Annotated in this window: 113 protein-coding genes, 1 tRNA gene and 1 pseudogene (2 of these 115 cut by a window edge); 62 read left to right on the top strand and 53 right to left on the bottom strand. The window is 65.7% G+C overall.

Going from position 1 to position 109,039, the window contains the following annotated elements:
* Window positions 1-163 carry the start of a helix-turn-helix domain-containing protein gene (locus AC3WOB_RS26675; protein WP_492276688.1) on the bottom strand. The gene continues 794 nt to the left of window position 1, outside the view, so 163 of the gene's 957 nt are visible here — the first part of the coding sequence; the start codon lies at window positions 161-163; the stop codon falls past the left edge of the window.
* 149 nt (window positions 164-312) lie between these two features.
* Between AC3WOB_RS26675 and AC3WOB_RS26670 the strand changes: the two genes are divergently transcribed.
* Window positions 313-1,278 (top strand): Bug family tripartite tricarboxylate transporter substrate binding protein, encoded by a 966-nt coding sequence (locus AC3WOB_RS26670; RefSeq protein WP_013395326.1) that lies wholly within the window; start codon window positions 313-315, stop codon window positions 1,276-1,278.
* A gap of 255 nt (window positions 1,279-1,533) precedes the next feature.
* On the top strand, window positions 1,534-1,923 hold the full coding sequence (locus AC3WOB_RS26665; RefSeq protein WP_492276687.1) for an OsmC family protein: 390 nt from the start codon (window positions 1,534-1,536) through the stop codon (window positions 1,921-1,923).
* 51 nt (window positions 1,924-1,974) lie between these two features.
* Here the strand turns inward: AC3WOB_RS26665 and AC3WOB_RS26660 are convergent, their stop codons facing one another.
* From AC3WOB_RS26660 to AC3WOB_RS26645, 4 genes are all read right to left on the bottom strand, one after another.
* Complete coding sequence (locus AC3WOB_RS26660; protein WP_492276686.1) at window positions 1,975-2,580, bottom strand: hypothetical protein; 606 nt, start codon at window positions 2,578-2,580, stop codon at window positions 1,975-1,977.
* 64 nt (window positions 2,581-2,644) lie between these two features.
* Window positions 2,645-3,763: a glycosyltransferase family 4 protein gene (locus AC3WOB_RS26655; RefSeq protein WP_492276685.1), complete on the bottom strand. Its 1,119-nt coding sequence runs from the start codon at window positions 3,761-3,763 to the stop codon at window positions 2,645-2,647.
* Entirely contained in the window at window positions 3,738-4,694 is a 957-nt protein-coding gene (locus AC3WOB_RS26650) for a glycosyltransferase family 9 protein (RefSeq protein ID WP_013395322.1), read from the bottom strand. The genes AC3WOB_RS26655 and AC3WOB_RS26650 overlap by 26 nt, the downstream gene beginning before the upstream one ends.
* A gap of 181 nt (window positions 4,695-4,875) precedes the next feature.
* Window positions 4,876-5,226: a hypothetical protein gene (locus AC3WOB_RS26645; RefSeq protein WP_013395321.1), complete on the bottom strand. Its 351-nt coding sequence runs from the start codon at window positions 5,224-5,226 to the stop codon at window positions 4,876-4,878.
* A gap of 305 nt (window positions 5,227-5,531) precedes the next feature.
* Here AC3WOB_RS26645 and AC3WOB_RS26640 point away from each other — a divergent pair, with 305 nt between their 5' ends.
* Window positions 5,532-5,930: a PRC-barrel domain-containing protein gene (locus AC3WOB_RS26640; RefSeq protein WP_013395320.1), complete on the top strand. Its 399-nt coding sequence runs from the start codon at window positions 5,532-5,534 to the stop codon at window positions 5,928-5,930.
* Between the two features lie 143 nt (window positions 5,931-6,073).
* The gene (locus tag AC3WOB_RS26635; RefSeq protein ID WP_492276684.1) at window positions 6,074-6,280 is read left to right on the top strand and encodes a hypothetical protein; all 207 of its coding nucleotides are present in this window, start codon (window positions 6,074-6,076) and stop codon (window positions 6,278-6,280) included.
* Between the two features lie 3 nt (window positions 6,281-6,283).
* Here the strand turns inward: AC3WOB_RS26635 and AC3WOB_RS26630 are convergent, their stop codons facing one another.
* From AC3WOB_RS26630 to AC3WOB_RS26605, 6 genes are all read right to left on the bottom strand, one after another.
* A complete protein-coding gene (locus AC3WOB_RS26630; RefSeq protein ID WP_013395318.1) occupies window positions 6,284-6,517 on the bottom strand; it encodes a hypothetical protein in 234 nt (77 codons plus the stop codon).
* A gap of 175 nt (window positions 6,518-6,692) precedes the next feature.
* Window positions 6,693-8,456, bottom strand: a complete 1,764-nt coding sequence (locus AC3WOB_RS26625) for a gamma-glutamyltransferase family protein (protein ID WP_492276683.1) — start codon at window positions 8,454-8,456, stop codon at window positions 6,693-6,695.
* Window positions 8,457-8,507: 51 nt separating this feature from the next.
* Window positions 8,508-9,518, bottom strand: a complete 1,011-nt coding sequence (locus AC3WOB_RS26620; RefSeq protein ID WP_492276682.1) for a Bug family tripartite tricarboxylate transporter substrate binding protein — start codon at window positions 9,516-9,518, stop codon at window positions 8,508-8,510.
* A 120-nt stretch (window positions 9,519-9,638) separates the two neighbouring features.
* On the bottom strand, window positions 9,639-10,634 hold the full coding sequence (locus AC3WOB_RS26615; RefSeq protein WP_492276681.1) for a tripartite tricarboxylate transporter substrate binding protein: 996 nt from the start codon (window positions 10,632-10,634) through the stop codon (window positions 9,639-9,641).
* A gap of 17 nt (window positions 10,635-10,651) precedes the next feature.
* Window positions 10,652-11,674 (bottom strand): dipeptidase, encoded by a 1,023-nt coding sequence (locus AC3WOB_RS26610; RefSeq protein ID WP_492276680.1) that lies wholly within the window; start codon window positions 11,672-11,674, stop codon window positions 10,652-10,654.
* 47 nt (window positions 11,675-11,721) lie between these two features.
* Window positions 11,722-13,065, bottom strand: coding sequence for an NAD(P)/FAD-dependent oxidoreductase (locus tag AC3WOB_RS26605; protein WP_492276679.1), 1,344 nt, complete (start codon window positions 13,063-13,065; stop codon window positions 11,722-11,724).
* Window positions 13,066-13,241: 176 nt separating this feature from the next.
* On the opposite strand from AC3WOB_RS26605, the gene AC3WOB_RS26600 reads away from it, so the two are divergent.
* On the top strand, window positions 13,242-14,003 hold the full coding sequence (locus tag AC3WOB_RS26600; RefSeq protein WP_492276678.1) for an IclR family transcriptional regulator: 762 nt from the start codon (window positions 13,242-13,244) through the stop codon (window positions 14,001-14,003).
* 42 nt (window positions 14,004-14,045) lie between these two features.
* Here AC3WOB_RS26600 and AC3WOB_RS26595 read toward each other — a convergent pair whose 3' ends face one another.
* The 7 genes from AC3WOB_RS26595 to AC3WOB_RS26565 all read right to left on the bottom strand — a co-directional run bounded on the left by AC3WOB_RS26595 (window position 14,046) and on the right by AC3WOB_RS26565 (window position 23,413).
* Entirely contained in the window at window positions 14,046-15,164 is a 1,119-nt protein-coding gene (locus tag AC3WOB_RS26595; RefSeq protein ID WP_492276677.1) for an NAD(P)/FAD-dependent oxidoreductase, read from the bottom strand.
* Window positions 15,161-16,543, bottom strand: a complete 1,383-nt coding sequence (locus AC3WOB_RS26590) for an FAD-dependent oxidoreductase (protein ID WP_492276676.1) — start codon at window positions 16,541-16,543, stop codon at window positions 15,161-15,163. Before AC3WOB_RS26590 ends, AC3WOB_RS26595 begins: the two co-directional genes overlap by 4 nt.
* The gene (locus tag AC3WOB_RS26585) at window positions 16,534-16,836 is read right to left on the bottom strand and encodes a (2Fe-2S)-binding protein (protein WP_492276675.1); all 303 of its coding nucleotides are present in this window, start codon (window positions 16,834-16,836) and stop codon (window positions 16,534-16,536) included. Before AC3WOB_RS26585 ends, AC3WOB_RS26590 begins: the two co-directional genes overlap by 10 nt.
* Window positions 16,833-18,518, bottom strand: coding sequence for a thiamine pyrophosphate-dependent enzyme (locus tag AC3WOB_RS26580; protein WP_492276674.1), 1,686 nt, complete (start codon window positions 18,516-18,518; stop codon window positions 16,833-16,835). The genes AC3WOB_RS26585 and AC3WOB_RS26580 overlap by 4 nt, the downstream gene beginning before the upstream one ends.
* Complete coding sequence (locus tag AC3WOB_RS26575; RefSeq protein ID WP_492276673.1) at window positions 18,515-20,251, bottom strand: hydantoinase B/oxoprolinase family protein; 1,737 nt, start codon at window positions 20,249-20,251, stop codon at window positions 18,515-18,517. Before AC3WOB_RS26575 ends, AC3WOB_RS26580 begins: the two co-directional genes overlap by 4 nt.
* A gap of 9 nt (window positions 20,252-20,260) precedes the next feature.
* Complete coding sequence (locus AC3WOB_RS26570) at window positions 20,261-22,336, bottom strand: hydantoinase/oxoprolinase family protein (protein ID WP_492276672.1); 2,076 nt, start codon at window positions 22,334-22,336, stop codon at window positions 20,261-20,263.
* Between the two features lie 132 nt (window positions 22,337-22,468).
* Window positions 22,469-23,413: a LysR family transcriptional regulator gene (locus AC3WOB_RS26565; protein WP_013395305.1), complete on the bottom strand. Its 945-nt coding sequence runs from the start codon at window positions 23,411-23,413 to the stop codon at window positions 22,469-22,471.
* A gap of 130 nt (window positions 23,414-23,543) precedes the next feature.
* Between AC3WOB_RS26565 and AC3WOB_RS26560 the strand changes: the two genes are divergently transcribed.
* Together AC3WOB_RS26560 and AC3WOB_RS26555 are read left to right on the top strand one after the other, a co-directional pair.
* Window positions 23,544-24,515: a Bug family tripartite tricarboxylate transporter substrate binding protein gene (locus tag AC3WOB_RS26560; protein WP_492276671.1), complete on the top strand. Its 972-nt coding sequence runs from the start codon at window positions 23,544-23,546 to the stop codon at window positions 24,513-24,515.
* A gap of 183 nt (window positions 24,516-24,698) precedes the next feature.
* Window positions 24,699-26,204: a tripartite tricarboxylate transporter permease gene (locus AC3WOB_RS26555; RefSeq protein WP_013395303.1), complete on the top strand. Its 1,506-nt coding sequence runs from the start codon at window positions 24,699-24,701 to the stop codon at window positions 26,202-26,204.
* A 51-nt stretch (window positions 26,205-26,255) separates the two neighbouring features.
* Here AC3WOB_RS26555 and AC3WOB_RS26550 read toward each other — a convergent pair whose 3' ends face one another.
* From AC3WOB_RS26550 to AC3WOB_RS26535, 4 genes are all read right to left on the bottom strand, one after another.
* The gene (locus AC3WOB_RS26550) at window positions 26,256-26,729 is read right to left on the bottom strand and encodes a DUF4148 domain-containing protein (RefSeq protein WP_492276670.1); all 474 of its coding nucleotides are present in this window, start codon (window positions 26,727-26,729) and stop codon (window positions 26,256-26,258) included.
* A 158-nt stretch (window positions 26,730-26,887) separates the two neighbouring features.
* A complete protein-coding gene (locus tag AC3WOB_RS26545; protein ID WP_492276669.1) occupies window positions 26,888-28,237 on the bottom strand; it encodes a heavy metal sensor histidine kinase in 1,350 nt (449 codons plus the stop codon).
* A complete protein-coding gene (locus AC3WOB_RS26540) occupies window positions 28,237-28,926 on the bottom strand; it encodes a heavy metal response regulator transcription factor (RefSeq protein WP_492276668.1) in 690 nt (229 codons plus the stop codon). The genes AC3WOB_RS26545 and AC3WOB_RS26540 overlap by 1 nt, the downstream gene beginning before the upstream one ends.
* Before the next feature lie 154 nt (window positions 28,927-29,080).
* Complete coding sequence (locus tag AC3WOB_RS26535; RefSeq protein WP_013395299.1) at window positions 29,081-29,422, bottom strand: DUF4148 domain-containing protein; 342 nt, start codon at window positions 29,420-29,422, stop codon at window positions 29,081-29,083.
* A 228-nt stretch (window positions 29,423-29,650) separates the two neighbouring features.
* Here AC3WOB_RS26535 and AC3WOB_RS26530 point away from each other — a divergent pair, with 228 nt between their 5' ends.
* Genes AC3WOB_RS26530 through AC3WOB_RS26510 form a run of 5 tightly spaced genes read left to right on the top strand, consistent with a single transcriptional unit; the run spans window position 29,651 to window position 37,779 of the window.
* On the top strand, window positions 29,651-30,913 hold the full coding sequence (locus tag AC3WOB_RS26530) for a TolC family protein (protein ID WP_492276667.1): 1,263 nt from the start codon (window positions 29,651-29,653) through the stop codon (window positions 30,911-30,913).
* 14 nt (window positions 30,914-30,927) lie between these two features.
* Window positions 30,928-32,112: an efflux RND transporter periplasmic adaptor subunit gene (locus AC3WOB_RS26525; protein ID WP_013395297.1), complete on the top strand. Its 1,185-nt coding sequence runs from the start codon at window positions 30,928-30,930 to the stop codon at window positions 32,110-32,112.
* A gap of 13 nt (window positions 32,113-32,125) precedes the next feature.
* Window positions 32,126-35,296, top strand: a complete 3,171-nt coding sequence (locus tag AC3WOB_RS26520) for a CusA/CzcA family heavy metal efflux RND transporter (RefSeq protein ID WP_492276666.1) — start codon at window positions 32,126-32,128, stop codon at window positions 35,294-35,296.
* Between the two features lie 21 nt (window positions 35,297-35,317).
* Window positions 35,318-36,343 carry a glycosyltransferase family 2 protein gene (locus tag AC3WOB_RS26515; protein WP_013395295.1) on the top strand — a complete coding sequence of 342 codons (1,026 nt, stop codon included), beginning with the start codon at window positions 35,318-35,320 and terminating at the stop codon, window positions 36,341-36,343.
* On the top strand, window positions 36,334-37,779 hold the full coding sequence (locus AC3WOB_RS26510) for an ArnT family glycosyltransferase (protein ID WP_492276665.1): 1,446 nt from the start codon (window positions 36,334-36,336) through the stop codon (window positions 37,777-37,779). The genes AC3WOB_RS26515 and AC3WOB_RS26510 overlap by 10 nt, the downstream gene beginning before the upstream one ends.
* Window positions 37,780-37,919: 140 nt before the next feature.
* On the opposite strand, the gene ggt is transcribed toward AC3WOB_RS26510, so the two are convergent.
* Together ggt and AC3WOB_RS26500 are read right to left on the bottom strand one after the other, a co-directional pair.
* Window positions 37,920-39,515: a gamma-glutamyltransferase gene (gene ggt / locus AC3WOB_RS26505; RefSeq protein WP_013395293.1), complete on the bottom strand. Its 1,596-nt coding sequence runs from the start codon at window positions 39,513-39,515 to the stop codon at window positions 37,920-37,922.
* Window positions 39,516-39,539: 24 nt separating this feature from the next.
* Window positions 39,540-40,514 (bottom strand): Bug family tripartite tricarboxylate transporter substrate binding protein, encoded by a 975-nt coding sequence (locus AC3WOB_RS26500; RefSeq protein ID WP_013395292.1) that lies wholly within the window; start codon window positions 40,512-40,514, stop codon window positions 39,540-39,542.
* A gap of 193 nt (window positions 40,515-40,707) precedes the next feature.
* Between AC3WOB_RS26500 and AC3WOB_RS26495 the strand changes: the two genes are divergently transcribed.
* Both AC3WOB_RS26495 and AC3WOB_RS26490 read left to right on the top strand, forming a co-directional pair.
* The gene (locus tag AC3WOB_RS26495) at window positions 40,708-41,364 is read left to right on the top strand and encodes a GntR family transcriptional regulator (protein ID WP_492276664.1); all 657 of its coding nucleotides are present in this window, start codon (window positions 40,708-40,710) and stop codon (window positions 41,362-41,364) included.
* 52 nt (window positions 41,365-41,416) lie between these two features.
* Window positions 41,417-41,917 (top strand): cupin domain-containing protein, encoded by a 501-nt coding sequence (locus AC3WOB_RS26490; RefSeq protein WP_492276663.1) that lies wholly within the window; start codon window positions 41,417-41,419, stop codon window positions 41,915-41,917.
* Here the strand turns inward: AC3WOB_RS26490 and AC3WOB_RS26485 are convergent.
* On the bottom strand, window positions 41,914-42,813 hold the full coding sequence (locus AC3WOB_RS26485) for a DMT family transporter (protein ID WP_013395289.1): 900 nt from the start codon (window positions 42,811-42,813) through the stop codon (window positions 41,914-41,916). The two genes, AC3WOB_RS26490 and AC3WOB_RS26485, sit on opposite strands and share 4 nt — an antisense overlap.
* Before the next feature lie 272 nt (window positions 42,814-43,085).
* Between AC3WOB_RS26485 and AC3WOB_RS26480 the strand changes: the two genes are divergently transcribed.
* The gene (locus tag AC3WOB_RS26480; RefSeq protein WP_492276662.1) at window positions 43,086-44,348 is read left to right on the top strand and encodes an MFS transporter; all 1,263 of its coding nucleotides are present in this window, start codon (window positions 43,086-43,088) and stop codon (window positions 44,346-44,348) included.
* A gap of 82 nt (window positions 44,349-44,430) precedes the next feature.
* Here the strand turns inward: AC3WOB_RS26480 and AC3WOB_RS26475 are convergent, their stop codons facing one another.
* Window positions 44,431-45,303 (bottom strand): NAD(P)-dependent oxidoreductase, encoded by an 873-nt coding sequence (locus tag AC3WOB_RS26475; RefSeq protein ID WP_207472401.1) that lies wholly within the window; start codon window positions 45,301-45,303, stop codon window positions 44,431-44,433.
* Window positions 45,304-45,519: 216 nt separating this feature from the next.
* Between AC3WOB_RS26475 and AC3WOB_RS26470 the strand changes: the two genes are divergently transcribed.
* From AC3WOB_RS26470 to AC3WOB_RS26435, 8 genes and pseudogenes are all read left to right on the top strand, one after another.
* Window positions 45,520-45,909 carry a Zn-ribbon domain-containing OB-fold protein gene (locus AC3WOB_RS26470; RefSeq protein WP_492276661.1) on the top strand — a complete coding sequence of 130 codons (390 nt, stop codon included), beginning with the start codon at window positions 45,520-45,522 and terminating at the stop codon, window positions 45,907-45,909.
* A complete protein-coding gene (locus tag AC3WOB_RS26465; protein ID WP_492276660.1) occupies window positions 45,906-47,066 on the top strand; it encodes a thiolase family protein in 1,161 nt (386 codons plus the stop codon). The genes AC3WOB_RS26470 and AC3WOB_RS26465 overlap by 4 nt, the downstream gene beginning before the upstream one ends.
* A gap of 8 nt (window positions 47,067-47,074) precedes the next feature.
* Window positions 47,075-47,764 (top strand): 3-oxoacid CoA-transferase subunit A, encoded by a 690-nt coding sequence (locus AC3WOB_RS26460; RefSeq protein WP_492276659.1) that lies wholly within the window; start codon window positions 47,075-47,077, stop codon window positions 47,762-47,764.
* On the top strand, window positions 47,761-48,423 hold the full coding sequence (locus AC3WOB_RS26455; protein WP_013395283.1) for a 3-oxoacid CoA-transferase subunit B: 663 nt from the start codon (window positions 47,761-47,763) through the stop codon (window positions 48,421-48,423). The genes AC3WOB_RS26460 and AC3WOB_RS26455 overlap by 4 nt, the downstream gene beginning before the upstream one ends.
* Window positions 48,413-49,600, top strand: a pseudogene (locus AC3WOB_RS26450) (acyl-CoA dehydrogenase family protein); the annotation flags it as partial. The gene AC3WOB_RS26455 and the pseudogene AC3WOB_RS26450, both read left to right, overlap by 11 nt.
* Window positions 49,595-50,710 carry an acyl-CoA dehydrogenase family protein gene (locus AC3WOB_RS26445; RefSeq protein ID WP_237710048.1) on the top strand — a complete coding sequence of 372 codons (1,116 nt, stop codon included), beginning with the start codon at window positions 49,595-49,597 and terminating at the stop codon, window positions 50,708-50,710. The pseudogene AC3WOB_RS26450 and the gene AC3WOB_RS26445, both read left to right, overlap by 6 nt.
* A gap of 25 nt (window positions 50,711-50,735) precedes the next feature.
* On the top strand, window positions 50,736-52,838 hold the full coding sequence (locus AC3WOB_RS26440) for a 3-hydroxyacyl-CoA dehydrogenase NAD-binding domain-containing protein (protein WP_492276658.1): 2,103 nt from the start codon (window positions 50,736-50,738) through the stop codon (window positions 52,836-52,838).
* A 92-nt stretch (window positions 52,839-52,930) separates the two neighbouring features.
* Complete coding sequence (locus tag AC3WOB_RS26435) at window positions 52,931-53,359, top strand: PaaI family thioesterase (RefSeq protein WP_492276657.1); 429 nt, start codon at window positions 52,931-52,933, stop codon at window positions 53,357-53,359.
* A gap of 79 nt (window positions 53,360-53,438) precedes the next feature.
* Here AC3WOB_RS26435 and AC3WOB_RS26430 read toward each other — a convergent pair whose 3' ends face one another.
* Window positions 53,439-54,413, bottom strand: coding sequence for a Bug family tripartite tricarboxylate transporter substrate binding protein (locus AC3WOB_RS26430; protein ID WP_492276656.1), 975 nt, complete (start codon window positions 54,411-54,413; stop codon window positions 53,439-53,441).
* A gap of 257 nt (window positions 54,414-54,670) precedes the next feature.
* On the opposite strand from AC3WOB_RS26430, the gene AC3WOB_RS26425 reads away from it, so the two are divergent.
* The 3 genes from AC3WOB_RS26425 to AC3WOB_RS26415 are packed head-to-tail and all read left to right on the top strand — an operon-like array spanning window position 54,671 to window position 57,647.
* On the top strand, window positions 54,671-55,852 hold the full coding sequence (locus AC3WOB_RS26425; protein WP_492276655.1) for a CaiB/BaiF CoA transferase family protein: 1,182 nt from the start codon (window positions 54,671-54,673) through the stop codon (window positions 55,850-55,852).
* A gap of 22 nt (window positions 55,853-55,874) precedes the next feature.
* The gene (locus AC3WOB_RS26420; protein WP_492276654.1) at window positions 55,875-56,843 is read left to right on the top strand and encodes a Bug family tripartite tricarboxylate transporter substrate binding protein; all 969 of its coding nucleotides are present in this window, start codon (window positions 55,875-55,877) and stop codon (window positions 56,841-56,843) included.
* A 12-nt stretch (window positions 56,844-56,855) separates the two neighbouring features.
* Entirely contained in the window at window positions 56,856-57,647 is a 792-nt protein-coding gene (locus AC3WOB_RS26415) for an enoyl-CoA hydratase (protein ID WP_492276653.1), read from the top strand.
* A 38-nt stretch (window positions 57,648-57,685) separates the two neighbouring features.
* On the opposite strand, the gene AC3WOB_RS26410 is transcribed toward AC3WOB_RS26415, so the two are convergent.
* Window positions 57,686-58,600: a LysR family transcriptional regulator gene (locus tag AC3WOB_RS26410; protein WP_013395275.1), complete on the bottom strand. Its 915-nt coding sequence runs from the start codon at window positions 58,598-58,600 to the stop codon at window positions 57,686-57,688.
* Between the two features lie 32 nt (window positions 58,601-58,632).
* Complete coding sequence (cls, locus tag AC3WOB_RS26405) at window positions 58,633-60,090, bottom strand: cardiolipin synthase (protein WP_492276652.1); 1,458 nt, start codon at window positions 60,088-60,090, stop codon at window positions 58,633-58,635.
* 182 nt (window positions 60,091-60,272) lie between these two features.
* Between cls and AC3WOB_RS26400 the strand changes: the two genes are divergently transcribed.
* Window positions 60,273-60,348: transfer RNA gene (locus AC3WOB_RS26400), tRNA-His, on the top strand.
* Between the two features lie 15 nt (window positions 60,349-60,363).
* On the opposite strand, the gene AC3WOB_RS26395 is transcribed toward AC3WOB_RS26400, so the two are convergent.
* Genes AC3WOB_RS26395 through AC3WOB_RS26385 form a run of 3 tightly spaced genes read right to left on the bottom strand, consistent with a single transcriptional unit; the run spans window position 60,364 to window position 61,895 of the window.
* The gene (locus tag AC3WOB_RS26395; protein ID WP_492276651.1) at window positions 60,364-60,705 is read right to left on the bottom strand and encodes a site-specific integrase; all 342 of its coding nucleotides are present in this window, start codon (window positions 60,703-60,705) and stop codon (window positions 60,364-60,366) included.
* A gap of 57 nt (window positions 60,706-60,762) precedes the next feature.
* A complete protein-coding gene (locus AC3WOB_RS26390; protein ID WP_492276715.1) occupies window positions 60,763-61,614 on the bottom strand; it encodes an IS3 family transposase in 852 nt (283 codons plus the stop codon).
* Window positions 61,572-61,895, bottom strand: coding sequence for a DUF1153 domain-containing protein (locus AC3WOB_RS26385; protein ID WP_492276650.1), 324 nt, complete (start codon window positions 61,893-61,895; stop codon window positions 61,572-61,574). Before AC3WOB_RS26385 ends, AC3WOB_RS26390 begins: the two co-directional genes overlap by 43 nt.
* A 267-nt stretch (window positions 61,896-62,162) precedes the next feature.
* Between AC3WOB_RS26385 and AC3WOB_RS26380 the strand changes: the two genes are divergently transcribed.
* Together AC3WOB_RS26380 and AC3WOB_RS26375 are read left to right on the top strand one after the other, a co-directional pair.
* Window positions 62,163-62,435 carry a DUF6881 domain-containing protein gene (locus AC3WOB_RS26380; protein WP_013395268.1) on the top strand — a complete coding sequence of 91 codons (273 nt, stop codon included), beginning with the start codon at window positions 62,163-62,165 and terminating at the stop codon, window positions 62,433-62,435.
* Between the two features lie 473 nt (window positions 62,436-62,908).
* Window positions 62,909-63,565 carry a DUF7424 family protein gene (locus tag AC3WOB_RS26375; protein ID WP_013395267.1) on the top strand — a complete coding sequence of 219 codons (657 nt, stop codon included), beginning with the start codon at window positions 62,909-62,911 and terminating at the stop codon, window positions 63,563-63,565.
* 595 nt (window positions 63,566-64,160) lie between these two features.
* On the opposite strand, the gene AC3WOB_RS26370 is transcribed toward AC3WOB_RS26375, so the two are convergent.
* Window positions 64,161-65,258: a S24 family peptidase gene (locus AC3WOB_RS26370; RefSeq protein WP_492276649.1), complete on the bottom strand. Its 1,098-nt coding sequence runs from the start codon at window positions 65,256-65,258 to the stop codon at window positions 64,161-64,163.
* A gap of 111 nt (window positions 65,259-65,369) precedes the next feature.
* Between AC3WOB_RS26370 and AC3WOB_RS26365 the strand changes: the two genes are divergently transcribed.
* From AC3WOB_RS26365 to AC3WOB_RS26250, 24 genes are all read left to right on the top strand, one after another.
* Window positions 65,370-66,200, top strand: a complete 831-nt coding sequence (locus AC3WOB_RS26365; RefSeq protein WP_492276648.1) for a YdaU family protein — start codon at window positions 65,370-65,372, stop codon at window positions 66,198-66,200.
* A complete protein-coding gene (locus AC3WOB_RS26360; protein ID WP_492276647.1) occupies window positions 66,187-66,930 on the top strand; it encodes a hypothetical protein in 744 nt (247 codons plus the stop codon). The genes AC3WOB_RS26365 and AC3WOB_RS26360 overlap by 14 nt, the downstream gene beginning before the upstream one ends.
* Window positions 66,923-67,279 (top strand): hypothetical protein, encoded by a 357-nt coding sequence (locus AC3WOB_RS26355; protein ID WP_492276646.1) that lies wholly within the window; start codon window positions 66,923-66,925, stop codon window positions 67,277-67,279. The genes AC3WOB_RS26360 and AC3WOB_RS26355 overlap by 8 nt, the downstream gene beginning before the upstream one ends.
* Window positions 67,276-67,536 (top strand): hypothetical protein, encoded by a 261-nt coding sequence (locus AC3WOB_RS26350; RefSeq protein WP_013395261.1) that lies wholly within the window; start codon window positions 67,276-67,278, stop codon window positions 67,534-67,536. Before AC3WOB_RS26355 ends, AC3WOB_RS26350 begins: the two co-directional genes overlap by 4 nt.
* Before the next feature lie 300 nt (window positions 67,537-67,836).
* Window positions 67,837-68,370 (top strand): phage neck terminator protein, encoded by a 534-nt coding sequence (locus AC3WOB_RS26345; protein ID WP_492276645.1) that lies wholly within the window; start codon window positions 67,837-67,839, stop codon window positions 68,368-68,370.
* A gap of 4 nt (window positions 68,371-68,374) precedes the next feature.
* On the top strand, window positions 68,375-69,853 hold the full coding sequence (locus tag AC3WOB_RS26340; RefSeq protein ID WP_492276644.1) for a DUF3383 domain-containing protein: 1,479 nt from the start codon (window positions 68,375-68,377) through the stop codon (window positions 69,851-69,853).
* A gap of 9 nt (window positions 69,854-69,862) precedes the next feature.
* The gene (locus AC3WOB_RS26335) at window positions 69,863-70,294 is read left to right on the top strand and encodes a phage tail fiber protein (protein WP_013395258.1); all 432 of its coding nucleotides are present in this window, start codon (window positions 69,863-69,865) and stop codon (window positions 70,292-70,294) included.
* A gap of 1 nt (window position 70,295) precedes the next feature.
* Entirely contained in the window at window positions 70,296-70,730 is a 435-nt protein-coding gene (locus AC3WOB_RS26330; protein ID WP_013395257.1) for a hypothetical protein, read from the top strand.
* 168 nt (window positions 70,731-70,898) lie between these two features.
* Window positions 70,899-72,563 (top strand): phage tail tip lysozyme, encoded by a 1,665-nt coding sequence (locus tag AC3WOB_RS26325; RefSeq protein ID WP_492276643.1) that lies wholly within the window; start codon window positions 70,899-70,901, stop codon window positions 72,561-72,563.
* Window positions 72,563-73,207 (top strand): hypothetical protein, encoded by a 645-nt coding sequence (locus AC3WOB_RS26320; RefSeq protein ID WP_492276642.1) that lies wholly within the window; start codon window positions 72,563-72,565, stop codon window positions 73,205-73,207. The genes AC3WOB_RS26325 and AC3WOB_RS26320 overlap by 1 nt, the downstream gene beginning before the upstream one ends.
* Complete coding sequence (locus AC3WOB_RS26315) at window positions 73,204-73,503, top strand: phage baseplate plug family protein (RefSeq protein WP_447059914.1); 300 nt, start codon at window positions 73,204-73,206, stop codon at window positions 73,501-73,503. The genes AC3WOB_RS26320 and AC3WOB_RS26315 overlap by 4 nt, the downstream gene beginning before the upstream one ends.
* Window positions 73,500-74,381, top strand: coding sequence for a baseplate hub protein (locus tag AC3WOB_RS26310; protein ID WP_492276641.1), 882 nt, complete (start codon window positions 73,500-73,502; stop codon window positions 74,379-74,381). Before AC3WOB_RS26315 ends, AC3WOB_RS26310 begins: the two co-directional genes overlap by 4 nt.
* Window positions 74,374-75,105: an oxidoreductase gene (locus AC3WOB_RS26305; protein WP_492276640.1), complete on the top strand. Its 732-nt coding sequence runs from the start codon at window positions 74,374-74,376 to the stop codon at window positions 75,103-75,105. The genes AC3WOB_RS26310 and AC3WOB_RS26305 overlap by 8 nt, the downstream gene beginning before the upstream one ends.
* Window positions 75,106-75,110: 5 nt before the next feature.
* On the top strand, window positions 75,111-75,452 hold the full coding sequence (locus AC3WOB_RS26300) for a contractile injection system sheath initiator (RefSeq protein ID WP_492276714.1): 342 nt from the start codon (window positions 75,111-75,113) through the stop codon (window positions 75,450-75,452).
* Window positions 75,453-75,459: 7 nt separating this feature from the next.
* Entirely contained in the window at window positions 75,460-76,671 is a 1,212-nt protein-coding gene (locus AC3WOB_RS26295) for a baseplate J/gp47 family protein (protein ID WP_492276639.1), read from the top strand.
* Window positions 76,668-77,342, top strand: a complete 675-nt coding sequence (locus AC3WOB_RS26290; RefSeq protein WP_492276638.1) for a DUF2612 domain-containing protein — start codon at window positions 76,668-76,670, stop codon at window positions 77,340-77,342. The genes AC3WOB_RS26295 and AC3WOB_RS26290 overlap by 4 nt, the downstream gene beginning before the upstream one ends.
* Window positions 77,332-78,105 (top strand): gp53-like domain-containing protein, encoded by a 774-nt coding sequence (locus tag AC3WOB_RS26285; protein ID WP_492276637.1) that lies wholly within the window; start codon window positions 77,332-77,334, stop codon window positions 78,103-78,105. The genes AC3WOB_RS26290 and AC3WOB_RS26285 overlap by 11 nt, the downstream gene beginning before the upstream one ends.
* A 2-nt stretch (window positions 78,106-78,107) precedes the next feature.
* Complete coding sequence (locus tag AC3WOB_RS26280; RefSeq protein WP_492276636.1) at window positions 78,108-78,500, top strand: tail fiber assembly protein; 393 nt, start codon at window positions 78,108-78,110, stop codon at window positions 78,498-78,500.
* A gap of 246 nt (window positions 78,501-78,746) precedes the next feature.
* Window positions 78,747-79,055: a hypothetical protein gene (locus tag AC3WOB_RS26275; RefSeq protein ID WP_492276635.1), complete on the top strand. Its 309-nt coding sequence runs from the start codon at window positions 78,747-78,749 to the stop codon at window positions 79,053-79,055.
* Window positions 79,056-79,157: 102 nt separating this feature from the next.
* A complete protein-coding gene (locus AC3WOB_RS26270; RefSeq protein ID WP_492276634.1) occupies window positions 79,158-79,568 on the top strand; it encodes a M15 family metallopeptidase in 411 nt (136 codons plus the stop codon).
* Window positions 79,565-79,966 (top strand): hypothetical protein, encoded by a 402-nt coding sequence (locus tag AC3WOB_RS26265; protein ID WP_492276633.1) that lies wholly within the window; start codon window positions 79,565-79,567, stop codon window positions 79,964-79,966. Before AC3WOB_RS26270 ends, AC3WOB_RS26265 begins: the two co-directional genes overlap by 4 nt.
* A complete protein-coding gene (locus AC3WOB_RS26260; protein ID WP_492276713.1) occupies window positions 79,908-80,066 on the top strand; it encodes a hypothetical protein in 159 nt (52 codons plus the stop codon). The genes AC3WOB_RS26265 and AC3WOB_RS26260 overlap by 59 nt, the downstream gene beginning before the upstream one ends.
* 34 nt (window positions 80,067-80,100) lie before the next feature.
* On the top strand, window positions 80,101-80,331 hold the full coding sequence (locus tag AC3WOB_RS26255) for a VOC family protein (protein ID WP_492276632.1): 231 nt from the start codon (window positions 80,101-80,103) through the stop codon (window positions 80,329-80,331).
* A gap of 242 nt (window positions 80,332-80,573) precedes the next feature.
* Window positions 80,574-82,382: a right-handed parallel beta-helix repeat-containing protein gene (locus AC3WOB_RS26250; protein ID WP_492276631.1), complete on the top strand. Its 1,809-nt coding sequence runs from the start codon at window positions 80,574-80,576 to the stop codon at window positions 82,380-82,382.
* Window positions 82,383-82,491: 109 nt separating this feature from the next.
* Here the strand turns inward: AC3WOB_RS26250 and AC3WOB_RS26245 are convergent, their stop codons facing one another.
* From AC3WOB_RS26245 to AC3WOB_RS26185, 13 genes are all read right to left on the bottom strand, one after another.
* On the bottom strand, window positions 82,492-82,743 hold the full coding sequence (locus tag AC3WOB_RS26245) for a hypothetical protein (protein ID WP_492276630.1): 252 nt from the start codon (window positions 82,741-82,743) through the stop codon (window positions 82,492-82,494).
* Between the two features lie 248 nt (window positions 82,744-82,991).
* Window positions 82,992-83,954, bottom strand: coding sequence for a Bug family tripartite tricarboxylate transporter substrate binding protein (locus AC3WOB_RS26240; RefSeq protein ID WP_492276629.1), 963 nt, complete (start codon window positions 83,952-83,954; stop codon window positions 82,992-82,994).
* A gap of 126 nt (window positions 83,955-84,080) precedes the next feature.
* Complete coding sequence (locus tag AC3WOB_RS26235) at window positions 84,081-85,259, bottom strand: CaiB/BaiF CoA transferase family protein (RefSeq protein ID WP_492276628.1); 1,179 nt, start codon at window positions 85,257-85,259, stop codon at window positions 84,081-84,083.
* A gap of 31 nt (window positions 85,260-85,290) precedes the next feature.
* Window positions 85,291-86,571 (bottom strand): TRAP transporter large permease, encoded by a 1,281-nt coding sequence (locus AC3WOB_RS26230; RefSeq protein WP_492276627.1) that lies wholly within the window; start codon window positions 86,569-86,571, stop codon window positions 85,291-85,293.
* Window positions 86,568-87,152: a TRAP transporter small permease gene (locus tag AC3WOB_RS26225; RefSeq protein ID WP_492276626.1), complete on the bottom strand. Its 585-nt coding sequence runs from the start codon at window positions 87,150-87,152 to the stop codon at window positions 86,568-86,570. The genes AC3WOB_RS26230 and AC3WOB_RS26225 overlap by 4 nt, the downstream gene beginning before the upstream one ends.
* Window positions 87,153-87,155: 3 nt before the next feature.
* The gene (locus tag AC3WOB_RS26220) at window positions 87,156-88,178 is read right to left on the bottom strand and encodes a TRAP transporter substrate-binding protein (RefSeq protein ID WP_492276625.1); all 1,023 of its coding nucleotides are present in this window, start codon (window positions 88,176-88,178) and stop codon (window positions 87,156-87,158) included.
* A gap of 28 nt (window positions 88,179-88,206) precedes the next feature.
* Entirely contained in the window at window positions 88,207-89,175 is a 969-nt protein-coding gene (locus tag AC3WOB_RS26215; protein WP_492276624.1) for an SMP-30/gluconolactonase/LRE family protein, read from the bottom strand.
* A gap of 9 nt (window positions 89,176-89,184) precedes the next feature.
* A complete protein-coding gene (locus AC3WOB_RS26210; RefSeq protein WP_492276623.1) occupies window positions 89,185-90,123 on the bottom strand; it encodes a hydroxymethylglutaryl-CoA lyase in 939 nt (312 codons plus the stop codon).
* Window positions 90,124-90,312: 189 nt separating this feature from the next.
* Window positions 90,313-91,215 (bottom strand): LysR family transcriptional regulator, encoded by a 903-nt coding sequence (locus AC3WOB_RS26205; protein WP_492276622.1) that lies wholly within the window; start codon window positions 91,213-91,215, stop codon window positions 90,313-90,315.
* 69 nt (window positions 91,216-91,284) lie between these two features.
* Complete coding sequence (locus AC3WOB_RS26200) at window positions 91,285-92,934, bottom strand: hypothetical protein (RefSeq protein ID WP_492276621.1); 1,650 nt, start codon at window positions 92,932-92,934, stop codon at window positions 91,285-91,287.
* Between the two features lie 76 nt (window positions 92,935-93,010).
* Entirely contained in the window at window positions 93,011-93,628 is a 618-nt protein-coding gene (locus AC3WOB_RS26195; protein ID WP_492276620.1) for a YiiX family permuted papain-like enzyme, read from the bottom strand.
* Window positions 93,625-93,792, bottom strand: coding sequence for a hypothetical protein (locus AC3WOB_RS26190; RefSeq protein WP_013395230.1), 168 nt, complete (start codon window positions 93,790-93,792; stop codon window positions 93,625-93,627). Before AC3WOB_RS26190 ends, AC3WOB_RS26195 begins: the two co-directional genes overlap by 4 nt.
* Window positions 93,793-93,992: 200 nt before the next feature.
* A complete protein-coding gene (locus AC3WOB_RS26185; RefSeq protein WP_492276619.1) occupies window positions 93,993-94,688 on the bottom strand; it encodes a DUF3313 domain-containing protein in 696 nt (231 codons plus the stop codon).
* Between the two features lie 271 nt (window positions 94,689-94,959).
* Here AC3WOB_RS26185 and AC3WOB_RS26180 point away from each other — a divergent pair, with 271 nt between their 5' ends.
* The 3 genes from AC3WOB_RS26180 to AC3WOB_RS26170 all read left to right on the top strand — a co-directional run bounded on the left by AC3WOB_RS26180 (window position 94,960) and on the right by AC3WOB_RS26170 (window position 96,421).
* The gene (locus tag AC3WOB_RS26180; RefSeq protein ID WP_013395228.1) at window positions 94,960-95,154 is read left to right on the top strand and encodes a hypothetical protein; all 195 of its coding nucleotides are present in this window, start codon (window positions 94,960-94,962) and stop codon (window positions 95,152-95,154) included.
* 50 nt (window positions 95,155-95,204) lie between these two features.
* Complete coding sequence (locus AC3WOB_RS26175) at window positions 95,205-95,693, top strand: GNAT family N-acetyltransferase (protein WP_492276618.1); 489 nt, start codon at window positions 95,205-95,207, stop codon at window positions 95,691-95,693.
* Between the two features lie 95 nt (window positions 95,694-95,788).
* A complete protein-coding gene (locus AC3WOB_RS26170) occupies window positions 95,789-96,421 on the top strand; it encodes an FMN-binding negative transcriptional regulator (RefSeq protein ID WP_492276712.1) in 633 nt (210 codons plus the stop codon).
* On the opposite strand, the gene AC3WOB_RS26165 is transcribed toward AC3WOB_RS26170, so the two are convergent.
* Window positions 96,381-97,649: an MFS transporter gene (locus AC3WOB_RS26165; RefSeq protein ID WP_492276617.1), complete on the bottom strand. Its 1,269-nt coding sequence runs from the start codon at window positions 97,647-97,649 to the stop codon at window positions 96,381-96,383. The genes AC3WOB_RS26170 and AC3WOB_RS26165 overlap by 41 nt on opposite strands.
* An 85-nt stretch (window positions 97,650-97,734) precedes the next feature.
* Between AC3WOB_RS26165 and AC3WOB_RS26160 the strand changes: the two genes are divergently transcribed.
* Window positions 97,735-98,472 carry an ArsR/SmtB family transcription factor gene (locus AC3WOB_RS26160; RefSeq protein WP_492276616.1) on the top strand — a complete coding sequence of 246 codons (738 nt, stop codon included), beginning with the start codon at window positions 97,735-97,737 and terminating at the stop codon, window positions 98,470-98,472.
* Between the two features lie 291 nt (window positions 98,473-98,763).
* Window positions 98,764-99,036 carry a hypothetical protein gene (locus AC3WOB_RS26155; protein WP_041655905.1) on the top strand — a complete coding sequence of 91 codons (273 nt, stop codon included), beginning with the start codon at window positions 98,764-98,766 and terminating at the stop codon, window positions 99,034-99,036.
* 7 nt (window positions 99,037-99,043) lie between these two features.
* On the opposite strand, the gene AC3WOB_RS26150 is transcribed toward AC3WOB_RS26155, so the two are convergent.
* The 3 genes from AC3WOB_RS26150 to ypfJ all read right to left on the bottom strand — a co-directional run bounded on the left by AC3WOB_RS26150 (window position 99,044) and on the right by ypfJ (window position 101,378).
* Complete coding sequence (locus AC3WOB_RS26150) at window positions 99,044-99,808, bottom strand: DUF1828 domain-containing protein (RefSeq protein ID WP_492276615.1); 765 nt, start codon at window positions 99,806-99,808, stop codon at window positions 99,044-99,046.
* On the bottom strand, window positions 99,805-100,341 hold the full coding sequence (locus AC3WOB_RS26145) for a hypothetical protein (protein WP_013395221.1): 537 nt from the start codon (window positions 100,339-100,341) through the stop codon (window positions 99,805-99,807). Before AC3WOB_RS26145 ends, AC3WOB_RS26150 begins: the two co-directional genes overlap by 4 nt.
* Before the next feature lie 182 nt (window positions 100,342-100,523).
* A complete protein-coding gene (gene ypfJ, locus AC3WOB_RS26140) occupies window positions 100,524-101,378 on the bottom strand; it encodes a KPN_02809 family neutral zinc metallopeptidase (protein WP_013395220.1) in 855 nt (284 codons plus the stop codon).
* Window positions 101,379-101,464: 86 nt separating this feature from the next.
* On the opposite strand from ypfJ, the gene AC3WOB_RS26135 reads away from it, so the two are divergent.
* From AC3WOB_RS26135 to bamC, 4 genes are all read left to right on the top strand, one after another.
* Window positions 101,465-102,091 (top strand): L-threonylcarbamoyladenylate synthase, encoded by a 627-nt coding sequence (locus AC3WOB_RS26135; RefSeq protein WP_088141980.1) that lies wholly within the window; start codon window positions 101,465-101,467, stop codon window positions 102,089-102,091.
* A gap of 69 nt (window positions 102,092-102,160) precedes the next feature.
* On the top strand, window positions 102,161-102,808 hold the full coding sequence (locus tag AC3WOB_RS26130) for a site-2 protease family protein (RefSeq protein ID WP_013395218.1): 648 nt from the start codon (window positions 102,161-102,163) through the stop codon (window positions 102,806-102,808).
* 87 nt (window positions 102,809-102,895) lie between these two features.
* The gene (dapA, locus tag AC3WOB_RS26125) at window positions 102,896-103,801 is read left to right on the top strand and encodes a 4-hydroxy-tetrahydrodipicolinate synthase (protein ID WP_013395217.1); all 906 of its coding nucleotides are present in this window, start codon (window positions 102,896-102,898) and stop codon (window positions 103,799-103,801) included.
* Between the two features lie 17 nt (window positions 103,802-103,818).
* The gene (bamC, locus tag AC3WOB_RS26120; protein ID WP_013395216.1) at window positions 103,819-104,943 is read left to right on the top strand and encodes an NlpB/DapX family lipoprotein; all 1,125 of its coding nucleotides are present in this window, start codon (window positions 103,819-103,821) and stop codon (window positions 104,941-104,943) included.
* 246 nt (window positions 104,944-105,189) lie between these two features.
* On the opposite strand, the gene AC3WOB_RS26115 is transcribed toward bamC, so the two are convergent.
* The 3 genes from AC3WOB_RS26115 to mutS all read right to left on the bottom strand — a co-directional run.
* Window positions 105,190-105,417 carry a hypothetical protein gene (locus AC3WOB_RS26115; protein WP_013395215.1) on the bottom strand — a complete coding sequence of 76 codons (228 nt, stop codon included), beginning with the start codon at window positions 105,415-105,417 and terminating at the stop codon, window positions 105,190-105,192.
* 217 nt (window positions 105,418-105,634) lie between these two features.
* Window positions 105,635-106,828, bottom strand: a complete 1,194-nt coding sequence (locus AC3WOB_RS26110) for a ribosomal protein uL16 3-hydroxylase (protein ID WP_492276614.1) — start codon at window positions 106,826-106,828, stop codon at window positions 105,635-105,637.
* Window positions 106,825-109,039, bottom strand: the 3' portion of a protein-coding gene (gene mutS / locus AC3WOB_RS26105; RefSeq protein ID WP_492276613.1) for a DNA mismatch repair protein MutS. It continues 455 nt past the right edge of the window; only the last 2,215 of its 2,670 coding nucleotides appear in the window; the start codon falls outside the window, past its right edge; its stop codon occupies window positions 106,825-106,827. The genes AC3WOB_RS26110 and mutS overlap by 4 nt, the downstream gene beginning before the upstream one ends.

The raw sequence follows: 109,039 nt of genomic DNA, 5'->3' as shown, positions 1-109,039 counted from the left end.
GGACTCCCGCGCGGTTCTGGCTGAACATCGTGCCCGCGAATCCGGCGTCGGGTTCGGCGCGGAATTCAGAATCGAGCACACCGGCGCAGACCGCATCCTGCCAGAACGCCAGGGCGTGCTGGCCGTGATCGTGGGTGCTCCAGTTGTGCCATTCAGGTGCCATCTCGGCTCCGGGGTCCGTTGCGTGCTGTCGCTGCCAGCGGCATCGGCTGGCACCTTGGGTCGTGCCCAATGTAGCGAGGCGGTGGAGAATGGGCCATTCGTGCATTCCCCAGTAACGGCGCACTAGGTTCAACGAATGGAGCGTGTGGCATGAAACGGTTTTTATCTTTGTGGGCAGGTGCTGTGCTCGCAGTGTCGGCCTGTGGCGCCGCGGCGCAAGACTATCCGGCGCGGCCCGTACGCATGATCGTGGGCTTCGCGCCGGGTGGCGGCAACGATATCCTGGCCCGTCTGATGGCGGAGCAGTTGCAACGCCGCCTGGGCCAGCCCTTCATCGTGGAGAACCGGCCGGGCGCCAGCGGCGCTATCGCCATCGGCGCGGTCAAGCGGGCCGAGCCGGACGGCTACACCCTGCTGGTGGGGCCAAGCAGCGGCATGACCGTCAATCCGGCCATCTACAACAACTTGGACTACGACCCCGTCGCCGATTTCGCGCCGATCTCCCTCGTCGGAGACATTCCGATGATCCTGACCGTCAAGGCGGACAGCTCGGCGCGCTCGGTGGCCGATCTGGTTGGTCAGGGAAAAAAGAGCGGCAAGCCTCTGTTCGCAGGTTCGGGCGCCAACTCCTTCCAGCTGGCTACCGGACTTTTCGCCAAGCGCGTCGGCCTGGAAACGGAGGTGGTCAACTACAAAGGGAACTCCGCCGTGGTTGCTGCGTTGCTGGCCAATGAGATCGACTTTGCGCTGATCGACACCGCGGCCGTATTGCCGCAGATCCGCAGCGGCCGACTGAAGGCGCTGGCCGTCACGGGGGCGAAGCGCTTTACCTTGCTGCCCGACGTGCCTACCGTCGCGGAGTCCGGCGCGCCGGGCTTCGCCATGTCATTCTGGTCGTCCCTGTACGCCCCAGCGGGGACGCCGCCAGCCGTCATCGAGAAGCTGCAGACCACCGTATCCCTCGCCGTGCGCGAGCCCGCCGTGGCCAATCGTTTGCTGGAACTGGGCATCGATCCCGTAGGGAGCGCGCCGCAGGTTCTGGCCGACACCATGGCCCGGGAGATTCCGATGTATGCCGCGGCGGCGAAGGCGGCGAACCTGTCGCCTGTGCAGTAGGTGGGTGGTAGGGGGCTGCCGGAGAAAAGCCTTCAGGTTGCCGACTATGTGCCGCAATCGGCGCGCGTGGAGCCCTGGGCGCGGACCGGTCGCATCAGCACAAGCCCCACGCTTTCGCCCGTGCAATGGCTGCGACAGAAGGAGGATGCGACCTCCCACCCTGTCACTGCCGGTACCAGTACCTCCGCAGGCCTTCCTCGACGTCCAATCGGGGCTTAGCCTGTCATGCCTTTCATTCCACAACAGGAGACTGACATGGTGACGGCGAAGCGGCTGGGCGAGCCTTATGGTGTCGAGGTAACGAACGGGCAGAATGTCCTGCTCTCGGACACACGCAAGGGCGACAAAGGAGGAAACACAGGCATGCGGCCGCACGAGTTGCTTGAAAGCGCGCTTGCGGCCTGTGTCTGCATGTCCATCGACATGGCCGCGGAGCGGGCGGGCATCGCCTTGCCCGAGAGTACGGTGGATGTCGTCATCGAACGCCTGGACCACGAAACCGGATTCGAGGTCAGCTTGCGCTTCGCGGCGGCGCTGACGGCGGCGCAGCAGGATCTGGTCCGCGGGGCCGCGCAGGCATCGCCGGTCGCGCGAACGCTGGGCAAGGCGGTGCGGGTACGGCCCGCTGTCATCCTGGATGCCTGACCAGAGGGCACTGACACTTGCGGGCAGATCGCGCTTTTGCCCTCGCCTCGGCTACTGGCTGAACTCAAAGACGTAGCTATTCGCCGACCCCGCCGTGCGGTTGTACAGCGGGCACCAGCCGTTGACCGGCGCGACTTCGCAGTAGCGGTTGCGGCCAAATACCTGGGCGATCTTCCAGCCCTGGGTCTGGTCGGCGCGTTCCAGCAGGTACTGCATGCGCACACCCCGTTCCTTGCGGTCGCGCTCGTCATTGTCGACGGGGAAGCCGGGGGTGGAGGGCGTGGTGTTGCGGATCTGGGCGACGACGAAGGCGCGCGTGTCGGACTGGACGTCGACATTGACGACGCTGCGCTCGTAGGTTTCGAGGCTGCACTTTTCGTCGCCGTTCTGGCGCGCCTGGAGCTGCGCCGTGGACAGGGAGTCTTCGGCCGCGCTGAACGGACGGTACAGCTCGGCCATTTCCTTGCAGGCGGTGGCGGTGTAGCGGTCGTGCGCGTCGCGGACCTGCCACCAGGACTTCACCGCCGCTTCGGGCGTATTGGCGTCCAGCTGCAGTTTCGGCGTGGCGGCTTGCAGCCGTTCCCAGGGTGTTTCTTCCTGCTTGGAGCAACCCGTCAAGGCGATTGCCAGGACGAGCAGTAGGGCGGGCTTGGTCACGGTACTGAATCGGGTAAACAAATCGGGGGCACCATGATAGCGCTTTCGCCGTGACGATCGTCCGTCAGCCGGGGCGCAGCGCGCGCTTGTACGCCTCCAGGGTGCTGAACATCTTGCCCGCCAAGCGGAAGTTCGCATCCGCGTAGGCGCGGGCGTTGCCGACCATGGCCGCAGTCTGCGCGGGGTTGCCGCGGATCTGCATGATGCGGTTTGCGTAAGCGGCGACGTCGCCCGGCGGCGCCAGCCAGCCGGTCTGGCCTGGTGTGACGATTTCCGGCAGCCCGCCGACATCGCTGGCGACCACGGGGCGCCGCGCCGCATAGGACTCGGGCACGACGCGCGACCAGGCCTCGGTGGCCGAAGGCACCAGCACCACGTCGGCGGCGCGGATCATTTCCGCAACATTGTTGCGATGGCCTGCGAACACCACATGCTCGGATATGCCCAGGTCGACAGTCAGTTGATGCAATGCATAGGCATAGGGCTTGGTACTGGCCGTGGGCATGCCGACCACCAGCGCAATGGCGGGCATGCCCTGGGCGCGCAGCCGCTGCACCACGCGCAGCAGGTCGGACTGGCCTTTCTCGGGGCGCAGCATGCCTATGGTGGCGATGACGCAGGCGCTGTCGGGAGCGCGCATGCCCAGAGCTTGCCGGGTGCGCAGGCGCGCCTGCGGCGTGTCGCCGGGCAGGAAGAACTCGTCGGCGGCCCATTCTCCGACCACGCTGACCTGTTCGGGTGCGGCCAGGCGCGCGGCCAGGATTTCCTGTTTGCCCAGCAGGCTGGTCGCGATGACGTGGTCGCACCCGAGTTTCCATTCCAGCCGGCGCCGCGGCGAGGAGCGCATGGGCTTGGCGAAATGGCGCGTCCTGACGACCGCGCACAGGTCGCGGCACAGCGCCGCGGTCTTGCCGTCCGCCCGGCTGTGGCTGTCGATGATGTCGATGCGCAGCGCCTTGACGGCGCGGCGCAGCTTCAGGACGGTGGCGGGCGAGTAGGCGGAGTCGAAGGCAATGTCCACGGCGCGCAGACCGCGCTGCCGCGCTTCGCGCCCGATTTCGCTGTCCGCGGGAGCGGCAATGGCGACTTCGTAGCCGTGGCGTTGCAGCCAAGCCGATTGTTCGAGGACGCGGAATTCCAGCCCGCCCAGGCTGCGTTCAGCCAACGTATGCAGGATGCGCATGATGCTCCAGGACTTTGCGGCAGGCGGCCAGCACGTCGTCGGGCGTGATGGCGTTGATGCCTTCGCGGGGATGGCGGGGAACGACTGCGGCGGAGTAGGGCCGGTCCCAGAACCACTCGGGATTGGACTCGTTGAAAACGCCGACATAGGGCACGCAGGCGCCTTGCGCGATATGCGAGGGGCCGCAATCGTTGGCCACGACCAGGCGCGCGCGCAGCATGATGGCGCTGAGCTCCGGCACGGAGCGGCAATAGGCGATCGAGAACTCCGGGCGCCGCAAGGTTTCGAGTTTGTCGCGTTCGACGGTTTCCTGTTCTCCCAGCACGAACAGGAAGCGGGTGTGCTGACCCAGCAGCAGCTTGAGCCTCTCGGCCAGGCGCAGATAGTTCAGCAGGCTCCAGCGCTTGAACTCGCCTGAACCGCCGCCGGGTATCAGCACCACGTCGGCGCGCGGCGCTTCATCGATATGCGGGCGCGCCAGCGCCTGGAAGCAGCGCCGCGCCGCGAGCTCGGCGTCGAACCCGCGATAGGAGGCCAGCAGGCGCAGATTGGCCAGGCCGATGTATTCGGCAATGTTCTTGCGGTGGCAATGCGTCCAGACCAGATCGCTCACGCGCTCGTTGCGAAAGCCGAAGCGCAAGGCGGGCCGGCGCAGCAGATTGAGCAGGCCAAAGCGCTCGCTGCTGTGATGCAGGCTGACGCAGACCGGGGTGTTCCTCTTTAGCGTGCGCAGATAGTCGCCGAAGGTGGCGGCGCGCACGAACTCGTCGACCCAGGGCACGCCCCGGTAAAAGCCGGCCAGGTCGTCGCGGGCGACCACCCGGATCCGCCTGGACGCCCACCAGGTTTTCAGTTGATAAAGCGCCGGCAGGGCGACGATCTGGTCGCCCAGCCGAGGCTGGCTTCTGACATAGACAACGACTTCCGGCATGGGTGGCCTCGTTTGCGCGGCAGCGATTTTTCGGGGTCCAGGGACCGCTGCCGCGCAATGTATCGATCGAGTCGAACGAATCTTTCCGAGGTCTTTTAAGGAGTGTGAAGAACATGCCGGCGCTACTGCACAAAACTAAACAACCTTTTTGGCGGTTGCCAGTTCTGCCGTAGCGGCGGACTTACTTGGAGCCACCGGTGTTGGGATATCCCGCAGGCGGCGTGGCTCCGCCGCCCTTGGTGCCGGGCACGTTGTCGTTGGCCTCGCGGTGACGGCCCTGCTTGTCGGTCGTGTGCTTGTCGGACTTGGTGTGATCGCCCTTGTTCATATTGGGCGGATTGGTCGGCGTGTTGGGCGTCGCATTCGGCGCGGGCGGTATTTGTCCGGGAGGCACGGGCTGGTTCGGGGGAACGGCAGTGCCGTCGTTGGGGGTGTTGGAGGGCGAGGTGGGCATGGCGGACTGCGCCAGCGCACCGGCCGAAGCCAGTCCGGCGGACAGGGCCAGCGCGTAGGTAAGGGCTCGGATTTTCATGAATACGCTCCTATGTGGGATAGCGGGATGCAACCCGCAAGCGCCGTGCCCATTGCCACTTGCCTGATGGGCAGCTGCGTGCATGGGAAAAATGTACCGACCGCAGTCATCGGTGCGCAGTCCAAGGCAGCAAAATCGGCGCAACCGTAGCGTCGGTGCGCGCGGCAAGGGGCGCCTCGGAGATACGGGCGGGGGCGGCGCCCGATGGGCATGGCGCTTGCTGGAGTACTTGTCCCGGATCGGCGCACAGGGTGTCGCCGCAATCGGATTTCAACGTGGGGATCGGCCCCGCACAGGAGAAACGCATGGAGCATCAAACCAATATTGTTGGCGGGCCCAAGGACTCGGCAACCGGGCCTGGCCCGGAAGTCATGGCTGCGGACACCCTGGAGGGCAACGACGTCGTCAACGCGGCGGGCGAGGGGTTGGGATCCATCAAGGACATCATGATAGATGTGCCACGCGGACGAGTCGCTTATGCGGTGTTGTCGCGGGGCGGCATTTTGGGGATGGGCGACAAGCTTTTTGCCATTCCATGGGCGGCATTGACCCTGGACACGGACCGTAAGTGCTTCATCCTGAACGTGGACAAGGAGGTGTTGAAGAACGCACCGGGTTTCGACAAGGATGATTGGCCCAGGATGGCGGATGAAAGTTGGGCGCTGAGCGTGCACAAGTACTACAACCAGGATCCCTACTGGTAAGTCGGAAGTGATGAAGAGGGCGGCTATCGGCCGCCCTTTTTTTGCGGCAGCCATCGCCTCACGGGGTGAACTGCCCAGGCCGCAGGCACGCCGCTTGCTGATGTAGCGGACTGCTGCATCCCCTTACTTCCAGGAGTAGCGTCATGGACAAGTTCGAACGCGATACGACGGCGCCTTCCATCGAGGTTTTGAGCGAGGGTGAACTCAGGGCGCGGCGCACGCTGGAAGCCGCGCGACGCCTGCTCGACCCTCACGCGGAGCCAGCGGCGGCGACGGTCTCGCCGGTCGAGGCCGAACTCCAGCGCTACGTCAAGGAAGCATATCGCCGGCGCTCATACACGTACGGCTGAGCATTAGGGCTGCTGCTCGTCCCAGACAGACATGTGCCGGTATTGTTCGGCGCGCGCCAGCGTGCGGTAGAAATCCGCGCCGACGCGTACCAGCCTTTCCAGTTCCTCTGGCGGCAGCCTCGGCTGCAGCGCGACCAGGCATTCGGCATAGTTGGCCAATACTTCGGGCCAGTCATTGAAGTCCCGGTCGATCGCTGGCGTGGCGATCATTTGTGCCAATAGTTCCTCGCGATCCATATGCATGTTCCGCAGCAAGCGCACTGGTTGCAGATACGCCTGCAGGTCTGCGCATCTAGTGGGGTATCTGGCGTTCACCAGCAATCGCTGTTCCCGCTCATTGCGCCCAGGCGGCTCGGCAGATGCAGCAGGCGTCATGCCTGGCCCTGTCGTGCGTTCGGGGCGCCGCGCCGACTTACCACCCCGCCGCGTAAGCCGGCCGGCGCGGGTCCGCCCCGCCCCAGCGCACGCCGCTGTCCAGGTCATGCCTGACCATGCAAACGGCGCCGGCCCGCCAGCTGTGGCCTTGCCACCATTTGACGGTATGACCCATTTCGGCAAGTTTTTCGCCCGCGCCGCGCGCGATCATGTCTTCGATCATCAACCGGCCCGGCATGGCGTTGTGCGGTTCGAACGACGAGGGGAAGCTGAAGCTTGCAAAGCGCGGAGCCTCGACCGCCTGTTGCACGTCCATGCCGAACACCTGCATGTTCAGGAAGGTCTGCAGCATGGCCTGGCACTGTACGTCGCCTCCAGGCGTGCCGAAAGGCATGACGTATTGGCCGGGCCGGATGGCCAGCGAGGGGTTGGGCGTGAGCCGCGGTCGGCGGCCCGGCCCGATTGCGCAGGGGTGGCCGGCCTCGGCCCAGGATTGGCTGCCGCGCCCGGAAGCGCAGATGCCGGTTCCCGGGATGACGGGGACGTTGTAGGAACCGTCGCTGGGCGTGGCCGAAAAGGCGTTGCCTTCCCTGTCCACCACCGCCACGTAGGAGGTATCCAGGCGCGGATCCGTGCGCGCCATGTCTTCGGGGCCGGCGGCGCGCAGGTCGATATCGCGCGCCTCGGGCAGCGCGCCCGCCGGCGGCATGTCCGGACCGGCGCGATCCCGGGCGATCATGGCCAGCCGCGCGCGCGCGTATTCCTTGGACAGCAAGGCCGCTTGCGGCACCTGGGCATGGCGCGGATCGGCGTAGTGCACCTCGCGGTCGGCAAAAGCCAGTTTGATGGCTTCGGTCAGCAGGTGCACATAGGGGGCGGAGTTGTGGCCCAGGCCGCGCAAATCGCAAGGCTCAAGAATGTTCAGCATTTGCAGCAGCGAGGGTCCCTGGCACCAGAAGCCGCAGCTGTGCACCTGCGTGCCGTGGAAGTCGGTGGACAGCGCCGGATCGACTTCGACGGAAAAGCCGCGCAGGTCCTCGTGGGTGATCAGCCCGCCTGCTTCCTTGTGATACTTGACGATGGCCGCGGCGATGTCGCCTTCGTAGAACGCGCGGCGGGCGGCGGCCAGGCCGGCCTGCCGGCCGTCGCCGCGATGGGCGCGTTCTTCGTCGGCCATGTACTGGATGCTGCGCGCCAGGTCGGCCTGGCGGAATATCGATCCCGCCGCTGGCGGCTTGCCGCCAGGCAGGTAGATCGCGGCGCTGGAAGCCCAGCGGGCGTAGTTCTTTTCGTTTTCGGCCAGCACCTCGGCCATCAGCGGGTACATGACGAAGCCCTCGCGAGCCAGCCGGATGGCGCCGGCCGCGACCTCGCCGAAGCCCATGGTGCCGAATCGTTCCAGCGCGGTGATCCAGGCGTCGGGCGCGGCCGGAATGACGGTGCGCAGCACGCCCGCCGGGATCGTGCCGGCGTGTTTTTCCAGGAAGGTCTCCAGGCGTGCGGCCTTGGGCCAATAGCCCAACCCGGAAATGCTCCACACCTTGCGGGTCTTGGCCTGGTAGACCAGGATGGGCGCGACGCCGCCGAAGTTGACGATGTCGCTCTGAACCACGCCCAAGGCGATGCCCGCCGCCACGCCGGCGTCGACGGCGTTGCCGCCTGCCTGCAGTACGTCCATGCCGGCCTGCGTGGCCAGGTAGTGGCCGGCCGAGATCATGTGGTTCAGGCCGGCCAGCGCGGGGCGCATGGAAGAGGGGGCGCTGCCGGCGGTCAAGTCGGGGGCGTGGGGGGAATTGGACATCGAAGTCTCCGGTCGGAAGAGGTTCCTGCTTGCCTGCGCGGCTTCAAATGATCATTGCGGCTTGATGCCCAGCTTTTGCGTCACGTCCTGCCAGCGCTTGAACTCGGCTTGTAGGTAGCTGCGGAATTCGTCGGGGGAGCTGCCTTCCACCATCACGTCGCGCGCTTCCATGGCGGCGCGCACGTCGGCGCTGGACAAGGCGGTCTTGGTGGCCTTGTACAGGCCATCGACGATCGCGGGCGGCGTGCCCTTGGGCAATAGCAGGCCGTACCAGGAACCGCCGACCAGGTTCGGATAGCCGCTTTCCTTGGCGGTGGGAATCTCGGGCGCCCGGTCCAGGCGCTGGTCGCTGAAGATGGCCAGCGCCTTCAGCTTGCCGTTACGGATGAAGGGCAGCGTGGTGCCCGGCGTGTCCAGCGTGTACTGCACCTGCCCGGCCATGACGTCGTTGAGCAGCGCCGCGCTGCCCCGGTAGGGCACGTTCGTGGTCTTGATTCCGGCATCCATGTTCAGCTGCTCGGAGAAGAAGAAGTTGGCGGTCATGATGCCTGGCGAGGCATAGTTGACCTCTCCGGGGCGGCTGCGCGCGTACTCCACCAGTTCAGGCAGCGTGTTGGGCGGGAACCCCGGGTTGGCGACCAGGATGAAGGGGCCGCCGCCGATGCGGGTGACCGGGATCAGGTCGTTCATGGGGTCGTAGGGCAGGTCCTTGACCGTGAGCGGCGCTCCGGTCAGCGGCGATGCCGTGGCGAACAGCACGGTGTAGCCGTCGGGCTCGGCCCGCACGACCTGCTGGGTCGCGATGGTGCCGCTGGCGCCGGCGCGGTTCTCGACCACGACGGGCTGCTTGAGTTCCTGGCCCAATTGTTGCGCCAGCATGCGCGCCACCGTGTCCGTGCCGCCGCCGGGTGGGTATCCGACGATCAGGCGTATCGGCTTGGCGGGCCATGCCTCGGCCAGCGCCGCGACCGGGTGTGCGGCGGCCAGCAGGCCGGCCAGGCCGCACAAGGCTGCGAGAGCGCGGTGGCGTGTAAGCAGAATGGCGAGTGCTCGAACAATCATGGATATCTCCTGGACTCTTCTTGCTGGCCGAGGCCCTGGCGGATCCCGGCGGTTGTCGGACCATACGTGGCCCCAAGCCGAATCGGCCCGGCTGCGGCGGCGCAGCCGAGCCGTGGCGCCTTACTTGTTGGCGGCCAGCCCCAGCTTGCGGACGATCTCCGCTTCCAGGGCGTACTGCTGGGCGGCATAGGCGGCATAGTCCTTGCCGTCCATGTAGACCAGCTCCTGCCCGTACTGGGTCAGGATCTGTTTGAAGGCATCGGATTCGGCCACCTGCTTGAAGACGGCATGCAACCTGGAAACGACGGCGGGCGGCATGCCCTGGGGGCCGGCGATGCCGAATGGCGCGTTGGCCGGCGGCGTGCCGTCCACTTCGTGCAGGGTGGGCGTGTCGGGATACTGGGCGCTGCGCTGTTCGCCCCAGGTGACCAGCATGCGCATCTTGCCGGACTGCACCATGGGCTGCACGGTGGTCGAGCCGGCGTACGCCGTGACCTGGCCCCCGATCACCGCGGTCAGCACCTCGGATTCGCCCTTGTAGGGGATATGGCGCCATGTCACGCCGTTGCGGCCGGCAATGTCTTCCATCATCACGTTGGAGGCGCTGCCGACGCTGGCCGTGCCATAGGTGACTTCATTCGGGTGCTGCTTGGCGTAGCTGATGAAGTCGGCCCAGGTCTTGTACGGGGAGGCGGCGGGCACCGCCACGCCCAGCGTGTAGCCGCTGAGCATCATGACGTAGGTGAAGTCGCGCCTGGGGTCGTAGCCCATGTCCTGGATGTGGGGCATGCGATAGACCGGGCTGGGCAGGACGGCCAGCGTGTAGCCATCGGGACGCGCGCTCTTGATGGCGCGCGCGCCCATGGTGGCGCCGGCTCCGCCGCGGTTCTCGATGACGATGGCCTGGCCCAGTTCGGGCGCGGCGAGTTCGGCGAACTTGCGGATCACGATGTCGGTGGAGCCGCCGGCCTGGTAGGGCACGATGACGTGGACAGGCTGGGCGGGATAGGGGGCGGCAGCGGCAGCGGGCGCCGCGATGGCGGCGCCGGCAAGCGGCAAGGCGCGGGCCGCGCAGGCCAGCGCGGCGGTGAAGTAGCGGTGCAGGCGCAGGGGCATGGTGATCTCCATTCGATTCAGTTGGCGGTCCATGCCTGCGCGAGCGCGCGCTGGAAGTTTCCGCCCAGCACGCCCAGGATCTGGCTGTCCGTCAGGCCGGCTTGATGCAGCGCATGGGTAAAGGCGGGGAATTGCGCCGGCGTCGGCGTTTCCACGGGATAGCGCGCTTCCATGACGTCGCCAAAGGCATCGGAGAAGTCGCCGCCCGATTTGGCGTACTTGGTGCGCGACATCACCATCACGTGACGCACGGCCTCGTAGGTGTCGACCGACGGGAAGTCGGTACCGATGCCCACGTGCTCGTAGCCGACCAGTTCGCCGATGTACTTCACGTTGGCGACGAAGTCCGACAGCAAGGGTTGCTGGCGTGGATCCCCGCGCCAGCTCAGGTAGGCGTGGATGCTGCAGCCGACCACGCCGCCGGTCGCGGCGACCGCCTTGATGACCTCATCCGACTTGTTGCGCGGACGCGTGATGACGGCGTTGGCGTTGGCATGGGTCAGCAGCACGGGCTTGCTGCTGTGACGGGCGGCGTCCAGGCAGGTCTGCGGCGCGCAGTGGCTGAGGTCGATGGCGATGCCGATGCGGTTCATCTCTGCGACCATCTTCACGCCCAGGTCGCTGAGGCCGGCGTTGCGCTTTTCCAGGCAGCCGTCGCCCAGCAGATTGGCTTCGTTGTAGGTCAGCTGGATGACGCGCATGCCCAATTCATGGAACAGGGCAACGCGGTCGATCTGGTCGCCCAGCGGCTTGCCGTTCTGCCAGCCCATGATGAGCCCCAGCTTGCCGGCCTGCTTGGCGCGCGCGATGTCATCGGCCTTTTCCACCAATAGCCAGGGCGAGTCCGGCGCGGCGCAGCGCTGGCGCCAGGCCATGCAGTCGCGCAGCGCCTGCTCGAAGTCCGCACCCATCTCGCTGATCGTGACGTTGATGGCGCTGACGCCGCCGGCCAGCATGTCGCGGGTGTTGCCGTCGCTGAAGAAGACCAGGCCGTCGACGACGGTGGCGCGGCGATGCAGGTCGACGCTGTGGCTATCCATGAAAGAATTCCCCTGTGGTTGTACGAGTGTTCGGAGGCTTGCCGCCGTCATGTGCCGTAGCGGCCGTAGCGGAATGGGTGCAGATCGATGGCCGGCGTCTGGCCCTGGATCAGTTGCGCCATGGCTTCGCCAACCGCCGGGCCGATGCCGAAGCCGTGGCCCGAGAAGCCGGAAGCCAGGTAGAGCCCGGGCAGCCCGGGCACCGCGTCCATGACGGGCATGGCGTCCGGCGTGACGTCGATGTAGCCGGCCCAGGACTGCGCGATGCGCGCCGCGCGGAAGGCGGGAAAGGCCTGGACCAGCCTGCGCCACGCCTGCTCGACGCCGCGCCTGGACGGCGACGGATCCAGCACGCGATGCCGTTCGAAGGGCGATACGCGATCAGCCGGGAAATGGCGCGGGATCTTCAGTTCCTCGAAGAAACGCTTGCCGAAGCGCAGCCGCACGAAGCTGCTGTTGGCGCGCCACGCGCTGAAGAAATGAGGCATCAGGCGGAAGGTGTCGGGCACCACGTCCGCCATCGATGCGCCGAACTGCGATACTGAGTATCCGCCGTCGGCACGCTTGCGGCAGGTGAAATCCTTGCCATTGATGGCGGCCAACGGGCCCGTGTCCAGCGGGGTCGTGCGCAGCACGGATCCGCGGACCTTCAATTGCGGGAAGTCGGCGCCCAGGTTGCCGCAGAACAGCCGCGACCAGGCGCCGGCTGCGACCAGTACCGCCTGGGTTGCGACGCGGCCGCGCTCGGTAAGCAAGGCGGATACGCGGCCAGCGCTGCGTTCCACGCCGCGCACGGCGCAGCCTTCCAGGATGTGCGCGCCCGCTGCGCGGGCCAGTGAGGCTATGCCGCGCGTTGCCAACTGCGGTTCGGCGACGCCGTCCGTGGGGCTGTACATGGCGCCCGTCCAGGCGCGTCCGGTCGACGACAGCATTTTCCGCAGCATGCGGTTATCCAGCAGGCGGGCATCCACGCCATGCGCGCGCGCGCCGTCGATCCAGGCCTGGTGGCCCGCCGCGTCCGCGTCGTTTTCCTGCAGGTAGAACATGCCGCTGCGGCGGAAGCCCACGTCCACCGTGGCCTGGATCTCCTGCCACAGCTGGTTCGCGCGCTGGGCCAGGGGCACTTCAGGCAGGTCTCGTCCCAGTGTGCGCACCCAGCCCCAGTTGCGCGACGATTGCTCGCAGGCCAGCGTGCCTTTTTCGAACACGGCGACCCGCAGCCCGGCGCGCGCGAGGGCGTAGGCAGTGCTGATGCCGATGATGCCGCCGCCGACGATGGCGACGTCGACAGCGGCAGGCAGCGCCGTGTCCGAGGCTGCGTCTGAACTGCCGTTCGCGGCCTGTGGCCTGGCGTTGGCCAGCGCCGGGTCATGGGATGGATACGCTTGCATGAAACCCCAATTTGTTTAATTATCGCTATTCGATAACAATATACGTATATCGATAAATCTGGGTGTTCTTATACTGCTCGCGGGGCCAGGCCACAACGTAAGGGTTTCCCTAGGCCAGCTTGCTTTCCCGGTTTTTGCGGACAAAATTCCCTCCCAGCCATACACACGGAACCCGAATGTCTGAACCTTCCGCCTTGATGATCCAGTCGCTGGAAAAAGGGCTGGCCGTGCTGGAGTCCTTCCGCGGCCACGCCTCCTTGAGCTTGCAGGAGATGGCCCGCGAGAACGGCATCACTATCGGCTCGGCGCAGCGCGTGGCCTACACGCTGGAGAAAACCGGCTACCTGGCCAAGGATCCGCGGAGCAAGCGCTACAGCATGACCGTCAAGGCCGTGGGTCTGGGCTACAGCTATCTTTACCGGCAGCCCTTGTTCCAGCATGCGCATGCGGTGCTGCACCAGGTCAACCAGGAGTGCGGAGAGATCGTCAACCTTGCCGTGCCTGATGGCGACAACATGGTGTTCGTGATGCGCGTGGCGCCAGCCAGGCACATTCCCGAGTACCTGCCGGTAGGCACGCAGATACCGTGCGTGGCGACTGCCTCGGGGCGCGCGCTATGGGCCTTGTTGCCGCCGGAAGAACTCGAACTGAAGTTGCGCGGCATCACGTGCGTCAAGCACACGCCGCGCACCACCACCGATATCGGCAAGCTGCGCGCGTTGATCGAAGAGGCCAGGCGCGACCAGTACGCCTATGCCGACGAAGAGTTCTACGCCGGGGACCTGAATGTGGCCGCGGTCATCCATGACGACAAGGGCAATCCCCTGGGGGCGCTCAACATATCCGTGCCCAAGCCGCGCTGGTCGCTGGAGCGCGCGCGCGCGGAGTTGGGGCCATTGGTGATCAGGGCGGCAAGAGCGATCAGCAAACGCAATTGATGCGGACTGGGTGCGCAAGCCGCGGCGTGGCGCCCGCAAGGGTCACGCCTGGGCCGCGCCCCAGCGGCTGGCAGAGAACTTTTCAGCCATCATCAAGCCGCCGCGCTCCGTCGCCATTTCGGCGATGGCCTCGCCCACCGCCGGTGCGATTTGAAAACCTCCACCCGAGAAGCCGAAGGCATGCAGCAGCCGCGGCACCCGGGGGCTGAATCCGATCACCGGGTTCTTGTCGGCGAAGTAGCCTTCGATGCCGGACCAGCAACGGATCACGCTGGCGCAAGCCAGGGCGGGCAGTACGGTCGGTGCGGCGCGTCCAAGTTCGGCGAGCGCGGCGCGGCCAGGCCGGCTGCGGTCTCCTGGCAGCGCGCTGCCGTAACCGCCGCCCATGACGACGTTGCCGCGCGCGACCTGCCGGGCATAGAAGCCGCCGCCTTCCACGCCCAGCGACACGCCGATCTGGGGCGTGAGCGGCTCGGTGACCAGCATGGTCGGATACTTGACCTGCAAGGGCATGTCGTCGTCGAACCACCGGGCCACCGCCGCGCCCCAGGCGCCCGCCGCATTGATGACCGTGGCGGCGCGTATGCGCCGGCCGTCGGCGGCGGTCAGCAGGAAGCCGCTGCCCTGGGTATCCGCATGGGTGATGGCGCAGTGTTCGAGCAGTTGGGCGCCGGCGCGGGCGGCGGCATGGGCGAAGGCGGGCGCCACGAGGCGCGGATTGGCCTGGCCATCTTGCGGGCACAGCGAGCCGCCGGCGAGGTCCGGACTTAGCGCGGGAAAACGGCGGCGCAGCTCGGCGGCCTCGATGATCTCCAGGCCCAGGTCGAAGTCGCTGACCTTGTCGCGGTAGGCGCAAAGCTTTTCCAGGTCGGATTCGGTGCGTGCCAGTTTCAGGTGGCCGCTGCGCACGTATTCCGCGTCGGTGCCGATGAGTTCGGGCAGGCGCGACCAGATGCCGTGCGCGCGTTGCGCCAGATAAAGTTGTTCGATCGAGCGTCCTTGTCGGCGCACGCCGCCGAAGTTGACGCCGCTGGCGCGTGCGCCGCTCGCGCCGCCGTCGATCAGCGTAGTGGCGACGCCCATGCGGCGCAGCGCCAGGGCGGCACTGGCGCCCACCAGGCCCGCGCCGATGATGGCGACTTCCGTATGCAGCGGGTTCATGGTTGCGCCTTGCCGAGCATGGCCAGGTTCAGGGGCTTGACCGGCGCCTGGCCGCGCAGGCGGCCAATGTCCGCCAAGGCCAGTCCGCGGCAGTCGGCCAGCAGTTCGGCCGCGCCCGCCTGGCACATGCGTCCCTGGCACAGGCCCATGCCGATGCGTGTCAGCGCCTTCAGTCGGTTGAGGTCGTCGATGGCGTATTGCCCGGCCGCCGCGCGCAGCGCGCCGGCGCGCACTTCCTCGCAGCGGCAAACCATGACCGAGTCGTCGCAGTTTGCGCCAGGCAAGGGAAAGGCCTGGTCCAGGCCGCGCCGGAACCGCGCCCAGCGAGCTTGGCGGCGGGCCAGCCACTGCATTCTGGCAGCGCTGACGGCGATGCCGCTGTCCGCCAGCATGGCGAGCGCGGCGCGTTCGCCCGCGAGCTCGGCCAGGACGGCGCCGCCTATGCCCGCGCCGTCGCCGGCCAGGTAGACCCCGGTGGTCGAACTGCGGCCATCGGCATCGCGGCGCGGCAGCCAGGCGCGTTGCGACGCGTCGAAGTCGAAGACGCAATCCAGCAGGTCGGCCAGCTGCGTTTCGGCGCGCAGCCCATGGCCGACCGCCAGCGCATCGCAAGCGATGGCTTGCGGCTTGCCGTCCAGGGTCGCGAGCACGCTTTCGATGCGGCCTGCGCCCTGCGCTGCGTCCAGCCGCGCGCCATGGTGCACGGCCACGCCGTGGGCGCGCAGCCATCCCAGGTAGTACAGGCCCTTGGCCAGCATGCCGGGCTGGCTCAGCAGGGCCGGCGTGGCGCGGACCTGGCCGCCCAGCGGCGCGCAGTCCAGCACGGCCTGCACCTGGCCGCCCGCCCGCGCATATTGATAAGCAACCAGATAGAGCAGGGGCCCGGTGCCGGCGAACACGATGCGCGGTCCGAACAGGCAGCCCTGGCTTTTCAGCGCGATCTGCGCGCCGCCCAGCGAGTAGACGCCGGGCAGGGTCCAGCCCGGGAAGGGCAGCACGCGGTCGGTGGCGCCGGTGGCGAGCAGCAGGCGGGTGTAGGCCAGGGTTTCCAGTTCGCCGTCGCGGACCAGGTCCAGGCTGCCCGGCGCGGCGTTCCACACCGCGGTGGCGGCGCGGTAGTCGGCGCGGGCGGCCAGGTCCGCGCCCGCCGCGTGGATGGCTTGCGCGCGTTTCCATTCGAAGCCATAGCGCTGGCGCGCCGTGCCGCGCGGGGCTGCGCCCTGGCGATAGATCTGGCCGCCGGGCAAGGCGGCTTCGTCCACGATCACCGGACGCACGCCGTGGCGCAGCAGCGTCTGCGCGGCGCGCACGCCTGCGGGCCCGGCGCCCACCACCACCATACGCGGCGTGTCATCGGCGCCCGGTGGATTCAGCGGCATGCGAGTTCTCCTGGCTGGGCGCTGACCAGCACCATGCCGTCTTCGGCCAGGGTGGAACAGGCGCGCAAGCGCGCGCCGTCTGCCGTCTGCACCCAGCAATCCTGGCAGGCGCCCATCAGGCAGAAGCCGGCGCGCGGCGCGCCTTCGCCCAGGGTGACGCGCAGTTGCTGCGCGGCCAGCAGCAGCGCCGTCAGCACGGTGTCGCCCTGATGGGCTTGCAAAGGCAGGCCGTTCCAGCTCAGGCGCAGCGGCGCAGAGTCGGGCGCGGACACGCGGTGCAGCAGCGGTTTCATGCAACGGTCTCCGTACGGCGCAACTGCGACAGCGTGCGATCCGGCAGGATGATGTCGGCGTCGTAGCGCAATTCGACGACGGCTGGCATGCGGTGCTCTTGGGCGTATGCCAACGCGGCGTCATAGGCAGGCGCGAAATCCTCCGTGCGCTCGACCGCGGCGCCGTAGCCGCCATAACTCTGCGCCAGCAGCGCAAAATCCGGGTTGACCAGGTCCGTCGCCAGCGCGCGGCCGGGATAGGCGCGTTCCTGATGTAGGCGGATGGTGCCGAACAGGCCATTGTTGAAGACCAGCACCACGATGCCCAGCCGATATTGGACGGCGGTGCCCAGTTCTTGCATCGTCATCTGGAAACAGCCATCCCCGGCAAAGCAGACCACCGCCGCATCGCGGTCGCGCAGCTTGGCCGCAATGGCTGCGGGCAGGCCATAGCCCATGGCGCCGACAGCGGGCGCAAGCTGGCTGCCCGGTCCCTTGAAGGCGATATGCCGGTGCGCGTAGAGCGCATAGTTGCCCGCGCCCACGGTGACGCAGGAGCGCCGGGGCAAGGTGGCGGCGACGTGGCGCGCTGCCGCATTCAGGTCCAGCGGGCCGGGTGTGGGCGCTAGCGCAGGGGCCGGGGCCGCTGCTACAGAGCCGCGGCGGCGCGGCTGCCATCCCGGTGTCGGCGCCAGTCCAGCAGCGGCCTGGGCGAAGCCTTCGACGCTGGCGACCATGCCCAGCGCCGGCGTGCACAGCCGACCGATCTCATTGGCGTCGGGGTGGATGTGCACCAGGGTTTGGCGCGGCGTGGGCGAGGCCAGCCATTCGTAGTTGATGGTGGTCGGCTCGCACAGGCGGGTGCCCAGCGCGATGACCAGGTCGCTGTCCATGACGGCGCGCTTCTGGTGCGCAGGCATGCTGGCGCTGACCTGGCCCACGAAATTGGGATGATCGTTGTCGAACAGTTCCAGGCGGCGCCAGGCGGTGGCCACGGGCAGATCGAAACGCAGCGCGAAGTCGCGCACGGCGGCGCGCGCGGCGGCCGGCCAGCGCGAGCCGCCCAGCAGCAGCAAGGGTCGTTCGGCCGCTTCCAGCAGGTCGCGCAGGCGCAGCATGTCGGCGTCTGCCGGACGGGCACAGGGCGGCTGCGGCGCGGCGGCCAAGGCCACGTCGGCGACGCTGGACAGCATGTCTTCGGGCAGGGAGAGGACCACCGGCCCCGGGCGTCCGCCGGTGGCGATCGCCCAGGCGCGCGCCAGGTACTCGGGGATGCGGTCGGCGCGCTCGATCTGGGCAACCCATTTCGCCAGCGGCGCGTACATGGCGCGGTAGTCCACTTCCTGGAAGCATTGGCGGTCGACGGTATCGCTGCCGACCTGGCCGATGAACAGGATCATGGGCGTGGAGTCTTCCCTTGCCGTGTGCACGCCGATCGCGGCGTTGGTCGCGCCCGGGCCTCGGGAGACGAAGCAGATGCCGGGCTGGCCGGTCAGCTTGCCGTGCGCCTCCGCCATGTAGGCGGCGCCGCCCTCCTGGCGGCAGACCACGGCTTCGATCGTGTCGCGCCTGGCGTAGAGCGCGTCGATGCAGGGCAGGAAGCTCTCGCCCGGCACCATGAAGACGCGCTCGACGCCATAGGCCTGCAACTGCGCGACCAGCAATTCACCGCCGCTGCGCGGCCCGGGGGCGGGCGTGCTCATGCCGCGTCTCCTTGCAGCGCGCGCGCCACGCGCTCCGCGCCGTAGTCGCGCTCGGCCGCGGCCCGGTTGACCTTGCCGCCCAGCACGTCGTTGCGGATGGCGGCGGCGCCGCGTTCGGCGGGCAGGCCGTAGCCGCCGCCTCCGGGCGTCTCCAGGCGCACGGACTGGCCGCTGGCCAAGGGATGGCTGGCGATCTTGTTGGGCAGGCGTTGCTCCTCCGCGCGGCCGGGGTTCTGCACGACGCGGGAAGTTCCGCCGGTCAGTCCGCCGTTCAAGCCGGCGGCGCCGAACAGCGCGGCGTCGCAGCGTATGGTGCAGATCAACTGGTCGTGCAGCGAGCGGATCTGGCGCGCGATGCCCATGCCGCCGCGATGGCGGCCCGCGCCGCCGCTATCGTTGACCAGCGCGTACTCCTCGACCAGCAGCGGATACTCGATCTCCAGCGCTTCGGCAGGCAGGTTGGAGGTATTGGTCACGTGCACCTGGATGCCGTCCATGCCATCGCCCTGCGCCCGTCCGCCCGCGCCGCCGCCTAGCGTCTCCAGGTAGACGAAGGTGCCCTTGCCGTCCTGCATGGGCACGGAGAACAGCATGGAAGGCATGACGTCGTTGCACGAGGCCATGGCGCGGTCGGGCGGCAGCAGCTGGCCCAGCGCGCCGATGACGGTGCCGGCCACGCGTTGCGCGGTCGTGACGCGCGCGCCCACCGCCGCCGGAAAGCGCGGATTGGTGATGGTGCCCTCGGGGGCGGTGATGGTGATGGGCTGGAACAGGCCGTTGTTGGGCATGAGCTCCGGGTCGAGCATGGCCTTCACCGCGAAGTAGACGCTGGCGTTCAAGGCGCTGGCGGGCAGGTTGAAGGCGCCGCGCGCCTGCTTGCTGGTGCCGGTGAAATCCACGTGCAGCTGGCCGTCGCGCGCCTGCACGTTGGCCTGGATGGTGACGGGGTCGCCGCCCATGCCGTCGTCGTCCATGCGCTCGGTGAAGGTATAAGTGCCGGCGGGCAGTTGCGCGATGCGGTTGCGCAGGCGCCGTTCCGTGTACAGCATGATGCTGTCGATGGCGGACAGCACGGTCTGCAGGCCGGACTGCTGCACCAGTTCCAGCATCAGCCTGGCGCCCTTGTCGTTGGTGGCGATCTGGGCCCGGATGTCGTGCATGCGGTTGTCCGGTTCGCGCGTGTTGTGCGCGATCATCTCCAGCAGGTCCATGTCCAACTCGCCCTCGCGCACGATGCGCATGGCGGGCAGGCGGATGCCTTCCTCCCACACCGTCTTCAGATGGTGCGAGGTGGAGCCCGGAACGGCGCCGCCCACGTCGGTATGGTGGCCGATGTTGGCCGCGAAGAAGCGCAGCGCGCCTTCGTGGAAGATGGGCGTGATGACGGTGATGTCGGGCGCATGCGTGCCGCCCGCCAGATAGGCGTCGTTGCACAGGAAGGCGTCGCCCGGCCGCACGCCGGCCGCGCCGTAGCGCCGCAGCACGGCGTCTATGCCGCCGGACAGCGATCCCAGGTGCACCGGCACGTGGGCCGCCTGCGCCACCAGGCGGCCGGCGGCGTCGAACAGCGCCACGGAGCAATCCTTGCGCTCCTTGATGTTGGTGGAAAAGGACGAACGGATCAGCGTGTTGCCCATCTCCTCGGTAATGGACAGCAGGCGGTTGCTGAAGACCTCCATTTCTATGGGATCGAAGGTGTCGGTGCCGGCGGCGGAAGTCGATTGCTTGGTCATGGCAGCGCCTTAGGAATTGAGGTTGACGATGAGGTTGCCGTATTCGTCGGCGCGCGCCTGCTGGCCCGGCAGCACGACGGTGGTCGAGCTCATTTCCTCGATCACGGCCGGTCCGTCCACCGGCACATCCACCGGCAGCAGGGCGCGGCGCAGGATGGGTGTGTCGACCCAGCCCGCTCCCTCGAAATACACGTTGCGGCGCTCCTTGAGGGCGCCGTCCACGGTGGCGCCGCCCGGCACGCGGGCCAGCGGCGCGCGCGGCACCAGGCCGGTGGCGCGCACCCGGCAATTGACGATCTCCACCGGACGGCCGGCGGCGTCATAGCCGTACTCGCGCACGTGCGCCGAGCTGAATGCCGCGACGAACTCGTCCAGCGGCATCAGCTGCATGCCGTCCAGCGGCACGGCGATTTCGAAGTTCTGGCCCTGGTAGCGCGCGTCGATGACGGCGGACAGGCGCTGCTCCGCGTCATTCACGCCTTCGCTCGACAGCCAGGCCCGGGCCTTGCCGGCCAGGGCTGCCAGCGCCTGGCGGACCACCGTCCAGCCGTCGGCGGTGGCGTAGGCCATCAAGGTCTGCACGAAGTCCATGGAAATGTCGGACAGCAGGATGCCGCGTGCGCACATGGTGCCGGGCTCCTGCGGGATCAGCAGGGTGCCGATGCCGCAGTCGCGCGCCAGTTCGGCGGCATGCAGGCCGCCCGCGCCGCCAAACGCGCACAGGGCGAATTTGCGGATGTCATGCCCGCGTTCGGTGGAGACCGCGCGCACCGCGCGCGCCATGTTGGAGTTGGCGATGCGCAGGATGCCGTAAGCGGCTTCTTCGACGCTCAGCCCCAGCGGGCGGGCGATCTGCGCTTCCAGCGCTTCGCGCGCCTGGCGCGCGTGGACGGCCATGCGGCCTTCCAGCAGCGCAACCGGATTCAGGCGGCCCAGCACCACGTGGGCGTCGGTGATGGTCACGACTTCGCCGCCGCGGTTGTAGGCGATGGGGCCTGGCACCGCGCCCGCGCTCTGCGGGCCGACCTTGAGCGCGCCGGCGTCATCGATGCGCGCGATGCTGCCGCCGCCCGCGCCGATGACGTGCACATCCACCATCTGGGTCTTGACCGGATAGTCGGCCACCAGGCGGCTGGAGGTGAACAACGGCCGCAGCTCGGCCACCAGCGACACGTCGGTGCTGGTGCCGCCCACGTCGAAGGTGATCAGATTGGGCAGGCCCGCCACGCGGCCCAGTTCGGTCGCGCCGATCACACCGGCGGCGGGGCCTGACACGCAGGTGCGCACGGGGGCCGTCAACACCGATTCCACCGACATCAGGCCGCCGTTGGAGTGCACCGTGGTCGGCTCGGCCGCCACGCCCATGGCGCGCACGGAGCTCACCAGGTTGCGCATGTAGCCGGCCATGCGCGGGCCGACGTAGGCATTGAGCGCGGTGGTCGACATGCGCTCGTACTCGCGGAATTCCGGCAGGATCTCGCTGGACACGCTCAGGTAGACGCCCGGCAGGTGTTCGGCCAGGATGTCGCGGGTGCGGCGCTCGTGCGCATCATTGCGGTAGCTGTGCATGAAGCAGATGGCGACCGATTCGACGCGGGCCGCGGCCAGTGCGCGCGCCACCGCCACCACCTCGTCCTCATCCAGCGCCTGCAGCACCGAACCGTCGGCGCCGATGCGTTCGGTCACTTCGAACCGCCACTCGCGCGGCGCCAGAGGCTGCGGCTTGGTGACGTTGTAGTCGTACAGGTGAGGACGCGTCTGGCGGCCGATCTCCAGCACGTCGCGAAAGCCGCGCGTGGTGACCAGCGCGCAGCGCGAGCCCCTGCGCTCGATGACCATGTTGGTGGCCACCGTGGTGCCGTGGCCCACGTGCGCCAGTTCGGAACCGGCGATCTCGTGTTCGCGTATCAGGTGGGCCAGGCCGGTCTGGATGGCCTCGGACGGATCATGCGGTGTCGAAGGCACCTTGTAGTAGTGCAGTTCACCGGTGTGCTCGGCAAGCAGGGTGAAATCGGTGAACGTGCCGCCTACGTCGAAGCCGACGCGAAAACGGCGGGCGCCCGGGGCGGATGCGGTCTGGGTCACGCTGGTCTCCAGGATGCTGGCGCGCACGGCGCCGGGAGTGGGATGACCAGAATGCTATTGACGCACCATCATTCGGTCCAATCAAAGATTAGTATCAGTGATTATCACTGTGGTGAATGATTTGTCAGTACGTCAATACGGATGAGACTCAGCCGGCTGCGCCTGATCGAACACCATCCCTTGCGCCTGGCAGACCTTGAGGATCTCTTCGCGCAGCCAGCGATGCGCCGGGATATTGTCCGAACGTTCGTGCCAGATCAGGTTGACGGTGCGCGGGGCGAAGGGGAAGGGCGCCTCCACTGCTTCCAGCAGATGGCTATAGGGACTGTTGCGCACGGTGTTCAGGGGCACCACGCAGATCAGGTCGGTCTCGGCCAGCAGGCGCGGGGCCAGCGCGAACTGGTTGATGGTGAGCACCACGTTGCGCTTGTAGCCGTGGGGCGCGAGTTCATGGTCGATCAGGGTCGGCGTACCCAACAGGCTCACCATCAGGTGGCGCGCGCGCAAGAAGTTGTCCAGCGTGAAGCGCGGCTGCGCCAGCAGCGGGTGGCCCTTGCGCATGGCGCAGACGTAGGTCAGCGTTTCCAGCGGCAGGGTGCGCAGGGACGAGCCGAAGTTCGAATACACGCCCGCCGCCATGTCGACTTCGCCTTTCTCCAGCAGCACGCCGGCGTTGTCCAGCGAATAGGGATGCAGGTGGATGCGGACGTTGGGCGCGACGGTCTGCTGTTCCACGAACAGCGGGCGGATGACCTGGTCCGCCACGTAGTCGGACATGGCCATGCGGAACACGGCCTCGGAGCGCGCCGGATCGAAGTCGTTGCGTTCCAGCGTGTCGGCGATGCGGGCCAGCGCGTCGCGGATCGGCGGCCACAGGAGTTCGGCGCGCTGCGTGGGCAGTACGCCGCCCTGGATCTTCACGAACAGCGGATCCTTCAAGGTCAGCCGCAGCCGGTTGATGGCATTGCTGACCGCGGGCTGCGTCATATGCAGGGCGGAGGCCGCGCGCGTAACGTTGCGTTCGGTCATGACCGCGTCGAAGATGCGCAGCAGGTTCAGGTCCATCGAGGTCAGCATGGCGGTCCCGGGTGATTATCAACGTTGGTGATAGAGATCTATTTTAATTGTTGATTAGCCATATAACACGGGACCGCTTAATCTTCCCCGGGTGCAAGCGCAGTCGTTACACCACGAGGGGAAATCATTGATGGTCAAGCATCTGAAAACTCTGGCCGCTGCCTGTCTGGCGGCCGGGATCGCCGCGCCCGCGATGGCCGCGGACTCCTATCCCAGCAAGCCGATCACGATCGTCCTGCCGTACGCGACCGGCGGGTCGGCCGACATGCTGGCGCGCTTCGCGGCGCAGGCCTTGCAGGCCGAACTGGGCAAGCCGGCCATCGTCGAGGCCAAGCCGGGCGCGGGCGGCGTGCTGGGTACCGAGTTCGTCTCGCGCGCCGAGCCGGACGGCTACACGCTGGCGTTGACCGCCAGCGGCACCATGGCCGTCAATCCTTATGTCTACAAGCTGCGCTACAAGCCGCTGGAAGACTTCAAGCAGATCACGGTGCTGGTCGACCTGCCTTTCGTGGTGGTCACGAACAATGAATTCCCTGCCAAGAACCTGCAGGAATTCATCGACTACGGCCGCAAGAATCCCAACAAGATCACCTTCGGCAACGCTGGCCTGGGCACGCAGCAGCATCTGACCCAGCTCATGTTCGCCCGCGCCGCCGGCATGCAGGTCAACATCGTGCCCTACAAGGGCAGCAGCCCGGCCATGAATGACTTGCTGGGCGGCCACATCGACGCGGTGCTCGACAACACCGGCGTGCAGACGCCCTTCATCAAGGCCGGCAAGGTGCGGCCCTTGTTCGTCACCAACCCGGAACGCGTGGCGGCCCTGCCCGACGTGCCCACCGCGCCCGAAGCTGGCCTGCCGGGGTTCTCCGCGGTCGCCTGGTTCGGCCTGGCCGCGCCCAAGGGCACGCCGGACGAGATCGTCGACAAGATCCAGCAGGCCCTGGCGCGCGAGTTCGCCAAGCCGGAAATGAAGCAGCGCCTGCTGGACCTGGCGATGATTCCGCGCGTATCCACGCCGGCTGAAACCACCGCCCGCGTGAAGAGCGACCTGGAAACCTTTGGCAAGATCGCCAAAGAGGTCGATCTCAAGCCGATGTGAGGCCTTGCCGCGTCAGCGGCATGGCCTCGGCACTGCACCGTAGCGAGCGGGTTGCGCAAATTGGCAGCGCGCCCGCCATTCTTCAACTGCGCTTCCCCAGTCCGTAAAAACCCGGGTTTCTTGGCTTTTTATATCGTACTACGATCTATTTTCGTATCACGATAAAAACACCAAGGAGCGGGGATGGAACTTGTCGATAACCTCATGCTGGGGTTCTCCGTGGCGTTTACGCCGGAAAACCTGCTGTATGCGCTGTTGGGATGTGTATTGGGCACGCTGGTGGGGGTGCTGCCTGGCCTGGGACCCGTGCCCACCATTGCGATGTTGCTGCCGATCACTTATGTGCTGCCGCCCGTCGCGGGGCTGATCATGCTGGCTGGCATCTATTACGGTACGCAGTACGGCGGCTCGACCACCGCCATACTGGTCAACCTGCCAGGCGAGACGTCAGCCGTCGTCACGGTTCTCGACGGCCACCAGATGGCCCGCAACGGTCGCGGCGGCGCCGCGCTGTCGCTCGCCGCCATCGGCTCTTTCTTTGCGGGATCGGTGGCCACCATGCTGATCGCGGCATTCGCGCCGCCGCTGGCCGAGGTCGCGTTCAAGTTCGGGCCGGCCGAGTACTTCTCGCTGATGACGCTGGGCCTGGTGGGGGCGGTGGTGCTGGCCTCCGGTTCGCTGGTCAAGGCGATCTGCATGATCCTGCTGGGCCTGCTGCTCGGCCTGGTCGGCACCGACGTCAATTCCGGCGTGGCCCGGTACGACTTTGGCATTCCTGAACTGCAGGACGGCATCAATTTCGCGATCGTGGCGATGGGCGTGTTCGGCTTTGCCGAGATCATGAACAACCTGGAACTGAAGGACAAGCGGGTCGAGATCACGGACAAGGTGGGCTCGCTGTATCCCAACCGGCAGGAGATCCGCGAGGCGGCGCCTGCGATCGTGCGCGGCACGGCGGTGGGATCGATGTTGGGCATCCTGCCCGGGGGCGGCTCGGTGCTGTCGGCCTTTGCTTCCTACACGCTGGAAAAGAAGCTGTCCAAGGAACCCGGGCGTTTCGGCAAAGGGCACCCGGCCGGACTGGCCGGGCCGGAATCGGCCAATAACGCGGGCGCGCAGGCGTCCTTCATCCCGCTGCTGACGCTGGGCATTCCGGGCAATGCGGTAATGGCGTTGATGGTGGGCGCGATGACCATCCACAACATCCAACCCGGCCCCCAGGTCATGACCAGCCATCCCGAACTGTTCTGGGGCCTGATCGCGTCGATGTGGATCGGCAACCTGATGCTGGTGATACTCAACCTGCCGCTGGTCGGGCTCTGGGTCAAGCTGCTCAAGGTTCCCTACCGCGTGCTGTTCCCCGCGATCCTGGTGTTCTGCACGATCGGGGTCTACTCGCTCAACTACAACACCTTCGATCTGTACATGACGGCCTTCTTCGGCGTCGTCGGCTACATCTGGAGCAAGCTGCGCTGCGAGGGCGCGCCCCTGCTGCTTGGCCTGGTGCTCGGCCCCATGATGGAAGAGAACTTCCGCCGCGCCCTGCTGCTGTCGCGCGGCGATTTCACGACTTTCGTGGAGCGGCCGCTGTCCGCATCCCTGCTGGGCGCGGCGCTAGTGCTGGTGGTGCTGGTTGCCTTGCCGAATATCCGCAAGAAGCGCGAGGAGGCATTTGTCGAAGAGGACTGAGGAGGCGGCCGCTCCTGCTGTAGGTATGCCGAGTCGCGCTTCGGGCGGCGCTTACTGCCTGCCGTTCTCGATCTCCAACTGCTGCCGATACTCCGCGCCCGTACGCATCCTGACATACTCCGCATAGCGCTGGCGGTACTTCAGACTGAACACGTCAGGCCCTTGCGATCCGCGATAGAGGTCCGCCATGCCCGAGCGCTTCCACAGGTTCAGGTCGGCGCGTACTTCCGCACGCGTCTTGGACGAGGTGGCCGGCCGGGACGGCGGGTAGTCCAGCTCGCCGTAGGTGACCAGGCCGGCGGCCTTGGCGCGTTGCAGCTCGTCGGCGACTTGGGCGCTGGTCTTGCCGGTTTGGGCGGGCGCGATGGCGGGCGGATAGTCCAGCTCGCCGTACGTGACCAGCCCGGCGTTCTTCGCCTGCTCGAGCTCGAGCCTGACCTGTTCGCGGGTCTTCGGCTCGGCCTGGACAGCCGGGGCCGCAGCGGCAACGGAAATGGCAAGGATCAACAGGGTCAGACGATTCATAATTTCTCCATGGAACGTGGTCCGGCAATCTCAACAATCCAGGGGAGGCAGATGGCCTCCCTGAGGCCGGCGCCCTTGAAAGCCGCTGTAGCGGCCGGTCTTCAAGCGGCATGGAGAAATTCTAGGGAGCGGGCGCGGACAGAATCCGGACAGGCGGATTAGCTTTCTGTAATGTCCGCCGCCGCGATGCTGAAGCCTATGGTCGTGGTCCGGTTCGCCGATCTGGCGTAGCTGCGGCCGCCGTGCATGCGGGCGATGGCGGCGACGATGGCCAGCCCCAGCCCATGGTGGTTGGCGTCGAACTCGCGCGAGGTGTCGCTGCGGTAGAAGCGGTAGAAAAGCCGCGGCAGATGCTCTTCCGGTATCGGCTCACCCTCGTTGCGCACGGATATCAGGATTTCTTCGGGGGCGCCGCGCGCGATCTCGACTTCGATCACGCTGCCCGGGGCGGCATAGCGCACGGCGTTCGAGACCAGGTTGGACACGGCGCGCTGAAATAGCGTCCGGTCGACCTGGGCCGGCGCATCGCCCACCACGGCGATATCGACTCCGGCGTCCAGGGCTTCGGCCTCGTGATACTGCGTGACCTCCTGGACGATGGCGGACAGGCTGTCCTGCCAGCTGCCTCGGGCCTGCGCGCCGCGGTCGGCTTGCGACAGGAACAGCATGTCGTTGACGATGCTGGAGAGGCGTTGCAGTTCCTCCAGATTGGAGCCCAGCGTTTCCAGCAGCGCTTGCGGCGATGGGCGCGTGCTCAGCGCCAACTCGGTCTCGCCGATCAGGGTCGCCAGCGGCGTGCGCATCTCGTGGGCGACGTCGGCGTTGAATCCTTCCATCTGCACGTAGGCGCGCTCAAGCCGTTGGAGCACGGCGTTGAACTGGCGCACCAGCGGCCGGATCTCGCAGGGCTGGCCGCTTTCGTCGAGCCGTTCGCCGATGCGGTCCGGAGACAGCTGCGCCGCCTGCTTGCCCAGCGCGTCCAGCGGCGCCAGCCCGCGGCGCACCAGCAGCGTGCCCACCGCCGCCACGACGATGGCGCCCGCCAGGGCGCAGGCAAACAGGGTCCAGGCCAGGGCCTTGCGCAGCAGGATGTCGCTGGAAATGTCCAGCACCAGTTCCGCGTTCATGGCATCGCCGGGCGCGCCGGGATAGGGCAGCGTGAAGGCGATGCGCCGCTCATGGTGGAAATCGTTGTCGCCGGCGATGGGGCTGCCGTAATAGACCTTTTCGCCGTCAATTTCCAGCACCAGCGAGAAATCCGGACGGCCATAGAAGAAGTCGCTCAGCTTGTGGCGCAGGCGGGTCGAGTCCTGGCTGGCGGCGTTTTCCTCGACCAGGTGCCGCACGACTTCGACCTTCTGTTGCAGCAGGGCTTCCTGGCGGCTGGCCAGGTTCAGGTTGGTCGCGTAATAGACCGCGACGCAGACCAGGCCAAGTGCGATGAAGGTCTGGATCGCCAGCCAGCGCGACAGCCAGCGATGCAGCGATTTGGGGCGCTGCCCGGACATCAGTCGCTCCGCGGTTCCAGCACGTAGCCCATGCCGCGCACGGTATGCAACAGCTTCTTGTCGAAGGGTTCGTCGACCTTGCCGCGCAGGCGGCGGATCGCGACCTCGACCACGTTGGTGTTGCTGTTGAAGTTGATGTCCCACACCTGTTCGGCCAGCTCCAGCCGCGACAGGACTTCTCCCTGCTTGCGCATCAGCAGCGCCAGCAAGGTGAATTCCTTGGCGGTCAGGTCCAGCCGCACGCCGTCGCGGCTGGCGCGCCGGCGCAGCAGGTCCAGCTCCAGCCCGTCGATGCGCAGCACGTTCTGGCCGATGGTTTCGGTCTGGCCGTGGCCGCTGCGCCGGCCCAGCGCCAGCACGCGGGCCAGCAGCTCCGACAAGGCGAAAGGCTTGGCCAGGTAGTCGTCGGCGCCGTCGCGCAGGCCCTTGACCCGGTCTTCGAGCTTGTCGCGCGCGGTCAGCATCAGGACGGGGACGCGGCTGGTCTTGCGGATCTCGGCCAGCACGGAAAAGCCGTCCATGGCCGGCAGCATCACGTCCAGCAGGACGAGGTCGTATTGGCTTTCACGGACCAGATGAAGGCCGGTGACGCCGTCCAGGGCCACGTCGACGACGTAGTTGTGTTCGGTCAGCGCTCGCCGCAAGTACTCGGCGAGTTTTTTTTCGTCTTCGATTACGAGTACTTTCATATCAGCGGAATAAAAAGAGTGCGCGGAAGTCCTCGGATCCTGCGTCCTATTCTAGGCGGAATCGTGGCGGGGAAAGAAACGCAAACAGGGCGGCCCAGCCGCCCTGCGCAGCGCCGGCAGGCACGCGGGACGCGTCCGCCACGGGGCCGGCGGTTCAGCCCGGGGTGTAGATCGCGTCCAGGCGGGCGCGTTCGGCCGGCGTCATGGCCTCGATTTCCGCCATGGCGTCCGCGCGGGTGCGGGAGGTGCCTTGCCTGACCCAGCCCGGCTTGGCGGCGTTCAGATTGGTCAGGAACCACTGCTTCGGGTCGGACTTGGCCACGGCCAGCTCGGCTTTCACTTCTTCGCGTGTCTTGCCGGCGGTGGCGTGGTCCGGCGCGATGGCGTAGCCGATTTCCGTATTGGTCTGGTGCCAGGTGCTGGAGGCGCTGGCGGCAAAGGGAAGGGCCAACGCGGAACCCAGGGCGAGGGCGGCGGCGACGGTTTTGATCTTCATGGATATCTCCCAGGTTGGGCGTGGCGCCGGTAGCGGTGTTCCGTCAGGCGCATACACGCTGTTTGTGTAGCGACGGTGACACTCTACGGACCGATGTCCGTCAATTCCCGAACTCCCTGATTACGTTTTTGTAAGGCCCGAGAACCTTACGGAAATGTCATTTTTCTGTCGGTCGATTGACGCGCCCGTCTGGATACATTGCCGGCTCGCACCTTCCTTGGTTGAACCATGCATGTATCTGCCTTGCCGCTGACCCTGGCGGCCCTGATGATCGCCGCGTCCGCGTCCGCATCCGCCCAGGACGCAGGCGCGGCCCGCGCTCCCGCACCCATGGCGCAGAGCCAGACAGGCGCCGTGCTGACGCTGGAGCATGCCCTGGCCGCGGCGCTCGAACGCAATCCCGGATTCGCCGCGGCGAAGAACGAGGCCGCGGCGACCGAAGGCCTGCTGACGCAGGCGGGCCTGCTGCCCAACCCTTCCATCGACGTCAGCGTGGACGATACGAAATCGGCCACGCGCACCACCACCACCATGCTGAACGTGCCGCTGGAGACGGGCGGCAAGCGCGCCGCCCGGGTCAAGGCGGCAGGCCTGTCCCGCGACCTGGCGCGCCAGGACGTGGCGGGCACGCGGGCCGGTCTGCGGGCGGCGGTCATTGCGGCTTTCTTCGACGTGGCGGTGGCGCAGGAATCCGTGCGGGTGACGCGCGGCACCGTGGACATCGCCAGTGGCGCCTTGCGGCTGGCCGAGAGGCGCGTGGCCGCGGGCAAGGCGCCACCGCTGGAAGGCAGCAAGGCCCAGGTCGCTCTGGCCAATGCGCGCATCGAGGCGCGCGGCGCCGAGGCGGCATTGCTGGGCGCGCGCCGCAAGCTCGGCCTGCTCTGGGGCGAAGCGGAGCCTGGCTTCGCCAGCGTGGGTGGGGATCTAAAAACGTTGCCGGAGCGGGCGTCCATCGACGAGCTGCGCGCTGGCCTGGCCGCAACGCCCAGGATGCAGGGCGGCAAGCTCGCCGTCGACCTGGGGCAGGCGCAGCTGGAGGTGGAGAAGAGCAAGCGCTATCCGGACATCACCTTGAGCGCGGGCGTGGCCCGCGATAACGAGGCAGGCCGCAACAAGGCCCAGCTTGGCGTTTCCATTCCCTTGCCGATCTTCGACCGCAACCAGGGCAATGTCTACGCCGCCACCATGCAGGCCTACAAGGCGCAGGACCAATTCCGCGAGCTGGAATCCAGCCTGATGGGCGAACTGCTGCAGGCCGTGACCCGTTTCGATCTGGCGGTGGGCTCCGCGCGCGAGTACCGGACCGCGGTGCTGCCGGGCGCCACCCAGGCCTATGACGCCGCGCGCAAGGGCTTCGAAGCAGGGAAGTTCGGCTTCCTGGAAGTGCTGGACGCGCAGCGCACCCTGTCCGACGGAAACATCGCCTACCTGACGGTGCTGGCATCCGTGTACCAGGCTTCCGCGGATATCGACCGCATTCTCGGACGTTGAAACGAGCATAAGAAATGGCAAAACACAAAAACAAGCAACACCCCATGATGTGGACGGCGGCCGGCCTGTGCGTGGCGCTGCTGCTGGCGCCCGCGTACCCGGCGCAGGCCGCGGGCGAAGCGGACCACGGGCATGCCGAGACGGAACAAGGCGCGGAGGCGCCGAAGGAACAGGAAAAAATCGCGCTGACGCCCGAGCAGATCGCGGTGGCCGGCATCAAGTCCGAAGCCGCCGCGCCTGCGGCGCTGGCGACGTCCGTCCAGTTCCCGGGCGAAATCAAATTCAACGCGGACCGCACCGCGCACGTGGTGCCGCGCATGGCCGGCGTGGTGCAAAGCGTGTCGGCGGACCTGGGCCAGCAGGTCAAAAAGGGCGAGCTGCTGGCCACCTTGTCCAGCTCGGCGCTGTCCGAGCTGCGCAGCGAATGGTTGGCCGCGGCCAAGCGGCGCGATCTTGCCGCCCAGACCCACAGGCGCGAACTGCGCCTGTGGCAGGAAAAGGTGTCCGCCGAGCAGGACTACCAGGCGGCGCGCACCGCGCTGCAGGAGGCCGATATCGCCGTGCAGAACGCCGAGCAGAAGCTGCGGACGGTGGGCGCCGAGCCGCGCTCCAAGGACCTGGGCAGCCTGGAGATCCGCGCGCCCTTCGACGGCGTGGTGGTGGAAAAGCACATCGCGCTGGGCGAAGCGCTGCCGGACAACGCCAGCATCTTCACCTTGTCGGACCTGCGCACGGTATGGGCTGAATTCGTGATCGCGCCCAAGGACCTGCAGGACGTGCGCGTGGGCGAAGCGGCCAGCGTGAGCTCTGCGGCGTTTGCCGGCAAGGCGGAAGGCACGGTTTCATATATAGGATCTCTGCTGGGGCAGCAGACGCGTACGGCTACCGCGCGGGTCACGCTGGAGAATCCGGACATGGCCTGGCGTCCCGGGCTGTTTGTCTCGGTCGACGTGGTGACCCGGATGTCCGACGCCGCGGTAACGGTGGCGGCCGACGCGGTCCAGACCGTCGACAACGAGCCCACCGTGTTCGTGGAGGTGCCGGGCGGCTTTCTGGTGCAGCCGGTGAAACTGGGCAAGGCTTCGGACGACCGGGTCGAGGTGCTGTCGGGACTTGCGCCCGGCACGCGCTATGCGGTCGAAAACACTTTTGTCCTCAAGTCGGAGCTGGGCAAGGCCGGCGCCGAGCACGCGCACTGAGACGAGGCGGAACATGTTTGAACGCTTGATCCGTTTCGCCATCGAACAACGCTGGCTGGTGCTGTTCGTCACCCTGGGCATGGCCGCCATCGGCGTCTACAACTATTCCCGGCTCGCCATCGACGCGGTGCCGGACATCACCAACGTGCAGGTCCAGATCAATGCCGGTGCGCCAGGCTATTCGCCGCTCGAGACCGAGCAGCGTGTCACCTATCCGATCGAGACGGTGATGGCCGGCCTGCCGGGGCTGCAGCAGACGCGTTCGCTGTCGCGCTATGGCCTGTCGCAGGTGACCGTCATCTTCAAGGACGGCACTGACATCTACTTCGCCCGCCAGCTGGTGAACCAGCGCCTGCAGGAAGCGAAGGAGAACCTGCCCGAAGGCGTGACGCCCATGATGGGGCCGATCTCCTCGGGCCTGGGCGAGATCTATCTATGGACGGTGGAGGCTCGGGACGACGCCCGCAAGCCGGACGGCACGCCCTACACCCCCATGGACTTGCGCGAGATCCAGGACTGGATCATCAAGCCGCAGCTGCGCAACATCCCTGGCGTGACCGAGATCAACGCCATTGGCGGCTACGCCAAGGAATACCAGGTGGCCCCCAGCACCGAGAAGCTGGCCTCCTACGGGCTGGCGCTGACCGACATCATGACCGCGCTGGAACGGAACAACGCCAATATCGGCGCAGGCTACATCGAGCGCAAGGGCGAGCAGTACCTGATCCGGGCGCCCGGGCAGGTCAAGTCCATGGACGACATCCGCGACGTGGTATTGGCGACAGTAGAAGGCCAGGCGATCCGCATACGTGACGTGGCCGAGGTGTCCATCGGGCGCGAGCTGCGCACGGGCGCGGCGACCAGCAACGGCGAGGAAGTGGTGCTGGGCACGGTGTTCATGCTGATAGGGGAGAACAGCCGCGCGGTGTCGCAGGCCGTTTCCGTCAAACTGGAAGCCATCAACAAATCGCTGCCGGCCGGCGTACAGGCCGTGACGGTCTACGACCGCACCAACCTGATCGACAAGGCCATCGCTACGGTCAAGAAGAACTTGCTGGAAGGCGCGGCGCTGGTCATCGTCATCCTGTTCGTGTTCCTGGGGAACATCCGCGCGGCGCTGATCACCGCCATGATCATCCCGCTGTCCATGCTGTTCACCTTCACCGGCATGGTGACCTACAAGGTCAGCGCCAACCTGATGAGCCTGGGCGCGCTGGACTTCGGCATCATCGTCGACGGCGCGGTGGTCATCGTGGAGAACTGCGTGCGGCGCCTGAGCCATGCGCGGGCGCACCATGGCAGGCCGCTGACGCGCAGCGAACGCTTCCACGAGGTCTTCGCGGCAGCGCGAGAGGCGCGGCGGCCGCTGCTGTTCGGCCAGTTGATCATCATGGTGGTGTACCTGCCCATCTTCGCGCTTAGCGGGGTGGAAGGGCGCATGTTCCATCCCATGGCCCTGACCGTGGTGCTGGCGTTGCTGGGGGCGATGATCCTGTCCGTGACCTTCGTGCCCGCGGCGGTGGCGCTGTTCATGGGCAACAACGTCTCTGAAAAAGAGAATCGCCTGATGGCCTGGGCCAAGCGCCGCTACGAGCCCTTGCTTGAAATCGCGCTGCGCCGCACGCCGCTGATCCTGGCCGGCGCGACCGTCTTCGTGGTGTTGAGCGGGGTGCTGGCGGCGCGCATGGGCAGCGAGTTCATTCCCAACCTGAACGAAGGCGACATGGCGATCCAGGCGCTGCGGATCCCGGGCACCAGCCTGACGCAGTCGGTCGAGATGCAGAAGCAGCTGGAGACCCGGCTGAAGCAGAAGTTCCCGGAGATCGAGCGCGTATTCGCCCGTACCGGCACGGCAGAGATCGCGTCCGATGCCATGCCGCCCAGCATTTCCGACGGCTACATCATGCTCAAGCCTATCGACCAGTGGCCCAGCCCCAGGAAGACCCGCGCCGAATTGCTGGCGGCGATCCAGGAGGAAGCCAACAAAGTCCCCGGCAACAACTATGAGTTCTCCCAGCCCATCCAGCTGCGCTTCAACGAGCTGATCTCGGGCGTGCGCAGCGATGTGGCGGTGAAAGTGTTCGGCGACGACAACGACGTGCTGAACCGCACGGCGGCCGAGATCGCCGAGGTCCTGCAGACCATACCGGGCGCCTCGGAAGTGAAGGTGGAGCAGACTACCGGCCTGCCCATGCTCACAGTCAACATCGACCGCGCCCGCGCCGCGCGCTATGGATTGAGCATGGCGGACGTGCAGGACACCCTGGCCATTGCGGTGGGCGGCCGCGAGGCAGGGACCTTCTTCCAGGGCGACCGGCGCTTTGACATCGTGGTGCGCCTGCCCGAAGCCGTGCGCGAGAACCTGGCGGCGCTGAAGAAGCTGCCTGTCGCCCTGCCCAGGCAGGAAGGCCAGGCGCAGGCGGCCTACATCCCGCTGAGCGAGGTCGCCACCTTCGACTTGGCGCCGGGCCCCAACCAGATTTCGCGCGAGGACGGCAAGCGCCGCATCGTGGTCAGCGCCAACGTGCGGGGCCGTGACCTGGGCTCGTTCGTGTCTGAGGCCACCGCGGCTATCGGCGAGAAAGTGCAGGTGCCTGCGGGTTACTGGACGTCCTGGGGCGGCACGTTCGAGCAGCTGCAATCCGCGGCCAAGCGCCTGCAGATCGTGGTGCCGGCGGCGCTGCTGCTGGTATTCGCCCTGCTGTTCGCCATGTTCGGCAACGTCAAGGACGGGCTGCTGGTGTTCACCGGCATTCCCTTTGCGCTGACCGGCGGCGTGATCTCCTTGTGGCTGCGCGGCATTCCGCTTTCCATCACCGCGGCGGTGGGCTTCATCGCGCTGTGCGGAGTGGCGGTGCTGAACGGCCTGGTCATGCTGTCGTTCATCAGCAGCCTGCGCGAAGAGGGCAAGTCGGTGGCCGAGGCCGTGCGCATCGGCGCGCTGACGCGCCTGCGCCCGGTGTTGATGACGGCGCTGGTGGCCTCGCTGGGCTTCGTGCCGATGGCGATCGCCACCGGCACGGGCGCCGAAGTGCAGCGCCCGCTGGCCACGGTGGTGATCGGCGGCATCATTTCTTCCACCATTCTCACGCTGCTGGTGCTGCCGGCCCTGTACCGCCTGGCGCACAGGAATGACGACGCCGACGAACTTGAACTGTCGAAACCGGCGCTTGCCCGGGACTAGGCCCGACAGAGAGGCGATCCGATGAATGCCAGACCCGATATCGATATCGCTGTGCTGGGCGCAATCAGCCCGATACAGCTGTCCGTCATCATTCCCTTCCTCAACGAGAGGGAGGTGCTGCCGGCCTGCCACGAGCGCCTGCGGCGGGTGTTGAAGGCGCTGGGGCTGCCGTACGAAATCGTATTCGTGGACGACGGCAGCAGCGACGGCAGCGCCGAATACCTGCAGGCCTTGCTGCGCGAGGAGCGCGGCATCAAGCTGGTCCGGCTGAGCCGGAACTTCGGCAAGGAGGCCGCGATGACGGCGGGGATAGAGCATGCGGCCGGCGCCGCGGTCATCGTGCTGGACGCCGATCTGCAAGATCCGCCCGAGGTCATCCCCGAGATGGTCCGCGCCTGGCAGGAGGGCGCGGACGTCGTCAGCATGCGGCGGCGCAGCCGCGCGGGCGAGAGCGCCTTCAAGCGGTTCTCCGCCTACGCCTACTACCGCCTGCTGAGCCGCCTGAGCAAGGCTGCGATCCCGCCCGATACCGGCGATTTCCGGCTGATGAGCCGGCGCGCCGTGACGGCGCTGATGCAGCTGCCCGAACGCTGCCGCTACATGAAGGGGCTGTATGCCTGGGTGGGCATGCCGACCCGGATCATCGACTACGACCGCGAGCCGCGCGCCGCCGGCACCACCAAATGGAGCTACCTGGCGCTGTTCCGCCTGGCGATGGAAGGCATCACTTCGTTTTCCACCGCGCCCTTGCGCTGGGCGACGGGATTGGGCGCGGTCGCGGCCCTGGGTGGCGCCGTATTCGGCGCCGGCATCATCTTCAAGACCTTGATATTCGGCGATGACGTTGCGGGCTATCCCTCGCTGATGGCGATGATGACCTTCATGGGCGGCGTGCAGCTCATCACCATCGGCCTGCTGGGCGAGTATGTGGGCAAGACCTACCTGGAAAGCAAGCAGCGGCCGGTCTATCTGGTGCGCGACGTCCAGCACAGCGGTTCCGCGGGCGTGACGGCGTCGGGCTATGGGAGGGATGCAGCTTGCAGCTGAGCGCCCGGGCGGTGGCCGCCGGCCTGGCGGCGATATTGGGCGTGCGCCTGCTGGCGATGGTCCTGGTGCCATTCGCCGACACGTCCGAGCCGCGCTACGCGGAGATCGCCAGGCTGATGGCGGAAAGCGGCGACTGGATCACGCCCTGGTTCGCGCCGGGCGTGCCGTTCTGGGGCAAGCCCCCGCTGGGATTCTGGGCCGAGGCGCTGTCGATCCGGCTGCTGGGCCTGAGCGAATTCAGCATCCGGTTCCCGTCACTGCTGGCCACGGCGGCGACGCTCGCCATTCTTTATGCGCTGGGCCGCCGCCTGTACACGGCGCAGGCCGCCAGATGGGCCGTGCTGGTGTACGCCTCCATGTTCCTGCCCCTGGTCGCGGCCGGGGCGGTGTTGACCGATCCGTTCCTGGCCTTGGGCGTCACGCTCAGCATGGCGTCATTCATCCTGTCGCGCGGGCCCGCGGCGGGGTTATGGCGCTACGGTTTCTTCCTGGGGCTGACCATCGGCCTCTTGTCCAAGGGCCCGCTGGCCGCAGTGCTGGTGGCGGGCGCCATCGTGCCGTGGATGCTGTGGCAGGGGACCGCCAGGGCCGACCTGCGGCGCCTGCCGTGGGTGGCGGGCGCCATCATGCTGGCTGTCCTGGTCCTGCCCTGGTACGTGGCGGCGGAAATCAAGACGCCGGGCTTCCTCCAGTACTTCATCGTCGGCGAACACTTCCTGCGCTTCGTCGATGCGGGCTGGAGCGGGGACCTCTACGGTTCAGCGCACCGCCGGCCCTATGGCGCCATCTGGCTGGACGGCGTCGTGGCATCGCTGCCTTGGGGGCTGTTCGGCGTCTGGCTGCTTGCGCGCCGCTGGCGGGGCTGCGGGACCGCGGCGCAGGCCAGGAGATGGCTGCGCCGTCCGCGCTGGACCTATCTGCTGGCCTGGGGCGCAGCCACGCCGGTCTTCTTCACCTTGTCGGGCAACATCCTGTGGACCTACGTGATGCCGGCCTTGCCGCCGCTGGCCCTGGCGATAGGCGTATGCCTGAGCCGCGCCCGCGCTTCTGCGCCGGGCCGTGCCGCGCTGGCCTGCATGGCGCTGGCCCCGGTTGCGGTGATCGTCTTCTGCGCCATGCTGCAGGCCAACCCGGAACGGCTCAAAACGGAAAAGCAGTTGGTCGCCAGGGCGGATGCGTTGATGGCGTCCAAGGAAAAGTTCTACTTCGTCGACAGCCTGCCGTTTTCGGCGCGCTACTACTCGCGCGGGCAGGCCGGATTGGTGCCGGTGGACGGCGTGGCGACTGTGTTGCCCCGGGAGAGCGGCAGGGTCTTTCTGGCGGTGGAAAAAGCGGACTTGCCGCGAGTGCGCGAGCAACTGGGCACGGTGCTGGCGCCCGTCTACTCGAGCCGGCGCTATGTCTTGCTGATCGCGGGGCCGCAAGCGTCGCCCTAGGGCGTGCAGGCCTGGACGATCACGCTGGCGACTGTCTGTGCCGCGTGATCCGATAGCCTGAAATGCGCATCGCCGCCGGCAGCGGCGGCGATGCTCGGCGCGTCGAGCCCGGCCAGGCCGGGCGCCTGGCCGACGTGGGCTCAGAAGCCGACGGCCTGGCCGTCGCGGCGCGAGTCCGAAGCGGCCACGTAGCCGCCTTGCGGCAGGCGGCAGATCAGCTGCGCCGAGCCGAACTCCAGACTGTCCGCAGGAGCCACCGCGACGTTGTGGCCGCGCGCGCGCAACGCGTCGACCACGTCCGCGGGCAAGTGCGATTCCACGTTGACCACCGGGCCTTTTTCCACGCGGAAGCGCGGCGCGTCGCTCATGGCCTGCGGATTCTGGCCGAACGCCGCCAGGCGCGTAACCATCTGCAGATGGCCTTGGGCCTGCATCGACCCGCCCATCACGCCGAACGACATCAGCGGCTGGCCGCCGCGCGTGACGAACGCGGGGATGATGGTGTGCATCGGCTTCTTGCGCGGCGCGACCTGGTTGGCATGGCCCGGCGTGAGCACGAAGTTCAGGCCGCGGTTATGCAGGCTGATGCCCGTATCCGGCACCACCACGCCGGAACCGAAGCCGTGGTAGTTGGACTGGATGAAGGACACCATGGTGCCGCTGGCGTCGGCCGCAGTCAGGTACACGGTGCCGCCGGTGGCGGGCGTGCCTGCGACCGGCATGCTGGCCCGATCCATGGAGATCTGGCGTGCGCGTTCGGCCAGGTAGGAGCGGTCCAGCAGGGCGGCAGCGCTGGTGCGCATATGACGCGGATCGGCGACGTGGTGGTGCAGGTCGGCGAAAGCCAGCTTCATCGCTTCGATGCTGACGTGGTAGTAGTCCGCGCTGTCGCGGCCCATGCTTTCCAGGTCGAACTGCTCCAACATGCCCAGCGCCATCAGCGCCGAGATGCCCTGGCCGCTGGGCGGAATCTCATGCAGCTCGTAGCCGCGGAACGATTGCGAGATTGGCGCGACCCATTCGGGGCGGTGTTCGGCCAGGTCCTGGGCGCCGAGCGCGCCGCCGGTCTGGCTGGCGAAATCGGCAATCTTCTGGGCGAGTTCACCGCGGTAGAAGCTCTCGCCGCCGCTTTCGGCGATGGCGCGCAGCGTCTTGCCTTGCGCGGGAAAGCGCCACCATTCGCCGGCCTGCGGCGTGCGTCCCTCGGGCAGGAAGGCGGCGGCGAAGCCCGGCTCCTGCGCCAGCTTGGGCGCCTGCGTGGCCCATTGGCGGGCGATGGTGGGCGATACCGCGAACCCTTCCTCGGCATAGGCGATGGCGGGTTCGAACAGCTGCGCGAAAGGCAGCTTGCCGAAGCGTTCCGACAAGGCCTTCCAGCCCGCAACCTGGCCCGGCACGGTCACCGTGCCCCAGCCGGTGCCGGGCATGGCGTCGCGACCGGCGAAGTAGTCCGGCGTCCACGCGGCGGGCGCGCAGCCGCTGGAGTTCAGGCCGTGCAATTGGCCGTCATGCCAGACCAGCGCGAACATGTCGCCGCCGATGCCGTTCATGACGGGTTCGACCACCGTCAGCGCGATGGCGGTGGCGATGGCGCTGTCCACGGCATTGCCGCCGGCCAGCAGCATGCGCAGCCCGGCTTGCGCCGCCAGCGGCTGGCTGGTCGCGACCGCGTTGGCGGCCAGGACCGGCATTTTGCGGGAGGCATAGGGGAAAGACCAATCGAAGGGTAAAGACATGGATGCGGGAACTCGTGATGAAGATTACTGGGGCGTGATGCCGGCCTGATCGATCAGCTGCTTGGTGCGCGGGATTTCGGCCTTGATGAAAGCCGCGAATTCCTCGCGGCTGCCGCCACGGGGCTCCGCGCCGGCTTCCGCGAGCTTACTGCGCAGCGCCGGATCGGCAAGCACTTTGTTGACGGCGCGGTTGAGCTTGTCGAGCACCGGGGCGGGCGTGCCTTCGGGGGCGACCAGACCATACCAAGGCGCGATGTCGTAGCCCGCGTAGCCTTGCTCCGCGATGGTGGGGATCTCCGGCGCCAGCGCCGAGCGCTTGGCGTTGGACATGCCCAGCGCCAGCAGCGCGCCGCTCTTGGCCTGGGGCAGGCCGGTCATGATGGTGTCGAAATACATCGACACCTGGCCGCTGAGCAGCGCCGGGATGGCTTCGCCCGCGCCCTTGTACGGCACGTGCAGGATGTCGATGCCGGCCACGGACTTGAGCATTTCGCCCGCCATGTGAGACGTGGTGCCGGTGCCGAACGAGGCATAGGTCAGCTTGCCCGGGTTGGCGCGCGCGTAGGCCACCATTTCCGGCAGGGTCTTGAACGGCTGCGACGGGTTGGCCAAGAGGATGTTGGGCGTGTAGGCCACCATCGACACCAGCGCAAAGGCGTCGGGGTCGTAGGACAGGCGCTTCTGCAGGAAGCGGTTGGTGACGATGGCGGCGGGGCCGCCCATCAGCAGCGTGTAGCCGTCGGGCGTGGCGCGCGCGACGGAGGCGCTGCCGATGGCGGCCGCGGCACCCGGACGAGCCTCGACGACGAAGGGTTGGCCCAGTTCCGTCGACAGCGCGGCGCCCAGCTGGCGTGAAATCAGGTCGGTGGCGGAACCGGCCTGGAAGGGCACGACGATGCGCACCGGATGCTGCGGCCAGTCGATCGCCTGGGCGCCGGCCTGGCTTGCGAAGGCGACGGCGGCGGCGCCTGCCAGCGCCCGGATGAGACGAAACTTCATGAATTCCCCTTGATCGCGTTATGGAGTGCGTGCAGGGATTAGACGCAAGCAGGCGGTCCAGGACTATTAGGATTTGCATCCATGGATCACTGGATCCAATTTGTGTTATTTTTGCGGTTATCTATCATGGCGGCTTCGTGGGGCCTGTGCGAGGCTCCTTTTAGTGTTGACTGGCCCTAACCCTGGATCCCCAATGCTGCAATTCCAGAAGACAGCGATCAGCGCCGAAGACGAGGCGTACCTGCACCTGCAGCGCGAAATCCGCCTGGGCCGCTACGCGCCCGGCCAGCGCCTGGTACCCGAGGTGGTCGCGGCCGAGATCGGCACCAGCCGCATGCCGGTGCGCGGCGCCTTGCGCCGTCTGGCTTCCGAAGGACTGGTCGAGATCCGCGCCAACCGCGGCGCGGTGGTGCGTGGCCTGAATCAGCAGGAAATGCTGGAAGTGTTCGAAATGCGCTCCGTGCTGGAAGGCCTGGCCATGCGCAACGCGGTGCTGCACATGGGCGCCGAGCACATCCGCCGCTTGTCCCTGCTGCTGGAGCAGCTGGAGCAGGGGCCGGGCGAACACCTGGACTGGATCACCGCGCACCGCGAATTCCACGAATACCTGTGCAGCTTCTGCCAGCAGCCGCGCCTGCTGCGCCAGATATCCGAACTGCATTCCGTCGTCGAACCCTATATGCGCCTGTGGGTGGCGCAGCCTGGCCGCGTCCTGCGGGTGCGCGAATCGCACCAGGAACTGATCGCCACGCTGCAGACCCGCGACCCGGCGCGCTGCGAAGCGGCGATGCGCCAGCATGTGCTGAATACGGTGCCTGCCTTGCAGGCGTTCCTGGAGCAGGCCGCCTAGGACTTGCGGCTTTGCTCTAGACTGGCGCCATTCCTCACGCGCCCGTCCCGCCATGACCGCATCCGCCGCCGATCTGATTCACCGCCTGGACCTGTTGCCGCATCCGGAAGGCGGCTACTACCGCGAGACCTATCGCGCCGCTGACTCCGTGACGCGCGGCGACGGCGCGCTCCGCTCGGCCAGCACCGCCATTTACTACTTGTTGTGCGACGGCGCCTGGTCCACCTGGCACCGCATCCGGTCCGACGAGCTCTGGCATTTCCATGCGGGCAATGCGTTGCATGTCCATGTGCTGGCGCCGGATGGCGGCTACCGCTGCCTGCGCTTGGGCGATGCGCTGGCGGACCCCGATGCCGTGTTCCAGGCGCTTGTGCCGGCCGGCAGCTGGTTCGCGGCGGAACTGGCCAATCCGGCCGACCTGGCCGGTTACGCCTTGGCCGGTTGCACGGTGGCGCCGGGCTTCGAGTTCAGCGAGTTCGAGTTGGCCGACGCTGCCGAACTGCAACGGCTATACCCCGCTCAGGCCGGCCTGATCGCGCGCCTGGCGCGCTAGTCGGCGCCTTCCGCGCCCCGGGTCGCGGCTTGCGGCTTCTTCTTGCGCCCAATCTTGGCTTCGCTCGCCAGCACGCCGGCCACGATCAGCCCCGCGCCCACCAGCGCCAGCGCCGGCAGCCGGTCACCGGCCAGGCGTCCCACGATGCCGCCCCACACGGGCTCGCCCGCATAGATGACGGTGGCGCGGGTGGGAGACACCGACTTCTGCGCCCAGTTCATGGTGAGCTGGATGATGGCGCTGGCCAGCCCCAGGCCGATCGCGGCGCCCGCCCACAGCCAGGAGAATTCGGGCACGGCTTCGCCCATGACGGGCATCAGCGCGAACGACACCAGGCCGGCGGTCAGCAACTGCACGAAGGTGACGCGGCGGCTGTCGACCTTCTTGGCAAAGTGGCCGATCAGGATGATCTCGGCGGCAATCGCCGCAGCCCCGGCCAGCGTCGCGGCTTCGCCCGCGCTGAAGTTCAGGGCGCCTGCTTGCGGACCCGCCAGCAGGATCAGCCCGGCGAAGGCCAGCGCCACGCCCACCCAGCTCATCAGGCCGGGCGGCTTCTTCAGCACGGCCCATTGCAGCAGCGGCACGATAGGCACGTACATCGCCGTGATGAAGGCGGACTGGCTGCTGGTGATGGTCTGCAAGCCGTAGGTCTGCAGGAAGTAGCCCAGGAACAGGGCGCAGCCGATGGCGATGCCGGCGCCGACCTCCTGGCGGGTGATCGCCGCCATGTGCTTGCGGAACATCAGCAGCGCCATCAGTCCGGCGATGGTAAAGCGCACGCCCACGAAGAACAGCGGCCCGCTGTGCTGCATGGCGATGTGGATGATGAGGAAGGTGCTTCCCCACAGCATGGTGACCAGCACCAGGGCGATTTCCTGGCGGGACAGGGCGAACATCGAGGTCTTGGACTTCACGGTCTGCTTCGGGCGCTACGAAATGGCGAGCAATATACAGCGCTTCGGTGACCGCTCACCGAACAGATTCCCGGATTTCGACCGGAGCAGGCATATAGCCGGGAGTAATATGACACGTCCGGCGGCTTTAGCCCGCCGACGACGACAAGCCGGTGCACGCCTCTTTTTTCTTGCCCCCGCCGCGCCTTTTTTGGCGGCGTCGGTGAATCTGGGCGCGCAAAGCGGCCACAAGAAGATATCGAGGAGAAGCACAAGTGGAGAAGCAAGAGTCGGGCGGCTGGTATTTCGGCTGGAATATCGTAGGAGCTGCGACGGTACTCACCCTGTTGACCGTCGGTCTGCGCATGGGGGTTGGGCCGTTCTTCCTGCCCATCGCGGAATCCCTGGGCTTTACGCGCAGCACGCTGTCCAGCATCGTCGCGCTCGGTATGCTCTGTTATGGGCTGGCCATGCCGCTGGCGGGTTATCTGGTCGGCACGCGCGGCACCCGCTTCGTGCTGCTGACCGGTACCGCCATCGTTGTGTTGTCGATCATCTGGACGGTCTTCGCGCGCGGACCCATCGAATTTCTGCTGTCCTTCGGGGTGGCGCTGTCCATCGGCCTGGGCTTCACCAGCCCGGTGGCGCTGACGCCCGTGATCAGCCGCTGGTTCACGCGCCAGCGCGGCATGGCGCTGTTCTTCCTTTCCACGGGCTCCATGGCCGGCATTGCGCTGATGACGCCGACCCTGACCTTCGCGATCTCGGCCGTGGGCTGGCGGGAGACCTTGTTGGCCTTTGCCGTGCTGTTCGCGCTGCTGACGGTGCCGGCGGCGCTCTTCGTCATGCGAGATGAGGCGCCCGAGCACACCGACCTGCTGCCGCACCAGATCATCGATAAGGCGGGACCGGCCAAAGCCGCCTCCAAGCGGCCTGCGCCCAATGTGCGCGCGGCGCTGAACTCGCTGCCTTTCTGGCAGGTGGCGCTGGGCCTGTTTGCCTGTGGCTTCAGCATGAACCTGCTGGGCACGCACGGCGTGCCCATGCTGATGGACCATGGCTTTGACGCCACCACCAGTTCGCTGGGCATAGGACTGATCGGCCTGGTCGCTATCTTCAGCACCCTGGTCCTGGGGCGCATGTCCGACCAGGTCGAACGGCGCGCCATCCTGGCTGCGATTTACCTCGTGCGCGGGCTGGGCTTCTTCGCGCTGGTCACGGTGGGCGCGCATTGGGAGCTGTACGCCGCCGCCACCCTGGGCGGTATCGCGTGGGCCGGCAGCATCGCCTTGTCGTCGGCCATTCTTGCGGACGTCTACGGCGTGCGGCTGGTGGGCGTGCTTTACGGACTGGTCTACCTGGGCCACCAGGTCGGCGGCATGATCAGCTCATGGCTGGGCGGCTGGGCCTACGAGACCTTCGGCACGCATTGGGTAGCCTTCGGGGCGGCGGGCGCGCTGCTGTTGGCAGCCGCCCTGATTTCCCTGCGCCTGCCGGCGCGGGGCCTGCCGCGCGCGGTGGCGGTGGCGGGAAGCTGAGCCCGGCCGACTGCGGGCCGATGCCGCCCGCAGTGCCGCCATCGCGTCCGCGGCAACGGAGGCGATGGCAGGGTAGAACTTCCTAGCGGTCCTTCAGCAGCGACACCAGTTCCGGCACGTAGCGGTCGCCGCCGCCTTGCGTGACGGCCTGGTCGAAGGTGTGCTGCACGGCCGCGCCGATTTCGCGCACCGCGCCCGTTTCCGCAGCCATGGTGTTGTAGTAGGACAGGTCCTTCTGCGCGTTCGACATGAAGAACCGCAGCGAGGACGGATCCTGTTCCAGCAGGTACGGCTTGATGCGCTCCAGCGCCACGCCGCCGCCGCCGCCCTTGGCCAGCACGTCGGCGAACACCGCCGGGTCGATGTCCGCGCGCAGGGCGCAAGCCGCCGCTTCCGACAGCAGGGCGACCACGCCCAGCGACACGTAGTTGTGCAGCAGCTTCATGCGGTGCCCGGCGCCGATGGGGCCGGCATGCGTGATGTTCTCGGCGAAGCAGGCCAGCAGCGGCTTGCATTCCTCGAACAGCGCGGCATCGCCGCCCACCAGCAGGTTGAGCCGGCCTTCGGCGGCTTCCTTGGGGGTGCGCGTCATCGGCGCGTCCAGGAAGCGGCCGCCGCATTCCGTCACGGCCTGCGCGACTTTCACGGTGGACGAGGGAATCGCCGTCGAGCAATCGATGATGACCGTGCCCGGCCGCAGGCCCGCCAGCACGCCGCCTTCGGATAGCAGCACCGCCTCGACCTGCGGGCTGCCGGTGACGCAGAGGATGATCACGTCAGACTGGGCCGCCAGCGTGGCGCCATCGGCCACGCTGGCCGCGCCCGCGGCCTTCAGCGCGTCCAGCGGCTGGTTGCCCGGATGCTCCAGCACCGTCAGCGCATGTCCGTGCTTGACCAGATTGCTTGCGATGCCATGGCCCATGAGGCCGATACCAACCATGCCGACTTTTGCCATCTTCCACTGCTCCTGCCATGTAGGGGTTTGTTATGGCGTAAATCTTACTCTGACTTGCGGGCGGCGCCGGCGCGCTTCGAATATGCCGAAAGTAGCCTTCGAATCTTTCGGATGGTAAGGGGCGGGAGCCATTCCTAAAATCGATCCACTTCTGCCGGCCATGCCTGGCGCGGATCGAACTACAACGGAGACAACCGCCCGCAGGCGGATACATCAATGCCGCAAATCGCAAACGAGCCGGCGCCCAGCGCCGAGCGCCATTACTTCGAGCAGCTCGCGCAGGGCCGCTTCGTCATTCCCCTATGCCAGGCCTGCGCCAGGCATCATTTCTATCCCAGGGTAGTCTGCCCGCATTGCGGTTCCGACGCCCTGCGTTGGGTGGAACCCAGCGGCGACGGCGTGGTGTATTCCACCACCGTGGTTCGCAACAAGGGCGGCGACTACACCGTGTGCCTGGTGGATCTGGACGAAGGTCCGCGCCTGATGAGCCGCGTGGTCGACATGCCGGTGGAAGCGGTGGCTATCGGCCTGCGGGTCCGCGCCAGGGTCGATGCCGTGGAGGGCGCGCCGCTGCTGGTGTTCGTGGGACAGGAGGAGCGGCCATGACTAGAAGCTATCGCGGCGCGATCGCCGTCCTGGGCACCGGCATGGCCGGCCTGGGCGACTGCCAAGGCCGTTCCGAACAGGAAATCATCGCCCAGGCCTCCCACCGCGCGGTGGCTGCCAGCGGCCTGAAGATGCAGGACATCGATGGCATCATCACCTCGAGCCTGACCTCGCCCTGGTGGGTGATGCGGATGGCGGAGTACCTGGGCATCCGGCCCCGCTTTTCAGACAGCACCATGTTTGGGGGATCGTCGTTCATCGCCGACCTGAAGGTCGCGGCCATGGCGATCGAGGCCGGCCACTGCGAGCATGTGCTGATCTGCTACGGCGCCAACCCGCGCAGCGCGCCCAGCAGCACGCAGATCAATCAGATGCGGGCGGCGCTGGACCCGCAGCCCTACGAGCATCCCTACAAGCCGTTCAATCCGGTATCCAGCTACGCGCTGGCCGCCGCGCGCCACATGCACCAATATGGCACCACGCGGCGCCAGTTGGCCGAGGTTGCGGTGGCGGCGCGCAAATGGGCGCAACTGAATCCGGACGCCTTTCTGCGCACGCCGCTGACGATCGAAGAGGTGCTGGGCGCCAAGATGATCTCGGACCCCCTGACCGTGCGCGACTGTTGCCTGGTGACCGACGGCGCCGGCGCCTTCGTGGTCACGCGCGCCGAACGGGCCCGCGACCTTCATCCGCGCCCGATCTATGTGCTGGGCGCCGGGCACGCCCACTGGCACCGGCAGATATCGTGCATGCCGGACGTGACCGTCACGCCCGCGGTGGACTCCGGCCGGGCCGCGTTCGCGGAAGCCGGATTGACTCCCGCCGACATCGACCTGGTCGAACTCTACGACGCCTTCACCATCAATCCCATCCTTTTTCTGGAAGACCTGGGATTCTGCGCCAAGGGGGAGGGCGGCGCGTTCATCGGCGGCGGGCGCATCGAGCCGGGCGGCGACCTGCCGATGAACACCAACGGTGGCGGCCTGTCGTTCACGCATCCGGGCATGTACAGCATCTTCCTCGTCATCGAGGCCGTGGCGCAACTGCGCCGCGAGGCAGGGGAACGCCAGGTGCCCAAGGCCGACGTCGCGCTGGTGCACGGCAATGGCGGGGTGCTGTCCAGCCAGGCCACCGCCATTCTTTCCCACTCCCTTTGATGGCCGCCATGATGAACAAGACAGTAGATTGCGCCGCGCAAGCGGTGGGGGATGTCCCGGACGGCGCCACCGTCCTGGTCAGCGGTTTCGGCCTGTCCGGCCAACCCGTCGAATTGCTCGATGCGCTGGTGGAGCAGGGCGCGCGTGAGCTGACCGTGGTGTGCAACAACAGCGGCGCCCGCGATAGCGGATTGGCGCGGCTGATCCGGTTGGGCCGCGTGCGCAAGCTGATCGCCTCGTATCCGCGCGGCGCGGAGTCCCAGGCGTTCGAATCGGCCTATGCCGACAGCTTGATCGACTACGAATGCGTGCCGCAAGGCACGCTGGCCGAGCGCCTGCGGGCGGCAGGCTCGGGCCTGGGCGGATTCTTCACGCCCACCGGCTACGGCACGCTGCTGGCCGAAGGCAAGGAGACACGGATGATCAAAGGCGTGGGGTACGTGTTCGAGGAGCCCCTGCACGCCGACTACGCGCTGGTGAAGGCGTATTGCGCGGATCCCCTGGGCAACCTGATCTACCGCAAGGCGGGACGCAATTTCGGTCCGCTGATGTGCATGGCCGCGGCCACCGCCGTCGTGCAGGTTCATACGCTGGCGCAGGTGGGCAGACTGGATCCGGAGCACGTCGTCACGCCCGGCATTTTCGTACAGCGCGTGCTGCGCATTCCCGACGCGCAGTTGACTGGAGCCTTGCAATGATCGAACGATACTCCCGCGAGGACATCGCGCGCCGCGCGGCGGCGGACATCCCTCCCGGCTCCTACGTCAATCTGGGCATCGGCTTGCCCGTCATGGCGCTCGACTACTGGAGGCCGGAGCATGGCGTCATCGTCCATAGCGAGAACGGCATACTCGGCATGCGCGCACGCTCGGAGGCCGATCCGGTCGATCCCGACCTGACCAACGCGGCCAAGCAGAGCATCGCCATGGCCGCGGGCGGCAGCTTCTTCAATCATGCGGATTCCTTCGCCATGATGCGCGGGGGACATCTGGACTACTGCATCCTCGGGGCCTACCAGGTGTCGGAAACCGGCGACCTGGCCAATTGGTCGCTGGGCCAGCCCGGCGTGGCTGCGGCGGTGGGCGGCGCCATGGACCTGGCCGTGGGCGCCAAACGGGTCCACGTGCTGATGGAACACCTTACCCGCGACGGCCGCTCGCGGCTGCGCCGGCTATGCGACCTGCCGTTGACGGGCGCGGCATGCGTGGACCGGGTCTATACCGACCTCGCCACGCTCGACGTCACGCCCGAGGGATTTCTGGTGCGCGACATGGCGCCGGGCCTCACCCGCGTAACCCTGCAGGCGGCGACCGACGCGCCGCTGCGCTTCGCGGAGGATCTGCCCGATGCCGCTTGATTGCTCCCTCGAGGACTTTCGCCGCGAAGTCCGCGCATTCCTGCAAGAACGCCTGCCCGCCGACCTCAGGCGCAAGGTGATGGATCATCAGCGGCTGGACAAGCAGGATTTCCTGCGCTGGCACCGGATCTTGAACGAGCGCGGCTGGGTCGCGCCGAACTGGCCCGCCGAGCATGGCGGGGCCGGCTGGAGCATCGAGCAGCGCAACCTGTTCGACGAGGAGTGCGCCTTGGCGGGCGCGCCCGAAACCGTGCCGTTCGGGCTGCGCATGGTGGCGCCCGTCATCATGGCCTATGGCTCCGCATGGCAGAAAAGCTACTTCCTGCCGCGCATCCTCAGCGGGCAGGACTGGTGGTGCCAGGGCTATTCCGAACCGGGTGCGGGTTCCGACCTTGCTGCGCTGAGTACCCGCGCTCGCCGCGAGGGCGATGTCTTCGTGGTGAACGGGCAGAAAACCTGGACCACCTACGCCCAGTACGCCGACATGATGTTCTGCCTGGCGCGTACCAACCCCGAGGCCAAGGCGCAAGAGGGCATTTCCTTCCTGCTCATCGACATGCGCAGTCCCGGGGTGTCGCTACGGCCGATCCGCACGCTGGACGGCGGAGTAGAGATCAACGAGGTTTTCCTCGATGAGGTCGTGGTGCCTGCCTCGCATCTGGTCGGTGAAATGGACCATGGCTGGACATACGCAAAGTACCTGTTGTCGCACGAGCGTTTCGGCGCCGCCCGCGTGGGCCGCGCCAAGCGCGAACTGGGCCATCTGCAGCGGCTGGCGGCGCAACGCCAGGCGGACGGCCGTCCTTTGGTCGAAGATCCTGTTTTCGCGCAGCGGCTGGCGCAGCTGGAGATCGATACGCTGGCCCTGGAGCAGACCAATCTGCGGCTGATTGCGCGCGACCAGCGCGGCGCAGGGCACGGCGCGGAAGCTTCGATATTGAAGTACCTGGGGTCCACGCTGGCGCAGCGCATCAGCGTAGCGCTGGTCGACACGGCCGGTACGCATGCGCTCGCCTATGACTCAGGTGCGCTGGAGCGTGACTATGCGCGGGGCGCTCCGACAACGGCAGAGGAACTGGAAGCCATGCCCGGCTTCTATCTCAACCTGCGCAAGATTTCGATCTACGGCGGAACGGACGAGGTCCAGAAGAACATCATCGCCAAGCTGGCGTTGGGCGAGGCCGACGACCTGAGCGTAGACCAGCGCACGCTCGATGACGCCGTCGGACGGTACCTTCAGGGGGAGTATCCGTCTCCCGCCGCCCGGCCCGCGTTGCCCGGCGATGCGGACCCCGAAGCTTCGCCGCACTGGCGCGCCTTTGCCGACATGGGGCTGCTGGGCCTGGGGTTGCCGGCATCGGCAGGCGGGATGGATGGCGGGCTCGCGGACTTGTGCGTGGTCATGCAGCGCTTCGGACGTCATCTGGTGGTCGAACCCTACGACGCCAGCGCGCTGCTTTGCGGCCAACTGCTGGCGCGCCTGCCGCAAGGTGAGCGGGTGAGCGCGCTGTTGGCCGAGATCGCGCAAGGCGCCGCGCCGTTGTTGGCTCATGCTGAACCAGATGCGGATTGGCCGATTGACGATCTGAACGTGACCGCTGTGCGCGGAGGCGGCGGCTGGTTACTGAACGGCGTGAAGCGGCGCATACCCTATGGCGCGGGCGCCCGGCAACTGTTGGTCACGGCACGTGACGAATCGGGAACGGCGGTATTTCTGGTCAAAGCCGATGCGCCCGGCCTGGAGCGCCAAGGCGCGCCCGGCCTGGACGGCCGTCCCTACGCGGACATCAGGCTGAAGAACTGCCGCGTCGACAGCGCCGCGCGGCTGGGTCCGGCAGCCGATGCCCTGGCGTTCGCGGCAGACGCCACGCGCGTGGCGCTGTGCGCGGAAGCGCTGGGGGCCATGCAAGCACTGCTGAACGCCACCCGCGACCACGTCGCGGAACGCCGCCAATTCGGCCAATCCATAGGCCGCTTCCAGGCGGTACAGCACAGGTTGGTGGACATGCTGCTGGCGCTGGAGCAGGCGCGTTCGCTGACCTGGCTGGCGGCAGGCGCGGCGCAATCGGACGCGCGCCCATGGGCGCAGCTGGTGTCCGCCGCCAAGGCCAGTTGCGGCGCGGCCGCGCGCTATATCAGCCACCAAAGCATCCAGCTGCATGGGGGCATGGGCATGACCGACGAACTCCCGGTGGGCCACTACGTCAAGCGGCTGCTGGCTATCGAATACACGCTGGGCGACACCCGGCACCATCTCAACCGCTATCAACGGTTGGCGACGGCCTGAGCCGCGCCGCTGAACGAGGTACACCATGAACTTGCCCGCCGCATCGCCGTCCCGCGACCTATCCCCAACCACCCGCTACCTCCTGCAGGAGCGAGTGGCCGTGATCTTTCTTGATAACCCGCCCGTCAACGGCCTGGGCGATACCGTGCGCAGCGGCATCCATGCAGGGTTGGCCCTGGCGCTGGCCGATGAAGGCGTGGACTCCATCGTCATCGCCGGCGCCGGCAAGGCGTTCTGCGGCGGCGCCGATATCCGCCAGTTCAATACGCCGGCCGCCACCGCCAAGCCCATGCTGCGCGACGTCATTGCCGCGATCGAGGCATCCGCCAAGCCGGTGGTGGCCGCGATCCATGGCTTCGCCTTGGGCGGCGGGCTGGAACTGGCTCTGGGATGCCACTACCGCGTCGCGCAGGCGGACTCCAAAATGGGGCTGCCTGAAGTGAACCTCGGCCTGGTGCCAGGCGGCGGCGGTACCCAGCGCCTGCCGCGATTGATAGGCGTGTCGCGCGCGCTCGACATGATTCAGTCCGGCAAGCCCATGGATGCCACGGCGGCCATGGCGGTCGGGTTGGTCGATGCGGTCGCCGAAGGCGATCTGCTGGATTTCGCGCTGTCTTACGCGCGTGAACGTGCCGCACAGGACTCGCATCCGCTTGCTGCGCGCCGCGCCTTGGACGCGGGCGGCGTGGATTTCGCTGCGGCGCGGGCTGGCGTCAATCCCAAGGCGCGCAACGCAATTGCGCAGCGCGCAGTCATCGATTGCCTGGAGGCCGCTACGCGCCAGCCTATCGAGCCGGGGCTGGATGAAGAGCGCCGCCTGTTCGACGCGCTGGTCGAGGGCGATGCCTCCAAAGCGCTGCGCCACCTGTTCTTCGCCGAGAGGGAAGCGCCGCGCGTCACCGGTGGCGGTAGCGCAGGCCGGATCGGCCGCGTCGGCATTCTGGGGGCCGGCACCATGGGCGGCGGCATCGCCATGGCATATGCCAATGCCGGCTACGACGTGACGCTGTACGAGCGCGACCAGGCGGCACTGGACCGCGGCATGTCCCTGATCCGCAAGAACTACGAAATCACCGCCGCCAAGGGCAAGCTCGATGCCGCTGGCGTCGAAGCCCGGATGGCGCGCATTGCTCCCAGCCTGGACATGCAGGAACTGGCGCAGGCGGATCTAGTGATCGAAGCCGTGTTCGAAGACATGGCGGTCAAACAGGCCGTCTTCCGGCAACTGGATGCGGTGTGCAAGCCCGGTGCGATCCTGGCCACCAATACCTCGCGCCTGAACATCGACGAGATAGCGGCCTGCACGGCGCGCCCCGAGGCGGTGATAGGCCTGCATTTCTTCAGTCCGGCCAACGTCATGAAGCTGCTTGAAGTTGTGCGCGGCGCGCGCACCGGCGCCGACGTCATTGCGACCTGCATGGCGGTTGCGCAGCAAATCGGCAAGATTCCGGTGCTGGTCGGGGTGTGCGAAGGCTTCGTCGGCAATCGCATGCTGACGGGATACTGGCGCGAGGCGGGCTTCCTGCTGGAAGAAGGGGCCAGCCCGCAGCAGATCGATGGCGCGCTTACGCGCTTCGGCATGGCCATGGGCCCATTGGCCATGGCCGACCTGGCGGGCATGGACATCAACTGGGCCACGCGCAAGCGGCTGGCGCCCACCCGTCCCGCGCATCTGCGCTATTCCAAGGTTGCGGACCGCATCTGCGAGCTGGGCCGCTTTGGCCAGAAGACCCAGGCAGGGTATTACCGCTACGAGCCGGGCAGCCGCCAGCCGCTGCCGGATCCCGTGGTGGACGGCATCATCGAGACATGCGCGCGCGAGGCCGGCATCGCGCGGCGGCCGGTCAGCGATGAGGAAATCGTCGAGCGCTGCATGCTGGCGCTGGCCAACGAAGGGGCCCGCATCATCGAGGAAGGCATCGCGCAGCGCGCCTCGGACGTGGATGTTGTCTATGTCCACGGCTATGGCTTTCCGGGCGCGCGTGGCGGCCCCATGTTCTATGCCCAGACCCTGGGGCTGGCCGAGACGCTGGAGAAAATCCGGGAATTGCAGCGCGCCCATGGCGAGCATTGGACGCCCGCGCCGCTGCTCGAGCGGCTGGTGAAAGAGGGCAGGACCGCATTCTGACGCGTCCGCGCCATGGCCACGGCCGCGCCCGGCGTCATGCCGGCCGCGGCCTTCTTTGCGATACTGTATTCCCCCAGACATAGATCCCAGCCATGACAGACTCCATACCTTCCGGTTTTGCGCCCTGGCGCCCGAGCAGTCCCTTCATGGCGCATCTTGCCGAACTTGGCGCGCTGTACAAGCGCGACAGCGATAATGTGCTCGCGTTGCGCCTGGACCTGGCCCACACCAATATGCATGCCATTGCCCACGGCGGATTGCTGGCCACCCTGGCCGACAGCGCGCTGGGGCATACCATCGCCACTCAGGCGCAGGTGTCGGTTGTCACCGTGCAGATGTCGGTGGAGTACATGAACCCCGTCAAGCCCGGCGACTGGCTCGAGGCACACGTCCAGATCGACAAGCATGGCAAGCGCCTGATCTACGCCACTTGCCTGTTGCAGGTGGAAGGCCGTGTCATGCTCAAGGCCAACGCGGTGTTTGCCGTGCGCGCGGCGTCGGCGCCGGCGTCGGACGGCTAGCGTCCCGTCCCGCAGGTACCGGACAAGACCCTAGCGCCCGCGCCGGCCGCAAGGGCGGCCAGCGTCGCCTCTGCTGTGTCTACTCCACCTTGACGCCAGTGGTCTGAACCACGTTGCGCCATTTGGCGGTTTCGTCCGCGACAAAGCCGCTTACCTGTTTCGGCGTCATCGGGCCCAGCGGCTCGCTGTTCTGTCCGGCCAGGCGCTGAACCATTTCGGGCGAGTTCATGATCTGGTTGGTGGCTTCGTTCAGCTTGGCCACGATGGCCGGATCCGTGCCTGCAGGCGCGTAGAAGCCCAGCCAGGTGTAGACGTCCAGGCCGGGCGCGCCGGATTCCGCGAAGGTGGGAAGATCCGGGAACAGCTTGCTGCGTTCGGCGCTGGCGACGCCGATGGGACGCAGCTGTCCGGACTTGATGAAGGGCGCCACGCTCATCGCGTCCTGCACCGCGACCTTGAGTTCGCCCGAAACGACCGCGTTGGTGGCCGGCGACGCGCCCTTGTAGGGCACGTGTTCCATCGGCACCCCGGTAATCTTCTTCAACCATTCGCCGCCCAGATGGGTGGATCCGCCGAATCCCGCCGAACCATAGGGCACGCCAGGCTGCGACTTGCCCCAGCTGAGGAACTCGGGGATGGTCTTGACCGGCAGGCCCGCGTTGACCACCACCAGATTCGGCGCGCGGGCGAGAATCGAGATGGGTTCGAAGTCCTTGATCGGGTCATAGCGGACCTTGTCGTTGACCGCCGGGCCGATCACATGCCCGGTGGCGCTGACCAGCAGGGTGTAGCCGTCGTTCTTCTGGCGCGCGACCAATTCCGTACCTATCTGTCCGGCAGCGCCCGGCTTGTTCTCGACCACGAAGGTCTGGTTGAAGCGTTTGCCCAGTTCCGCCGACAGCAGGCGGGCGACGATGTCGGTCATGCCGCCGGGGGCGAAGGCCACCACGACGGTGACGGGATGGTCGGGGTACGCGGCGTGGGCGGCGCCCGCCGCCAGGCTGCTCGCGAGCAGCGCGCCGAGCGCGCCGCGTCGCAGGATATTGCGGATCATGGTTGTCTCCTGGAGTCTTGTCGTCAAGGCGGCGCGACTGCCGCCACGCCTCCGTGCGGCCAGTATGGAGGCGGCCTGCGCATTACTCCATCCGAAATATTCGAACCCAACTTTCGCGGTTTTCTAAAGGACTGTGCCGCTCCGCAGGGCGCGCCGGCGGCTTGAATGCCGACGAACACAGCGTTCGAAACATTCGACTCCTCACCGCGCAAGGTGGCCTGCATACTTTTCCGGATCGCCTGAATCACGGAGAAACTATGCTTCACAATGCCTTGCGCGGCGTCAAAGTCGTGGACCTGTCGCGCATCCTCGCGGGCCCATGGTGCACGCAGAACCTGTCGGACCTCGGTGCGCAAGTCGTCAAGGTGGAGCATCCCGACCGCGGCGACGATACGCGCGGCTGGGGGCCGCCAGACCTGCGGTCCACGGACGGTGGAGCCTCCATGTCGGCCTATTTCATGGCCTGCAACCGCGGCAAGCAATCCGTCGCCATCGACTTCGCCACCGAGGCTGGGGCCGCCCGCGTGCGCGAACTGGTCGCCGACGCCGACATCCTGGTCGAGAACTACAAGGCCGGCGGCCTGCGCAAGTACGGGCTCGACTATGCCTCGCTGGCTAGCGTCAACCCACGGCTCATCTACCTGTCCATCACCGGCTATGGCCAGTCCGGTCCCCTGGCGGGCAAGCCGGGATACGACTACGTATTCCAGGGCATGGGAGGACTGATGAGCTACACGGGGCAGACCGATGGCACGCCCGGCGCGGGGCCGCTGCGCACCGGCGTCGCGGTGGTGGACCTGATGACGGGCATGTACGCCACCTCCGCGGTGCTTGCCGCCTTGCGCCAGCGCGACCAGACCGGACAAGGCATGCCGCTGGATATATGCCTGCTTGACGTCGCGGTGGCGCTCAATGCCAACCAGGGCGCCAATTACCTGGTCTCGGGCGAGGCGCCCAAGCGCAGCGGCAACGCGCATCCGAATTGCGCGCCCTACGAGGTCTTCGCCTGCGCCGACGGCCACCTGATCCTGGCGATAGGCAACGACGGCCAGTTCGCGCGCTTCAGCGGCGTGGCCGGCCATCCCGAATGGGCGGCCGATGCGCGCTACGCGACCAACAGCGCGCGCCTGTCCCACATGGACAGCCTGCGGCCCCTGATCGCCGAAACCTTGGCGGCTGCGGCGCGCAAGCGCTGGACGGACGCCTTCGACGCGGCGGGCGTGCCCTGGGGGCCGATACACACCTTGGACGAGGTCTTCGCGCATCCGCAGGTGTTGCATCGCGGATTGCTGCAGACCGCCAATCATCCTGCCCTGGGAGAGGTGCGCCTGGTGCGCAATCCCATGCTGGCCGGCACCCCCGCCGAAGCGTTGGGGGCGGCGCCGCCGCTGTTGGGCGAACACACGGCAGCGGTGCTGCCGGATACCGCATTGCAGTAATACCCCACGAGGAGACAAAACAATGAAACTTTCCCGATTCCGCCTGGCGGCATGCGTCTGCCTGGTCTTGCCGGCCATGGCGGCCGCCGAATATCCCGACCGGCCCATCCGGTTGGTCGTCCCTTATGCCGTGGGAGGCACCACGGACATCATCGCCCGCGTGGTCGGCGGCAAGCTGGGCGAGCAGCTCGGCCAATCCGTGGTGATCGAGAACCGGCCGGGCGCCGGCGGCAGCATCGGTTCGGCCTACGCCGCCAAGCAGCCCGCCGACGGCTACACCCTGGTGATGGCCGTCGAAAGCTCGCATGCGGTCAATCCGAACGTCTACGCCAGGAGCGCCTACGATCCGGTCAAGGATTTTGCGCCCATCAGCAACCTGGCCGACGTGCCCAATGTGCTGGTGGTGAATCCGTCGCTGCCTGCGCAGGACCTGGCGGCGTTTCAACAGTTGCTGAAGGCATCGCCCGACAAATACGCCTTCGGCTCGTCCGGCAACGGCGGCCTGAGCCACATGAACGGAGAACTGTTCCTGAAGACCACCGGGACCCGCATGCTGCACGTTCCCTACAAGGGGCTCGGACCGGCGCTGAATGATCTGGTGGCAGGGCAGGTGCAGGTCGTATTCGACAACATCCCGTCTTCCTATCCGCTGATCCAGGCCCAGCGCATCCGCCCGCTGGCCGTGGCGGCCAAGCGCAGGCTCAAGGTATTGCCGGACGTGCCGACCTACGCCGAGGCCGGCTTGCCGGCCATGAACAACCCCTCATGGTTCGGCTTGGCCGCACCCGCGGGCACGCCGCCAGCGGTGCTGGACAGGCTGAACGCGGCCGTGCGGCAGGCCCTGGCCGATCCGGCGACGGCGGACGCCATCGAGAAGCAGGGCGCCGTGCCCAGCCCGATGTCGCGGGACGAGTTCGGCGCGCTGATCGCGCAATCCTACGGCCACTGGAAAACGGTGGTCGAGGACATCAAGTTCGAGAAGATGCAATAACAAGGAGGTTTCATGAGCACCAGATCCCACGTCATTCCCCATGCCCGAGCCGAGATCGAGGAGTCCGGCATAGCCACCTTGACCATGCTGGACGCCGGCGCACTGAACATCCTGAGCACGCCTGTGATAGACGGCCTGCGGGACGCGCTGGCATGGCTGCGCGCGGATGAGTCGGTCCGCGTGCTGGTGCTGCGCGGCGCCAGCGACCGCGCCTTCGTCGCGGGCGCCGATATCGCGGAAATGGCCGCGCTCGACGAGCCGACGGCGCAGCGCTTCATTTCGAACCTGCGAGACCTTTGCAATGACGTCCGCCATTTCCCGGCGCCCGTCATCGCGCGCATTCCTGGCTGGTGCCTGGGGGGCGGCTTGGAATTCGCCCTGGCTTGCGACCTGCGCATCTGCGCCGATCACGCACAGTTCGGCATGCCCGAGGTGAAGGTGGGCATACCCTCGGTGATCCATGCGGCGCTCATGCCGCGCTTGATCGGCGCCGCCAACAGCGCCTGGATGCTGTTGACGGGCGATCTGATCGATGCGCGGCGCGCGCAGGACTGGGGCCTGGTGAACGCCGCCGTGCCTCAGGCCGAGTTGGACAGCGCCGTCCGCAAGCTGGCGGAAGGATTCGCCGCGCTGGGGCCGGCCGTGTTGCGTCAGCAAAAGAAGCTGTTGCGCCGGTGGGAGACCATGCCGGTGGATGAGGCGATCGAGGACAGCGTTGGTGAATTCGCCGTGGCGTTTAACACCGGTGAACCGCAGAAGTTCATGAACGAATTCCTGGAAAACAAGCGCCGCGCCAAAGCCTGATGCGGTCCACGCCGGGACGCCTGGCTCCTGACGAAGTATCAGTCCTGCTCGCGCGTGGCCGCCACGATGGGATCGTCGAGCAGGTACTCGGCGACCTGCTCGACGAAGGGCGAGGGCGGCACCCCCGCCTGAGTGACCAGCGTCAGTTCGCGCAGGGCCCAGGGTTCGCTCAGGGCTACGGCCGCAATCCGCTTTTCGCGCAATGCGTTGGCGGCCACGCTGCGCGGCACCAGCGACACGCCCACGCCCGCTTCCACCATGGACAGCACCGCGTCGAAAGTATGCACGTGGATGCGTACCTTGGGCGTCTTGCCGGCCAGCTTGGCCATGTCGCACAGGAACACATAGTTGCTGCTGTTGCGGCTCATGCAGACGAAATCCAGGTCCAGCACCGCAGGGAAGCGTACGGGCGAGCTTTCCACCACCGGGTGGTTCAAGGGGGCGGCAATGATCAGTTCGTCGACCGCATAGCGCATGGCGTTGACGCCGGCGGACTTGGCGCGGCCTGCGAAGATGCCGATGTCGGCTTCCTGGCCGGCGATGGCCGCCTCGATCGTATTGCTGGAACGCTCTTCAAGCAGGATGTTGACGTTGGGGTTGGCCGACAGGAAACGGCTCAGGCTAGGCACGATGAAGCCGTTGAGAGAGCTGCTGTTGGCGAACAGCTTGACGCTGCCCTTCAGGCCGCTGGCGAAGCCGCTGACCTCTCCGTGCATGCGCTCGACCCCGGCCAGCAGCGAGCGCACATGCTTGAGCACGAAGGTCCCTTCCACCGTCAGTTCCATGCCGCGGGCTTCGCGCTTGAACAGCGGCACGCCCATCGCGAACTCCAGGTTCTTCAGCCGGTAGCTGGCCGAGGACGCCGTCAAGTGCACGGCGTTGGCCCCGCCAGACAGGCTTTTTGCCTCGGCGATCGCGAGGAACAGGCGGAGATCGGTAAGTTCGTAGCGCATCGCGCAAGATTACCGTAGTTGCGGCGGCATCGTCACAAATAGGGCGTGGCCAGCCAGATCACCTTGTTGCGCAGGCGCTTGGCGAACGGCGCCCGCAGCAGGTTTTCCAGCGTTTCGCGCCGGCCTTGCGCGATCAACCCGTCGACCCGCGCGCCGATCCAGCGCGCCACGCCCGGATCGTAGATTTCGGTGTCCAGCTCGAAATTCAGCCGCAGGCTGCGCGGGTCCAGATTGGACGAGCCCACATAGGCCCAGGCATCGTCCACCGTCATCAGCTTGGAATGGTCGAACGCGCCATGCGAGCGCCAGACCCGGCAGCCCGTGCGCACCACCTGGTCCAGCTGCGCCGTCATGGCATAGTCGACCAGCCGCAGATTGTTCTTGCCGGGAATCACGATATCCACCACCACTCCGCGCCGCGCGGCCGTGGCCAGGGCTCCGATCAGCGTCTGGTCGGGCAGGAAGTAGGGCGACTGGATACGTACATGGCGCTGCGCCACCGCCAGCGCGCCCAGCAGCATATTGTGCGTGCTGCCCAGGGCGCGGTCGGGGCCTGACGGCACGCAGCGCATCGGCACGTCGCCCGTGGGCGGCAGGGCCTCGGGATCGAACCAGGGCTTGGCAGGCAGCGATTCGTGGGCCGTGAAGTTCCAGTCGTGCGCAAACACCGACATCAACTGCGTCACGATCGGCCCTTCCACCCGGAAGTGGGTATCGCGGTTAGTGCCGTCGCCCGCCAGCGCGCTGACAAAGGCCGCGCGCACGTTCATGCCGCCGGTAAAGCCCACGCGTCCATCGACCACCAGCACCTTGCGGTGGCTGCGCAGATTGGCATAGGGCATGCGCAGCACGCCCAGCGGATTGGTCATGAAACGAGCCACCGGCACCCCGCCGCGCGACAGCATGCGCACGATGGGCGGGCGCGAATACTTGGAGCCGATGGCGTCGATCAGCACCCGCACCTCGACCCCGCGTTCGCGCGCCTCGATCAGCGCCTGCGCCATCTCGCGGCCTATGGCGTCGTTGTCGAAGATGTAGCTCTGCATCGCCACCGCGTGGCGCGCTTCGCGGATCGCCTGCAGCATCGCCGGATAGGCCTCGTCGCCGCCGGCCAGCGGCCGCACCGCGTTGCCGCCCAGCAGGCGGAAGCGGCTGACACGGTCGCCCAACACCTTCAGCGACGAGAACTGCTGGCCCGAGATCGGCGCCACGTCCACGGGCGCGGTCTCGACCTGCTCCGCATCCACCACCATCGCCTCGTCGCGCTGCTGCGACAGCCGCGTCTTGCGGATCCGGTTGATGCCTGCCACGAAATAGAACAGCGCGCCGAACAGCGGCGAAAACAGCGCCACCCCCACCCAGCCGATGGCCGCCCGCACGTCCTGCTTGGTCATCGCGGCATGCACCGCCGCGCCCGTCCCGGCTACGATGCTGATGGCAAAAACCAGATGGGGCCAATAATCGATCAAGATTGCGTGTATGCGGTCCATGGCGATGGCGTAAGCGCGGCCTCCGTAGATGATCAATGGCGAAGGATAGCAAGGCGGCTGGCCCTGGCAAGTGGGGAAGTGGCGGCTGTTTTCACATCTTCAAAAAAACGTGCTAGAATTCGGCCTCTTCGTTGTTGAGCAGCTTTCAAAGCGGCGCGGCAAGGAAGAAAGCAGTACCAGAGGTGGCTGTAGCTCAGTTGGTAGAGTCCTGGATTGTGATTCCAGTTGTCGTGGGTTCGAGCCCCATCAGCCACCCCAAGAATTCCCCTTACATTACAGACGCTTAGGCGTCTGTTTTGCTTTCTCGGGGAGATTCTGGGGAGAAATCGCCGTTTCTAGCCGGCTCATCTCCAAGTCGTTCTGATCTCCATCCAGCCATTTGGAATAGGTTTTCAGGAACATCTCCACGCTGTGGCCCAATTGCTTCGCGCAGAAGGCCGGCGTCATCCCAGCCATCAGCATGACCGTCGCATACGTGTGGCGCATGTTGTACGGCCGTCTGTAGCGAATTCCAAGAAGTTTCAGCGTCGCCGTCCAGAAGCTGCGCCGGAATGCGCGCTCGTCCTCCCACTGTGCCGAATAGCGCGGGTCGCTGAATACCGCAGCGCCTGCCACCTGAGTGTGCTGGCGCTGGGCCTGGATTGTGTATTGACCCAGCAGAACCTGCTCAGGTTAAGCGGCTAATGCAAATGCCTCAGCCGGGGTCTTCATGTCGAGCGCCTGGTGCGGGCGCCGGTGGTTGTAAAAGCGTATCCAATCACCTATCACGCGGCTGGCGTGCTGGATGGTCTCGAAGCGATGCCGATGCGCGCACTGTTCTTTGAGTGTGCGTATCACCCGTTCGACCATGCCGTTCTGTTGAGGGCAATGCGGCGTGATGAACTCCTGGTGTAACCCGTAACCTCGCACCAGTGCGGTATAGCTGCGGGAGGTGAAGACCAGACCGTTATCGGATCGCAGCAGGAACGGAGCGGGAACCCGGCCAAGCGTGCCGAAGCGGGCGATCAGGGCGTGTTCCAGCGCGCTGCCCGCAGTGCAGGCTTTACCACTACGCGACAGATGCCAGCCGAGGAGTTCGCGCGTGTGGCAGTCGATCACCAACGCCAACGTTGCCCAGCTGTCACGTCCTGCCCAGACGCGGCACAGATCCGTGGACCAGCGCTCATTGGGCATCGTCGCCACCGACGGTAGCGCCTGGATGCGAGGTCTGAAGCCAATCGGCCGTTTGCGGACTTGCCAGCCCATCAGTTGGAACACGCGTTGCACGGTGTTCTTGTTGAACCCCAACAAGTGAGCAACCGTTCGGTACCCAAATGACGGCGATTCTTCAATCATCGCCTTGATTGGCGCAGCGAACTTGGGGTTGACCTTCGACGCCGACTTCACCGCCTTGTAGTACACCGTGCGGCGCGGCACTCCGAACCATCGGCACAGCTTGGCGATCGAGACGGTTATACCGTCGGCTTGCAGTCCCTGATGGATCATCTCGATCGCTTCTCGTCCTCGCCCAACAGGGACTGCAATTTTTTTCTGGCACGCAACTCCAGCATCGCTTCGCCGTACGCCTCTTGCAGATCTTTGAGCTGGCGCTCGTACTGCTCCCGAACATCTTGCGGATTCGCCCTGAGCGCGTTCTCCATGCCCCGCTTGCCATCATCGACCCACTGCTCCACTTCCGAGGGCGACAGGTCGTACTGGCGGCTGGCCTCGGCCACTGTGGTCTTGCCTTGAATAATGTCCAGCACCAGCGCGCTCTTGCGCTTCGCGGTCCAGCGTTTGATGTCGTCTTCCATCTTCGTGCTCATCGTCTATTTCCTTGATTATGACGTGGGCAGGTTTTCACTGGGTCAATACACGGCTGCAATATCGGGGCAGCGTAGGAGAGCGTTGGCGTCGAAAGTGCCCTCCCCATGCTTCGCGTGATATTGCTTTGTGAGCACGAAGGGCACCACCCCGCACGCGGGGCATGAGCCGGGGCTATCAGCGGACCTTGAGGCAGGAGAGCATCCGGAACCGGCGTAGTGGCTAGCCCGCCAGCGAGGTGACGAAATATGAACTCAGAGGAGCATTGGATGGAGTACATCAGTGTGGTTTGGTCATCCGGATCTAAGGAGGATCCAATTCGGATGGTTTCGGAGCTAGACGCGGACCGCTTCGAGCGTCGGAAGCTGGAATTTTTTGAGGACGGAAGCGTTGATGCTGCTTCCGATTTTCAGGAGACGCCGAGGACAGCGCTTGGGACGATGGCTGTGCCGACGGTCGAAGAGATCAATATCGATCGGCAGTTCACAGCTCAATTGATTACAGCTGCCGATTTCGAGGCCCTTTGGGACGCATGCAGATAGTCGGCCGCCAGCTTCGGTAAGCGCTGACTCGCAGCGCTGGCCGAAACCGCCTGGTCGAGTACCAGGCGTTTCTCTACCGTCTATCCGGCCTGTCTCCACTTTCAGTGCTTCGCTTGCGTTGGTCTTCCGCGGCGGTGGCACCCGGTTGCTGTTTCGCACCACCTACGTGGAACTGGGCGCGCCCGCGCGCGGCCCCGATGTGGGGCATTGGCTATGTTCGTTCTCCTTGTTAATCAGTATGCGAATCCTGAAAGAAACGGGCCAGACTCGACACTGGCTGTTTGCGCTAATGTCTACCGCCGAGGTGTCCCAGGGGCGACTGCGTGTGACCGGTTACCGGCGCAAAAAAGCCGCTCAAGGCGGGCAACCAATCTGCAGTGATTTGGATACAAATCGTCGGGAATTGTTAAAGTGAGAAGGCTTGCCCCCAATTGCACGCACAAGTGGGCGTCGACATCGCATATGGAGAAAAAATGTCGAGAGTAAAAAAAGCCGCCTTGTTAGCCTTTGCCACGGCCTTGATCGCTGGCTGCAAGACAACGGTCGAGACTGAGGTCAGCCTATCCGACCTGCTTACCTCGCCGACCAAGCAACTCGCAGGCAATCTACTGGTGGAGGTTCCAGCCTGCGAAAGTCTTGAGGATTCGCGCCAGCCCTCGGAGGTCTTGCTGGACGTGCAGCAAGCCGTTCCAGGCATTTTTTCCGATGCTAAGTACGCAGAGTGTTATCGAAAGGGGTTCAATTCATTCGCACGATTCTCATTGCCGATTTTTCTCGACAAAGACAGGGACGGAAAGCTCGCGTCGGATTCGCACATCAACTTGGGATCCAATGAGGAGGGGCTACTGTCGGTCGGCGTTCCTCAGAAAATCAAGGCCAAGATTGTTGCCGCTCAAAAAAATTCTCCGATCGGCGCCACGGACTTGAAGTTCACCATCAAGGTAAGGAATGACACGGGTAAAGACTTCACGTTTTCCGCCCTTGCGGTCTTCATTGATCAAGCGCCGCATGTGTTCAGCACGTTGACCTCCAAGGCGGGAGGGGCGTTCGTCGTAACTCTATCGGACGTTTCTGCGAAAGCCGCCGTTGACAATGGGGGCGCATTGGTTTTGCTGCACAAGTCGGAATAGTGCTCCTCTCTGTTTTTGCGCAAGCGGTGTTTCTAGGCAGGAGCGCTGGAGGCGGGCTTTTGGGGAAGGGCGGCTTGGTAGGCTGGCTCCAGAGGGCCAGTACCGGCACTACCGCCTTCTTTGCTCGCGAATTCAAGTGACCTTTGTCTTGGTGGCGCATCAGCAACAGAAGGCCTATTCCGTTAGCCACATCTACCGGATGTTCGGCATCAGCCGCTCTGGCTACTACGTCCGTGCGCTGCGGCGGTGAGAGATGCCAGCGGTGGAATGCTGACCTTGGAGTCGACCGCATTCCGATAAGTGGAGTGGCCCCAGGCAAGGAAATTCAAGCCCTAACGGCGCCTACAGCCTGGCTTTTGCGATTTCGACGGCCAAGCCAGACTCGCTTCGGTAAGATCGCTCGCTGCCTGGTAGACAGAGTATCCTGCCCCGCTCGGGGCATCCCAGGGTCTTTGAGCTGCTTGGGTTCGTTGGGCGGCGGCTATTGCCAGTTGCGGGTCGCCAGGAGTTTCCGGCTAGTTGTCGGGGGCCATTCCTCCCGGCGGAATCCGCCAGGCGGTAAGTCGGTCAGGGCCGAGAGTGTCCGAGACTCCCATCACTCAGCCCGCCACCGCCCCGCCTCATCATCCCGCAACCGTGCACCCGCCCACACAACCCGCCCCAGCACCCGCACCGATGCCCCGTTCTCCAGCGGGATGTCATCGTGCAAGGAATTGAACGATCGCGCCACCCATTGCCCGGTTAGCCGTTCCCTGGCCACCGTCTTCACGATCATCTTGCCGTCGTAGTTGATGGCATAGACGCCGCCGGCGGCGATGTCCTGCAGCGTCAGGCTTTCGTTGGGGACCACCAGCAAGGCAGCGCCGTCACGGATGACGGGTTCCATGCTGTCGCCTTTCGCGTACACGACGCGCCCCTTGCCGTTGTCCGCGCCTACCGACCGCAGGAATGACTTGCGGAACTGGATCATGCCGGTTTGCTCTTCGGCGTGGTTTTCGATCGGGTCGCCCGCCGCCAGGCGCACATCGGCCAGCTCGGGAACCTTCTCGAATCTGTCGTTGGCCGCGGGCGGCTCACCCACTCCCACATTCGCCACCACGCCAGTCTGCGTGCTGATCCGGACGCGGCCTTCGCGCTCGGTCTGGTGCGTGGTCTTGCCGCCCTCCCACGGCGCCGCGGGCAGGCCATCGATGCGCAGGGGGAATTCGTCGCGCGACAGATAGCTGTCTATCAGCGAGTCGCTGCGCAGGACCGTCGGCATCGGCGGCGCGGCAGGGGTAGGCGAGACATCGATCCCCAACTTCAGTTGAGCGATCGCCAATGCAAGCGCGCCCTGCAGCTTGTTCAGCTGGTCCGGGGGCAAGGCGCGCACTTGTTCTTCCGGGATGCCAGGGAAGGGCCAGGGCGCAGGGGGAATTGCCAGCGCAGCGGCTGCAAGGGAGCCATCGCGTGCAGGCAGTTTCGGCGGGCTGCCGTCATACAGCCATTGCGCGTTCACGCGCAGCAGCGGGGCAACCTTGATGCAGGTTGCCATGTCCATGCCGTTGGAGCCATTGAACCAATGCGTTGCCGCGCCGGAAGAGGCGCCTGCTGCCTTCCATAGGTCTGTCTTGGTCAGGCGTGGTTCGGCCGCGTCCGCCCGGCGGGTCGCTTCCTCGTTGAACGCCTGTGTGATTCGCTTCTGAAAGGTCATCTTAGGATGCTAAACAAAAACAATCTTAGTTGGCTTGCATTTAGAATCTTAGCATTCTAAGATTTAAAAATGATAGTCGGGTAAGAACGGGCGGAGGATGCAGGAGCACGCATGAACTACTACAGCCACAACATAGGCGACTACGCCCAGGCCACGGCGCACCTCAGCCTGGTTGAGGATGCCATTTATAGCCGTCTGCTGCGCCGGTACTACGCGGAAGAGCAGCCCATCGTGGACCACCTGCAGCAGGTATTCCGGTGGGTGGGGGCGCGGACCGAGGAAGAAAGGGAAGCCGCCACGCAGGTCCTGTCCGAGTTCTTCGTCTTGCGGGACGGCCATTGGCACAACAAGCGCGCGGACGTGGAGATTGCCGCTTATCACCTCAAGGCCGAGACCGCCAAAGCCAACGGCAGGCGGGGAGGCCGGCCGAGGCAGGGCGACCGCAGTCCGGAACAACCCAGCGGGTTTCCCATGGGTTCCGACGAGGAACCCGGCCATGGCCGGGAAAAAAACCGATCCGAAGCTAACCAAGAACCAGGAACCAAGAACCAGGAACCAGAAGATCACCCCTCCACCCCTCGCAAGCGAGGCAGCGCATTCGACGCCTCCGTGATCGATCTCCCGGATTGGCTCGACCGCGAGGACTGGGTCAGCTGGATTGCCGATCGCAAGGCACGCAAAAAGCCGGTGACCGAGCAGGGCGCCAGACGTCAGTTGCAGCAGCTTGCTGGCTATCTCGCCGAAGGGCACCAGCCGGGCGCCGTGATCGCAAACAGCATCGCGGGCGGGTATCAGGGCCTCTTTCCTCCGCGTACCCGGAACAACCCCACGACAGGCAGGGCGCAACGCCTGGCCGACTGGACCGATGAACTGCGCGAGGTCCTGGCCGACAAAGGCCGCTCGCGCGAACGATACATGGGGACGATCGATGCCAGCCGCTGACGTCCAGCCCGCCACCCTGGGGGCGCTGGTGGTGAATGAAATGCTGCTGATGTACGGCGCCAAGTTCGCGCAGCAATGGCAGGGCCTGACGGCGCGGGAGCTGAAAGATTCATGGAATCAGAAACTGGCGGGCCTGGATGAAGTCCAGGTACGCCGTGGCCTGGTCGCTTGCCTCACCCAGGAATGGCCGCCGACGCTGCCGCAGTTCATCAAATCATGCTGCCCATGGATGGTCCCGGAAGTGGCCTATCACGAGGCGGTGCGCGGCATGTCCGCCCGCAGGCGGGGCGAACTGGGCGCCTGGTCGCATCCGGCGGTGTACTGGGCCGCGGTAGGCGTCAGCACGGTGGATCTGCTGGGCTGCACCTATGGGGCGATCAAGGCGCGGTGGGAGAAGACCTTGAACGAGGAACTGGCGAAGGGCGCATGGGCGGACATCCCGTTGCCGCGCCCAGCGCTACCGGCGCCCGGACAGACCATGGCGACGCGCGCCGAGGCCGAGGCAGCGCTCAAGAAAATGGGCGCGCAGAAGGTATTGAGGGACCGTGGGCGCCCGCATCGGAGCTGGATCGAAAAGTGGGAAGCGCGCATCGCGCGCGGCGATTACCCGAGCAAGGGCATTGCCGACATGATCCAGCGCGCCAAGGGCGAAAGCCAGGAAACAGCGGACCGTCTGAAGAACGGTCCCAACGGCAAGACAGGTAAACAATGCGAGGTGGCTGATGAGTAAATTGACGGGCGACGATTTGATATGGAACTGGGTACGGTGGACCTGGTCCGGCGCTACCGTGGGGAACATGGAGGTGTACGTGTCCGAAGAGGAGGACTACCGGCCCATCAACCATCACCACGCCATGGAGGTCGAGGCGATGCATGCCGCGCTGCCCTGGCACGAGCGGATGATCATTATCGCCGAGTACCCACAGAAAAACGTGATGTTCGGCCAGCTGGAGGGCAGGGCGCGCATCGCGAAAGCGCTGGACTGGATCGCCGATACGACAGGCGTAGCCCTGACCGAAACCGAATACAAACTGTACCTGGGCCTGTTTCGCAGCCTGGTCGAAAGGAGACTGGCGTGAAGTACGCGCACGAGGTGATGGATTTGATGGCCTGCTATCCCGGGCGCTCATTCCGCTTGATGGAGCTGGTGCGGCACGTGTCGCATGGCCGCTCTTTGTCCCTTCCGGAAAAGACGCGCATGCAAAGAGGGATTCAGCGGGCCATGGATGCGCTGCAAGATACCGGCAGCGTGCTGATTCAAGAGCCTGTAGCGGGCGGCCACGGGCGGACCTACGCATGGCGTGTGACGGTTCCGTCACAAGCCCCCGCCCCTTAGGTCACGCAATCGGTCACAATGGGTCCGGGGCATTGCGTCCCCAGGAAATGAAGCCTCGGCCACGCGCCGGGGCTTTTTGCTTTTGGGCATGTTGCCTTGGCCTCTTCGGCAGGGCGCCGACTCGATTCTGCATGGCGTGTGACGGTTCCGTCACAAGACCCCGTTTCTCAGGTCACGCAATCGGTCACAATGGGCCCGGGGCATTGCGCCCCTAGCAAATGCAGCCCCGGCCAAGTGCCGGGGCTTTTGCATTTTGGCGCTTCGTTTCGATGCGTACTTCTTTGGCAGGACTCCTACTCCATGAGCGTTCAGATCTGCATCACAGAAGACCAGCTGGTAGCGGACCTCGTCGCCTTCTTCAAGACCTTGGTCGACTGCGAAGTTGTCCGCGGCCTGCCCAATTGGGTTCCCACTCCGCCGCGCGAGTGCATCGTCATCACGCCGCTGGCGGCGCTTGGACTTTCTGTTCCGGTCATGGCCTACGCCGATCCGTCGCCCGCGGCGGGAACGCGCAGCATGACCCAGGCCACGCAATGGTCTGCCCGGGTGGATGGCTACGGGGCGCGGGCCCAGGATCTGGCGCTCGCGCTATCGATCGCCTGGCGCAGCCAGTACGGATGCGAGTTCCTGGGGAGCCTAGGTAGAGCCCAGCCGCTATATGCGGGCGAGCTCAGGCAATTGCCTTTTGATAGCGGAGCAAGTCCGACTTTCGAGCGGTGGTCATTCGACGCCGTCCTGCAGTTCAACCCATCCATCACAGTGCCGCAGCAGTTCGCGGACCAACTTCACGTGGGCCTCATCGAGGCCGACACCACCTACCCTACGGGAGCTTAACGCTATGTCCATTCCCGCCAGTGAAATCGTCCAGGTAGTCCCTGGCGTGATCGCAGCCGGCGGATCGGCGCTCGACTTGAACGGCCTGATCCTGACCAACGATACCGCCGTCCCCATCGGCTCCGTCCAGAGTTTCGCGACCGCGCGCGACGTACAGCGCTTCTTCGGTCCGACCTCGACCGAGGCCGCCCTGGCCGACGTCTACTTCAACGGGTTCGACAACTCGACCCGCAAGCCGGGCAATCTGCTGTTCGCTCAATATCCGACGGCAGCGGCTTCGGCCTATCTGCGTGGCGGTTCCATGGCCACGGTGACGCTGGCCCAGCTGCAGGCGCTGTCCGGCATCCTGACGGTGACCGTTGATGGCGTGGCCAAGACCTCCGCCAGCATCGACCTGTCGACGGCGACGAGTTTCTCGAATGCCGCTGCAACCATCGAGGCGGCGTTCACCACGCTGGGCGCAAGTTGCACCTATGACGCGCAGCGTGCCGCCTTTATCATCACCTCGGCTACCGACGGCGTCGCCAGCACGGTGTCCTATGGCAGCGGCACCATCGCGTCGGGCTTGAAGCTGACGCAGGGCACAGCCGCGGTTCTGTCGCAGGGCGCGGCGGTTGGCGTTCCGGCAGTGGACATGGGCCGGATCACCGACCTGACCCAGAACTGGGCGGCGTTCATGACGACGTTCGAACCCGATACGGCCGGCAAGGTGGCGTTTTCGGCCTGGACCAATGCCCAGGGCGATCGCTACGCCTACGTTGGCTGGGACACCGACGTCACCGCCGCGCAGCAGGGCAATACGTCCAACTGGGCCGCTATCGTCAGCGCCAACGAGTACTCGGGCTCCGTGCCGGTCTACAAGGACGTTCAGCACGCGGCCTTTGTGCTGGGCATGGTGGCGTCGCTCGACTTCGAACGTACCAACGGCCGCGCCACCCTGGCGTTCAAGGGCCAGTCGGGCCTCGCGTTTTCTGTCACCGACGCCACCACCGCGCAGACCCTGATCGACAACGGCTACAACTTCTATGGCGACTACGCGACCAGCAACGATCGCTTCCGTTTCCTCTACCCTGGCCAGGTCAGCGGCAACTGGAAGTGGGTCGACACCTACGTCAACCAGATCTGGCTGAACGCGGCGTTCCAACAGGCGCTGATGACGTTGCTGACCCAGGTGAACTCCATCCCCTACAACATCGACGGCTACACGCTGATCGACGCTGCCTGCCTGGACCCGATCAACGCCGCGGTCAACTTCGGCGCCATCCGCGCCGGCGTGACGCTGTCGAGCCAGCAGAAGGCGCAGATCAACAGCCAGGCCGGCGTGGATATCTCCGACACGCTCCAGACCCGCGGCTGGTATCTGCAGATCAAGGACGCGACGCCGCAGGTGCGGGAGGCCCGCGGCACCCCGCCCATGACGTTCTGGTACCTGGACGGCGGTTCCGTCCAGCAGATCACCCTGGCCTCGCTGGCCATTCTTTAAGGATTCAACATGGCGACTTTGACCAGTGCCAACTCGGTTCTGATGCTTGCGGTGGGCGGCGTGTTTCCGGTGCCGCAGAAGATCGAGGGCTATGCCTCCGAAAGTGCCTTCACCTTCGAGGCTGCCACGCCCGCGCAGGTAACCATGGGCGTGGACGGCCGCATGTCGGCCAGCTACGTGCCGGTTCCCCGCGTGCAGATCATCACGATCCAGCCCGACTCCCCGTCCATGCGCGTCTTCGAGATCTGGATGGCGGCCAGCGAAACGGCCCGGGAAGTGTTCTATGCAAACGGCACCCTCAACATCCCGTCGATCGATCGCAAGTACACGCTGACCCGCGGTGTGCTGACGCAGATTCCGCCGGCGCCGGACGCCAAGGCGATGCTCCAACCCATGGCGTTCCAGATCACCTGGCAAAACGTCTCGCCGGCGTTGGTGTGACATGGCTAGAAAGCAGACAACCCTGACCATCGGCGCCGAAGGGCGCGACAAGGGCAAGGTGTTCATCCTGACGGAGCTTTCTGCCTACGAGGCCGAGGAATGGGCCGGCCGGGCACTGTTTTCGTTGATGAACGCCGGGGTGGAAATCCCGGACAACATCGCCGAGGCAGGGCTGGCCGGCGTGGCCGCCATGGGCATGAAGGCCATCGCCAAGCTGCCTTTCGACAGCGCCAAGCCGCTGCTGGACAAGATGATGGATTGCGTGCAGATCCAGCCCAGCCCGAATGTGACGCGTGAGCTCATGTCCGGCGATGTCGAGGAGGTGGCGACCCTGTTCACGCTGCGCAAGAAAGTCCTGGGCTTGCACTTGGATTTTTTTACGGCCGCCGCCCCATCGACTTCGGGCTCCAAGTCCACAACGGCGGCACGCGCCTGATCCGCTACGCCAATATTCCCCGGATTATTGGCGCGGTGATTTCCCGGCACCCGGGCCTGCTGCACGATCTGCAGACGGTCTATGGTGCCGAGGACCTGTACAACTTGCTTGAGGTGATTGCGGTGGACGCACACAACAGGCGCGTCCTAGCTGAACCGAGGTAATTGCATGGCCACCATCATCGATGCCTTGCTCGTCACTGCGGGGTTCGATCCGAAGCGTTTTGCGGCGGACAGCTACTCCGCTGCGGTCAGCCTGGCCCCAATGGCCCAGAATCTGGATATGAGCACCGAGCGGCTGTCCGCGTGGCAGAAGGCGGCCGAGCGGGCGGGCGGAACTGCTGAAGCCATTTCCGCCCAGTTGAGGGAATCCTCGGTCGAGGTAGCCAGATTCAACCGTGGATCCGCCGCGGACTCGCTACCTGGGTTCTTTCGCAACGGCGGCAATGTCGGCGACCTCAAGGATGGGAACACCTACCTGCTGGCCAGGTCGAGGATCATTGCCGATCTTTACCAGAAGGACAGGGCCCAGGCCGCGCTGGCCGCCCAGGACATGGGCATCAGCGAGGGCCTGTTCAATCTGTTCAAGCGCGGGCCGGACGAGCTCGAACGGCTGCTTCAGGTCCAGGAGAAACGCGCTGCCATCTCCGGCAACGATGCGGAAGCTGCCTTGCAGCTGCGCGACCGGTACCTGGACCTGCGCGACACGTTTGAATCGGTGAGCGTCAAGGTGCTGCTGGCGCTCATGCCGGCGTTTGAGCGGCTTATCTCGCTCGCACAGGGCTGGGGCGATTATCTGCTTGAGAACCGAGACGAAATCGTCGAGTGGGTCGACGGCGCGGCGCAGGCCATCGTGAAGTTCATTGATGCAGTCGATTCGGCGGCGCAGGCGGTGGGAGGATGGCAAAACGTCCTGCTCGTGCTGGGGACGCTCAAGATTCTGTCCTGGGCGAATTCGCTGCTGAGCCTGGCATCTGCCTTGGGAGCCGTGGCTACGGCCCTCGGAACCCTCGGGGGCGCTGGCGCGGCGACAGGCCTGGGTGTGTTGAAACGCTTGGGACCTGTGGCGCTGAGAGCGGCGGGACCTGTCGCGGCAGTCGTCGCATCGTTGTTCGGCAGCAAGGACTTGAACTCAGGCGAGGATGAAACCTTGGCGGCGATGAGAAATCCCGCGCTGAAGAGCAAGGAGGTCGTCGATGCGGTCAGGTACTTCGAGTCCAAGGGCTATGCCCGGGAGGCGGCCGTGGGGCTGGTGGCCAACCTGCAGGCCCAAAGCAATTTGGACCCCAGGGCCGTGGGCGCTGATGGCGTTTCCGCCGGCATCGGACTATGGAATCCGCGACGCCAGGCCGACTTCAAGCGCGTATATGGCATGGACATGCGCGAGTCCACGGTTGAACAGCAGCTGGATTTCGTCGCCAGCGAGTTGGAGAGCACCAGGCGTAGGGCTGGAGTACATCTGGCAGCCGCGACCACCCCGGCCCAGGCCAGCGTGGCCGTGTACCGCCACTTTGGGTTGAGCAAGTCCGAGGGGGCCAGCTCAAGCGAAGAGCGCAAGCTCGCCGCCGCTGCCGGAGCGATCCATGGGACGCTTTCCCTTGAAGATCAGGAACGAGGCGCCGCGGCTGCGGCTACTACAGCTACGGCAGCGCAAGCCAGCGCTGCCGGCATTCCGAGCAGCACGGCTACCACCAACAATTCGTCTGAAACCCATATCCACGGCCCCATCACGATTGTGACGCAGGCGACGGATGGTGCGGGAATCGCTCGTGATTTGGGACGAGTGGGGGGCTCCCAGAATCTCGTCCAACAAGGCAATACGGGGATGTTCTGATGCCACTTATTCCTTTTCCCGATGTCCCGAGCAGTCCTGGCGTACCGGCGGTCTTCCGCGAAGTGACCATTCCTTCCATCTCCGAGCTGGCACGCTTCGGATCGGAGGCGCTGACCGATCTGATCTTCGGTCCTCCTCGCTGGGGCTTGTACGGCGCCGATGGGCAACAGATGCTGGTCTTCGAGACGTTTCTCAGCATCGCCTTCAATCAGGGCGGCCAGATATCCAGCTATCCCTCGGAGCAGGGCGGATTCTCAGCCTTCAACAAGGTCGATGCGCCATTCGAGGCGACCATCAAGCTGGCGCATGGCGGCGACCCGGCATCGCGCAACGTCATGTTGTCCGTGCTGGAGCGCATCGTCGGCAGCACGGAACTGTACACAGTGGTGACGCCCGAGATCGTCTATCCGTCGGCCAACTTGGTGAAGTACTCGTACACCCGCGCCGACAAGAACGGCTCCAGCCTCCTGGTTGTCGATCTGACCCTGCTCGAAGTCCGGCAGACGGCCGTCCCGCTATCGCCGGCCACGCAGGACCCCAGCGGCGCGAATGAAGAGAGCAATGGCCAGGTACAGGCGTTCGAGATTGACGCCTATCCCCGGCGCGACCAGAACAAGGTGGCGGATCTGGAGCCCATCCAATGAAGAGAATTCCCTTGAGACCCGTGCCGGCGCAAACGCTCAGCGTCGTGTTGTCCGGGCAGAACTGCCAGATCGCCGTCCATCAGAAGTCGACCGGACTCTATCTGGATCTTGAACTCGACAATGCGCCTATCGTGACGACGGTGCTTTGCCATGACCGGGTACGGCTTGTGCGGTCTGCCTACCTGGGCTTCGTTGGGGATCTGGCCTTTGTGGACACTCAGGGCCACGCCGACCCGCAGTATCAGGATCTCGGCTCGCGCTTCGTCCTGGCTTACCTGGAGCCGCTGGAACTATGAGCTTCATCAAGCGCCGGCTGGACGTGACCATCAGCCTGGGTAAAGGAAAGTTTGGCGACGAGCAGGGGCCTGAGGTAACGCTCAGCGGCTACCGGACGACGGTGGATATTCCCGCCTACACCGCCTTCGAAAACAGTCCGCTGACCCTGCTGATCCACGGGCTGAATCAAGACCTGATGAACAAGCTGACGACGATAGGACCCGTCATGAAGGAACGCCGGGGAAAGAACCTTGTCCGGATCGACGCCGGGGACGATTCCGGTGTTCCCTGCGTGGTCTACGAGGGAGACATCGTCGAAGCCTGGGCTGGCTATGGAATGGGTGCAGAAGGTAAAGCGGCTGCGGGGGGCGTATTCACGGTCAAGGCCGAGGTGGCCGGGGCCAAGCAGCTAAAGTCCGCATCCGCCAGGTCCTTCCGCGGCGCGAAAAAGGCGCAAGAAATCATGTGCGATATCGCCAGATCGATGGGATACAAGGGTGAAAAAAGCGGGGAGGACTATGTATTGGCCGATCCCTATTTTTCCGGAACCGACATGGACCAACTACGCAGTTGCGCGAAGGCCGCCCGAGTCAACTTCACGATAGACCGCGGCGTCCTGTCAGTCTGGCCGGAGGGCGGATTCAGAAAGGGCGATCCGATTCTCGTGGCGCCGGAAACGGGGTTGATCGGATATCCGGCCTTTACGAGCAAGGGACTCCAACTGACAACGCTCTACAACCCGCATCTTGGGTTGGGAAAAAGAGTGCAAGTCATCAGCACCGTAGAACCCGCGCACGGCGAGTGGATCATTGTGAGTCTGTCCCACAAGCTGGAGGCGGAAGTCCCCGGCGGCGTCTGGCAGTCAGTGGCGGTGTGCGAAAGGAATCTCCATGGCTGAGCAATACGGATACGCAGGTCTGGCGCAAGCCGGCCAGGGCGACAGCGAGTTCGGCGCCTTGCAGTTCCTGATCAGCCAGGCCCTGAATCGAGTCAGTACGGCGACGCTCGTCAAGGTGGTGTCGGTGACGAATTCAGGCGGGCTGTCGCCGGTGGGTTTCGTCGATGTGCAGCCGCTCGTCAACCAGCTCGATGGGGCCGGCAATGCCGTACCACATGGCGTCCTGCATCGCCTTCCTTACTTCCGCCTGCAGGGGGGAGCGGACGCCGTCATCCTGGACCCGAAGGTCGGTGATGTCGGCATGGCGGCTTTCGCGAATCGGGACATCTCGCTAGTGAAGACTTCGAAGGCGCAGAACAACCCTGGTTCCTGGCGTTCGCACGACATGGCGGATGGACTGTATTTCGGCGGTCTGCTGAATGGGACGCCGGTCCAGTACGTGCAGTTCACGGCCGGCGGCATCAACGTGGTCTCACCCTCCAAGGTGACAGTCAGCGCGCCCGACATCGAGTTGAACGCCAGTGCGCAATGCGCGTTGAACTCTCCCCAGATCGTGCTTAACGGCACTGTGCGGCAGGGCGGCGGATCCTTGGGCGGCACGTCCACCTGGCAAGGCGACATGAACACCCTGGGTACGCTGCGCAACAACGGCAAGGACGTGGGCAGCACCCACACACATTCCGGCGTGCAGAGCGGGCCGGCAAATACGGGAGCACCCAATTGAACACCATGCTGCTAGACCGGACGGCCTGGGATCTGGTGCTCGACGCCGCGGGCAATATCGCGCTGGCGTCCAAGGCCTACGCCGTCGCGCAGGACGTCGCCAGCGCCATCAAGCTGTTCAAGGGCGAACTGTTCTACAACACTCTCCCTGGCGTTCCCTACTGGGAAGAATTCCTGGGCCATCAGCCGCCGCTGGCCTTGGTGCGAGAGCACGTCAGGCGTGCCGCGATGACGGTCCCCGAAGTGGCCAGCGCGATCTGCACGCTGACCTCCTATACCGACCGCGCCCTGGCGGGCTACGTCGAGATCACCCTGCAAGACGGAACGACGCATACCGTCAGCTTCTGAGGAAACCATGCCGAACAACTCGAAAGTGCCGCGCGTGCAGTTCACGCCGGAAGGGCTGGTGTTGCCCAACGAATCCGACATCCTGGCCGGCGTCCTGTCCGACATGGACGCCGCGTTCGGCGGCGGGCTGAATCCCGCGCTGGAAACGCCCCAGGGCCAGTTGGCCTCCAGCACCACCGCCATCATCGGCGACAAGAACAACGAATTCGCGGCCTACGTGAACCAGGTCGACCCGGCCTTCGCGCAAGGGCGCATGCAGGACGCCATCGGGCGGATCTACTTCCTGGACCGCAAGCCTGGTACGCCTACCGCCGTCATTGCCACGTGCACAGGCCTGGTGGGAGTGACCATCCCAGTGGGCGCCCGCGCCCAGGCGGTGGATGGCAATCTGTACCTGTGCACCCAGGCGGGAACCATCCCTGCCAGCGGGCGCATCGTTCTTCCCTTCGCCTGCTCGGTCGATGGACCGGTGGATTGCGCGCCTGGTGCACTGAACCAGATCTATCAGGCCATCCCCGGTTGGGACTCGGTGTCGAACGCAGACGCCGCAACGGTGGGCAGCCATTTGGAAAGCAGGGCGGAGTTCGAGGCGCGTCGGCGGCAGTCGGTGGCGCTGAACGCGCGCGGCTCGATCCCCGCGATCTACGCCAATGTGGCGAACGTGGAGGGCGTCATCGATGTTTATGTGACAGAGAATGATCTCGCCGTGCCGAAGACGGTAGGCGGCGTCGTCCTGCGTCCGCATTCCATCTGGGTGGCGGTGACGGGCGGGGAGGCAGCGGATATTGCCGATGCCATCTGGCGCAAGAAGAGCAACGGTTCCGACTACAACGGCAACACCTCCTACACCATGGAGGACAAGGAGGGGTACGCCTATCCCTACCCGTCGTATGTCGTGACATGGGAAACGCCTGCGGCATTGCCCGTGCGTTTCGCGGTGCAGCTGGCTGACAACCCGGCCCTGCCATCGGACATTGTGGCTTTGACCAAGCAGGCGATCGCGGACGCCTTCAACGGCGGGGATGGCGGGCAGAGAGCGCGTATCGGTTCGACCATTTATGCGAGCCGGTTCTATGCGCCCATTTCGGTGCTGAGCCCGGCGGTCTCCATACTTTCCTTGCTTCTGGGGGCGGCAACGCCGTCGGCCGCCAGCCTGGCCGTTCCGATCAACCGCCGGCCCACGGTGACGGCGGATGATATCTCGGTGACCTTGATATGAGCGTCGCGCCGAAGTCGGGGCTGGTGGCCCGCACCCTCATCAGCCAGTACGCCAACAGTCCCACGCTGGTCCAGTTGATCAACGACATGGACGACTACATCAACCCGGACGCCGATTTCGACGCCTTCCATGACTTCGTCTGGAACGTCGAGACCGCGCAGGGCTTCGGGCTGGAAATCTGGGGCAGGATCGTCGATGTCGGCCGGATGCTGACCATCCCGGGCGACGTCACCTACCTGGGGTATGACGAGGCGCTGAACTGGCAGCCCTTCGACCAGGCGCCGTTTTACACGGGCGAGCAGGCGACGCAGACGTATCGGTTGGCCGACGATGCGTATCGCACGCTGATCCTGGTCAAGGCACTGGCCAATATTTCGGATTGCACTTCGCCCAGTTTGAACCGACTGCTGTCGAAACTGTTTGCGGGGCGCGGGCGTTGCTACGTCTCGGACACCGGAAAGATGGAGTTCCGCTATGTGTTCGAGTTTGCGCTGGCACCCCATGAGATCGCCATCCTGACTCAGTCCGGCGCGATACCCAAGCCGGCGGCGGTCCTGGCGAACATTCTGCAGGTCGATCTTTCCACCACGTTCGGATTCCACGAGGCGCTGATGCAGCCGTTCGGCTCGGGCGTATTTTTCACTTCTTCGGGGCTTATCAATGCAAGCTAGCAATGCACCCAGCAAGTCCGCTATTCCGTTTGCGGAAGGCGGAACTAAAAACACCATTCCGATAGCATCGCAGATCGGCGTCACGCCGGGCATCGCATCCTTTACCGACGGGTTCCCCCCGTTGACGATGACCCCCTTGACGGCAGGAGGTGTGCCGCCCCATGGCGCCGACTTCAATGGCATCTTGAATTTTCTCAGCGCGGCCATTCGCTGGAATCAGGCCGGGGGACGATATGCCTATGACGCGACTTTTTCCGCGTCAGTCGGCGGTTCGCCGAAAGGCGCTGTTCTGGCGGCGATGTCCGGGGCCGGAGGATGGTTGAGTCTGGTCGACAACAACACGACCAACCCGGACTCGGGTGGCGCAAACTGGATTGCGCTACCAGCGGGGATCTCTTCCACCGTTCAGGCGCAAGCGTTGACGGACGACACCACGGCATTGACGCCTAAAAAACTCGCGGATGCGTTTAAGGGCGCGAACCAATCCACTGGCGTCGCCGGCTACCAGAAATTGCCTGGTGGGATCATCGTGCAGTGGGGCAACACCACGCCGACCGCGTCCACCGGAGATGTGTCTACCCCGTTTCCGATCGTGTTTCCGACCGCCGTGCGTACGCTTATTCTTTCTCCCGGAACTACTTCAAACATGGCGACGGCCACTTTCGGATCTCTCAGTACCGCGAGCTTCGGGAGTTCCATATGGGGGGCGGCCGGTTCGCGCGGGGCTGGCTTGACGGGCTTTTTCATTGCGGTAGGGGTGTGACCATGAAATATATGCTGTTCGATGATTCGGGACGACTCGCAGGCCGTTACGATTCCGAAATTCATGGCGACAACATCCCCGAAGTGGCGGTCCCCGTCTCGGATGAATTATTTTTCCAGACGCTTGGCGAGGCGGACGGGGTTTGGACGCGTGACGAGAATACTGGCGATGTTTCGAAACAGCCGTTTCCTCAGCCCTCCATTGCTGAGCTTGCTCAAGCTGCACGGTTGGACCGAGACGCCCGATTGGCGGCGTCTGATTGGGTTACCTTGCGCGCATATGACTCCGCAGCCCCGGTGCCCGATGCTTGGCTCGATTACCGCGCCTCGCTCCGTGACGTCCCGTTGCAATCCGGATTCCCGCAGTCCATTGATTGGCCGCAGCCCCCCGTGTGACGGTAGACCCACAACTTCGACAGGATCCCGAGCCCGCTTCTGCGGGCTTTTTTCGATGCGGCCGGTATGGACACACGCCTGTGCGTGCAAGTGCCGCCATGAGCTGGCCCCAATGGATGAAGTGAGGCGTCACTGCATGAAGGTGGGGCGCAACTGAACCACCATATGCGGAACCGCATGTACGGTGGTTTGGGAGGGCGGAGAGGGGGTATCCCTCACGCTTACCCAATCCTACGAGGAACGAGATTGAACATCCAAGATTTCGACGCCCTCGCGGCAAAGCTCGCTGGCGTGCTGGGCGCGGTGGTGTCGATGCGCTACCTGCAAGGGTCGTGGCCGGTGCGGTTAAGCATGGCAGCTAGTGGCTCATTGGTCGCCTACTACGCATCGCCGTACCTGTCGCTGCTGCTGGGCATCCCGGAGGGGTTGGCCGGGTTTCTGACCGGCATGTTTGGCATGGCTATCGTCTCGCGCGGCTGGGAGGCGGTGCAGGCGGCCCCCATAGGTGCGCTATGGCAGGCCGTTATTGACCGCGTGCGCGGAAAAGGGACATGACGTGGAAGGCTCTAGCACTTTGACGCTTTGGGTGGTGCTGGTCATGTCGGTGGCTTTCCATGTCGTCGCGGCGACGGCCATGCATATTCGGAGGCCCCGCCAATGAACACGTTTCAGCTATCTTCACGCAGCCTGAGCCGCTTGGTCGGCGTGCATCCCGACTTGGTCGCGATCGTCCAACTGGCGATTCAGCGCACACCCGTCGATTTCACAGTGGTGGAAGGTGTGCGGACCATTGCGCAACAGCGCGAGAACGTCGCCAAGGGCGCCAGCCAGACAATGGCCAGCTACCACTTGCCGCAGGTGGATGGCCTAAGCCATGCCGTCGACCTGGCCCCTCTGATTGACGGGGCGATTCCCTGGAGCAACTGGCAGGCCTTTGCCGATTTGGCCGTTGTGATCAAAGCATGCGCGGCGGAACTCGGAATTCCCATGGAATGGGGAGGTGACTGGAAAACGCTCAAAGACGGGCCGCACTTCCAGATTCCCCGCGACTGGAAGGGGAGCGCGTGAATCCCTCCTTGCGCGCCTTCGCGCCATATCTGATCGGAGCGGCCCTGGTAATCGTCATCCTCCTGGGCGTGCGTTGGTATGGCGCCAGCCAGTACCAGGCCGGCATCGACCAGGCAAACACCGATCACGCACTGGCCGAACTGGCCGAGTTCAAGCGCCAGACAACACGCCTGGGCGGGATCGCCGACACCCTGGAGGGCGCGCTCGCCGCGCTGCGCAACACCGCGCCCAAGACCATCGAGAGATATAGCCGTGTCGAGATCCAGAGCCCTTTGCCTGTTGGCTGCCGCATTGACGCTGAGCGGCTGCGGCACATCAACGAAGCCGGCCGCCTGGCCAATTCTGCCAGCCAATCTGGCCCAGCCGTGCCTGCCCGTGCTCGAGGTGAGCAGCGATAACTGGGACGATCTGGCGCGCAGCTATATGGCATTGGCTGTTCAGTATGGGGAGTGCGCGGCACGGCATCGCGCGGTGGTGCAGGCGTGGGAAAAAACCTAGTGCGGCTTGGGCATTTTTCCGAAGGCGTCGCCCGTTGACCGCGCCGTTGGGAAGGGGGATCAGTTTCGAGATCGATGTACCCGCCGTGGAGCCATTTCTTGCCGCGCTTGCCAGCGTTGAATGGCCGTTGTTCCGGGACCCGACGGCGCAGTGGTATCGCGGCAATGACATTGAAATCGGCGTGCGCGAGTTCCTGGTGCAGGATCCGGACGGCTATTTGCTTCGTTTCTCGGCGCGAATCGGTGAACGAGGGCATTCCGGCTGAGATTGCCGGCCGCATTATGGATGCGGTCAAGACCAGATTAAATCGATACCGAAATAGTTGGCCCGCCCTTGGCGGGTTTTTTTCGTCCCTACGGGAGGTAGCCATGTAGACCAGAGGCGCAAGCATCGCCATGGAATGGCGTTCCTTCTGATGGGAAGGCGGCACCGCGATGTCCCTGCCGGCCCATTTACTTCGGGAAATATCCCTAGACCTGCTTCGGCAGCTTGCCGTGAGAAATCCAAATGAAGATCAGCAAATTTTCCCTGCAGCAATTGAAAGACTCAGTCGAACATTCGTCAGCCATTGAACGCTCTACCAGCGACTCCGCGGCTGCTCCTATTCCGGAGCCGGATATCGGCGCGTTGGGAGCGATGGCGACTCACTCCATTGATGTCAAGAATTTCGGAGCGATCGCGGATGGCTCTCTGCATACGCTCGCTGAGCGCTACGCCACGTTGCCCGCGGCTCAAGCCGACTATCCTTTCGTAACGTCACTGACGGCGTCCATCGATGGCGCAGCCATTCAAGCGGCATTGGATGCGGCTTTCAGTAGCGGGATCGGCCAAGTCCAATGCCAGGGCGGAACCTACGTAATCAATTCGTCGATCTACATGCGCGCCGGCGTGGAGTTGATTGGCGATGGCAAGACCGTCATCACGCAACCTGATGGCTTGAATCTGCTCACCCTGATCGAATTTGGTTCCGCGGATGGAGCGGGGCTGCGCAGGTGCACGATCAATGGCAACCGCAACAACAACTCCGTGGACTACAACGCCGTTCTTGTTCACGTGCGCGCGGCCAATGACACGAAGATCTACGACAACGTGCTCGTTGGTGCATGCGGATACGGCATCGCGTGCAATGGGGCGCGCATGAGCGTCGTCGGGAATCGCATCGAAGACACGTTCATGCACGCCATCGGTGTGTACGGAACCGTGGGCCAGGAGTCCCGGCACCTCATTCTTCAGAACCGTATCGTTCGCCCCGGGGCCGGCGGCATTCTGCTCGGTACTGCCGACTACAGCATCATCGCGAGTAATTCGTTCTATTCGCCCATTATTGGCGGGCGCGGCGGTCGGCTGCGCGTGAATCTCGTTGGCGCAACCGTGACGTGGGTGTCTGGTCCAAACTTCGCGAGTGTCCGGGCGGGTGAAGTGCTGGTCATCGACGGAGGTAAGGAATTCCGCGTCATGGCGAAGGTCAGCGATACGGTGTTGACAATAAATCCGGAAGGTAGCGCCCTGACGTTGACGAACGAGCTTGCCGCAATCGGGTGTGGTGACTGGATAGGCGTGATGAGTCAGTTTTGTCGGATTACGGACAATATTCTGGTCGGTGGCGCCACTTTTGGCATTGGTTGCACGGTGGGCGACAACGCCGTAAGCACGGTTGGCAACGAAATTGAGGGGAATACCCTGAGGGGACAGGGCAAGCATGCTTTGGTGGTGGGCTGGGACGTAGGGGCAGGTGGGGTCTACGACACCGTCTTGCGCGGCAACATGATCTACAACGCCGGGGATGCCGGCGGGAACAGCATGTACGATCGTATCCCCATTTATCTGTCCGGCCAGGATCTGGGCAAGGTGAGCGGCGTTCTTGTGGAGGGAAATTACGTTGTTGGCCCGGATGGTGACAGCCGCTGTCCGCATTGGATGGGTACGGACCTGAAGCTGGAGTACGGGTCGGTGCTTGTTGGCCGGAACTACTCAGTCCGCATGGCGAATCCGGGGATTTTTAATGACGTGGTATCCGTGTCGCTGTCTGGTTGGGGGAGCTCGGCCAACGCCACTGACATCGTTTCCTATGGCCACTCCGTCCGGATGACGATCAATTGCTCCGGCTCCGGCGTCACCGGGGGTCCGTCCTTCACCGTCAACAAGATCTGCGACAGTGCGGAGCAACCCGCCATGGTTAAGGCCGACATTGTGAGTACCAACGGTACGCTCGGACCGATGTGGGGTGAACAGATCACCGGGGCGGGACAGTGGCGTGCCACCTACTACGGTACACCGGCCGCAGGGAACATTTTCGTCATCACCACACGCGCTTGAGTAATGGAAAGCGCGAATTCAGGATGACTGAAGTGCAATGATGATGCGGGGCTTCGGCCCCGCCACCTTAAGCAAAAGCCCGCAAGCGCAAGCCGCGGGCTTTTCATTCCTACCCTTCAAAAGGACTCTTCTTCTTCCTGCGATTCACCGGCCGGAGGATTTCACCTGATTTGAGCCGGTACACGTCTTTACCCTCCCAGATCACGGTGCCGCCGGTGGACAGGCGGCATTGCAGCACTATGTGTGGATCGGGACTGTCGTCCGTCGCGGGTTCTTGAATGATATGTCGCTCGATCCGGTATTGGTCTCCAGCTGCCGAGACCGCAATCACATCCTCCAGTCGTCTACATGAGATTGACATGATGAGCCTCCTTCACTGCGCCACGTTGAAACCTGTGGTGCCGAGGTCATCGTCTCGATTGGCCGTATCGCTGTCAATGCTGCTGGGGCCCATCATCCAAGCGTATGCACGGCGCTTCCCAGGGAGCGTCGTGCATACGCATGAGGCGGTGCATGCGTTTGATCTAGGCTGTTTTCAAGGCCGGGCGGGCGTTGAAATGAAGTCGCGGTTTGATGTATCGGCAGTCGCCGCGAAGCCTGGACTCGACCTTATTCAAGCTTCACATTGGCGGACTGGATGACGCCGCGCCACTTCTTGTAGTCTGCCGCGATGGTCTGCGAGAACTGCGCGGGCGTGGTGGGCATGGCAGTTGCGCCTTGCGCCGCCAGCGCATCCTGTACATCCTTCAGCGCGAGGATCTTGTTGAGTTCCGTGTTCAGCGTCTGGATGATGGGCTTGGGGGTGTTCGCGGGGGCCAGCAGTCCGTACCAGACCCGCACGTCGAAATCGGGATAGCCGGATTCGGCGATGGTGGGTACGTCGGGCATGGCCGGGCTGCGCTTGAGCGAGGTCACGGCCAGCGGGACGGCGCTGCCGGCCTTGATCTGCGGTGCGGCCGAGGGGATGGACGTGAAGATGACGGGCACCTGGCCGCCGAGCAGGTCGGCCATGGCCGGCCCCGATCCCTTGTAGGGCACGTGGACGAGCTTGATGCCTGCCTGGAGCTGCAGCAGTTCGGCGGCCAGGTGGGTGATGGTGCCCGCTCCCGGCGAGCCGTAGTTGATCGTTCCCGGCGCCTTCTTGGCGGCAGCGATCAGGTCCTTGAGGGATTTGTACGGACCGTTCTTGCCGGCCACGACCACCAGCGGGGCTTCGCCGACGATGCCGATGGGCTCGAAGTCCTTGACCGGGTCATAGGCCAGCTTGGCGTAGAGCGAGGGGGCCACGGCCAGGTTGTCGACCTGGCCCATGACGATCTCGTAGCCGTCGGGCTTGGCGCGCGCGGCGGTGGTGATGCCTATGGTGCCGCCGGCGCCGGGACGGTTCTCGGCGACGACGTTCCATTTGACCGAGTCGGACAGTTTGGCGGCGACGGTGCGCGACAGGAAGTCGGTGCCGCCGCCAGGGGTGAACGGCACGATCACCCGTATGGGCTGGTTCGGGTACTGCTGTGCGGCGGCGGGGGCGCAGGCGGCGAGCGCGCAGGCCGAGAGCATAAGGGCACGTAGCATGGTTGAGGTCTCCATTCCTTGGTGGGCGCGTCCGGTCGTGATCGCCAGACGTCGGTTACTGCGGATGCTGCTGATGCGTACTGCGGGTTCGGTTGCCGCGGGCGGCCATAAATAAGGTCATGCTCGCTAGACGGCTCCAGTCTCGCGAAGTTCCCGGATCCGGTCGCGGGACAGGCCCAGTTCCTCCAGGACCGCGTCGGTGTCCGCACCTAGCGCGGGCGCGGCGCTGCGGGCCTGGCATGGGGCCTCGGCGAATTTGATGGGAAAGCCCAGCATGCGCACTTGCTGGCCATCGGGATGCGGGACGTCGATGGCCATTTGCTGGTCCGCCACCTGCGGATCGTCGAAGACTTCCTGCAGGTTCAACACTTGCCCGCAAGGCACGCCATACTGGTTCAGGCGTTCGATCCAATAGTGGCTGTCCCTTTGGCGGGTGCGTGCTTCGATGGCGCTCTTGATGGAGGCGCGGTTCAGCATGCGGTCGGCGTTGGCCCGGAAATCCGGATGCGCGCGCAGTTCGGGCAGTTCCAGCGCGTCCAGCAGTTTCTCGTACATGGCGTCGTTGGACGGAGCGATCGCGACCTGGCCGTCGGCGGTCTCGAACAGCCCGTAGGGCGCGACGATGCCGTGGTCATTGCCGGTGCGCGGGGGCAGCTCGCCGCTGGCGAAGTAGTTCGACGCCTGGAAGCTGAGCAGTCCTATCATGCTGGACAGCAGGCTGACGCTGATGGAGTCGCCGCGGCCGGTGCGTTCGCGGCGCAACAGCGCGGCGACCACGCCCAGCGCGCCGTTCAGGCCGGCGACCAGGTCGCTGATGGGCGGGCCGGCGCGCATGGGCGGATCGTCCTCGCCGCCGTTCAGGCTCATGAAGCCGCTCATGGCCTGGGCGATGAAGTCGAAGGCGGGTCGGTCGCGATAGGGACCGGAGGTGCCGAAGCCGTTGATGCTGCAATGGATGATGTCCGGTCGCAGGGCTTTCATGGCCTCGTCGCCGAAGCCCATCTTGTCCATGATGCCGGGTCGGTAGTTCTCGACCACGACGTCGCAATGCGGTATCAGCTGGCGCAGGATGTCCTTGCCTTCGGCGCTGTACAGGTCCAGCGTCACCGAGCGCTTGTTGCGGTTGTAGTTGGCGAAGTACCAGCTCAGGCCGTCCTTGACCACGCCCTGGCGGCGGATAGGGTCGCCTTCGCCGGGGGCTTCGATCTTGATCACTTCTGCGCCCATGTCGGCGAGGATGGAGGTGCAGTACGGTCCCGAGATGATGCGGGTCAGGTCCAGGACGCGGATTCCGGTAAGTGGCATGGTGTGCATCTGCTCAGGTTTTGGTTTTCGGTCAGCCGCCCAGTCCCGGCAGCCATAAGGTCAATGGAGGAAAGGCGCAGATCAGCGCAAGCACGATCAGCGACCAGATGAAGAAGGGAATGATCTCGCGCACGATGGGGCCTATCGGAGTGCGGCCCACGGCGGATGTGACGAACAGCAGGATGCCGACAGGCGGGGTCAGCATGCCCGTCATCAGGTTCAGGATCAGGACCATGGCGTACTGTATGGGGTCCATGCCCAGCTGGACTCCGATAGGCAGCAGCGCCGGCAAGGTGATGATCATCGCCGGCAGCGGCTCCAGGATCTTGCCCACCAGGATCAGGAACACGTTCACCGTCAACAGCACGACCCAGGGCTGGTCGGAAATGCCCAGTATGCCCTGGGCGATGGTGGCCGCCACGCGCGACTCGCTGATCAGCCAGCTGAACGGACCTGCGGCGGCCAGCAGGAACAGGACCACCGCCATGGTGCGTCCGGCCGAGTAGAACGCCGCCCCCAGTTCGGCCGGCTTCAGTTCCCGGTACACGGCCAGGCCCACGAGCAGGGCGTACATGGCAACGAACGCGGCCGCTTCGGTGTCGGTCAGGAGGCCGAAGCGTATGCCGGCGATGATCAGGACCGGCATCATCAGCGCCCAGATGGAGGCGCGCGTGACCTTGGCCCGTTCGGGCCAACTGGCCCGTGGACGCGATTTGTAGCCGTGCCGCCGCGCCTGCCAGGCGCAAATCGCCATGTAGCCTGCCAGCAGCATGAAGCCGGGAATGATGCCGGCCAGGAACAGGCGGATGATGGAGAGGTTTGCCAGCACCGCGTACACGATCATCGGGATCGACGGCGGCAGGATGGGCCCCAGCATGGCGCCGCAGGCGATGACGGCCTCGGGATAGCCGCGGCGGTAGCCCTCCCGCTTCATCGAGGGGATCATCGCGGTGCCGATGGCGCTTGCATCCGCCACGGCGGAACCGCTGATGCCGGCCATGACCAGGTTGGTGGTCAGGGACACTTGCGACAGGCTGCCGCGCATGTGTCCGACCATGGCCATGGACCAGTTGATGAGCCGCAGCGTGACGCCGCCGCGGTTCATGAGTTCGCCCGCCAGGATGAACAGCGGAATCGCGACCAGCGCGGTCTCGTCTATGCCGCCCAGCATCGAGAGCGGAGCCTGCGCGATATCGACCCCGCCGCCGCCCTTGAACAGCATGCCGATCAGGGCCGCGGTGATCATGGCGAAGCCTATGTCCAGCCCCACCAGGATGAGCACAACGAAAAGCACGACGGAGAAGAGGATCATGGATGCGTTCCCTGAGTGTCCAGCTCGTCGTGCGCGAAGGCGTCATGCGGCGGGGGAGCGTTGGGGATCAGCAGGCGCAAGGCCAGGAACAGCATGAAGAACACCATGCCCACGGTCAGCGAGGCGTAGCTGACCGCGTAGGTGAACGGCGTTCCCACGATGTCCTGGAAGTTCCCCACGGCGACCACGTCCAGGCCCTTGTAGAACAGGGTCGCTGCCAGTGCCAGCAGCAGGGCATCGAACAGGCGGTCGCGCGCGCGCCGCAAGCGTTCCGGCAAATGGCGGTCGATGATGTCTATCACCACGTTGCGGCGTTCGCGCAGGGCCATGGCGGCGCCGACGAACGCACACCACAGCATGCCTATGCGGGCTACCTGGTCCCAGGCGTCGAACTGCGTTTTCAGCAGATACCGGTCCAGTACCTGGGCGAAGCAGAACACCAGGATCATGGCCAGGGTGAGGGCGACAGCGAGCCGGCCGATCCAGCACACGGTGCGGTCGGCTCGCAGGACCAGGCCGCGCCAGCCGGATGTGGCGTGAGCCGCCGGGCGCACCGTCGTCGCGGGCATGGGCGCGGCCATCTGCTACTCCTGCATCTTCTGGATGCGCTCGACCATACCGGCCGGCCAATCCTTGCCTTCGTACTGCTGATAGACGGTGGCCAGGGCCGCCTTGAACGCGGCCTTGTCGGGCTGCGTGTACGTGACACCGGCTTGCTTCAGGATCTTGACCGCGTTGTCGTCCAGTTCCTGGTCGAGCTTGGTGGCGACCTTGCCGCCGGCCTTGGCCGCCTCGGTCAGCGCCTGGCGCTGCTTGGCGTCCAGGCTTTGCCAGACGCGCTCGGAAATGAACCAGCCGGTCAACTCGTAGGCGTGATCCGTGGCCGCCCAGTACTTGGCTTCTTCATGGAAGCGCAGCGGAATCGACAGGTCGAAGCCGTTGTCCTGGCCGTCTATCATGCCGCGGCCCAGCGCGGTGTAGATCTCGGTCATGCCCAGCGGCACGACCTGTGCGCCGAGCTTCTCGAAGGTGGTTTTCAGGATGGGAATGGACGGAACGCGCAGCTTCAGGCCCTTGACGTCCTCGGGCTTGTTGATCGGGCGCGACACGGTTTGCAGCGCGCGCGGCGAGCGTATGCCGAAGGCCGCGAATACCCGGACCCCGGATTTCTTGGCCACGTCGTCGAAGATCTGGGCGAACTCGTCGCTGTTGATGATGCGCTCGGCCTGTTCGCCGCTCTTGAACAGATAGGGCGCGTACAGGATGTTCAGCGGCTGGGCGCCGCGCAGGAACACGACGGAGCCCAGGCCGAAGTAGCCCATGTCCAGGGTGCCCAATTGCATGGAAGACAGGATCTTGCTGATGTCGCCCAATTGCCCGTCTGTGTAGATGTGCACTTGCAGGTCGTTCTGGGATTGCTTGGCGGCTTCCTCGGCGAAGGCGCGCATGGCGTGGTCCCAGGGGCTGTTGGACGCGGCGATGGTCGCGATCTTCATTTCCCGCGCCTGCGCCTCGTCCATGGGCGCGAACACCCCGGCGAGGGTTACCGACAGCGCCAGCAGGGATGCCGAGGCGCGGACCAGGAACGGCGAGTGTTTTTTGTTCATGATGTCTCCTCCGGAATGCGGATCCGGCCTACCAGTTCCAGTGCACGGGCTTGATGCCCGCTACCGGCGAATCGAACACTGCCAGGCTTGAACCATTGATACAGCCCATGTATGCGGTCTTGCGGTCGGGGCCGCCGAACGCCAGGCTGGTGATGTTCTGCAGCCGCTTGCTGTGGTTGTCGTAGACCATGGGGCGGCTCAGGCGGTTGGCCAGGTACTCGGCCTCCAGCCGATCGATGTGCGCGGCGTCGCCGTCTTCCAGCACGAGTTGCTGCTCCCCTTTGGGGCTGACCCGTATCACCCGGTTGGAGACCACGCTGACCACCCAGATGTGGCCTTCTTCATCGACCGCCATGCCGTCGGGATAGGTGCCCTTGCCGAACTCCGTGATGACCGTGCGTTCGCTGAGGTCGCCGTTGGCGCCGATGCGAAAGCGCAGCAGGCGCCGGCCGAAGGTTTCGTTGACGTACAGGTGCGTGCCCGCGGGATCGGTACGGCATTCGTTGGTCCAATGCACGTCCTGCGCGACGATGCGCGTGCCATGTTCATCATGCAGGGCGATGAAGCCGTCGGCGATGTCGCGGCGGAACTGGTGGTCGCCGCGGCGCACGGTGCTGACGCAGATCCACAGACGTTCACGGTCGTCCAGCCAGACGAAGTTGACGCTGGGCAGGCCCACGCCGTCGATCTCCATGATGTGAGGCGCGGCGGCGCCGTCGCGCTGCACGCGCCAGACGCCGCCGTCGTCGGCCAGGTTCGCCACGGCGAACGAGCCGTCGCGCAGTAGCGCGAAGCCGTTGGGGATCAGGCCAGGCTGGGCGCCGATCAGGCGGGCGTTGCCGTTGGGCAGGATGTGACGTATGCCACCGGCCTTGTCCGACACGTAGAGATCGCCCGCCGCAGTGCTCAGCACGCATTCGGGGCGGTTCAGGTTGACGCCGGTCTCGCGCACGGCCGAGAGGCCGATCAGCGGGTCGCGATTCGATTCTCTGTCCATGCGGCCTCCTTAACCGATCGCGCCGGCGGCGACGTTGTAGTCGTGCAGACGCAGGCGCGGCCCCGCCTTCATCAGCTGGCCGGGCAGGCCGCGGCCGACGATGCCTTCCAGCCGCTGGGCCACCTTGATCAGCGCGCCCAGGTCGATGCCACTGTCCACACCCATCTCGTCGAGCAGGTAGACCAGGTCTTCAGTGCAGATGTTGCCGGTGGCGCCGGGTGCGAACGGACAGCCGCCCAGCCCCGCCAGCGAGGATTCGTAAGAGGTGACGCCGGCGCGCAGGCCTTCCACCACATTCACCAGACCGATGCCGCGCGTGTTGTGGAAGTGCAGCGAGATCTTGACGTCGGGATGATCGGCGCGCAGCGCTTCCACCGTGCTGCGCACCAGTTTGGGCGTAGCCATGCCGGTGGTGTCTCCCAGCGTCACGGCGTCGAAGCCCTGCCGGACGAAATGGTCGAAGATGGTCCGGATGCGGCCCAGGTCGACGTCGCCGTCGAAGGGGCAACCGAAGGCGACGGCGATCGCGCCCTTGCGCTTGATCGGATGGCCCTTCAGCAGTTGCGCGATGTCCTCGATGTCGCGCAGCGACTGTTCGACGGGACGGTTCAGGTTCTTGGTGTTGTGGCTTTCGGTGGCGGACAGGAACACGACGATCTCGTCGGCCTGCGATTGCAGGGCGCGTTCGACGCCCTTGCGGTTGGGTGCCAGCGCGCCCAGCACAACGCCGGGGCGCTTGCGCACGCCCTGCAGCACTTCCTGGGCGTCGCGCATCTGCGGCACGGCGCGCGGCGAGACGAAGGACGTGGCTTCGAAGTGCCGCACGCCTGCATCTATCAACGCGTTCAGGATCTGGATTTTGGTGTCGGTGGGCACGAATTCGGACTCGATCTGCAGTCCGTCGCGCAGGCCGACTTCCACGATTTCGACTCGGTCTGGAAGGCTCACGGCTTCGGTCTCCTGGCGCCCGGATCCTGCGCCCGCAGGGGCCTTGCGCGGCGATGTCCGGGACATGGGTTGTCGGCCACCATCTTCTGCGATGGGACCCAGGCAGGACAAATCGTGAATCTTCGGCGGGGTATCGCGAAATGCGATGGCTGGAGCCGGATGCTTCGCGCGCGGGCAGACCTGGTTGCCTTATTGCTGCGTTGCGGCTTGGACGATCAGGTGATCCAGCAGCAGCCGGGCGGCTCCCGACAGCGATTCGTTGCTGCGCACGCACAATTTCAATTGGCGGCGCGCCCAGGCATCGGTCAGCGGAATGATGCAAAGCTCGTCACACACGTACGCGGACAGGGCCTTGGTGGGCACGATGCCTATCCCCAGGTCCGCGCGCACCATGGATACCAGCGCGTCATAGGATGTGACCTGGAAGCGCAGCCGAAGCGAGCGGTTCATGGAGGCGGCCTCGCGCGTGAACAGATAGTTTGCGGCGCTGCCCCGGTGCATGCCCACGTGGTCGTAATCCAGCGTATCGGCGAACGATACCTGCCGGTGCCGCGACAAGGGATGCCCCGCCGGCGCCACCAGCGCCATGACGTCGCGATGGTAGGGAAATATGTCCAATCCGTTCTCGTCATCGGACTGCGTGTAGACGCCGATGTCGGCAGCGTTGTCGATCACGGCGCGCGTGACGCCGGCGCTGACGGATTCCTCCAGATCGATCTGCACATTGGGATGCTGCGTCAGGAAGCGGCGCAATTCCATGGGCAGGAACTGGGCGATGGAGGACAGGTTCGCCGCGACGCGCACGCGGCCGCGCAATCCGGTGGAGTAGTCGCGGATCTCCGCGGCCAGATCCTGGGTTTGATGCAGCAGGGTGCGTGCGCGCCGCGCCAGCGCATGCGCGGCGCTGGTCGGCTCCACGCCGCGCGCATGGCGCTGGAACAGCGGCACGTCCAGGACGCGTTCGAGCTCGGACAGGCGCTTGGAGAGCGCGGATGGCGCGATGTGCTCGCGCGTGGCGGCAGCGGCGATGCTGCCTTCTTCCAGCACTGCCAGGAACACCTGCAGGGTATATAGATCCAGACGAGGGGTCATGGGTAGCTGCGCATAGACACGTCCGCGAGGATAGCGGGTGTCTCGCGCGGCGGACCTAGGGGATTACGCCTAGCCGATTTCCACCCAGCCCGACGCCGCGTCCTGGGCCAACAGCTCGCCGATGGTGGTTACTGCTATCCGGCCGTCGGCTGTTCCCAGGGCCAGTTGTTCGCCCTGCGCGTCCATGGCGTGGACCAGCGTAGGCAGACCGTCCAACCGCATTGCGGCGCGCAGCCGGACTGCGCCCGACGCGGCGTCCAGCAGCAACAGGCCGCCGTCCAGGAATGCGGCCGCGATCAGTCCGGGGCGGGGCAGGAATATGACCGCGCTGGCCGACGCGGTGGTTGGATGGCGCCAGAGTTCGCGGTCGCGCTCCAGCGGCTTGCGGTATATGAAGCCGGCGCAGGCGACGTGGACGGCGGGAGAGTAGTGCCGGCCGCTGACGACCAGGCCGGCGCCTTGCGCATCCTCGAGATAGCAGCCGCAAAGCTCCATGGCGTGGCTGTCGGGCTTGCCGTTGGCCTTGAGCACGGGCCAAAGCGGTTTGATCTGGCCATCGGGCGCGACCATGCACAGGCGCTTGGCCTCGTGGGAGCTTGCGGGTGTGCCCTGCACGCAGAACAGCGACGGTGCGCCGCTGATGCGGATGTAGTGATTGAAGCAGTCGTAGTGTCCCAGGTCCACGCGCCGTTCGGCGCCCGAATGCAGGTCGCGCAACCGATCCTGCGCGTTCCTGGCCGCGGGGACGCGGTTCATGCGCCCCAGCAATATGGCGGGAGCTGATGCCGAGAATGTGAATTCGCCGTCGTACTCGGCGACGAGGTTCAGTCCTTCGTCCGTCAGCGAGTAAAGCCTGGAGTCCTGGCGCCACGTCATGCCGGGCCGGTTCGAAGGCTCCACGACGTGCACGTGGATGCCCGCCGCCCGGATGATCTCGGTTCCGTATCCGGCGCCCGTGTATGTTGCTATCGGGCCGCCGCCGGTGTCATGGATCTCGAGCAGGCAACCGTCGTGCGCTACGGCGATGCGTTGGTGGTCCAGCCAGGCGAGATCGCGGATCGCGCCCCGGTTCGCCAGCTCGGGCAGACCGAGCCATTGCGCAAGGCGGGCCTGGGGCGCCGGCGTGTCGGCGGACGGCTCGTCCGCTGATGAGCCCCCATCGCGGGAGAGTTCCAGATCCTTGGAGCAGGGCGAGGACCAGCTCGCTTGGTCGTAGGGGATGCGCACCGCAAACAGGGTGTTGAACGCGGCGTCGTGTACGTCCTCGGGCAGTCCCTCCCACTCCTCGTCCCAGGGCCGGACCCACGCTTCGATCTGGTCGCCGGCGGCGTTGTAGGCGCAGCGCACGACTTCGGGGATGCGGTTGAAGAATCGCTGCCGCAGGCCGCTATGCCAGTCCCAGGCGAGCAGGTCGCCTTCGAACAGGTAGCCGCCGTCATAGCTGCCGGCGCCAATCGCAACGACGCTCTGGGCCGGATGGAAGGCCACGTCGTTGACGGGGAAGCGCAGATCGTCGAGGGCGGCGAAAGGGGCGAGGCCGCCACGGCGGTACAGGGCGACGCGGTATCGCAAGGCTTGTCCGCCATAAGCGGCGCGCGCACGCGGATTCGCCAGCAAGGGAAATTCGGAAGCCACGGCGGCGATTTCGCCGGTCGGGTCGAAAAAAACTCCGGTAATCTTGCCGCTGCCTCGCAGCGGCGGATCCGTGATCATGGCCATTGCCAGTTCTCCGCGCGGCTGCGCCTTGTCGATGCCGAATGCTAGCGCAGCTTGCGCAGTCGTTCCGCCTGCGCCGCTAGCGCTCGGCCACCGTCCGGAGCAGGGGGGAATCGAACATGGCGGCAGGCGAAATGATGGGCTCATCCCAGGGGATGTCCCGTCCGTAGCGTTCCTGCATCTTGGCGCGCACCGCCGGGGATGAAAGGTCGAAGCGCTTGAGCGGCGCGAGCGCCCCGATTTCCACGCCCAGCGTGCGCTGGTAAACCTTCCAGACCAATTCCGAGCAGTAGATCCTGTCGTCCGACCAGGCAAACACCAGGTCGTAAGGCTTGCCCACGAACGCGGCGCCGGCGTTTGCCAGCTGCGTCCGCGCGGCAGGCGTGAGCCGCGCATCGTCGCGCAGGCGCTTGATCACGTAGTGGCCGCGTTCGCCTTGCGCGGCCCATTGTTCGAGCGGCGTGTAGCTGACGCTGGCCGCGGCTTCCAGCACATAGGGGGCGCCCTGGCGCATGACGATCATGCCCATGTGGCTGTATGGCGAATGCGTGGCCTGCTGGATGGCCAGGCTTTGCGCAGAGCGGGATTGCTGGAATACCAGGTCGCCCGTCTGGACATCGGCGGTTGCGGCTGCGGCCAGGGAAAGCGCGGACAGTACGGCCGCGGTGGCGGCGCGCGCCCACGGCGCCGGGCTCATGTGCGAGCCCGGCTGGCGGCCGGCGTCTCCTTCTTGGCGCGCGGTTTGGCCGCGGGTTTGGGGTCTTGGGCGGGAGCGTCGAACTCCTGTTTGTTGCGTTCGCCCCGCGGGGTATTTTCCGGATGCGGCTTGGGAAAAGCCCAGGGCTTGGTTTTCTGATCCATTGCATGTACTCCTTGCACAGGCGGAACAGTAGCATTAGCCGTGGCGCTGGGTAAGTGAGGGTTGACGTCAATATTCATCACATCGTGATTTTCTGGTGAAAAAACGATGAGTTCGACCCGCTCCAGCCTCTTATGTTCCGCCCTGCAGGATCAGGGCCTGTCAACTCTGACAGGACGCTCCCTTGGCATGGACGCAGGCGCTAGCCGGCTTCCGGCCGGTCTTCCAGCCAGATGCGGTCGAACTGTTCGCGTGCGTGGAGCGCCCAGTCGTCGATGGCGCTGCGCACGTCGTCCGCGGTGGGCTTGCGGTCCGCGGGCAGATTGCCGCCCGTGACGGTGCCCAGCGAGGTGATGAGCAACTCGTTGGTATTGGCGTCGCGCAAGGCGGCTTCGAGCAGCAGGCGCGCGGACTGGTCGCGGTAGCCGGCCGCCTTGACGGTCTGGCCGATCACGAAGCCGATGGGGATGTATTCCATCATCCTGGGGTCGCGTTCGTTGCGGAACGTGCCGGTGATGGCGGCGCTCAGGCGCAGCGCGTGCGGCGTGGGCCGGGTCAGCAGTTGATAGCCGGCTTGTTCGAACTCGCGCCGGAGCGCCTCGTTCAGGTAGGCCAGCGCGCGCTCGCGCATGGCGCTATCGCCCTTCATGTCCAGTTCGTCCGGCCGGTCGCCTTGAATGTATTGCACCGGTTCCAGGATGAGCTTTTTCTGATACTGGCTGGCGATGGGCGGACCGGGCCGCACCCAGACCATGCCGGCGCTCCAGTCGGGATCCTGCTTGAGGCGGCTTTGGTTTTCGCCCAGAGAGGTGGAGTAGTTCTGCGGCTTGGGCAGGTTGGTGCAGCCGGCAAGGCCGATCACCGCACAGCAGGCGGCCAGAGCGAGGCGGATCTTCATGTTCTTCTCTTTTCCTGAAAGTGATGCCCGGCGCGGCGGGCGGAAAGGGCCGCACGCGCGCCGGGGGCGGGCCAATTATTGCTCCATTCCGATCCGGCTTTAGCGCTACAGGCGGCATGAAACTCTTGTTCCGCCGGAAAGCAGAATTCCATTTTGGGAAAACCGGATGCTGTTTTTGGCAAGCGGAAGCGCCATTCCGGGTAGGCCGTAATAGCCGCCGCAAGAAGCCGCAGCGGGACTACGATGGACGAGTGCACATAGGGAGACAACTATGGACACCGCCAAGCAGTGGTATGCCGCCGTCAAGGATTGGCAGCGGTCCCGCGACGAGCTCACCGCCGCGATCGCCGCGATCAAGTGGCCGAATCCCACACAGGATTGCCTGGACACCTACGACCGCGCCTACGCCAACGAAACCGGGGCGCGGGACCGCATGAACCAGGCATACGAACGCGTGCGACGATAGCCGCGCGCATCTGCTTCGAGGCCACGGCGGGCATTGCTACACTGCCGCGCATGACGGACCAACAACAGAAATTCTTGATCAGGCCGGCCCGGCCTGAGGACGCAGCCTGGCTGGAAGACTTGTTGATGCGCACCTACGAAGGCACGTGGATGCCTGAGATGACGGCGGAAAGGGACCGGCAGTTCCGCGCCAGCGGCAAGACGGCCGAGTACGTGCGCACGCGGGGAAACCTCTTCATGGTGTGCGAGATCGACGGCGTGCCGGTGGGCATGGCGGACTGGGAGAACGACTTCATCTGGGCCTTGCATGTGCACCCCGCAAGGCAAGGCCGGGGCGTTGGCGGCGCCTTGCTGGCCTGGATGGAAGCGGCCATCCGCGACGCGGGATTCGGACGCGCGCGGCTGGAGACCGACTCCTTCAACCAGCGCAGCCGCCGGTTCTATGGGAAGCACGGCTACGCCGAAATCGACACCTATCCTGATGAAGAATGGGACAGCGGCTTCACCACCATCCTGCTGGAAAAGCGGTTGCCGGCATGACGCCGCTGGCTCCATGAAATGGACCCTGGCTGGTCCTGGAAATGGAGCCACGATGGCGGTATGTTGTGGTTTTACCCGCAACCGCCGAATCCGCCATGTACCTGCCGTCCGCCTTTCGCGAAGACTCGCTCGAAGTCCAGCATGATTTCATCCGCGCCCATCCCCTTGCGGTGCTCACGACCAGCGGGGAGGGCGGGCTGATGGCGAACCACATCCCCTGTCTGCTGTATCCCGAGGGGCCGCATGGCGTGCTGCGCCTGCATGTGGCCCGCGCCAATCCGCAGCTTGCCGACCTGGCGTCGGGGCGGGAATGCCTGGCCGTTTTCCATGGGCCGCAGGCCTACGTCACGCCGTCCTGGTATCCGACCAAGGCCGAGACGCACAAGGTCGTGCCTACGTGGAATTTCGTCGCCGTGCATGTCTGGGGCGCGCCGGTGATCCAGGACGATCCGGCCTGGCTGCGTGCGCAGCTCGATGCGCTGACCGACAGCCAGGAAAAAGCGCGCGCGCAGCCTTGGCGCGTGGCCGACGCGCCGGAAGATTTCATCGCGGCGCAGATGCGCGCCATCGTGGGCGTGGAGATTCCCATCACGCGCATCGAAGGCAAATGGAAGGTCAGCCAGAACCGTACGGTTGCCGACCGGCGCGGCGTGGCGGAAGGCCTGGCGGGCGAAAACGGCGATGCCGTCATGGCCGGGCTGGTTGCCCGCCGCGGCGGGCTGGAGTAGTCCGCCCCAGGGCAAAACTGACGATGGCGGCGGCCTGCAGGCTGGCTGCCAAGGCCAGGAACCAGAGCAGCGGCTGTCCGGCCTGTTCCGACCATGCCCGCAGCATGCCGAACAGCGCCGGCGCGAAGGCATAGGCGCCTTGCGACATGGCGACGATCAGCGGCACCACGAGCTGCGTGTCCTCGCGGGCGAATTCGGTTTGCGCGATCAGAGGCGGCAGCGAGGTCGCGTTTCCTATGCCCGAGCCGAACAGCAACACGCCCAGCCAGATGGCCCAGGCGTGTTCAGCGGCCAGCATCAGGACCAGCGAACCGGCGATCTGGATGGCGTAAGCCACGCAAGCCACTTTGCGCCGGTCTGCGCCGGCGGGCATCAACCATCCCACCAGCGTGCGCCCGCCGATGGCCGCGGCCGTCGCCAGTCCCATGGCCAGGCCGGCGGTTTGCGCGCCCAGCAGCGGCGCCAGCAGGGAAAGCAGATGCGCGATCAGGCCGATCTGGGCGAACAGGCCCAATGACATGCCGGCGGCCAAAGTAAGAAAGGGCCGGTTGCGCCACAGGTCCGCCACCGGCGCAGGCGTTGCGGCGTTCATGGCCGCCGCTGGCGCCTGGGGGGGCTCCGCGGCGCCGTCCGGATCCTGCCCGAGCTGCTGCGGCGTAATGGCAAAAACCTTGCGCGCGAGCACGGCGATCACCGCCACCATCGCCACGCCTACCCACAAGGCCGCCTGGGCGAATCCTGCATGGCTGATCAAGTAGACCCATAAGGGCGAAAAGACGATGCCGCCGACGCTGGCGCCGTTGTAAGCCATGCCCAGCGCGGCGGGCCGTTGGCGCACGAACCAGGGCGAGATCAGCGCGTTGACGGCTGCGGCGCCCAGCGTCACCCAGCCCATGCCCGAGAACAGCGCGGAGACATACAACTGCCAGGGTTGCGCGGCCGTGGCCCAGCCGCCCACGCCCAGCGCCAGCAGCACGGCGCCGCCCAGCGTTACCGCGGGCACGCCGCAGTGCCGGTACAGTCGCGGCAGGTTGGCGACCACCAAGGTGCCGCAAAGAAAGTGCAGCGTGACGGCGCCCGACACCAGCGCCACGCCCCAGCCGGTGCGCTGTGCCACCGCGTGCAGGAATACGGGCGGGCCGTAGAAGCCGACGCCCCAGCCGAAGACCGCCAGCGCGAAGGTGGCGTAAAGAACCGTCCAGCCAAAGAATTTCCGGGGTGCGCGCATGAATGTCCGGCGGAGCCGGCTGTCTTGTTGTGTTGAGTCGCAGTATGCTTGAGACTGCACACAACACTTTGGTCTGAGCCGAATCATGGAATCCGAGTTCGCCGACGCCAGTCTTTCCGCCGTGGCGGGCGCCATCGCCGATCCGGCGCGCGCGCGCATGCTGTGCGTGCTGCTGGACGGCCGCGCCCGCACTGCGACCGAACTGGCCGCCGCTGCTGACATCGGCGCCTCTACGGCCAGCAGCCATTTCCAACGCCTGCGGGAGCAGGGCCTGGTGGAAATGGCCGTGCAGGGCAAGCATCGCTATTACCGCCTGGCGAACAGCGAGGTCGGGCATGCGCTGGAGGCCCTGCTGGTGGTAGCGGGCGCCGAACGGGTGCCGTTCAAGCCGAATACCCCTTCCGCGCTGCGCGAAGCGCGCACCTGCTACGACCACATGGCGGGCACGCTGGCCGTGCGCATCCACGACGCCATGCTGTCGCGTCAGTGGCTGGCGGCGGACGGGCGCGACTACATGCTGACGCCCCTGGGCGAGGCCGCCCTGGCGCAGATCGGCGTGGACGTGGCGCAGGCGCGCCAACGCCGGCGGCGCTTCGCGTGTTCCTGCCTGGATTGGAGCGAACGCCGTTCGCACCTGGGCGGCGCCTTGGGCGCGGCCCTGCTGGATGCGCTGGCGCGCCGCGGCTGGATCAGCAAGGACCTGGATTCGCGCGCGCTGAGCGTCACGAAAAAGGGCGAAAAGCAGTTTCCTGCCTTCTTTGGCCCAGCCGATGACCAGTCCGCAGCAGGCGCCGCGCAGCGCGACCGGCATGTTGCCGCGTAGCCGCGGCGCGACCGGCGTCGGCTTGCGGCAAAGTGTGCATATGCAACAGATCTAGGGAAATCCCCGGGAGTCGATGCGTAGAGGTGATGGAATAGCGCTCCACATCGCGCCGCAAGCCGCATCAGGCCTTGCCATGCGCGCCTGGCAGGTTCCCTGTGCGGTGTCTCCAAAAAATGGGGACGCAATTCGTGCGATGCAACAGTGTTTCTATTTTCTGCGCGCGTTACAAAACATATCCGAACTGTCATGGACAGCCAGGGTATGCTGGGTCGCACAAAGAGGGCATCCGAAGTGCATCAGAACAATTTGATCTACAAGGGATACCGGCTGACGGCCAAAGTGTCCCGGGGCGCAGACGCCGAGGTTCAGGCGCAATCCAGCGGCCCCGTATTTATCGCGTCAGTGATGGTGGTCCAGGCAGGCGCCGTGCTCGAAGGCGGCGACGAATATCCGGTCCCGCGCTTTGCCGAGGGCGGTTTTGTCTACAGTCCGCGCGAAGCGGTGCATGCAGCCATCCTGCATGGCCGCGAAATCGTCGACGGCCTGACCAACATGCCAGCCTGACGCTGGCCTAGCCGGAAAAGACTTCCCGCCAATCACGCGTCTTGGCCAGCGTCTGCACGCTCGCCGACTGTTCCAGGATGGTCACCGCCTTCTTGAACTCCTCGGCCGAGGCGCCGTCCTCCAGGATGACCATGCGCGAGTTGCGCGCGTCCGCCATCTTCACGTCCGACATCTTGCCGTGGGTCTGGTAGACCTGCGTCCAATCCATTTTCTTGCCGGCCTTCAGGGCGATGGGCTCGATGTACGTCAGCGCTGTGCTGCTGGCCGCGCGCACGGCGAAGGCGAAATCTGCCGTGTGGCCGCTGCTGCCCTTGGCGCGCGCGCCCTTGACCATGCGATTCGCGCCCACGCCTGCCGCCAGCGCCCGCCCGACTTGCGCGCGGAAGCGCAGCTGGCTGAACTTGGGCATCCACTTGGCGCATTGGAAGGACAGCGCCATCGCCAGCTTGACCGCATCCCACAGGGCTTCCTGCAACTGCTCATTGGGGCCGGACGCGACGATGGCGCCGTCGCGGTCGAAATGCGCCAGGCTGACGCCCGGGGTTTCGTTCAGGATGTCGATGCGCTTGGCCGCCAGGTCGATGCCGTAGCTGGACGCGTGCATCGAGGTCTCACAGGCGTCGGTCAGGTAGAACGTGGACTCGTCGGGATGCGCGATGAAGAAGGCCGCGTGCTGTCCGTCCAGGCCCAGCGTCATGGGCGATATGGCGCGGATGGCGTGTTCGCCCGCCGGCAGGACGGTCCAGCCGGAGGCTTCCAGGAAAGTGCTCATAGGATCAGTTCGATTTGGCGGCCTTTGAGGGGATGCGCGAATCCGCCGGTCAGCGTCAGGTTCGCCCGCGGCAGGAAGTACTGCATCAGCGCGCCGATATTCTGCAGGGCGGGCACGATGGGTTCGGCATAGCCTTCGCCTTCGTCCACCCAGATGTGTTCATGGCTGCGGTCCGCAAGCGGCTTGCGGTACTGCGGCCGGCCTTCGCCCACCAGGCTGGTGTGGAAGGAGTCGTCGGTGTCCACGCCGAACACGCGGTGCGGGCCCACGAAGAGGCTGGCACAGAACGCCTCGGCCAGGAAGATGGTGGCCTGGCCGTGCACGGCCGTGCGCGCGCCGCGATAGATCGCGCGGAAGATCACGTCTTCGCGCACGTCGCCCTTGACCCGGCAGGCACAGGCGAATTCCAGCCACTGGAGATTGCTGGCGGCGGGTTTCGGCACCCAGGCGATCGGTTTTACGGTTTCCTTGGGTTCGGCAAGAATCTCTTGCACCTCATCAACGGTGATTAACGGTTCGAACTTGTTGGCCATGGAACTGATCTAGGGTCTTGGAAATGCGCGCGCCGGAAGCGCGCCTGGCATGCGCCGCGCGGCGGCGGGCGCACACGCAACACTGCGAGGGGGCGTCATCTTACAAGATGAAGACCGCGCCGCTCTTTTTGCTGTATGGATGTACAGCTCAAGAGGCGGCGCGGCGGCGGGCGCTCACGCGTCTACAGCGAGGTGGCGCCGAACGTGTCGCACTGCTTGATGCTGCCGCTCTCCAGCCCGCGCTTGAACCAGCGCACGCGCTGCGCCGACGATCCGTGGGTGAAGGAATCGGGCACCGCATAGCCCTGGCTTTGCTTCTGCAGGCGGTCGTCGCCGATCGCGGTGGCGGCGCCCAGCGCCTCTTCCACGTCGCCGCTTTCCAGGATGTTGCGCGCGGCGTTGGCGCGTTGCGCCCACAAGCCCGCGAAGCAGTCGGCCTGCAATTCCATGCGCACCGACAAGGCATTGGCCTGGGACGGATTGCGGCGGCGCAGGTTGTCTACCTGGTCCGAGATGCCGAGCAGGTGCTGGACATGATGTCCGACCTCATGGGCGATCACATAGGCCTGGGCAAAATCGCCCGGCGCCTTGAAGCGGTTCTGCAATTCGTCGAAGAAGGCCAGGTCGATGTACACCTTGCTGTCGCCCGGACAGTAGAACGGACCCATGGCCGACTGGCCGGTGCCGCAGGCCGTGGGCGTGGCGCCGCGGAACAGCACCAGCTTGGGCGCCACGTACTGGCGGTTCAGGTCCTTCTGGAAGATGGCGCTCCAGGTGTCTTCGGTTTCGCCCAGCACCTTCGAGACGAAGATGGCCTGCGGATCGTTGGCGGGCGGACGCGTGGCCGGCCCCTGTTGTTGCTGCGCGGGCGGGCCTTCGGCCATCTGCAGGACCACGCTGGGATCCACGCCGAAATACATGGCGACCAGGGCCAGCACGATCGTGCCTATGCCGATGGTGCCGCGGCCGCCGATGCGTGGGCCGCTGGAACGGCGGTCTTCCACATTGTCGCTTTCGCGCGAGTCATCAAGGCGCATACTGTTTCTCCGGGCGGGTCGGCGTTCCCGCCATTTTGCATCGCCGCTCTGTACTGAGCAGCCTTCAAGAGTGTTAGGATAAACCCATGGCCTTGTATTTCGATATCCATCCCGCGAATCCGCAACCGCGCCTGCTGAAGCAGGCGGCCCAATGGCTGGCCGATGGCGGGCTGGTCGCGGTGCCTACCGATTCGAGCTATGCCGTGGTCGCGCGGCTGGACGACAAGAACGCCGCCGACGGGCTGCGCCGCCTGCGAGGCCTGGACGAACGCCATCATCTCACGCTGCTGTGCCGTGACCTGGCCGAAATCGGCCACTTCGCGCGCGTCGACAACCGCCAGTACAGATTGCTGAAGGCCGCCACGCCGGGGCCCTGGACCTTCATCCTCGAAGCCACCAAGGAAGTGCCGCGCCGCGTGTCGCACCCGTCGCGCAAGACCATAGGCATCCGCGTGCCGGATCATGCGGTCATGCTGGGCCTGCTGGAGCAGGTGGGGGCGCCCCTGCTGTCCACCACGCTCATCCCCAAGGACGAGACCGAAGCGTTGAACGACGCGGAAGAAATCCGCGAACGCTACGACCACGACCTGGCAGCCATCATCGACGCGGGCGCCTGCCCGCAATCGCCCACTACCGTGATCGACCTTACCAGCGAAGAGCCGGTGGTGGTGCGTGTCGGACGCGGCGATCCTGCCACCCTCGGTCTTGCCTGAGCGCGTCCGCCGCGCCGACCTGCACGCCGGCACGCGCCGGCTCGCGGCTCATCTACAATCCGGTTCGCCATGAACGACATCATCCAAACCATTGCGGTCTACGCGATACCGGTCATCTTCGCCATTACCCTGCACGAAGCCGCGCATGGCTTTGTCGCGCGCATGTTTGGGGATCCCACGGCCTATGAGGCCGGGCGCATCAGCCTGAACCCCGCGCGGCACATCGATCCGGTCGGCACGCTGCTGGTGCCGGTGGCGATCCTGCTGGCGTCCAAGCTGCTGGGCAGCCCGGGCATGCTGTTCGGCTGGGCCAAGCCCGTGCCGGTGGATTTCGGCCGCTTGCGCCGTCCTAAGCAGGACATGCTGTGGGTGGCGCTGGCAGGTCCTGCGGCCAACCTGTTCATGGCGGTGCTGTGGGCGTTTTCGCTGCGCCTCTTCCTGGAGTCCGGCCTGCAGGAATCGTTCTGGTTCGAAATGGCCGTCGCCGGCGTGAACGTCAACCTGGTGCTCATGGCCCTGAATCTGCTGCCGATTTTGCCGCTGGACGGGGGACGCATCCTCTTCAGCTTGCTGCCCAACCGCCTGGCCTGGCAATACTCGAAAATCGAGCCGTATGGCCTGGTGATCGTCGTCATCCTGCTGGTGACGGACGTGCTCTGGCTATTGATGCGCCCCGTGCTCGCCCTGGGGACGACCATCGTCCAGTGGTTTCTGTAGGATTTCAGCCAATATCCGTTAAACTCAACGGTTTCATTGATTCTGGCCCCGGGGCATCCCGCCGTGGGGTGTTGGAGCCCTACATTTATGGCATCCCCTGCAACCGCCGCAGGCGTTAATTTCCAAGGCAGCATGGTGGCCCTGGTCACCCCCATGCAGCCCGACGGCAGCCTGGACTACGCTGCCTACCGGTCGCTGATCGACTGGCATATCCAGGAAGGCACCGACGCGCTGGTGGTGGTGGGCACCACCGGGGAGTCGCCCACGGTCTCCATGGAAGAACATGCGGAACTGATCCGCGTTGCAGTCGAACACGCCGCGGGCCGCATTCCGGTCATCGCCGGCGTGGGCGCCAACTCGACCGACGAAGCCATCCACCTGACGCGCCATGCCAAGGCGGTGGGCGCGCAGGCCGGCCTGTCGGTCGTTCCTTATTACAACAAGCCCTCGCAAGAAGGCCTGTACCGCCACTTCCGCACCATCGCGGAAGCCGTCGATCTGCCCAATATCCTGTACAACGTGCCGGGCCGTACCGTTGCCGACATGAGCAACGAAACGATCCTGCGCCTGGCGCAGGTGCCGGGCATCATCGGCATCAAGGACGCCACGGGCGACATCGCCCGCGGCGGCCTGCTGCTGCGCGAAGCGCCGGCCAGTTTCCAGGTCTTCAGCGGCGATGATCCCACCGCCGCCGCCCTGATCCTGCTGGGTGCGCGTGGCAATATTTCCGTTACGGCCAACGTGGCGCCGAAGCTCATGCGCGAGCTCTGTGCCGCCGCCCTGGCCGGCAATGTGCCCAAGGTGCGTGAACTTAATGCGTACCTGGCGCGTCTGAACAAGGCTTTGTTCGTTGAAGCCAACCCCATCCCTGTCAAGTGGGCGTTGGCCGAAATGGGCCGCAGCGCACTGGGTTACCGGCTGCCGCTGGTGGAACTGGGAACACAGCACCACGCGACCGTGCGCGCTGCGCTCCAGGAAACGGGCCTGCTCTAAATATCGTGAGGATACGTATGAACAAGCGTCATGCCGGTTTGTCGGCATTGATGTCTCTGGTGTTGTTGGCCGGTTGCAGCGAGGTCAATCAATTCCTGGGCAATGAAGAGTCCGTCAACTACAAGAGCGCAGTCACGCAGCGTGGAGAGCCTCTCAGCATCCCGCCCGACCTGACCCAGGCCAACGCCGATCCGCGCTACCGCGCGCCGGCTTCGGGCTCGACCACCTATTCGCAGTTCCAGCAGCAGGGCCAGGCGCAAGCCAGCCAGCCGAAGACGAGCAACGTGCTGCCCGGCCGCCAGGACATGCGCGTCGAGCGCGACGGCGACCTGCGCTGGCTGGTGGTGGACCGTCCGCCGGAAGACATCTTCCCGCGTCTGGTCGACTTCTGGACCGAAAGCGGCTTTACAGTGGCCAGCAACAACCCGAGCGCCGGCCTGATCGAAACCGATTGGGCGGAAAACCGCGCCAAGATCCCGGAAAGCTGGCTGCGCCAGGCGCTGGGCATGATCCTGGAATCGGCCTGGGATAGCGGCGAACGCGAGAAATTCCGCACTCGCGTCGAACGCGTCAACGGTCATACCGAGGTCTACGTCAGCCATCGCCAGATGCTGGAAAAGCGCGTGGGCGCCGACGGCAACCAGGTGCAATGGCAGAACGGCAAGGAAGATCCGGGCCTGAACGCCGCCATGCTGGCGCGCATGATGGTCTACCTGGGTTCCGACGTCGACAATGCCCGCAAGCTGGTGCAGCAGGCCGAGGCCGCGCCGCAGAAGCCCGCCGTGCAGCAGGACGTCCGTGCTCAAGGCGCCTCGCTCGTGGTCAGCGAATCCTTCGACCGCGCATGGCGCCGCGTCGGCGTGGCGCTGGATGGCGGCGGTTTCGCCGTGGACGACCGCGACCGCTCCGCTGGCGACTACTTCGTCCGCTACGTCGACACCGACACGGGCGAGAAGATCGAGCAGCCGGGCTTCTTCAGCCGCATGTTCTCGGGCGACAAGAAGGCCGAGGCGCCCCAGTACCGCATCCACCTGGCCGCCACCGGCGACCAGACCACGGTGACCGTGCTGGACGCCAATGGCGCCCGCGACAACAGCGCCACCGCCCAGCGCTTGCTGAGCGTGCTGAAGGACAAGATGTAAGACCGGCCCGGTTCTGCGCTTATGCGCAGGCCTGCGCAAGAGAGGCCCCGCTGGGGCCTCTTTTTTATTTGGGCGCGGTTTGCAAGGGTCTTGCAGACTGCGGGACGCGCGAACCCTGAGCCGCGATGCGGTACGGTTGCGGTGTCTTGCTCATAGACCATCTGGACACAAAAAAGCCCTGGCTGCAAACAGCCAGGGCTTTTTCTTGCGTCCTCAGAGCGGGGGTTCGTCTCTGCGGTTTTTTTATTAGGACGCGGGCGTGGTCGAGCCGCCCGGGGTGGTCGAACCGCCGCCCGGCGTGGTGTTGGGCGTGGGCGCCGGAGCCGGCGAGGTGGCCGGGGGCGTCGTGGTGGGGGCAGGCGTGCTTGCGCCCGGAGCGGGGTTGGTCGCGGGCGCCGGGGCATCTTCCTTCTTGTTGCAGGCGCTCAGCGCGACGGCCAGCACCGAAGCAATAATCAAGGTTTTGCTCATCATTTTTAGACTCCTGTAGATGACGACTCTTGAAACCCCATTAGGGGAAACCAGAAGTCAGGCTACAGGAACACGCGAGCGCAACGCGTATGAAAGTTAAAAAGGTCGCATCCTAACGGCAACAAACCTTTCAGCTTCGTGTTATCTCTTTCTTGATGTGTCCCGCGTATCAGACCTGATTTCCTTCTGTACAGGACTGATACGCGAGGGTGTCCGGATGCTACGCAGATTCGTAGCGGATCCAGCCCGAGTCCAGCCAGTCCGCCAGGCAGGAGCGCGCTTCGTCGCTGAGGCGGGCGCAGGACGGGTCCGCGCAATCCAGGCTGCGCGCGTCGGCCAGCATGCGCAAGGCGGCGTCGGCCGGCGTCATGGCGGTCTCGCCATTGATGAAGAGCTGCTTGCCGCGATACAGCATGCGGCTGCGGCGGTCCAGCACCAGCCTGCCGCTGGCGGGCCAATCCTCTTCCAGATCCACGTCCATGCTTTCGGGCGCATCGAACACGCTGAGGTTGCTGGGCTCGGTCAGCCAGCAGCCCAGGAAGCGCGAGGCCAGCGCATCGTCGAAGCGCAGCTTTTCCACGGTTTCCAGCGTCGCGGCCACCAGCGCGTCCGGCAGGGCGGCAGGAGTGTCGACGGCGGGCTGGCCGGGATCGCGATAGACCGCGGACAGTTTGGGGCCGGGCAGGGCGGGTTCGCCGTAGGGGCCGCCCAGGAGGCCGACGCGCGCCATGACCTGGTCCGCGGCCGCTTCCAGCAGCCCGCGCGCCAGCGTCGCCTGCGTGGGCGCGCGAAAGCCGATGGAGATGGTCATGCAGCCGTCGCCCGCGGCGACGCCGTCATGGGCGGCCTGCGGCGGCAGGTAGAGCATGTCGCCCGGGGCCAGCACGGCGGTTTCCTCGGGCTCGAATCGGCTGAGGATCTTCAGTGGCAGGCCGGGTTCCAGCGACAGGTCCTTCTGGCGGCCATAGCGCCATTCGCGCTCGCCCGCCGCCTGCAGCAGGAACACGTCGTAGCTGTCGAAGTGCGGCCCCACGCCGCCGCCGTGGCTGGCGATGCTGATCATCACGTCGTCCAGGCGCGCGTCGGGGATGAAGCGGAACAGCTGCATCAGTTCGGATGCGGCATCGCTGTGCAGGTCCACGCTTTGCACCAGCAGGGTCCAGTCGCCTTCATTGTCCTTGGGCAGGCGCGCGAAGGGGCCGTTCTCCATTTGCCACTCGCCATTCTCGCGCCAGATCAGGCGCGACTCCACGTCGTCGCGGCGCGCCAGCTTCTTGATGGCGGCGATCGTGAGCGGGGGCTTGAAGCCGGGGATGGCCTGGCGGATCAGCAAGGGCTTGCGCTGCCAATGGCGGCGCATGAAGTCGTTGGGACTCTGGTTGCCCAGCAGGGCCAAGGGAAGGTCGAGGTTCATTGCAGGTGCTTCTTCAGGCGGTAGAGGGCGTCCAGCGCTTCGCGCGGGGTCAGGCTGTCCGGGTCGACGGCGGCGAGTTCCTCGCGCAGGGCATCCAGGGCTTCCAGGTCGTCGGTGCGGTCGGCTTCGGCATAGGCCTGGGCGTCGGCGTCCGCCGCGGCGGCGAACAGGCCTAGCTGCGGCGTGGGGGCGCCCTGGGCTTCCAGGCGTTCCAGTTCGCGTGTGGCCTGGCGGATCACGGCGGCGGGCACGCCCGCGCGCTGCGCCACCTGGATCCCGTAGCTGCGGCTGGCCGGGCCTTCGCGCACTTCATGCAGGAAGACGATGCCGCCGGCTGATTCCGCCGCGGCCAGGTGCACGTTGGCCGAGGCCGGCTGTTCCGCGGGCAGGCGGGTCAGTTCGAAATAGTGGGTGGCAAACAGCGTCAGCGCGCGGTTGTGGGCCAGCAGGCGGCAAGCGATGGCCCAGGCCAGCGCCAGGCCGTCATAGGTCGACGTGCCGCGGCCGATCTCGTCCATCAGCACCAGGCTGTTGGGCGTGCTGGCCGACAGGATGGCGGCTGCTTCGGTCATTTCCATCATGAAGGTCGAGCGGCCGCCCGCCAGGTCGTCGGCCGCGCCGATGCGGGTGAAGATGCGGTCGATCTTGCCGATGCGGGCGCGCGAAGCGGGCACGAAGCTGCCGATGCGTGCCAGCAGCGCGATCAGCGCCACCTGCCGCATATAGGTCGATTTACCGCCCATGTTCGGGCCGGTGATCAACAGCATGCGGCGCGCAGGTTCCAGCCGGCAGCCATTGGGCGTGAAGCGTTCGATGGCATGTTCCACCACCGGGTGGCGGCCGGCCTCGATGTCGATGTCGGCCTGCTCGGACAATTCGGGCGCGATCCAGTCGTGGCGGCGGGCGTGTTCGGCCAGGGCGGCCAGCGTGTCCAGTTCGGCCAGCGCGGCGGCGCAGTCGGATAGCGGCCGCACGTGTTCGGCCAGCACGTCCAGCAATTGCTCGAACAGCCATTTCTCGCGGGCCAGCGCGCGGTCCTGGGCCGACAGCACCTTGTCTTCCCAGGTCTTGAGTTCGGGCGTGATGTAGCGTTCGGCGTTCTTCAGCGTCTGGCGGCGGCGGTAGTCCTCCGGCACCTTGGCGGTCTGGCCCTTGGTGACTTCGATGTAGAAGCCGTGCACGCGGTTGAATTCCACGCGCAGATTGCTGATGCCGGTGCGCTCGCGCTCGCGCGCTTCCAGCTGCACCAGGAAGTCGCCGCCGTCGGCCGCCAGGCCGCGCAGCTCGTCGAGTTCGGCGTCGAAGCCCGCCGCCAGCACGCCGCCGTCGCGGATGGCGACAGCGGGTTCGGCGGCGATGGCGCGCACCAGCAGGGCGGCCAGGGCCGGATCCACCGACAGGTGCGAGATCAGTTCGCCCAGCCGCGGCGAGTCCGCCATGGGCTCGACCAGGTCGCGCAGCGCCGGCAGCGCCTGCAGCGCGTCGCGCAGGCTGGCCAGTTCGCGCGGACGTACCGAGCGCAGCGCCAGCCGGGCGGCGATGCGCTCGATGTCCGGGAATGCATTCAGCGCGCCGCGCAGGGACTCCAGTAGGCCGGCCGAACCAAATCCAGCCGCGCCGAAGGTCTGCTCCATGTCCATGCGGCCCGCCAGCAGCGCCGAGATGGCCTGCTGGCGCGCCAGCGCCTGCTCGTTCTCGCGCAGCGGGTGGTGCAGCCAGCGGCGCAGCAGCCGGCTGCCCATGGGCGTGCGGCAGCCGTCCAAGAGCGAGAACAGCGTCGGCGAGTCTTCGCCGGACAGCGTCTGCGTCAGTTCCAGGTTGCGGCGCGTGACCGGGTCCAGCAGCACGTACTGGCCAGGCCGTTCCGCCGACAGGCTCTGCACGTGGGCCAGGGCCTGCGACTGGGTGCGGGCCGCGTAGCGCAGCAGGGCGCCGGCGGCGCAGATGCCGGCCGGCATGTCTTCGATGTCGAAACCCGCCAGGGTGTCGGTCTTGAAATGCGCCAGCAGATGGGCGCGCGCGCTGTCGCCTTCGAAGTGCCAGTCGGGCACGCGGGCGCGGGCGCCTTCGAAGGGAAAGTCGAAGTCGGCGCTCTCGGCGCAGACGATCTCGGCCGGCGCGATGCGGTGCAGTTCGGATTCCAGCTGCGCAGGCGCGCATTCGGTCACGCGGAACTCGCCGCTGGCCAGGTTCAACCAGGCCAGTCCCGCG

The sequence above is a fragment of the Achromobacter sp. FW305-C-30-7 genome (assembly GCF_058783105.1).
This window is presented reverse-complemented; position numbering and strand designations above follow the sequence as displayed.

What these genes read in the sequence shown, in the direction of transcription:
- AC3WOB_RS26495 (WP_492276664.1), top strand. Translation starts at nt 40,708, where the DNA reads ATGCTGCAATTCCAGAAGACAGCGATCAGCGCCGAAGACGAGGCGTAC.
- AC3WOB_RS26630 (WP_013395318.1), bottom strand. Translation starts at nt 6,517, where the DNA reads ATGGATCGCGAGGAACTATTGGCACAAATGATCGCCACGCCAGCGATC.
- AC3WOB_RS26380 (WP_013395268.1), top strand. Translation starts at nt 62,163, where the DNA reads ATGGAGTACATCAGTGTGGTTTGGTCATCCGGATCTAAGGAGGATCCA.
- AC3WOB_RS26225 (WP_492276626.1), bottom strand. Translation starts at nt 87,152, where the DNA reads ATGGCCGCGCCCATGCCCGCGACGACGGTGCGCCCGGCGGCTCACGCC.
- AC3WOB_RS26535 (WP_013395299.1), bottom strand. Translation starts at nt 29,422, where the DNA reads ATGAAGATCAAAACCGTCGCCGCCGCCCTCGCCCTGGGTTCCGCGTTG.
- AC3WOB_RS26180 (WP_013395228.1), top strand. Translation starts at nt 94,960, where the DNA reads ATGGACACCGCCAAGCAGTGGTATGCCGCCGTCAAGGATTGGCAGCGG.
- AC3WOB_RS26645 (WP_013395321.1), bottom strand. Translation starts at nt 5,226, where the DNA reads ATGAAAATCCGAGCCCTTACCTACGCGCTGGCCCTGTCCGCCGGACTG.
- AC3WOB_RS26160 (WP_492276616.1), top strand. Translation starts at nt 97,735, where the DNA reads ATGGAATCCGAGTTCGCCGACGCCAGTCTTTCCGCCGTGGCGGGCGCC.
- AC3WOB_RS26320 (WP_492276642.1), top strand. Translation starts at nt 72,563, where the DNA reads ATGCCACTTATTCCTTTTCCCGATGTCCCGAGCAGTCCTGGCGTACCG.
- AC3WOB_RS26230 (WP_492276627.1), bottom strand. Translation starts at nt 86,571, where the DNA reads ATGATCCTCTTCTCCGTCGTGCTTTTCGTTGTGCTCATCCTGGTGGGG.
- AC3WOB_RS26135 (WP_088141980.1), top strand. Translation starts at nt 101,465, where the DNA reads ATGGCCTTGTATTTCGATATCCATCCCGCGAATCCGCAACCGCGCCTG.
- AC3WOB_RS26575 (WP_492276673.1), bottom strand. Translation starts at nt 20,251, where the DNA reads ATGACCAAGCAATCGACTTCCGCCGCCGGCACCGACACCTTCGATCCC.
- AC3WOB_RS26370 (WP_492276649.1), bottom strand. Translation starts at nt 65,258, where the DNA reads ATGACCTTTCAGAAGCGAATCACACAGGCGTTCAACGAGGAAGCGACC.
- AC3WOB_RS26595 (WP_492276677.1), bottom strand. Translation starts at nt 15,164, where the DNA reads ATGAACCCGCTGCATACGGAAGTCGCCATCATCGGCGCGGGCCTGGTG.
- AC3WOB_RS26290 (WP_492276638.1), top strand. Translation starts at nt 76,668, where the DNA reads ATGAGCGTCGCGCCGAAGTCGGGGCTGGTGGCCCGCACCCTCATCAGC.
- AC3WOB_RS26655 (WP_492276685.1), bottom strand. Translation starts at nt 3,763, where the DNA reads ATGCGCATCCTGCATACGTTGGCTGAACGCAGCCTGGGCGGGCTGGAA.
- AC3WOB_RS26375 (WP_013395267.1), top strand. Translation starts at nt 62,909, where the DNA reads ATGTCGAGAGTAAAAAAAGCCGCCTTGTTAGCCTTTGCCACGGCCTTG.
- AC3WOB_RS26215 (WP_492276624.1), bottom strand. Translation starts at nt 89,175, where the DNA reads ATGGACAGAGAATCGAATCGCGACCCGCTGATCGGCCTCTCGGCCGTG.
- AC3WOB_RS26485 (WP_013395289.1), bottom strand. Translation starts at nt 42,813, where the DNA reads ATGTTCGCCCTGTCCCGCCAGGAAATCGCCCTGGTGCTGGTCACCATG.
- AC3WOB_RS26115 (WP_013395215.1), bottom strand. Translation starts at nt 105,417, where the DNA reads ATGATGAGCAAAACCTTGATTATTGCTTCGGTGCTGGCCGTCGCGCTG.
- AC3WOB_RS26635 (WP_492276684.1), top strand. Translation starts at nt 6,074, where the DNA reads ATGGACAAGTTCGAACGCGATACGACGGCGCCTTCCATCGAGGTTTTG.
- AC3WOB_RS26165 (WP_492276617.1), bottom strand. Translation starts at nt 97,649, where the DNA reads ATGCGCGCACCCCGGAAATTCTTTGGCTGGACGGTTCTTTACGCCACC.
- AC3WOB_RS26545 (WP_492276669.1), bottom strand. Translation starts at nt 28,237, where the DNA reads ATGTCCGGGCAGCGCCCCAAATCGCTGCATCGCTGGCTGTCGCGCTGG.
- AC3WOB_RS26330 (WP_013395257.1), top strand. Translation starts at nt 70,296, where the DNA reads ATGGCTAGAAAGCAGACAACCCTGACCATCGGCGCCGAAGGGCGCGAC.
- AC3WOB_RS26640 (WP_013395320.1), top strand. Translation starts at nt 5,532, where the DNA reads ATGGAGCATCAAACCAATATTGTTGGCGGGCCCAAGGACTCGGCAACC.
- AC3WOB_RS26465 (WP_492276660.1), top strand. Translation starts at nt 45,906, where the DNA reads ATGACTAGAAGCTATCGCGGCGCGATCGCCGTCCTGGGCACCGGCATG.
- AC3WOB_RS26625 (WP_492276683.1), bottom strand. Translation starts at nt 8,456, where the DNA reads ATGTCCAATTCCCCCCACGCCCCCGACTTGACCGCCGGCAGCGCCCCC.
- AC3WOB_RS26475 (WP_207472401.1), bottom strand. Translation starts at nt 45,303, where the DNA reads ATGGCAAAAGTCGGCATGGTTGGTATCGGCCTCATGGGCCATGGCATC.
- AC3WOB_RS26525 (WP_013395297.1), top strand. Translation starts at nt 30,928, where the DNA reads ATGGCAAAACACAAAAACAAGCAACACCCCATGATGTGGACGGCGGCC.
- ggt (WP_013395293.1), bottom strand. Translation starts at nt 39,515, where the DNA reads ATGTCTTTACCCTTCGATTGGTCTTTCCCCTATGCCTCCCGCAAAATG.
- AC3WOB_RS26650 (WP_013395322.1), bottom strand. Translation starts at nt 4,694, where the DNA reads ATGCCGGAAGTCGTTGTCTATGTCAGAAGCCAGCCTCGGCTGGGCGAC.
- AC3WOB_RS26345 (WP_492276645.1), top strand. Translation starts at nt 67,837, where the DNA reads ATGAGCGTTCAGATCTGCATCACAGAAGACCAGCTGGTAGCGGACCTC.
- dapA (WP_013395217.1), top strand. Translation starts at nt 102,896, where the DNA reads ATGGCATCCCCTGCAACCGCCGCAGGCGTTAATTTCCAAGGCAGCATG.
- AC3WOB_RS26410 (WP_013395275.1), bottom strand. Translation starts at nt 58,600, where the DNA reads ATGCGCTACGAACTTACCGATCTCCGCCTGTTCCTCGCGATCGCCGAG.
- AC3WOB_RS26670 (WP_013395326.1), top strand. Translation starts at nt 313, where the DNA reads ATGAAACGGTTTTTATCTTTGTGGGCAGGTGCTGTGCTCGCAGTGTCG.
- AC3WOB_RS26340 (WP_492276644.1), top strand. Translation starts at nt 68,375, where the DNA reads ATGTCCATTCCCGCCAGTGAAATCGTCCAGGTAGTCCCTGGCGTGATC.
- AC3WOB_RS26455 (WP_013395283.1), top strand. Translation starts at nt 47,761, where the DNA reads ATGATCGAACGATACTCCCGCGAGGACATCGCGCGCCGCGCGGCGGCG.
- AC3WOB_RS26355 (WP_492276646.1), top strand. Translation starts at nt 66,923, where the DNA reads ATGAGTAAATTGACGGGCGACGATTTGATATGGAACTGGGTACGGTGG.
- AC3WOB_RS26315 (WP_447059914.1), top strand. Translation starts at nt 73,204, where the DNA reads ATGAAGAGAATTCCCTTGAGACCCGTGCCGGCGCAAACGCTCAGCGTC.
- AC3WOB_RS26150 (WP_492276615.1), bottom strand. Translation starts at nt 99,808, where the DNA reads ATGAGCACTTTCCTGGAAGCCTCCGGCTGGACCGTCCTGCCGGCGGGC.
- AC3WOB_RS26195 (WP_492276620.1), bottom strand. Translation starts at nt 93,628, where the DNA reads ATGAGCCCGGCGCCGTGGGCGCGCGCCGCCACCGCGGCCGTACTGTCC.
- bamC (WP_013395216.1), top strand. Translation starts at nt 103,819, where the DNA reads ATGAACAAGCGTCATGCCGGTTTGTCGGCATTGATGTCTCTGGTGTTG.
- AC3WOB_RS26600 (WP_492276678.1), top strand. Translation starts at nt 13,242, where the DNA reads ATGTCTGAACCTTCCGCCTTGATGATCCAGTCGCTGGAAAAAGGGCTG.
- AC3WOB_RS26565 (WP_013395305.1), bottom strand. Translation starts at nt 23,413, where the DNA reads ATGCTGACCTCGATGGACCTGAACCTGCTGCGCATCTTCGACGCGGTC.
- AC3WOB_RS26325 (WP_492276643.1), top strand. Translation starts at nt 70,899, where the DNA reads ATGGCCACCATCATCGATGCCTTGCTCGTCACTGCGGGGTTCGATCCG.
- AC3WOB_RS26425 (WP_492276655.1), top strand. Translation starts at nt 54,671, where the DNA reads ATGCTTCACAATGCCTTGCGCGGCGTCAAAGTCGTGGACCTGTCGCGC.
- AC3WOB_RS26240 (WP_492276629.1), bottom strand. Translation starts at nt 83,954, where the DNA reads ATGCTACGTGCCCTTATGCTCTCGGCCTGCGCGCTCGCCGCCTGCGCC.
- AC3WOB_RS26530 (WP_492276667.1), top strand. Translation starts at nt 29,651, where the DNA reads ATGCATGTATCTGCCTTGCCGCTGACCCTGGCGGCCCTGATGATCGCC.
- AC3WOB_RS26515 (WP_013395295.1), top strand. Translation starts at nt 35,318, where the DNA reads ATGAATGCCAGACCCGATATCGATATCGCTGTGCTGGGCGCAATCAGC.
- AC3WOB_RS26335 (WP_013395258.1), top strand. Translation starts at nt 69,863, where the DNA reads ATGGCGACTTTGACCAGTGCCAACTCGGTTCTGATGCTTGCGGTGGGC.
- AC3WOB_RS26270 (WP_492276634.1), top strand. Translation starts at nt 79,158, where the DNA reads ATGAACACGTTTCAGCTATCTTCACGCAGCCTGAGCCGCTTGGTCGGC.
- AC3WOB_RS26415 (WP_492276653.1), top strand. Translation starts at nt 56,856, where the DNA reads ATGAGCACCAGATCCCACGTCATTCCCCATGCCCGAGCCGAGATCGAG.
- AC3WOB_RS26205 (WP_492276622.1), bottom strand. Translation starts at nt 91,215, where the DNA reads ATGACCCCTCGTCTGGATCTATATACCCTGCAGGTGTTCCTGGCAGTG.
- AC3WOB_RS26440 (WP_492276658.1), top strand. Translation starts at nt 50,736, where the DNA reads ATGAACTTGCCCGCCGCATCGCCGTCCCGCGACCTATCCCCAACCACC.
- AC3WOB_RS26590 (WP_492276676.1), bottom strand. Translation starts at nt 16,543, where the DNA reads ATGCCGCTGAATCCACCGGGCGCCGATGACACGCCGCGTATGGTGGTG.
- cls (WP_492276652.1), bottom strand. Translation starts at nt 60,090, where the DNA reads ATGGACCGCATACACGCAATCTTGATCGATTATTGGCCCCATCTGGTT.
- AC3WOB_RS26435 (WP_492276657.1), top strand. Translation starts at nt 52,931, where the DNA reads ATGACAGACTCCATACCTTCCGGTTTTGCGCCCTGGCGCCCGAGCAGT.
- AC3WOB_RS26175 (WP_492276618.1), top strand. Translation starts at nt 95,205, where the DNA reads ATGACGGACCAACAACAGAAATTCTTGATCAGGCCGGCCCGGCCTGAG.
- AC3WOB_RS26560 (WP_492276671.1), top strand. Translation starts at nt 23,544, where the DNA reads ATGGTCAAGCATCTGAAAACTCTGGCCGCTGCCTGTCTGGCGGCCGGG.
- AC3WOB_RS26185 (WP_492276619.1), bottom strand. Translation starts at nt 94,688, where the DNA reads ATGAAGATCCGCCTCGCTCTGGCCGCCTGCTGTGCGGTGATCGGCCTT.
- AC3WOB_RS26470 (WP_492276661.1), top strand. Translation starts at nt 45,520, where the DNA reads ATGCCGCAAATCGCAAACGAGCCGGCGCCCAGCGCCGAGCGCCATTAC.
- AC3WOB_RS26285 (WP_492276637.1), top strand. Translation starts at nt 77,332, where the DNA reads ATGCAAGCTAGCAATGCACCCAGCAAGTCCGCTATTCCGTTTGCGGAA.
- AC3WOB_RS26305 (WP_492276640.1), top strand. Translation starts at nt 74,374, where the DNA reads ATGGCTGAGCAATACGGATACGCAGGTCTGGCGCAAGCCGGCCAGGGC.
- AC3WOB_RS26540 (WP_492276668.1), bottom strand. Translation starts at nt 28,926, where the DNA reads ATGAAAGTACTCGTAATCGAAGACGAAAAAAAACTCGCCGAGTACTTG.
- AC3WOB_RS26620 (WP_492276682.1), bottom strand. Translation starts at nt 9,518, where the DNA reads ATGATTGTTCGAGCACTCGCCATTCTGCTTACACGCCACCGCGCTCTC.
- AC3WOB_RS26110 (WP_492276614.1), bottom strand. Translation starts at nt 106,828, where the DNA reads ATGAACCTCGACCTTCCCTTGGCCCTGCTGGGCAACCAGAGTCCCAAC.
- AC3WOB_RS26145 (WP_013395221.1), bottom strand. Translation starts at nt 100,341, where the DNA reads ATGGCCAACAAGTTCGAACCGTTAATCACCGTTGATGAGGTGCAAGAG.
- AC3WOB_RS26580 (WP_492276674.1), bottom strand. Translation starts at nt 18,518, where the DNA reads ATGAGCACGCCCGCCCCCGGGCCGCGCAGCGGCGGTGAATTGCTGGTC.
- AC3WOB_RS26385 (WP_492276650.1), bottom strand. Translation starts at nt 61,895, where the DNA reads ATGAGCACGAAGATGGAAGACGACATCAAACGCTGGACCGCGAAGCGC.
- AC3WOB_RS26665 (WP_492276687.1), top strand. Translation starts at nt 1,534, where the DNA reads ATGGTGACGGCGAAGCGGCTGGGCGAGCCTTATGGTGTCGAGGTAACG.
- AC3WOB_RS26295 (WP_492276639.1), top strand. Translation starts at nt 75,460, where the DNA reads ATGCCGAACAACTCGAAAGTGCCGCGCGTGCAGTTCACGCCGGAAGGG.
- AC3WOB_RS26460 (WP_492276659.1), top strand. Translation starts at nt 47,075, where the DNA reads ATGATGAACAAGACAGTAGATTGCGCCGCGCAAGCGGTGGGGGATGTC.
- AC3WOB_RS26365 (WP_492276648.1), top strand. Translation starts at nt 65,370, where the DNA reads ATGAACTACTACAGCCACAACATAGGCGACTACGCCCAGGCCACGGCG.
- AC3WOB_RS26220 (WP_492276625.1), bottom strand. Translation starts at nt 88,178, where the DNA reads ATGAACAAAAAACACTCGCCGTTCCTGGTCCGCGCCTCGGCATCCCTG.
- AC3WOB_RS26520 (WP_492276666.1), top strand. Translation starts at nt 32,126, where the DNA reads ATGTTTGAACGCTTGATCCGTTTCGCCATCGAACAACGCTGGCTGGTG.
- AC3WOB_RS26170 (WP_492276712.1), top strand. Translation starts at nt 95,789, where the DNA reads ATGTACCTGCCGTCCGCCTTTCGCGAAGACTCGCTCGAAGTCCAGCAT.
- AC3WOB_RS26550 (WP_492276670.1), bottom strand. Translation starts at nt 26,729, where the DNA reads ATGAATCGTCTGACCCTGTTGATCCTTGCCATTTCCGTTGCCGCTGCG.
- AC3WOB_RS26430 (WP_492276656.1), bottom strand. Translation starts at nt 54,413, where the DNA reads ATGATCCGCAATATCCTGCGACGCGGCGCGCTCGGCGCGCTGCTCGCG.
- ypfJ (WP_013395220.1), bottom strand. Translation starts at nt 101,378, where the DNA reads ATGCGCCTTGATGACTCGCGCGAAAGCGACAATGTGGAAGACCGCCGT.
- AC3WOB_RS26190 (WP_013395230.1), bottom strand. Translation starts at nt 93,792, where the DNA reads ATGGATCAGAAAACCAAGCCCTGGGCTTTTCCCAAGCCGCATCCGGAA.
- AC3WOB_RS26300 (WP_492276714.1), top strand. Translation starts at nt 75,111, where the DNA reads ATGCTGCTAGACCGGACGGCCTGGGATCTGGTGCTCGACGCCGCGGGC.
- AC3WOB_RS26310 (WP_492276641.1), top strand. Translation starts at nt 73,500, where the DNA reads ATGAGCTTCATCAAGCGCCGGCTGGACGTGACCATCAGCCTGGGTAAA.
- AC3WOB_RS26360 (WP_492276647.1), top strand. Translation starts at nt 66,187, where the DNA reads ATGCCAGCCGCTGACGTCCAGCCCGCCACCCTGGGGGCGCTGGTGGTG.
- AC3WOB_RS26490 (WP_492276663.1), top strand. Translation starts at nt 41,417, where the DNA reads ATGACCGCATCCGCCGCCGATCTGATTCACCGCCTGGACCTGTTGCCG.
- AC3WOB_RS26555 (WP_013395303.1), top strand. Translation starts at nt 24,699, where the DNA reads ATGGAACTTGTCGATAACCTCATGCTGGGGTTCTCCGTGGCGTTTACG.
- AC3WOB_RS26500 (WP_013395292.1), bottom strand. Translation starts at nt 40,514, where the DNA reads ATGAAGTTTCGTCTCATCCGGGCGCTGGCAGGCGCCGCCGCCGTCGCC.
- AC3WOB_RS26235 (WP_492276628.1), bottom strand. Translation starts at nt 85,259, where the DNA reads ATGCCACTTACCGGAATCCGCGTCCTGGACCTGACCCGCATCATCTCG.
- AC3WOB_RS26250 (WP_492276631.1), top strand. Translation starts at nt 80,574, where the DNA reads ATGAAGATCAGCAAATTTTCCCTGCAGCAATTGAAAGACTCAGTCGAA.
- AC3WOB_RS26605 (WP_492276679.1), bottom strand. Translation starts at nt 13,065, where the DNA reads ATGCAAGCGTATCCATCCCATGACCCGGCGCTGGCCAACGCCAGGCCA.
- AC3WOB_RS26200 (WP_492276621.1), bottom strand. Translation starts at nt 92,934, where the DNA reads ATGGCCATGATCACGGATCCGCCGCTGCGAGGCAGCGGCAAGATTACC.
- AC3WOB_RS26280 (WP_492276636.1), top strand. Translation starts at nt 78,108, where the DNA reads ATGAAATATATGCTGTTCGATGATTCGGGACGACTCGCAGGCCGTTAC.
- AC3WOB_RS26245 (WP_492276630.1), bottom strand. Translation starts at nt 82,743, where the DNA reads ATGTCAATCTCATGTAGACGACTGGAGGATGTGATTGCGGTCTCGGCA.
- AC3WOB_RS26615 (WP_492276681.1), bottom strand. Translation starts at nt 10,634, where the DNA reads ATGCCCCTGCGCCTGCACCGCTACTTCACCGCCGCGCTGGCCTGCGCG.
- AC3WOB_RS26585 (WP_492276675.1), bottom strand. Translation starts at nt 16,836, where the DNA reads ATGAAACCGCTGCTGCACCGCGTGTCCGCGCCCGACTCTGCGCCGCTG.
- AC3WOB_RS26610 (WP_492276680.1), bottom strand. Translation starts at nt 11,674, where the DNA reads ATGGATAGCCACAGCGTCGACCTGCATCGCCGCGCCACCGTCGTCGAC.
- AC3WOB_RS26420 (WP_492276654.1), top strand. Translation starts at nt 55,875, where the DNA reads ATGAAACTTTCCCGATTCCGCCTGGCGGCATGCGTCTGCCTGGTCTTG.
- AC3WOB_RS26130 (WP_013395218.1), top strand. Translation starts at nt 102,161, where the DNA reads ATGAACGACATCATCCAAACCATTGCGGTCTACGCGATACCGGTCATC.